97 protein-coding genes (2 of these 97 cut by a window edge) are annotated in these 115343 nt (G+C 61.0%); 50 read left to right on the forward strand and 47 right to left on the reverse strand.

Going from position 1 to position 115343, the window contains the following annotated elements:
• The 11 genes from ACQK2L_RS15650 to ACQK2L_RS15700 form a co-directional block, all read left to right on the forward strand.
• Nucleotides 1–481 carry the final stretch of a glycosyltransferase family 2 protein gene (locus ACQK2L_RS15650; RefSeq protein ID WP_425397961.1) on the forward strand. The gene continues 626 nt to the left of window position 1, outside the view, so 481 of the gene's 1107 nt are visible here — the last part of the coding sequence; the start codon falls outside the window, past its left edge; it ends in the stop codon at nucleotides 479–481.
• Nucleotides 481–1881, forward strand: coding sequence for a glycosyltransferase family 4 protein (locus tag ACQK2L_RS15655; RefSeq protein WP_425397962.1), 1401 nt, complete (start codon nucleotides 481–483; stop codon nucleotides 1879–1881). The genes ACQK2L_RS15650 and ACQK2L_RS15655 overlap by 1 nt, the downstream gene beginning before the upstream one ends.
• Nucleotides 1868–3583, forward strand: coding sequence for an alkaline phosphatase family protein (locus ACQK2L_RS15660; RefSeq protein WP_425397963.1), 1716 nt, complete (start codon nucleotides 1868–1870; stop codon nucleotides 3581–3583). Before ACQK2L_RS15655 ends, ACQK2L_RS15660 begins: the two co-directional genes overlap by 14 nt.
• A 48-nt stretch (nucleotides 3584–3631) precedes the next feature.
• Complete coding sequence (locus ACQK2L_RS15665) at nucleotides 3632–5350, forward strand: alkaline phosphatase family protein (RefSeq protein WP_425397964.1); 1719 nt, start codon at nucleotides 3632–3634, stop codon at nucleotides 5348–5350.
• Nucleotides 5351–5377: 27 nt separating this feature from the next.
• Nucleotides 5378–6934: a flippase gene (locus ACQK2L_RS15670; protein ID WP_425397965.1), complete on the forward strand. Its 1557-nt coding sequence runs from the start codon at nucleotides 5378–5380 to the stop codon at nucleotides 6932–6934.
• 122 nt (nucleotides 6935–7056) lie between these two features.
• A complete protein-coding gene (locus tag ACQK2L_RS15675) occupies nucleotides 7057–8193 on the forward strand; it encodes an efflux RND transporter periplasmic adaptor subunit (protein WP_425397966.1) in 1137 nt (378 codons plus the stop codon).
• A gap of 75 nt (nucleotides 8194–8268) precedes the next feature.
• Nucleotides 8269–9657: a hypothetical protein gene (locus tag ACQK2L_RS15680; protein WP_425397967.1), complete on the forward strand. Its 1389-nt coding sequence runs from the start codon at nucleotides 8269–8271 to the stop codon at nucleotides 9655–9657.
• Between the two features lie 2 nt (nucleotides 9658–9659).
• Nucleotides 9660–12806: a hypothetical protein gene (locus tag ACQK2L_RS15685; protein ID WP_425397968.1), complete on the forward strand. Its 3147-nt coding sequence runs from the start codon at nucleotides 9660–9662 to the stop codon at nucleotides 12804–12806.
• Between the two features lie 7 nt (nucleotides 12807–12813).
• A complete protein-coding gene (locus tag ACQK2L_RS15690) occupies nucleotides 12814–14139 on the forward strand; it encodes a glycosyltransferase family 4 protein (protein ID WP_425397969.1) in 1326 nt (441 codons plus the stop codon).
• 61 nt (nucleotides 14140–14200) lie between these two features.
• On the forward strand, nucleotides 14201–26731 hold the full coding sequence (locus ACQK2L_RS15695; RefSeq protein ID WP_425397970.1) for a malectin domain-containing carbohydrate-binding protein: 12531 nt from the start codon (nucleotides 14201–14203) through the stop codon (nucleotides 26729–26731).
• 203 nt (nucleotides 26732–26934) lie between these two features.
• Nucleotides 26935–27375 (forward strand): SMI1/KNR4 family protein, encoded by a 441-nt coding sequence (locus ACQK2L_RS15700; protein ID WP_425397971.1) that lies wholly within the window; start codon nucleotides 26935–26937, stop codon nucleotides 27373–27375.
• Between the two features lie 431 nt (nucleotides 27376–27806).
• On the opposite strand, the gene ACQK2L_RS15705 is transcribed toward ACQK2L_RS15700, so the two are convergent.
• Nucleotides 27807–28400: a hypothetical protein gene (locus tag ACQK2L_RS15705; RefSeq protein ID WP_425397972.1), complete on the reverse strand. Its 594-nt coding sequence runs from the start codon at nucleotides 28398–28400 to the stop codon at nucleotides 27807–27809.
• A 50-nt stretch (nucleotides 28401–28450) separates the two neighbouring features.
• A complete protein-coding gene (locus ACQK2L_RS15710; protein ID WP_425397973.1) occupies nucleotides 28451–29101 on the reverse strand; it encodes a hypothetical protein in 651 nt (216 codons plus the stop codon).
• A gap of 824 nt (nucleotides 29102–29925) precedes the next feature.
• Between ACQK2L_RS15710 and ACQK2L_RS15715 the strand changes: the two genes are divergently transcribed.
• Nucleotides 29926–31725, forward strand: a complete 1800-nt coding sequence (locus ACQK2L_RS15715; RefSeq protein WP_425397974.1) for an NPCBM/NEW2 domain-containing protein — start codon at nucleotides 29926–29928, stop codon at nucleotides 31723–31725.
• A 67-nt stretch (nucleotides 31726–31792) separates the two neighbouring features.
• Here the strand turns inward: ACQK2L_RS15715 and ACQK2L_RS15720 are convergent, their stop codons facing one another.
• The 5 genes from ACQK2L_RS15720 to ACQK2L_RS15740 form a co-directional block, all read right to left on the reverse strand.
• On the reverse strand, nucleotides 31793–32236 hold the full coding sequence (locus ACQK2L_RS15720) for a GNAT family N-acetyltransferase (protein ID WP_425397975.1): 444 nt from the start codon (nucleotides 32234–32236) through the stop codon (nucleotides 31793–31795).
• A 513-nt stretch (nucleotides 32237–32749) separates the two neighbouring features.
• Entirely contained in the window at nucleotides 32750–34252 is a 1503-nt protein-coding gene (locus tag ACQK2L_RS15725) for a nucleoside permease (protein ID WP_425397976.1), read from the reverse strand.
• 46 nt (nucleotides 34253–34298) lie between these two features.
• The gene (locus ACQK2L_RS15730) at nucleotides 34299–35384 is read right to left on the reverse strand and encodes a calcium/sodium antiporter (protein ID WP_425397977.1); all 1086 of its coding nucleotides are present in this window, start codon (nucleotides 35382–35384) and stop codon (nucleotides 34299–34301) included.
• Nucleotides 35385–35562: 178 nt separating this feature from the next.
• Complete coding sequence (locus tag ACQK2L_RS15735) at nucleotides 35563–35703, reverse strand: hypothetical protein (RefSeq protein ID WP_425397978.1); 141 nt, start codon at nucleotides 35701–35703, stop codon at nucleotides 35563–35565.
• 119 nt (nucleotides 35704–35822) lie between these two features.
• Nucleotides 35823–36428: a hypothetical protein gene (locus tag ACQK2L_RS15740; RefSeq protein WP_425397979.1), complete on the reverse strand. Its 606-nt coding sequence runs from the start codon at nucleotides 36426–36428 to the stop codon at nucleotides 35823–35825.
• A 229-nt stretch (nucleotides 36429–36657) separates the two neighbouring features.
• Here ACQK2L_RS15740 and proC point away from each other — a divergent pair, with 229 nt between their 5' ends.
• The 4 genes from proC to ACQK2L_RS15760 all read left to right on the forward strand — a co-directional run bounded on the left by proC (nucleotide 36658) and on the right by ACQK2L_RS15760 (nucleotide 38977).
• Entirely contained in the window at nucleotides 36658–37473 is an 816-nt protein-coding gene (gene proC / locus ACQK2L_RS15745; protein WP_425397980.1) for a pyrroline-5-carboxylate reductase, read from the forward strand.
• 49 nt (nucleotides 37474–37522) lie between these two features.
• A complete protein-coding gene (locus ACQK2L_RS15750; RefSeq protein WP_425397981.1) occupies nucleotides 37523–37759 on the forward strand; it encodes a hypothetical protein in 237 nt (78 codons plus the stop codon).
• Between the two features lie 23 nt (nucleotides 37760–37782).
• On the forward strand, nucleotides 37783–38289 hold the full coding sequence (locus ACQK2L_RS15755) for a hypothetical protein (RefSeq protein WP_425397982.1): 507 nt from the start codon (nucleotides 37783–37785) through the stop codon (nucleotides 38287–38289).
• A gap of 124 nt (nucleotides 38290–38413) precedes the next feature.
• A complete protein-coding gene (locus ACQK2L_RS15760) occupies nucleotides 38414–38977 on the forward strand; it encodes an elongation factor P (RefSeq protein WP_425397983.1) in 564 nt (187 codons plus the stop codon).
• Between the two features lie 20 nt (nucleotides 38978–38997).
• Here ACQK2L_RS15760 and ACQK2L_RS15765 read toward each other — a convergent pair whose 3' ends face one another.
• From ACQK2L_RS15765 to ACQK2L_RS15780, 4 genes are all read right to left on the reverse strand, one after another.
• On the reverse strand, nucleotides 38998–40638 hold the full coding sequence (locus ACQK2L_RS15765; RefSeq protein ID WP_425397984.1) for a hypothetical protein: 1641 nt from the start codon (nucleotides 40636–40638) through the stop codon (nucleotides 38998–39000).
• A 45-nt stretch (nucleotides 40639–40683) separates the two neighbouring features.
• Entirely contained in the window at nucleotides 40684–41301 is a 618-nt protein-coding gene (locus ACQK2L_RS15770; RefSeq protein WP_425397985.1) for a protein-L-isoaspartate(D-aspartate) O-methyltransferase, read from the reverse strand.
• Nucleotides 41302–41374: 73 nt separating this feature from the next.
• Nucleotides 41375–41701: a hypothetical protein gene (locus ACQK2L_RS15775; RefSeq protein ID WP_425397986.1), complete on the reverse strand. Its 327-nt coding sequence runs from the start codon at nucleotides 41699–41701 to the stop codon at nucleotides 41375–41377.
• A gap of 413 nt (nucleotides 41702–42114) precedes the next feature.
• Entirely contained in the window at nucleotides 42115–42384 is a 270-nt protein-coding gene (locus tag ACQK2L_RS15780; protein WP_425397987.1) for a hypothetical protein, read from the reverse strand.
• A gap of 256 nt (nucleotides 42385–42640) precedes the next feature.
• On the opposite strand from ACQK2L_RS15780, the gene ACQK2L_RS15785 reads away from it, so the two are divergent.
• A complete protein-coding gene (locus ACQK2L_RS15785) occupies nucleotides 42641–43651 on the forward strand; it encodes a S1 family peptidase (protein WP_425397988.1) in 1011 nt (336 codons plus the stop codon).
• A 4-nt stretch (nucleotides 43652–43655) separates the two neighbouring features.
• Here the strand turns inward: ACQK2L_RS15785 and ACQK2L_RS15790 are convergent, their stop codons facing one another.
• Together ACQK2L_RS15790 and ettA are read right to left on the reverse strand one after the other, a co-directional pair.
• Nucleotides 43656–44642, reverse strand: coding sequence for a C45 family autoproteolytic acyltransferase/hydolase (locus ACQK2L_RS15790; protein WP_425397989.1), 987 nt, complete (start codon nucleotides 44640–44642; stop codon nucleotides 43656–43658).
• A 38-nt stretch (nucleotides 44643–44680) separates the two neighbouring features.
• The gene (ettA, locus tag ACQK2L_RS15795) at nucleotides 44681–46357 is read right to left on the reverse strand and encodes an energy-dependent translational throttle protein EttA (RefSeq protein ID WP_425397990.1); all 1677 of its coding nucleotides are present in this window, start codon (nucleotides 46355–46357) and stop codon (nucleotides 44681–44683) included.
• Between the two features lie 155 nt (nucleotides 46358–46512).
• On the opposite strand from ettA, the gene ACQK2L_RS15800 reads away from it, so the two are divergent.
• Nucleotides 46513–47187, forward strand: a complete 675-nt coding sequence (locus tag ACQK2L_RS15800) for a hypothetical protein (RefSeq protein ID WP_425397991.1) — start codon at nucleotides 46513–46515, stop codon at nucleotides 47185–47187.
• A 51-nt stretch (nucleotides 47188–47238) separates the two neighbouring features.
• Nucleotides 47239–47787 carry a hypothetical protein gene (locus ACQK2L_RS15805; RefSeq protein WP_425397992.1) on the forward strand — a complete coding sequence of 183 codons (549 nt, stop codon included), beginning with the start codon at nucleotides 47239–47241 and terminating at the stop codon, nucleotides 47785–47787.
• Between the two features lie 10 nt (nucleotides 47788–47797).
• Here ACQK2L_RS15805 and ACQK2L_RS15810 read toward each other — a convergent pair whose 3' ends face one another.
• The 3 genes from ACQK2L_RS15810 to surE all read right to left on the reverse strand — a co-directional run bounded on the left by ACQK2L_RS15810 (nucleotide 47798) and on the right by surE (nucleotide 49662).
• A complete protein-coding gene (locus ACQK2L_RS15810; protein ID WP_425397993.1) occupies nucleotides 47798–48241 on the reverse strand; it encodes a hypothetical protein in 444 nt (147 codons plus the stop codon).
• Between the two features lie 183 nt (nucleotides 48242–48424).
• A complete protein-coding gene (locus tag ACQK2L_RS15815; RefSeq protein WP_425397994.1) occupies nucleotides 48425–48889 on the reverse strand; it encodes a hypothetical protein in 465 nt (154 codons plus the stop codon).
• Nucleotides 48871–49662, reverse strand: coding sequence for a 5'/3'-nucleotidase SurE (gene surE / locus ACQK2L_RS15820; protein ID WP_425397995.1), 792 nt, complete (start codon nucleotides 49660–49662; stop codon nucleotides 48871–48873). Before surE ends, ACQK2L_RS15815 begins: the two co-directional genes overlap by 19 nt.
• A 191-nt stretch (nucleotides 49663–49853) precedes the next feature.
• Here surE and guaA point away from each other — a divergent pair, with 191 nt between their 5' ends.
• From guaA to ACQK2L_RS15870, 10 genes are all read left to right on the forward strand, one after another.
• Nucleotides 49854–51404, forward strand: coding sequence for a glutamine-hydrolyzing GMP synthase (gene guaA, locus ACQK2L_RS15825; protein WP_425397996.1), 1551 nt, complete (start codon nucleotides 49854–49856; stop codon nucleotides 51402–51404).
• A 5-nt stretch (nucleotides 51405–51409) separates the two neighbouring features.
• Nucleotides 51410–51712, forward strand: coding sequence for a hypothetical protein (locus tag ACQK2L_RS15830; RefSeq protein ID WP_425397997.1), 303 nt, complete (start codon nucleotides 51410–51412; stop codon nucleotides 51710–51712).
• Between the two features lie 180 nt (nucleotides 51713–51892).
• A complete protein-coding gene (locus ACQK2L_RS15835) occupies nucleotides 51893–52624 on the forward strand; it encodes a heme-binding protein (RefSeq protein WP_425397998.1) in 732 nt (243 codons plus the stop codon).
• A gap of 402 nt (nucleotides 52625–53026) precedes the next feature.
• Nucleotides 53027–54196, forward strand: a complete 1170-nt coding sequence (locus ACQK2L_RS15840) for a hypothetical protein (protein WP_425397999.1) — start codon at nucleotides 53027–53029, stop codon at nucleotides 54194–54196.
• A gap of 51 nt (nucleotides 54197–54247) precedes the next feature.
• The gene (locus ACQK2L_RS15845; RefSeq protein WP_425398000.1) at nucleotides 54248–54418 is read left to right on the forward strand and encodes a hypothetical protein; all 171 of its coding nucleotides are present in this window, start codon (nucleotides 54248–54250) and stop codon (nucleotides 54416–54418) included.
• A 119-nt stretch (nucleotides 54419–54537) separates the two neighbouring features.
• Nucleotides 54538–55674: an AI-2E family transporter gene (locus ACQK2L_RS15850; protein WP_425398001.1), complete on the forward strand. Its 1137-nt coding sequence runs from the start codon at nucleotides 54538–54540 to the stop codon at nucleotides 55672–55674.
• A gap of 172 nt (nucleotides 55675–55846) precedes the next feature.
• Nucleotides 55847–56977: an NAD-dependent epimerase/dehydratase family protein gene (locus ACQK2L_RS15855; RefSeq protein WP_425398002.1), complete on the forward strand. Its 1131-nt coding sequence runs from the start codon at nucleotides 55847–55849 to the stop codon at nucleotides 56975–56977.
• Nucleotides 56978–57074: 97 nt separating this feature from the next.
• A complete protein-coding gene (locus ACQK2L_RS15860) occupies nucleotides 57075–57620 on the forward strand; it encodes a vitamin K epoxide reductase family protein (RefSeq protein WP_425398003.1) in 546 nt (181 codons plus the stop codon).
• A complete protein-coding gene (locus ACQK2L_RS15865; protein ID WP_425398004.1) occupies nucleotides 57620–58000 on the forward strand; it encodes an SPW repeat domain-containing protein in 381 nt (126 codons plus the stop codon). Before ACQK2L_RS15860 ends, ACQK2L_RS15865 begins: the two co-directional genes overlap by 1 nt.
• 12 nt (nucleotides 58001–58012) lie before the next feature.
• Nucleotides 58013–58480 carry a hypothetical protein gene (locus ACQK2L_RS15870; protein WP_425398005.1) on the forward strand — a complete coding sequence of 156 codons (468 nt, stop codon included), beginning with the start codon at nucleotides 58013–58015 and terminating at the stop codon, nucleotides 58478–58480.
• 141 nt (nucleotides 58481–58621) lie between these two features.
• Here the strand turns inward: ACQK2L_RS15870 and clpX are convergent, their stop codons facing one another.
• From clpX to ACQK2L_RS15885, 3 genes are all read right to left on the reverse strand, one after another.
• Nucleotides 58622–59905, reverse strand: a complete 1284-nt coding sequence (gene clpX, locus ACQK2L_RS15875; protein ID WP_425398006.1) for an ATP-dependent Clp protease ATP-binding subunit ClpX — start codon at nucleotides 59903–59905, stop codon at nucleotides 58622–58624.
• Nucleotides 59906–60855: 950 nt separating this feature from the next.
• Nucleotides 60856–62340, reverse strand: coding sequence for a hypothetical protein (locus ACQK2L_RS15880; protein ID WP_425398007.1), 1485 nt, complete (start codon nucleotides 62338–62340; stop codon nucleotides 60856–60858).
• A gap of 23 nt (nucleotides 62341–62363) precedes the next feature.
• Nucleotides 62364–63335, reverse strand: a complete 972-nt coding sequence (locus ACQK2L_RS15885; protein WP_425398008.1) for a DUF6384 family protein — start codon at nucleotides 63333–63335, stop codon at nucleotides 62364–62366.
• A 172-nt stretch (nucleotides 63336–63507) separates the two neighbouring features.
• On the opposite strand from ACQK2L_RS15885, the gene ACQK2L_RS15890 reads away from it, so the two are divergent.
• Nucleotides 63508–64728, forward strand: a complete 1221-nt coding sequence (locus ACQK2L_RS15890) for a cell surface protein (RefSeq protein ID WP_425398009.1) — start codon at nucleotides 63508–63510, stop codon at nucleotides 64726–64728.
• 38 nt (nucleotides 64729–64766) lie between these two features.
• Here ACQK2L_RS15890 and solA read toward each other — a convergent pair whose 3' ends face one another.
• From solA to ACQK2L_RS15915, 5 genes are all read right to left on the reverse strand, one after another.
• Nucleotides 64767–65891, reverse strand: coding sequence for an N-methyl-L-tryptophan oxidase (gene solA, locus ACQK2L_RS15895; protein WP_425398010.1), 1125 nt, complete (start codon nucleotides 65889–65891; stop codon nucleotides 64767–64769).
• A 111-nt stretch (nucleotides 65892–66002) separates the two neighbouring features.
• Nucleotides 66003–67529: a hypothetical protein gene (locus ACQK2L_RS15900; RefSeq protein WP_425398011.1), complete on the reverse strand. Its 1527-nt coding sequence runs from the start codon at nucleotides 67527–67529 to the stop codon at nucleotides 66003–66005.
• 266 nt (nucleotides 67530–67795) lie between these two features.
• Complete coding sequence (gene holA / locus ACQK2L_RS15905) at nucleotides 67796–68848, reverse strand: DNA polymerase III subunit delta (RefSeq protein WP_425398012.1); 1053 nt, start codon at nucleotides 68846–68848, stop codon at nucleotides 67796–67798.
• Between the two features lie 533 nt (nucleotides 68849–69381).
• Nucleotides 69382–69828, reverse strand: coding sequence for a hypothetical protein (locus tag ACQK2L_RS15910; RefSeq protein WP_425398013.1), 447 nt, complete (start codon nucleotides 69826–69828; stop codon nucleotides 69382–69384).
• A gap of 461 nt (nucleotides 69829–70289) precedes the next feature.
• Nucleotides 70290–71936: a DUF7453 family protein gene (locus tag ACQK2L_RS15915; RefSeq protein ID WP_425398014.1), complete on the reverse strand. Its 1647-nt coding sequence runs from the start codon at nucleotides 71934–71936 to the stop codon at nucleotides 70290–70292.
• Between the two features lie 402 nt (nucleotides 71937–72338).
• Here ACQK2L_RS15915 and ACQK2L_RS15920 point away from each other — a divergent pair, with 402 nt between their 5' ends.
• A complete protein-coding gene (locus ACQK2L_RS15920) occupies nucleotides 72339–73775 on the forward strand; it encodes an HD-GYP domain-containing protein (RefSeq protein WP_425398015.1) in 1437 nt (478 codons plus the stop codon).
• Between the two features lie 3 nt (nucleotides 73776–73778).
• Here ACQK2L_RS15920 and ACQK2L_RS15925 read toward each other — a convergent pair whose 3' ends face one another.
• The 6 genes from ACQK2L_RS15925 to ACQK2L_RS15950 all read right to left on the reverse strand — a co-directional run bounded on the left by ACQK2L_RS15925 (nucleotide 73779) and on the right by ACQK2L_RS15950 (nucleotide 79483).
• Nucleotides 73779–75227 (reverse strand): PEP-CTERM sorting domain-containing protein, encoded by a 1449-nt coding sequence (locus ACQK2L_RS15925; protein ID WP_425398016.1) that lies wholly within the window; start codon nucleotides 75225–75227, stop codon nucleotides 73779–73781.
• Nucleotides 75228–75362: 135 nt separating this feature from the next.
• Nucleotides 75363–76601, reverse strand: coding sequence for a dicarboxylate/amino acid:cation symporter (locus tag ACQK2L_RS15930; protein WP_425398017.1), 1239 nt, complete (start codon nucleotides 76599–76601; stop codon nucleotides 75363–75365).
• A gap of 546 nt (nucleotides 76602–77147) precedes the next feature.
• Nucleotides 77148–77735: a prolyl hydroxylase family protein gene (locus ACQK2L_RS15935; protein WP_425398018.1), complete on the reverse strand. Its 588-nt coding sequence runs from the start codon at nucleotides 77733–77735 to the stop codon at nucleotides 77148–77150.
• An 8-nt stretch (nucleotides 77736–77743) separates the two neighbouring features.
• Complete coding sequence (locus tag ACQK2L_RS15940; protein ID WP_425398019.1) at nucleotides 77744–78568, reverse strand: aminoglycoside N(3)-acetyltransferase; 825 nt, start codon at nucleotides 78566–78568, stop codon at nucleotides 77744–77746.
• Entirely contained in the window at nucleotides 78561–79031 is a 471-nt protein-coding gene (locus tag ACQK2L_RS15945) for an SRPBCC family protein (protein WP_425398020.1), read from the reverse strand. Before ACQK2L_RS15945 ends, ACQK2L_RS15940 begins: the two co-directional genes overlap by 8 nt.
• Nucleotides 79032–79081: 50 nt before the next feature.
• Nucleotides 79082–79483, reverse strand: coding sequence for a 6-pyruvoyl trahydropterin synthase family protein (locus ACQK2L_RS15950; RefSeq protein ID WP_425398021.1), 402 nt, complete (start codon nucleotides 79481–79483; stop codon nucleotides 79082–79084).
• A gap of 284 nt (nucleotides 79484–79767) precedes the next feature.
• Here ACQK2L_RS15950 and ACQK2L_RS15955 point away from each other — a divergent pair, with 284 nt between their 5' ends.
• The 5 genes from ACQK2L_RS15955 (at nucleotide 79768) to ACQK2L_RS15975 (ending at nucleotide 85026) form a co-directional block, all read left to right on the forward strand.
• Entirely contained in the window at nucleotides 79768–80877 is a 1110-nt protein-coding gene (locus ACQK2L_RS15955) for a M24 family metallopeptidase (protein WP_425398022.1), read from the forward strand.
• Between the two features lie 77 nt (nucleotides 80878–80954).
• Entirely contained in the window at nucleotides 80955–81452 is a 498-nt protein-coding gene (accB, locus tag ACQK2L_RS15960; protein ID WP_425398023.1) for an acetyl-CoA carboxylase biotin carboxyl carrier protein, read from the forward strand.
• Nucleotides 81453–81515: 63 nt separating this feature from the next.
• The gene (gene accC, locus ACQK2L_RS15965) at nucleotides 81516–82862 is read left to right on the forward strand and encodes an acetyl-CoA carboxylase biotin carboxylase subunit (RefSeq protein ID WP_425398024.1); all 1347 of its coding nucleotides are present in this window, start codon (nucleotides 81516–81518) and stop codon (nucleotides 82860–82862) included.
• A gap of 134 nt (nucleotides 82863–82996) precedes the next feature.
• The gene (locus ACQK2L_RS15970; RefSeq protein ID WP_425398025.1) at nucleotides 82997–84325 is read left to right on the forward strand and encodes a 6-phosphofructokinase; all 1329 of its coding nucleotides are present in this window, start codon (nucleotides 82997–82999) and stop codon (nucleotides 84323–84325) included.
• Between the two features lie 86 nt (nucleotides 84326–84411).
• Nucleotides 84412–85026, forward strand: a complete 615-nt coding sequence (locus ACQK2L_RS15975) for an inorganic pyrophosphatase (RefSeq protein WP_425398026.1) — start codon at nucleotides 84412–84414, stop codon at nucleotides 85024–85026.
• Between the two features lie 17 nt (nucleotides 85027–85043).
• On the opposite strand, the gene hisB is transcribed toward ACQK2L_RS15975, so the two are convergent.
• On the reverse strand, nucleotides 85044–85637 hold the full coding sequence (gene hisB, locus ACQK2L_RS15980) for an imidazoleglycerol-phosphate dehydratase HisB (protein ID WP_425398027.1): 594 nt from the start codon (nucleotides 85635–85637) through the stop codon (nucleotides 85044–85046).
• Between the two features lie 176 nt (nucleotides 85638–85813).
• Between hisB and ACQK2L_RS15985 the strand changes: the two genes are divergently transcribed.
• Entirely contained in the window at nucleotides 85814–86035 is a 222-nt protein-coding gene (locus ACQK2L_RS15985; RefSeq protein WP_425398028.1) for a hypothetical protein, read from the forward strand.
• Here the strand turns inward: ACQK2L_RS15985 and ACQK2L_RS15990 are convergent.
• The 9 genes from ACQK2L_RS15990 to ACQK2L_RS16030 form a co-directional block, all read right to left on the reverse strand.
• Nucleotides 86018–86866, reverse strand: a complete 849-nt coding sequence (locus tag ACQK2L_RS15990; protein ID WP_425398029.1) for a sterol desaturase family protein — start codon at nucleotides 86864–86866, stop codon at nucleotides 86018–86020. The two genes, ACQK2L_RS15985 and ACQK2L_RS15990, sit on opposite strands and share 18 nt — an antisense overlap.
• 1 nt (nucleotide 86867) lies before the next feature.
• Nucleotides 86868–87593 carry a hypothetical protein gene (locus tag ACQK2L_RS15995; protein ID WP_425398030.1) on the reverse strand — a complete coding sequence of 242 codons (726 nt, stop codon included), beginning with the start codon at nucleotides 87591–87593 and terminating at the stop codon, nucleotides 86868–86870.
• Nucleotides 87594–87693: 100 nt separating this feature from the next.
• Nucleotides 87694–87921, reverse strand: a complete 228-nt coding sequence (locus ACQK2L_RS16000; RefSeq protein WP_425398031.1) for a hypothetical protein — start codon at nucleotides 87919–87921, stop codon at nucleotides 87694–87696.
• Nucleotides 87922–88017: 96 nt separating this feature from the next.
• Entirely contained in the window at nucleotides 88018–88926 is a 909-nt protein-coding gene (gene rsmA / locus ACQK2L_RS16005; RefSeq protein ID WP_425398032.1) for a 16S rRNA (adenine(1518)-N(6)/adenine(1519)-N(6))-dimethyltransferase RsmA, read from the reverse strand.
• A 497-nt stretch (nucleotides 88927–89423) separates the two neighbouring features.
• Nucleotides 89424–90032 (reverse strand): riboflavin synthase, encoded by a 609-nt coding sequence (locus tag ACQK2L_RS16010; protein WP_425398033.1) that lies wholly within the window; start codon nucleotides 90030–90032, stop codon nucleotides 89424–89426.
• A gap of 98 nt (nucleotides 90033–90130) precedes the next feature.
• Complete coding sequence (locus tag ACQK2L_RS16015; protein WP_425398034.1) at nucleotides 90131–91555, reverse strand: family 43 glycosylhydrolase; 1425 nt, start codon at nucleotides 91553–91555, stop codon at nucleotides 90131–90133.
• Between the two features lie 1292 nt (nucleotides 91556–92847).
• Nucleotides 92848–93210 (reverse strand): hypothetical protein, encoded by a 363-nt coding sequence (locus tag ACQK2L_RS16020; protein WP_425398035.1) that lies wholly within the window; start codon nucleotides 93208–93210, stop codon nucleotides 92848–92850.
• An 11-nt stretch (nucleotides 93211–93221) separates the two neighbouring features.
• Nucleotides 93222–93419, reverse strand: a complete 198-nt coding sequence (locus tag ACQK2L_RS16025) for a hypothetical protein (RefSeq protein WP_425398036.1) — start codon at nucleotides 93417–93419, stop codon at nucleotides 93222–93224.
• Between the two features lie 19 nt (nucleotides 93420–93438).
• Entirely contained in the window at nucleotides 93439–93741 is a 303-nt protein-coding gene (locus ACQK2L_RS16030; RefSeq protein WP_425398037.1) for a hypothetical protein, read from the reverse strand.
• Nucleotides 93742–94270: 529 nt separating this feature from the next.
• Here ACQK2L_RS16030 and ACQK2L_RS16035 point away from each other — a divergent pair.
• The gene (locus ACQK2L_RS16035; protein WP_425398038.1) at nucleotides 94271–95095 is read left to right on the forward strand and encodes a hypothetical protein; all 825 of its coding nucleotides are present in this window, start codon (nucleotides 94271–94273) and stop codon (nucleotides 95093–95095) included.
• Between the two features lie 153 nt (nucleotides 95096–95248).
• Here ACQK2L_RS16035 and ACQK2L_RS16040 read toward each other — a convergent pair whose 3' ends face one another.
• Nucleotides 95249–95746: an N-acetyltransferase family protein gene (locus ACQK2L_RS16040; protein WP_425398039.1), complete on the reverse strand. Its 498-nt coding sequence runs from the start codon at nucleotides 95744–95746 to the stop codon at nucleotides 95249–95251.
• A 76-nt stretch (nucleotides 95747–95822) separates the two neighbouring features.
• Here ACQK2L_RS16040 and ACQK2L_RS16045 point away from each other — a divergent pair, with 76 nt between their 5' ends.
• The 3 genes from ACQK2L_RS16045 (at nucleotide 95823) to ACQK2L_RS16055 (ending at nucleotide 98660) form a co-directional block, all read left to right on the forward strand.
• Nucleotides 95823–96449: an HAD family hydrolase gene (locus tag ACQK2L_RS16045; protein WP_425398040.1), complete on the forward strand. Its 627-nt coding sequence runs from the start codon at nucleotides 95823–95825 to the stop codon at nucleotides 96447–96449.
• A gap of 95 nt (nucleotides 96450–96544) precedes the next feature.
• Entirely contained in the window at nucleotides 96545–97576 is a 1032-nt protein-coding gene (gene waaF / locus ACQK2L_RS16050) for a lipopolysaccharide heptosyltransferase II (RefSeq protein WP_425398041.1), read from the forward strand.
• Between the two features lie 16 nt (nucleotides 97577–97592).
• Nucleotides 97593–98660, forward strand: a complete 1068-nt coding sequence (locus ACQK2L_RS16055) for a glycosyltransferase family 4 protein (protein WP_425398042.1) — start codon at nucleotides 97593–97595, stop codon at nucleotides 98658–98660.
• Nucleotides 98661–98683: 23 nt separating this feature from the next.
• Here the strand turns inward: ACQK2L_RS16055 and ACQK2L_RS16060 are convergent.
• Together ACQK2L_RS16060 and xylA are read right to left on the reverse strand one after the other, a co-directional pair.
• A protein-coding gene (locus ACQK2L_RS16060) for an IS630 family transposase (protein ID WP_425398043.1) occupies nucleotides 98684–99614 on the reverse strand; the annotation gives its coding sequence in 2 pieces (ribosomal slippage) (nucleotides 98684–99283 and nucleotides 99285–99614; 930 coding nt in all).
• A 307-nt stretch (nucleotides 99615–99921) separates the two neighbouring features.
• Nucleotides 99922–101232, reverse strand: a complete 1311-nt coding sequence (gene xylA, locus ACQK2L_RS16065) for a xylose isomerase (RefSeq protein ID WP_425398044.1) — start codon at nucleotides 101230–101232, stop codon at nucleotides 99922–99924.
• 182 nt (nucleotides 101233–101414) lie between these two features.
• Here xylA and ACQK2L_RS16070 point away from each other — a divergent pair, with 182 nt between their 5' ends.
• From ACQK2L_RS16070 to ACQK2L_RS16090, 5 genes are all read left to right on the forward strand, one after another.
• On the forward strand, nucleotides 101415–102395 hold the full coding sequence (locus ACQK2L_RS16070) for a peptidylprolyl isomerase (RefSeq protein WP_425398045.1): 981 nt from the start codon (nucleotides 101415–101417) through the stop codon (nucleotides 102393–102395).
• 485 nt (nucleotides 102396–102880) lie between these two features.
• Nucleotides 102881–103897 carry a diacylglycerol/lipid kinase family protein gene (locus ACQK2L_RS16075; protein ID WP_425398046.1) on the forward strand — a complete coding sequence of 339 codons (1017 nt, stop codon included), beginning with the start codon at nucleotides 102881–102883 and terminating at the stop codon, nucleotides 103895–103897.
• A gap of 63 nt (nucleotides 103898–103960) precedes the next feature.
• Nucleotides 103961–104824 carry a 3-deoxy-8-phosphooctulonate synthase gene (gene kdsA, locus ACQK2L_RS16080; RefSeq protein ID WP_425401099.1) on the forward strand — a complete coding sequence of 288 codons (864 nt, stop codon included), beginning with the start codon at nucleotides 103961–103963 and terminating at the stop codon, nucleotides 104822–104824.
• A gap of 34 nt (nucleotides 104825–104858) precedes the next feature.
• Entirely contained in the window at nucleotides 104859–107126 is a 2268-nt protein-coding gene (locus ACQK2L_RS16085) for a transglutaminase domain-containing protein (RefSeq protein ID WP_425398047.1), read from the forward strand.
• A 24-nt stretch (nucleotides 107127–107150) separates the two neighbouring features.
• Complete coding sequence (locus tag ACQK2L_RS16090) at nucleotides 107151–108095, forward strand: bile acid:sodium symporter family protein (protein WP_425398048.1); 945 nt, start codon at nucleotides 107151–107153, stop codon at nucleotides 108093–108095.
• 23 nt (nucleotides 108096–108118) lie between these two features.
• Here the strand turns inward: ACQK2L_RS16090 and ACQK2L_RS16095 are convergent, their stop codons facing one another.
• On the reverse strand, nucleotides 108119–108433 hold the full coding sequence (locus ACQK2L_RS16095) for a hypothetical protein (protein WP_425398049.1): 315 nt from the start codon (nucleotides 108431–108433) through the stop codon (nucleotides 108119–108121).
• A 231-nt stretch (nucleotides 108434–108664) separates the two neighbouring features.
• On the opposite strand from ACQK2L_RS16095, the gene ACQK2L_RS16100 reads away from it, so the two are divergent.
• Entirely contained in the window at nucleotides 108665–110017 is a 1353-nt protein-coding gene (locus ACQK2L_RS16100) for a sigma-54-dependent transcriptional regulator (protein ID WP_425398050.1), read from the forward strand.
• Between the two features lie 32 nt (nucleotides 110018–110049).
• Complete coding sequence (locus tag ACQK2L_RS16105) at nucleotides 110050–110904, forward strand: VIT1/CCC1 transporter family protein (RefSeq protein WP_425398051.1); 855 nt, start codon at nucleotides 110050–110052, stop codon at nucleotides 110902–110904.
• On the opposite strand, the gene ACQK2L_RS16110 is transcribed toward ACQK2L_RS16105, so the two are convergent.
• Together ACQK2L_RS16110 and ACQK2L_RS16115 are read right to left on the reverse strand one after the other, a co-directional pair.
• The gene (locus ACQK2L_RS16110; RefSeq protein WP_425398052.1) at nucleotides 110787–111074 is read right to left on the reverse strand and encodes a BON domain-containing protein; all 288 of its coding nucleotides are present in this window, start codon (nucleotides 111072–111074) and stop codon (nucleotides 110787–110789) included. The two genes, ACQK2L_RS16105 and ACQK2L_RS16110, sit on opposite strands and share 118 nt — an antisense overlap.
• Before the next feature lie 195 nt (nucleotides 111075–111269).
• Nucleotides 111270–112400 (reverse strand): two-component system sensor histidine kinase NtrB, encoded by a 1131-nt coding sequence (locus ACQK2L_RS16115; RefSeq protein WP_425398053.1) that lies wholly within the window; start codon nucleotides 112398–112400, stop codon nucleotides 111270–111272.
• 317 nt (nucleotides 112401–112717) lie between these two features.
• Here ACQK2L_RS16115 and ACQK2L_RS16120 point away from each other — a divergent pair, with 317 nt between their 5' ends.
• Together ACQK2L_RS16120 and ACQK2L_RS16125 are read left to right on the forward strand one after the other, a co-directional pair.
• Entirely contained in the window at nucleotides 112718–113212 is a 495-nt protein-coding gene (locus tag ACQK2L_RS16120; RefSeq protein WP_425398054.1) for a universal stress protein, read from the forward strand.
• Between the two features lie 85 nt (nucleotides 113213–113297).
• Nucleotides 113298–113729, forward strand: a complete 432-nt coding sequence (locus ACQK2L_RS16125) for a universal stress protein (RefSeq protein ID WP_425398055.1) — start codon at nucleotides 113298–113300, stop codon at nucleotides 113727–113729.
• Between the two features lie 10 nt (nucleotides 113730–113739).
• On the opposite strand, the gene ACQK2L_RS16130 is transcribed toward ACQK2L_RS16125, so the two are convergent.
• A protein-coding gene (locus tag ACQK2L_RS16130) for a PQQ-binding-like beta-propeller repeat protein (RefSeq protein WP_425398056.1) crosses the window boundary here: on the reverse strand, nucleotides 113740–115343 show its 3' portion. 205 nt of this gene lie beyond the right edge of the window; the window shows 1604 of its 1809 coding nt (coding positions 206–1809); the start codon falls outside the window, past its right edge; it ends in the stop codon at nucleotides 113740–113742.

The following is a 115343-nucleotide window of genomic DNA, read 5'->3' on the forward strand; positions in this document are numbered from 1 at the left end:
GCGGAAATTCAACGCGTATGGCTGGAAGATGGTCATCCGCACGCTGATGGGCCTCAAGATTCGCGACCTGGACTGCGCGTTCAAGGTCTTCCCCCGCCGCGTGATCGACAAGCTGCAACTCGACGCCGAAGGAGCGTGCATCAGCGCCGAAATCATGTGCCAGGTGGCACGAGGTGGGGTGAGCGTGGCCGAGGTGCCAGTGAACCACTATCCCCGCTCGCTGGGCAAGGCGACCGGCGCCAATCTGAAGGTTATCACCAAGGCGTTTCGCGAACTTCCCATCGTGTGGAAGTACCGCAAGATGAAGCCCTGGGTCTGGGACGAAGTACCGGCCGATGCGGTGAAGGCTCCGGTCGACGGGCCGTCCGCCGAGGCAGCTCTGGCCGACACAGCGACTCACGCCGCGCTGGACGACACTCTGGTCGACGCGCCCAAGAGCGCGAAGGAACCCGCTCCCTCATCCCCGGTGAAGACATCCTGATGAGTGTTTCCACCAAGCAACGCCGCCCCACGGAGATGCCCGATACCGAGCCCCCCGAAGTATTCGGCCCGGCGACGGATGCGCCGTTTGCGCACCATCAGAAGCTCAAGGTGTGTGTGCTGGCTGCGTGCCCCTTCCCCGCCAACCACGGCACGCCTGGCTCGATTCGCGAGTTGGCCGAAGCCACGGCCGAGCGTGGGCATGAGGTACACGTGGTGTCGTACCACATGGGCGATAACCTGCCGCTCAAGGGAGTGCACCTACACCGCATTCCCGACTGGACCGGCGAGCGACGCGTGGTGGTCGGCCCGACGCGCCGACGGCCGGTGTACGACTTTCAGATGATCTTCACCGCCATGAAGGTCATGCGGAAATACAACCTCGACCTGATGCACGCCCACGGGTACGAAGCGGCCCTGGTGGCCGGGTGCACCCGACCGTTCGTCCGCCGTCCCGTGCTGTACAGCGCTCACAATTCGATGGGCGACGAGCTGGCCAGCTACGACTTCTTCCATTCGCGGAAGCTGGCCAACGGGCTCGCGTGGTTGCTCGACAACACGGTGCCGCGAATCGGCAATCGCTGCTTGCCGCACAGCGTGAACCTGCAGGAGTTTCTGTTGGCAAAGGGGCTCGCCAAGCGAACCGAGCCGGTGTTGAACTTCGGCATCGACGTCGAACGACTGCCGACCGTCGATCGGGCGCAGCTGCGAACCAAACTCGCTCTGGGCGACGATCCGATCATCCTCTACTCCGGCGTGATCGACAAATTCCAGCGGCTCGATCTGCTGCTCCAAGCGATGGTGCACGTGACTCGCTACGAGCCACGGGCCAAGCTGCTGATCTTTTCCACCATTCAGCACCCCAAGCACGAGCATGCATTGCTGGACGAAGCGGCTCGGTTGGGCGTCGATAAGAGCGTGATCCTCCGCGTTCCGTCTGACATGGAAAAAGGCCGCAAGCTGATTTCCCTGTGCGACATCGCCGTGGTGCCCCGCCCCGCAGCGCCGGGCTTCCCGATCAAGCTGCTGAACTACATGGCCGCGTCGCGCCCTTGCGTGATGTTCGCCAGCAGCGCTAGCCGCGTGCATCACGGCGAGCACGTGTGGCTTGCCGCGCAAGACACCGCCGAGTCGCTCGGCTCGTCGATCATTCAACTCTTGAAAGACAAGAAACTCCGCCATCGCATCGCCGAAGGCGGGCATCGCTTTGTCCGCGAGCATCACGACCGGCGGATCGTCGCTGGTCACTTGTGCGAAGCCTATCTTCGGATGCTAAAAGACACTCGGCGCTGGAAGCACGTGGCCGACCGGTCGAAGGCCGTACCGGTTTGGAAGCAGGACGACTACATGAACGAATCAGGTGTTTCTCAGGGCAAGGTAGAGATTCATGCCTCCGCGTAATTACTCCGTATTGGTCGTCGGGCTCGACGGCGCCACGCTCGATTTGATGCTCCCCTGGATCGACGAGGGCTACCTGCCGAATCTCGGTCGGTTGCTCCGCAGCGGCGCGCACAGCCGCCTCGAGTCGACTATCCCGCCGATCACGCCGTGTGCGTGGTCGAGCTTCATCACCGGCAAGAACCCTGGCAAGCACGGTTTGTTCGACTTCGTCGAGCCCGATCGTGATGGCCCTGGCTTCCGGTTCACCAACGCCTCGTTCCGCGATGGCGAGTCGCTGTGGGCGTGCCTCAGCCGGCACGGCCGGCGTGTGGGAGTGGTGAACGTGCCGATGACCTACCCGCCTGAGCCGGTGAACGGGTTTTTGATCTCCGGCCTCGACACGCCACACGAACACAGCCCGTTCATGTACCCGGTCGACATCCGTCAGGAGATCAAGCAAGCGGGCATTCGCTATCGCATCGACCAGCAACATCTGGGCAACATGCGAACCGACGAGCGCCGCCGCCAGCAGTTGGTCGACATCTTCGAGGCCGAAACCGCCCGCACCAAGGCGTTCGACCTGTTGAGCAAGAACCGCCCGGCCGACTTCCGCATGATCGTCTACGGGGCGACCGACCAGGTACAGCATCACTTCTGGCACTTCATGGACCCGGAGCACGACAAGTACGACGCGGCGGGCGCTGAAGAGTTCGCCGATGCAATCCGCGACACCTACGTGCACATCGACGAGCAGTTGGGTCAGTTGATGGACGACATCGACGACGACACGATCGTGCTGGTGATGTCCGACCACGGCTTCGGCCCCACGTCGAACGTCCGCTTGCGTCTGAACCAGGTGCTCCGCGATGCAGGACTGCTAACGTTCCAGCAAAAGAACGAACGCCCGAGCATGTTCCGCAAATTCGCCCACTGGCTCGACGAGATGCTGCGCTCGACGCTCTCGTCCGACATGAAGCGGAACCTGGCCGGCATGCTGCCGAAGATTCGCGTGTGGTTCGAGAACCTCGACGAAGCCAAGCTCGACTGGGAGCAGACCAAGGCTCACGTGAACGAGGCGTACCGCTCGAGCCCCGCGGTGTGGCTGGAGAAGCACGAAGGCCAGACCAAAGAGGATGAACTCGAACTTCGCAGCAAAGTAGTCGCCGCGCTCAAGGGCCTCACCGACCCGGCCACCGGTCAGCCCGCGGTGGGCAACTGCTACTTCCCTCACGAGATTTACGAAGGCCCCCACACCGAGCGGGCGCCGGAGGTGCTGCCTTCGTGGTGGGAAGACGGCTTCCTCCTGGATCAGTCTGCCCCGCTCAAGGACGTTTACCCCAACGTCGAACGTTCGAATTCGCCCATCCAGGGCGGCGTGGAGTTCGCCGGTTCGCACCGGCTGGACGGCGTGTTCATGGCCAGCGGCGGCCCGTTCCGTCAGGGCTTCGCCTTCGGCGGCGCGAAGATCGTCGACGTCGCACCGACCGTGCTGTACCTGATGGGCCTGCCGGTGCCCGACGACATGGATGGCCGCGTATTGACCGAAGCCCTGTCCGACGAGTTCGTCGAGGCACATCCTATCGAGTGGGAAAACGTCACTGGCGAGCACTCGTCCAATGGCGATAGCGATAACGACGACAGCGACCACCAGCAGATGTCGTTCACCGAAGATGAGTCGGAGTTGATTGCCAAGCGGCTGCAGGCTCTGGGATACATCAAGTGACACAAGACGCAAGGCGACCGCGAAACTGTTTTTGGAAAGATTAATCTCATGACCCGTGTATTCATCGTCGGCTGGGACGGCGCTACCTTCGATCTGATCAAGCCTTGGGTTGCCGAAGGCAAATTGCCCAACATCGCTCGCATTCTGGACGAAGGCGCGCATGGTCTGTTGCGTTCGACCATGCCGCCGATGACCTTCCCGGCGTGGACCAGCTTCATGACCGGTAAGAATCCGGCCAAGCATGGCATCTTCGACTTCACCCGCCAACGCCCCGGCTCCTACGACCTGGAATTCGTCAACGGCGGGCAGCGCAAGGCGCCGTCGTTCTGGAAGTTGCTGAGCGACGCGGGCAAGAAGGTGATTTCGATCTCGGTGCCGTGCACCTATCCGCCGGAGCAGGTCAACGGCATCATGCTCAGCGGTTTCGACGCCCCCGGCCTGGGCGGCAGCGGCTCGACACTCGACTCCCGCGGCATGCACCCGCCCGAGCTGTGCGAAGAACTCGACAGCGCGGTCGGCGGCCACCCGATTGGCTCGTTCCCCATCGCCGAGATCAACGACGGCCGCCCCGACGTGGCGATCGAGAAGATCATCGAGGCCATCCGCCGCAAAGCAAACACCACCAAGTACCTGGTCGAGAACAAAGAGTGGGATTGCGCGATGATCCTGTTCGGCGAGTCGGACGGCGTCGGGCATCACTTCTGGAAGTACTGCGACCCCGAGTCGCCGCTGTTCACTGACAAGCCTCAGAACATGGAAGACAGCATCTTCCGCGTGTACGAGGAACTCGACCGCCAACTGGGCGAGATCCGCGAACTGCTGCCGGAGGACACGACATTGCTCATGATGTCCGACCACGGCTTTGGCGGCGTGAGCAACAGCGTGTTGTATCCCAACTGCTGGCTCCGCGAGCAGGAGCTACTGAAGTTCCGCGGCGGCTTCTCCAACTGGTTCTCCCGCAAACTCGACGCAGTGAAGATGCTGGCCGTGGCCAAGCTGCCCAGCAAGGTCAAACGGATGATCTACCGCGCGGCCAAAGGCCGCCTGGGTGGCATCGAAGCCAAGGTGCGTTACGGCATCATCGACTGGAGCGGCACGCAAGCCTACTTCGAAGAGAATCCGTACTATCCGGTGCTGTGGCTCAACGTCAAAGGTCGCCAGCCGGGCGGTGTCGTGGAGCCGGGCGAAGAGTACGAGGCCTTGCGGACCAAGCTGATCGAAGCCATGGAAGATTGGCGTCACCCCGAAACTGGCGAGCGGATCGTGATCCGCGCATACCGCCGCGAGGAAGTGTACAGCGGTCCCATGCTCGAAGAGGCGCCGGACATCCTGGTGCACTGGAATGAAAAGGAAAACTACACCTACGCGTTCAAGGTCAGCTCCAAGAGCACCAACAACCAATGGACCGAAGACGTCGATCCCAACAAGGCCGAGAACCTCGCGTTCTTCACCGGCAAGTCGGGCAGTCACCGCGACGACGGCATCTTCCTGGCCACCGGAGCGACGATTCGCCAAGGCGAGGAAATCCAGGGCGCCAACATTACCGACGTGGCGCCCACCATCCTGCACCTGCTGGATGTGCCGGTGCCTGCGGACATGGATGGCAAGGTGTTGATGGACGCGCTGGACGAGTCGAAGGTGTCGACCGAAGTGGCAATCGGCGCTGCCGCGGAAATGACCACCTCCGGCCCGAGCCAGGTGGACTACGACGCGGACGACGACGAGGCGATTGCCGAACGCCTGCGTGCCCTTGGATACATCGACTAACAACCTCAGGCGCCACATCGGCCTGACATGACCGACACTCCACCACCCAACGACGAAACAACCGAGAACGACGAATCGACCATCGATTCGTCGCTTTCGCGCATTATACGTAACAGCACGTTCAACGCCGCTGGCATGTTCCTGATCCTCCCCCTGAACTTTGTTGCTTTGTTCACGATGGCGCGCCGCCTGGGCGCTGCCTCGATGGGGGTATTCTTTACCGTGCTGGCGATCGCGGCGGTGATTCATTGGATCGCCGACGCCGGCATCACCACGGTGCTCACCCGGCACATCGCCCGCACGCCCGAGTTGCTGCGAACGCACGTGGCCGAGGCGCTGGGCATGATGCTGCTTGTGGTCACTTCGTCGGTGCTGCTGTTCCTGGCTGTGGCGACTCCGTGGACTTACCTGAAGTTGGACTACGTGCCGTGGGCGTTGCTGCTCACCGCGGCGGTGGTGATGGTCGCTCGCCACATGATCGACTTCGCGGCAAACATCTTCCGTGGCATCGAACGATTCGAGTTCGAGAACCTTGCCCGCGTCACGCAGGCGCTGGCGTTCTGCTTGTTTGTGTGGTTCTTCGTTCCCGAGGGAGCCTCGGACGCCACGACCGGATTCCTCGCCTATTTGGGCAGCAACTCGCTGGCCGCAGTGGTGATCTGGGCCTGTTTGTTCCTCGGCTGGTGTGCTCCGCTGCCGAAGCTCGATCTCAACATCGCCCGCCGGTGGTACAAGGAGTCGTTCCCTCTGGGCGTGGGCGACGTGGTGCGGCAGTTATTCATGCAACTCGACACACTCCTGCTCAGCGCGCTCAGCACTGCTACGGCAGTGGGCTTGTTCGCGGTGGCGGTCCGCCCGCTGCAGCCGCTCCGCTTGGTGCCGCGCACGATCGTGTCGGTCACCTTCCCGATGATGAGCCGGGCGGCCCATTTGGATCACGCGCAATTCAGCCAGATGTTCGCCAAGACCACCAACCTGCTGTGGATCGCGGCGTTTCCCATCTGCATCGGCATCACGGTTTGTGCGGGGCCGTTCATCCTGGCGACGGCCGGCCCCAAGTTCACCGACGCCATCCTGCCGCTTCAGATCGTGATTTGGGCCACGATTGTGACATTCATCAACACGCAACTGCGTTTCGCCTTTACCGCATTCAACGCCGAGCACAAGTACTGGCGTTTGTGCTGTGGTTCGCTGATTGCGAAAGCCATCGTCTGCACGGCCTTGATCACCACGTTCGGTTTGTACGGTGCGTGCATCGGACTGCTGGCGAGCGAGTGCGTGGTGGCGTTCGTCGGCCTACGGATGCTGCGAACTTTGGACGTACACGGTCCCAGCATTCCGCAACTGCTTCGCGTGGTGCCCGCTGTGGTGGCCATGGTGCTGACTTTGATTCCATTCACCCAGTCAGGTGCACCCATTTGGTGGGTTTCGATTGGCATGTTGCTGTCGGGTGTGGTTTACCTGGCCGCCTGTTTGGTGATGGGCGCTTGGCCGCGGGAAGACGTGCAGCAGTTTTTGCAGGTCGTGCGCCGCGGCCTCGGTGGCGGGGCGACCCCGGCCATGGGAACGTCGCGTGGCAGTTAGCCATAGACAAATTTGAGTAACGCGGCGCGTAACGGATACCCGCCGATTAAGGATTCAGGACGATGACCAGTCAGTACGACATAGAGAAGTTTATACCTCATCGTTTTGTGGAGATGTGAGTCATGCATGCAGATACAGTACGCCGCCTGGGTGGAGTAATTGCGTTCGTTTGCGCGGTTGGACTGGTAGCCGCCTGGCAATGGCATGCCCGCGCTGCTTTGACCGACTGGAGCCCAACCCGTGCAAGGAAAGCGGATCAGCCGATCCCTGTTCGCACGGTTAAGGCCGAGGAGCGTGAGTTCTCGGCCACCGTGGGCGGCACAGCCGTAACGATTCCATCGCAAACGGCCATCATCTCCATCCCCATGAGTTCCACCGAATCGATGGACCGCGAGGTGACCGCCGTGCACTTTGGAGTCGGCTCCGAAGTGAAGAAGGGCGATACGCTCATGGAATTCAACCCCGACATGTTCTCGCTGATTGTCGAGCAGCGTCAGGCGCTGTTAGATAAGGCTAAAGAAGAGTTCGAGGTCATGAACAAACTCGCCGAGCGAAACGCCGCGTCGGGCTTGGAGGTCCGCACTGCCGAGGTGGCGGTAAAAACGGCGGAAGTTGATCTTGGATTGGCCAAACGCGACTTGACTCTATGTATGATCAAGAGTCCGCTGGACGGCGTGATCGAAGAAATCGACGTCGCTCCACAGATGCGTCTTAATGGCGATGCCTCTTTGGCGGTAGTGCATCAGCTCGATCCGATCTACGTGCAAATGGACTACCCCATGGAACATTGCGATGCGCTCGATGAGGGGCAAACCGCCGAGGTGATCCTCGATGCGTTCCCGCAAGACAAGTTCACCGGCAAGGTGGTGCGCGTCTCGCCGGTAGTGTCCACCAAGACCCGCGTCGTGCCCGTGCTGATCGAAGTGCCCAACCCGGGCAATCGCATCCGCGCAGGCATCTCGGGTTACGTGCGCGTGACCGGCGAAAGGGCCACCGGCACCGCGGTGCCGAGCATTGCTGTGATTCGCAAGCAACAAAAAGCCATGGTGGTTCGCGTGGAAGACAACCGCGCGAAGATTCAGGAAGTTCGCACCGGCCCCGTGGTCCAGGCGGGGTACATCGAGGTGCTGGACGGAGTGAACGAAGGCGACGAGATCGTCGTGTTTGGTCAAGATTCTGTGCAGCAGGACGACGTGGTGAATGCCGACTGGCAAGAGTGGAGCCATCGGGAAGATCTGGCGCAAGCAAAGTCCGAATGATCTCTGGACTTGTATCGAAGGTGACGGATACGGCTACGTAAGTTGTGAGTGGGGAGCGAGAGATACGCGGCTGAGATGAAGAGTTCTTTTTCGAGTAAGTTACACGACCTCGGTAGTTGGCTGCTTGCCAGCGCTGCGGCCGTTGGACGTACGCTACTGTCGAACCGAGGCCTCGCGGTCATCGTGCTGCTGGGCTGCGCGGTGGTGGCGATCAGCCCATGGCTGCGTCCAGCGATCAGCCGCGACTTGCGTGGCGTGCACATCCCCTGGTCGTCTCCCGGAGTGCCGTTCGCTCCGCCCCACGCGGCCGAGGTGCCGCGCCAGTGGCTGCTGAGCGGCGTGGCCGTGCCGATTCTCGTAGTGATTGCTATTGGCATCTTCCTGGTGGTCACGCGTCGTCACCGCATTGCCACCTCGTTTGGCCTGCTGCTGGCGATCAGCCTGCCGGCGGCAGCGGCCGTGTTCTGGAATCATCCGGGCCTGGTCGAATTCTGTGAAAGCGAAGTCCGCCAGCGGGCCGTGCTCCGCGAAGTGTTCCGGCATCAGAGCGAAGAACTACTGACCGGCGGAGCGCCGGATCGCCTGGTCTCGGGCGGCTTCCGCAACACGCCGGAAGGTTACCGCTCGAAACTGCACTCGATTCTGCTGCCGTTCCGCTACGCAATGTACGGACCATGGTTGGTGGTGATTGCTGCAGTGGGTGTGGTGGTCGCGCGAAGTGGCAGCCTGCGACATCGATTGGCTTACGGCGCCCGCTGGGCGATTGCCGGTTTGCTGCTGGCCGCGGCGATGACCTGGCCCCGTTGGGTGGCCGAGTACCATTGGATTCAGGCCAACCGCTACGAGGACGCCAACCGACTAGCTGAGGCGGAAGCTTCGCTGGACAACGTTCGTTCGTCGATGCCCGCCCTCACGGCCACACGCCGATACTGGCTGGCCCGCGGTCGCGTTGGCTACCGCCAGAAGCGCCAGGATGCGTACACGTCGTACTACGTGGCGCACCAGCACGCGATCGATGGGCGCTACAGCGAGGCTTACGCGGTGCTGCGACCTTACGCTGGCGATTCCGATTCGAGCGTGGTCGCCCGCGAACTGCTGGCCGAAGTGATCAGCCGCACAGCCGCCAATCACATCGTGGCGGGCGACTACAGTGCCGCCGAGATCGAGTGGACCGAGGCAGCCCTCATCGCTCCGTGGATGCCGGGACACTGGATCGCCCAGTACACGACCGCCCTGGCGGCGAATCCCGTTCGCGCGGAAGAGATCGAGAGCGAGTTGCTGCCGCGGCTAGTGACCGTGGGGGATCGCATGGTGAACAGCGACGTCGCTTCGGTGATTGGCGACGCCTACTTCAACGTGGGCGACTTCGTGAAAGCCCGCGAGATGTACGACCGCTCGATCGCCAACTTCCATCTGCCGAAGTACGCCAACCTGCACGCACAGGAGGGCCGACTCGGACTGTAACGATGCGAACTTCCTCTGCACAACTGGCCTTGTTGATCGCGTTCGCCGTGCTGGTCGGCGACTACGCCTTCCGCTGCTGGCAATCACCCATCGTGCCCGAGTACCAGATCAGCAGCACGGTCACACCGATGTCGGCGCCCGAGCGCCCGAATCCAAACAAGCACGTCTACCTGCGGCGCACCTGGACATTCACCGAAGCGCCGGAGTACGCCTGGCTGGAGGTCAAAGGGCACGACCTGCTGCAAGTGTTCGTCAACGGCCGTCAGGTAGGTCGTTCGGCCCGGATGGGAACTGGACGCATCGGTGGGTCGCTGGTCGATATCACCTCGAAACTGCACGCGGGCGAGAACACCATCGCACTGCACTCCTTGCAGCTAGTGAACGGTCGGCGGCCGCAACTCGCTGTTGACGGTATGTGTTACTTCGCAGGCGGCACGACCGCCTCGCTGGGCGGGGTCGAAGGCTGGGTCGCTTCGGACCTGTACGATCGCCGCGGCACCTTCTGGTACGAGACTGATTTCCCCGACGAGCATTGGCAAGCACCGACCGTCGGCGAGCCGGCCACTTGGGTCGCCCAAGTGGACGTACCGCCGGACGCCATCTACACGCCGCGCTCGGCCGAGTGGATCACGCCCACCGCTGGCCACGATGGCTCCGCGACGTTCGCTAAACAGTTCGACCTATCCGCCGCACCGCGCCAATCATGGCTGCGGGTGATTGCCACCGGACCATTCCGCCTGGCGGTGAACGGTTGGTTGGTGCAGGACGACCGCGCGCAACTGGCCATCGACACCCAGCGCAAACCGGTGGAGTACACCTTCGACGTGGCCCCGCTGCTACGCCAAGGTTCGAACATCATCACCGTCGCGGTGGCCGAGGCAGGTGGACTACCACGCATGCAAGGCGAGTTCGAAACCGTCGTCGCTGGCGAGAAGCTCTCGCTGATGACCGACGCGACGTGGCTCAGCACCGCAGGCATTGCCGGCGATTGGATGCGGCCCGACTTGCAAGCGAACCACTGGCTGCCCGCGCAAGTTTCAACGGGCTATTCCGGCATCACGCCGCGCTCGATTACGCGAAGCTTCCAAACCGACTTTCTGAATCCCACCTATCGAGTGCTCCGCGGAGTACAACTGGTGAGTGTGATGGCCATCGGCGGACTGCTGGCGGTGGCCGGCGCTACGATGGTGCGCGGCGCACTGCACCTGGTGGGTGGCAAGAACACCGAACTGCCCGCCCAGTTGCCTTACTGGGCACTGCTGCCGAGCACCATTCTGGCGGGTGGAGCGGGGCTCATGTCGTGGGACATGGCTTGGACCTCGCGGCAGGTCTACCAGCCGATCTTCCTGATGGGCATCGCCCTGTTGGTCGTGGTGCTGTGGCTGGGACTGATCGCCATTGCCTCGTGGCGTTCGTCCGCCGCGCAAACCGATGTGGCGACCACCGAGCCAAAGCAGCGCTCGCTGCGACTGGCGTTTGCAGTGTGCATGATCGCGATCTTCGTCTTGGCAGGTTGGCTCCGCATGCGGAACATCTTGGCCGAGCCCATCCACCACGACGAAGTCTCCGCTTACCGATTCACGATGTCGGTCTTCGAGCATGGATTCCCAGGCGTTCAGGCGCATGAAGACATGCCATTTACGTACTGCTCGACCAGCGAGATTATCTACTACTTCAACTCCCTGTTTGCGTTTTTCACCGACGAACCACGCCTGATCGTGCGGCTGCCGGCCGTGTTCTGGTCGATGGCCACGCTGCTGTTGATCGGCTTCGTGGCCAACCGCTGGTTCAATCCGTACGTGGCCCTCGTGGCGTGCTTGCTGTTTGCCGTGTCGCCCCACGTGATTGCGATGGCCAATTTCGGTCGCTACTTATCGGCCACGCAGTTCTTCACGTTGCTCACGACGTTTCTTGGATACGAAGCGGTACGTGGCTTGGGCCGATTGCGGCCAGCGCTCGTATGGGCCGCCGCGGTGAGCTTCGTGCTGATGTATTTGTCGTGGGAAGGCTCCGGCCTGTTTGGCGTGGGCCTGGCGCTGGCGGCATTGATCCACCGTCGGCGGCACCTCGCCGGCGTGCTCGCCACACCAGCTGTATATCCCGCGTCGCTGCTGGTGATCCTAGTGGTGCTCGCGCAGAACGCTCACCGCATCCTGCAACAAACGCAGCGACTGTGGTTCGGCACTGGCATCAGTTCCATGAAGCTCGAGCCGATGTGGCGGTTCCCGTTCTTCGATCCCGATTACTTCCTGCTGAACGCCTCGTGGACCAAAGACGCACTGCTGCCGATGCTGGCGGTCGGTGCGGCGTGCATCCTGGTGTTCAAGCACCACTGGAAGTTGCCCATTCGCTTTCTGCTGATCTGCCTGCTGAGCAATACCGGCTTGATGGCCGTGCTGCTGCCGCTGCACGCCAACCGCTACGCCTTCCATTTGACGCCGCTAGTCATTCTGCTGGCAGGAGTCGCGGTGGTGTCGATGCTGACGCCGCTCTTCCAAGCGGTCCGTTTGTCGCGGTACCCTGCCCTGCGTTGGTACGCCGCCGCGGTAGCCGTTCCGACCGTAGCTCTACTGCTCGCCATTGGATCAGGCTGGTTCGTGCGAACCAGCGAGCTCAAGACTTTTTCCACGGCCGCCCAAGGCGTCGGCCAGTTGCGCTCGCCCGACTGGCGGCAGCCGACGGAGTTCATCGTGAGCAACTACCAGCCGGGCGATGTGATCATCTCCATTCTGCCGCACGCACAGGAGTTCGTGCTGCAACAACTCGCCAGCGACCGCCTGCCAGACGGCAAGGTGGAAGGTGTGAGTATCGACTACTGGCTCGAAACCCGGTTGGTGTTGCAAGCCACGATCGGCGACCACCACGAAGTGCCGCGCGATCGTCGCAGCGGCGCGGTGATGCTTCACAGCCTTGATCAGCTGGAACAGCTGTTTGCCGAGAACGACCGCGTTTGGTACTGCACCAATCGCCGCGGCAACACGAAAATCAACGACAGCATTGTCTCGCGTTACCTCCGCGAGCACATGGATGTGGTCTACGAGGACCTCGCGACGTCGGTGCTATTGCGCGATCGGAATCATCGCACAGCGTCCGTCCGTCTCGAAGAACAGAAGGCCAGCCGGTTGGCCTCTGAGTTTTACCTCGAATAGCCACTCCATGACTTCCGCGACGAACCACAACTCGAATGGCTCGAGTCACGAGCAGCGCCCCCGCGTGGCGCTGTTGGTGAACACGGTTACGCCGTATCGCAACTACGTTCACCAACGGATCGTGGACGAGTTGCCGGAGATCGAGTTGTGGTCGCTCTACACGCACGACAATTCGTACAACCGCTGGTCGAACATCACGGCGCCCGATTCGATTCGTCCGGTGAGTTTCAGCGGCGGCGAGCCGATCAACGAGAAAGTGAAGTTGCGTTTCGCCGCTCGCGAGTGGCGCAAGGCCGGGCGGATTATTCGTTGGCTAAAGGAAAATAACATCGCCGCAGTGGTGTGCGAAGGGCTGGGCAACGTCGGGCTGCTCCGCGTGTTGCGCTGGTGCAGCCGCAACAACGTGCCCTGCCTGCTGTACGGCGACTTCAATGGCCGCGGCGACCGCGCTCGCGGGTTACGCAGGCAGTTCAAGAAGCTCATCTACGGACGCGGCATTGGCTGGGCGTCGGCCGTGATGCCGTGCGGCGAGTACGGCAAGGAACTGTTCGACAACTACGGCGGAAAGTCGAAACCGCTGTTCTGGTATCCCTACATCTCCAACCCTGCCGAGTTCGAGCACGCCAAGCCCGAGGCGCTCGACCGTGTTCGCGCCCGATTCGACTTCCTGCGAAGTGATCGGCGGCGGATCGTCGTGCCGGGCCGGATGATGCGAGTCAAACGGCACGACCTGGCCATCGGCGCGCTGGCCGCGCTCGCTGAAGAGCGGCCGAACTGGGAACTGGTGTTCATCGGCGACGGAGCGCTTCGCGAGCAAACCGAAAAGTCGGTGCCCAACGCAATTGCCGACCGCGTGCACTTTTGCGGCTTCCTCGACAACCCGGACGACGTCTCGGCCGTGTTCGCCAGCAGCGACGTCATGCTGCTTCCCAGCGACCACGAGCCATGGGGCATGGTCATGATGGAAGCTGCGCTAGCGGGGCTCGCCATCGTGGCAACCGACGTGGTAGGCGCCGCGCCCGAGTTGGTGAAACCCGGCCGCAACGGCGCCACGTTCCCCGTAGGCGACCTCGACGCGTTGGTCGACGTATTACGGGAAACAACCGACGAAATGTCGGTCGAACAGCGCGGCGCCGAGTCGCGCAAAGTGTTCTACGAGTGGCTTGCCGGCTCCGACCCGGTCCAAGGACTCGCTCAGGGGCTGAGCCACTTTGGCGTGCTTCCGTCGGGCGAGTCGAAGCATCCACCGTCGCACTCGCCCGCGGACGAAACCGCCGCCGGCCACTTGGCTTCCAAGCCGCCGCCGCTGGTGTCAGCAGCAAACAACACGTAAGTATCCAAGAAACAGCACAACAAAATACAGCCCGCAACGTACGGCCACCTCGGAGACGAAGATGTCACGCAAGTCGAAATCGAATCGGCGCAGCAAGTTCCGCAAGCAGCTGAAGAAGTTCACACGCAGCCGCCGGCTTGGATGTCAGCAGCTCGAAGCGCGCGAAATGCTCGATGGTTCGATGCCTAACATCGTCCTCATCAACACCGACGATCAGCGGTGGGACTCGGTTGAGTTCATGCCGACGGTCATGTCGCAGCTGGTTGCGTCTGGGACGGACTTTACCAACTCGTTCGTGACAACTCCCATCTGCTGTCCTTCGCGGGCGACGTTGCTCACCGGCCAGTACGCGCACACCAGTGGTGTGATTCACAACGATGCGCCGCTCGGCGCATTCCAGAACTTCGACGACACGTCGACCTTGGCCACTTGGCTCGACGACGCGGGCTACTTCACCGCGCTGGTCGGCAAATACATGAACGGCTACGACCGTTTCTCCGAGGCAAACTCCGACTCGAGCGACGTCTACATTCCGCCAGGATGGGACGAGTGGCGTGCGTTCCTGGGCGCTGGCTATGGCAATTACACGCTGGCCAATAACAGCGTCGCCGAAACGTATGGCAACACCGAAGCCGACTACTCCACCGACGTACTGGCCGACATCGCCGATAACATTATCCGCGACGCCGAAGCGAACGACGAAGATCCGTTCTTCCTGTACTTCGCGCCGAAGAACCCGCACGTGCCCGTTGCGCCAGCCGCGCGGCACGCCGGCACGCTGGACGGCATCGCCCTGCATCGCCCGCCTTCCTTCAACGAAGCGGATATCAGCGACAAGCCAACTTGGGCGCAGAACAAGCTTCCGCTGTTGACGCAAACCGAGATCGACGAAGTCGACGCTTTCCGCCAGGGATCGATCGAGTCGATGCTGTCGGTGGACGAAGCCGTGTCGCAGATGATCGCCACGCTCACGGAGATGGGCGAGTTAGACAACACGATCATCATCTACACTTCCGACAACGGACACATGTGGGGCGAGCATCGCTTCGATGAGAAAGCGACCCCCTGGGAAGAGTCGATTCGTGTGCCGCTGATCGTGTACGACGGCCGCAATCCGGTTCAGCAGACCAACGACGCGATGGCGCTGAACATGGACCTGGCGTCCACCATTCTCGAGTTGGCAATGGTGACCACTCCGTCGAGCGTGGAAGGCAGCTCGCTGGTGCCGTTCCTCAATGGCGAGACTACCAGCACGGTTAGCTGGCGGAGCGACTTCCTGATCGAAGCCGAGAAGTCGCTCGGCGGCGAGTACAACGGCGTTCGCACCGAACAATACATGTACGCCGAGTACACCAACGGCACCGCCGAGTTGTACGACATCGTTGCCGATCCCTACCAACTGGAGAACCTTGCCGAAAACCCGGCTTACGCCACGATTCGTACACAACTCTCGACTCGAATCGCCGAATTGATGTCGCCCGACACCGAAGCGCCGGTCATGTCGAACCTGCAAGTGGTACCGGGCGCCCTCAGCAATCCGGCCACCTTCACGGCCACCATCACCGATACCGGAGTGGACAGCGGCGCGCGGAGTCCCGAGTTCTTCATCGACACCATTGGCAATTTCAGCTCCGGATCGATCATGCACCCGGTCGACGGGCTGTACGACAGCAGCACCGAAGACGTCACGGTGACCATCGACCGCGCGGTTTGGAACGCTCTGAGCGTCGGTACGCACACGTTCTATGTGCACGGCATCGACAAGGCTGGCAACTGGGGCGAGATCATCAGCATCGAGTTCGAGAAACTCGACGTCCCGCCGCCGACAGTGGAGTACGATTCGATGCTGCTGGCCATGGAGACCGCTGGCACCATTGCCGGCAGCGTGGGTTCAGCGGTTACCTACGAACCAGGTGACATACTTCAGCTCAACTTCCTGGCCAACGGCGACTATTCCTACGAGTTGTACTTCGACGGCAGCGACGTCGGCCTGACCGGCGGCGAGGCGATCAACGCTCTGCACGTGACCGATGCCGGCGAGATCATCATCTCCACCAGCGGCGGCGCGACCGTCGACACGGTGTACAGCAGCCCCGGTGTCGGCAACGGCACTCCGCTGGTGAGCACGCAAAACGACCTGCTAATGTTCACTCCCACTTCGATTGGCGACGATACGGCCGGAAGCTGGAGTCTGCTGTTCGACGGTAGCGAGCACGGCTTGGATGGCAACACCGAGGACATCGACGCGGTCTTCGTGATGGACGACGGGCGGATCGCCATGTCATTTGTCGGCGGAGCTTCCGTGCCCGGTCAGGTGGCGCTCGACAAGGACGCCCTCTTGTTCGATCCGGCGAACGATCTGTGGACGTTCTACTTCAACGGCAGCGACCTCGACTACACCACCCAGGCCGAAGACATCGACGCGATGTTCATCGGCCCCAACGCGCCGGGCGGTGTGGCCACGTTCTATACCTCGACCGTCGGTGCGTTTGTCTCGCCTGAGGTGACCGCCGAGGCGAGCGACGTGGTCAGCCTGCTGGTTGATCAGTTCGGTGTGTTGACGCAGGGACAGATTTTGTCCGAGTTGCAAGTGGATGCCGATAGCTATGGCCTCGCTGGCCTGAACGTGGTGGGCATGCACTTCCTGTTGGCCGGTAGCGGCGATGTGTTTGGGCCGCAAGCCTCGATGGTCGAGGTCGATCCCAGCATCGCCACCGAGGGCCCGCTTGATATCACGGCGACCTTGGACGACAGCTTGACGGGTGCATCGGCAATCGTCGCTGCGGAGTACTTTATCGATACCTTGGGCGCCGAGGGAACCGGCACGGCCATGACGGCCGAGGATGGCACGTTCGATTCGGCCGTCGAAGCAGTCACTGGCGTGATCGCCGCGGGAACATTCGACGGCCTCGCAACCGGTACACACACCGTGTACGTCCGCGGGCAGGATGCCAGTGGCAACTGGGGACTCGTCGGCTCGGTCGATTTCATCAAGCAGGAAGTCGGCGTCGCGCAGACGATCTACCGCGTCAACGCCGGTGGCAGCTCCATCACCGATGTGCCCGACTGGGAAGCCGATACCGATGTAACTCCCTCGGCGTACCTGAGCGGTACGAGCTCCAACACGCGAGTCACCAGCGGTACACCGACGATCGACATGACCGATCCGTCGATTCCCGCCGGCACGCCGGTGGAAGTGTTCCAGTCCGATCGATTCGATCTGGCTGGCGGCGGAGAGATGGGATACGACTTCCCCGTCACGCCCGGCATGTATGAGGTTCGTCTGTACTTTGCCGAAACGTGGACCGGCGGCCAAACGGTCGGCGCACGTGAGTTCGACGTGCAGATCGAAGGCGTCACCGTGCTCGACGACTACGACATCTACGAAGACATTGGCGGATTCAAGGGCGTGGTGAAGACGTTCATGGTCACGGCCGACGCAACTCTCGACATCGACTTCTTCCATGTCACGCAGAATCCATCGATTCGCGGTATTGAGATTCTCACCGATGGCAGCATGACCGGCAGCATGCTGGGCACGTCGCAATCGTCGGTCGACTTCGGCAATGTCACGATTGGCGAGACTGGAAACCAGGTAGTCCAGTTCACAAACAACAACCTGCCCGGCGGCGACGACATCACCATCGATCCGTCGGCGGTCACCATCGCCGCGCCGTTTGCGGTCGACTTCGGCCAGGCAACTCCGATCGTGCTCGCGCCGGGGCAGTCCGTCAACGCGACGGTTAGCTACACGCCGACCGCTGAGATGGCCGACTCCGATACGCTCACCATTCCCCACACCGGCGACAACACGCCACTGGTGGTCGCGCTCTCCGGCATGGGGACCGTGATGACCACCAGCAACGTGCTGTACCGCGTGAACGCGGGCGGCGCGTCGATTACCGACACACCCGACTGGGGCGTCGACACGGCTGCCAGCCCGTCGCCCTACTTGGGCGGAACGAGCAGCAACACGCGGGCCTCGAGCAGCGCTGCGACCATCGACATGAGCGATCCATCGGTTCCCGCGGGCACGCCGATGAATGTGTTCCAGACGGAGCGGTACGACCTGGGTGGCGGTGGCGAGATGAGCTACGACTTCCCGGTCGCGCCCGGCGAGTACGAAGTGCGTTTGTACTTCTCCGAAAACTGGACCGGTGGGCAGGCGGCCGACGTTCGCAAGTTCGACGTCGCGATCGAAGGCGTCACCGTGCTGGACGACTACGATGTCTACGCCGACGTCGGCGGATTCAAGGGCGTGGTGAAGACGTTCACGGTCGTAGCCGACGCCAACATCGACATCGACTTCTTCCATGTCATGCAGCATCCGTCGATCAAGGGCATTGAGATCCTTAGCCCTGATGGCATGAGCAGCTCCAATGTTTCCGCATCGCTCAGCACGCTCAGTTTCGGTACCCTGGCGACCGGTTCGCACTTCACTTTGTCGACGATTCTCACCAACGACGGGACGTCGACCACCACCATCGATCCGGCGCAGGCATCGCTCGGTGCCGGCGGTGCACCGTTCTCGTTCAGCTTCGCCGACACCAACCCCATCCAACTCGCGCCGGGTGAGTCGACGCGCGTGATGGTGACGTTCTCGCCGACCACCGAAACCAACGAGAGCTCCGAGCTGACCATTCCCTACGGCAGCGGCAGCGACTCGCTATCGATCACGCTGGGCGGTTTGGGCGCTGCGGCAAGCACGGTGAACTTCACCAAATCGGAACTCGACCACAGCACGGGCCCCGTGCGCCCGACCGTGGTGCAATTTGGTCCTGATGGTCGGTTGTACGTCGCGCAGCAGTTCGGCGTGATTCGCGCGTACGACGTGGTGCGCAACGGCGCGAACGACTACGCGACCACCTCGCACGAGCAGATCAACCTGATCCGCGACATTTTGAACCACAACGATCAGGGGGATCCAGAGCCAGGTGTCGGAAATCGCCTGGTAACCGGAATGTACGTGACCGGCACGGCCGAGAACCCGGTGATCTATGTCGCATCGAGCGATCCGCGCATCGGCGGTGGCACGAATCACGAAGCAACGAACCTCGACACCAACTCCGGCATTGTTTCGCGGCTGACGTGGAACGGATCGTCGTGGGACAAGCTCGACCTGGTGCGTGGTCTGCCGCGCAGCGAAGAGAACCATGGCACCAACGGCTTGGCGCTCGACCCTGTGGACAACACCTTGTACCTGGCCGTGGGTGGCAACACCAACATGGGTGCTCCGTCGGCCAACTTCCTGAACCTGCCAGAGTACGCCCTGTCGGCGGCTGTGCTGTCGATCGACCTGGACGCCATCGGCGAGACCACTTACGACCTTCCAACCCTGGACGACGAAGACCGCGCGGGTGTCGACGATCTGAACGATCCGTTCGGCGGCAACGACGGTAAGAACCAGGCAAGGATCGTGCCCGGTGGGCCGGTGCAGGTCTACGCCCCTGGCTTCCGCAATCCGTACGACGTGATACTCACCGCCGGCGGGCGTATGTACACGGTCGACAATGGCCCGAACGCCCAGTGGGGCGACGTGCCAGTGAACGAAGGCCCCGGCGGCAATGCCACGAACGACACCAACGAGGGCGGCACTACTTACGGCGACGGCCTGCACCTGATTACCGGTGAGGGTTACTACGGTGGTCACCCCAACCCCACCCGATCGAACACCAACAACACCTTCAACACCACCAATCCGCAGTCGCCTGTCACCACTGGCAACCCCATCGAGTCGGACTACCTAGTTCCGGTGGTGGAAGACGGTTCGCTGATCGCCTACCCGTTCTCGACTAACGGCATGACCGAGTACACCGCCAACAACTTCGGCGGGGCGATGAAGGGCGACCTGCTGATGGCAGGGTTCGAGAACACCATCGAACGCGTCAAGCTGAACGCCGCTGGCGACACGGTGATCGGGTCGGAAACGCTGTTTAACAACATCGGCTTCAAGCCACTCGACATCTTTGCACCCACCGGTGAGTTCGAAGGCACCATCTGGGTGGTCGACGTCGCGACCAATGGAATCTACGTCTACGAGCCAGCCGATGGCAACGTCGGCACCGAAGGCGACATGGACGGCGACGGGTACACCGACGATGACGAACTGGCCGCCGGCACCAACCCGAACAATAGCGGCGATGTCCCGTCGGACAACGACATGGACTTCGTGTCGGACTTTACCGACGACGACGACGACAACGATTTGATTCTCGATGTCGACGATGAGTTCGCCATCGATCCCGACAACGGCACCACCTCGCCGCTGGGGACCTTCTACTCCTGGGAGAACGAAGGACAATCGGCCGGTGGTATTCTGGGCCTCGGCTTCACCGGCATGATGACCAACGGCGTCGACGACTGGCTCAGCCTCTACAACGCCGAAGCGTTGACCGGCGGCGGTGCGGCTGGTGTGCTGACGATCGATGCCGCCGGACCCGGCACCGCCCGCGGTGCCACCAACACTCAGGACCAGGCCTTCCAGTTCGGTGTGGATGTCTCGAGCGCCGTGCAGCGCTACGTCGCTACCACCAGCTTGCTCGGCCCGTTCGCCCAGATGACCCCACAAGCGGGCCAGGAGATGGGCTTCTACATCGGAACCGGCGACCAGGACAACTACATCCAGTTCGTCCTCTCCGGCGACAACGGCGGCGAGCTGCAAGTCGTGAAGGAAGTCGCTGGCGTCGACACCGTGGAAGCCACCGTGCCGATTACCATTAGCGGTCTTTCGGTGCTGAACCTGTACTTGTCGATCGATCCGCTGACGAACATGCTGCAGGCCAGCTACGAGGCCAACGGCGGCGAGCGCACCGCCGTCGGTCCCGAGATCTCCGTACCTGCCTCCTGGGTGAGCGGCGCGTTGGCCACGGGCTTGATCGCCACCGACCCCACCGCCAGTTCGGTGCCGGTAACCTGGGACTTCCTGGGTATCATTCCCGATCCGGCCGTGCTGACCGACGCCGAAGCGGCCGTGGTAGTGAACCCCGGCGGCGGCATCAACAACTCCAGCACGTTCACGTCGGACTCGTTCCAGATTACGAACAACTCGGCCAGCGGCCAGACGATTCAATCAATTCGATTCGATCTGAGCACCGCCTTCCTGCCGGACATCATTTTTGACACCTCGGGCTCCGCCGGCGACGTCGGTGCGGCCAAGTCGTTCACGCCGGATACCGGCGAGACCGAGACCGGTCAGAGTACGCACACGTTCTCGGGCGACCACGATGGCGGCTTCGATATCCTGGACGTGATGTTCAACGACTTCGATCCCGGCGAGACGTTTACCTTCTCGGTCGACATCGACCCCACCAGCATCAAAGGCGTGGCCGCGCCTGGTCCCGAGCAGTCCGGCAGCATCAGCGGCCTGGAGATGGCCGGCAGCACGGTCACCATCCAGTTCAGCGATGGTTCGACCATCTCGCGCGAGTTGTTTGGCATTGCCGGCAGCAACGTGGCTTCGCAGGTCACCGTGGCCGGCACCGCGCCCGACGCGCCGACACTCGAATTGCTCGGTGTTGCGAGCGTTCCCACGGTGCTCAGCAGCGATAGCCAAGTAGCTCGCATCACCGGCCCGGTCGGCGCGATGGTGCGACTGCTGCACGTCGAAGGCGCGCTGCATCTCGATGGCGTGCCCGGTGGCGGTTTCGACATCGACGCCTTTGAGGCCAACAAGGCCATTGCCATTAGCGAACAGACCGCCACGATCGGCGCGACGGGCTTTGCCGACATTCCCGTGACGCTGACTGACTCCCACGCCGAAGGCGGCCTGAATCACCTGATGGCGGTGATCGAGGAGACCGACGGAACCACCAGCGACCTCTCGCAAGTGATCGTGGTCGAGTACGACCCCGACGCCCCCGTCGGCGGCGAGGTGCTCTTCCGCGTGAACACCGGCGGAACCGAGCTGGCCGACACGCCGGTTTGGGAAACCGACACCAACGGCACGCCTTCGGCGTACCTGAACGTTGGATTCAACAACGCCAAGATCTCGACCAACACGGTCACCATCGACATGACCGACGCGTCGATCCCGGCCGGTACACCCATGGCGCTATTGCAAACCAACCGCTTCGATCCCACGGGCGGCGGCGACATGATGTACGACTTCCCGGTCACTCCGGGTGACTACGAGGTCCGCCTGTACTTCGCCGAGACCTGGAGCGGCGCTCAATCGGTCGGCGTTCGCGAGTTCGATGTCGCCATTGAAGGCGCGACGGTCCTCGACGATTACGACATCTTCGCCGACATCGGAGGTTTCAAGGGCGTGATGAAGTCGTTCGTGGTCACCGCGGACAGCAACCTCGACATCGACTTCACGCACGTCACGCAAAATCCGCAAATCAACGGCATCGAAATCGTCTCGGTCGGAACAACCGCCAGCAGCACGCTCGGCGCGTCGGCCGCTGCGGTGCCGTTTGGCAATGTGGCTACCGGCGGCTCGTCGCAGCAGGTTGTCTCGCTGACGAACCAGGGCCAGACCGGCGCGAATCCGATTGTCATCGATCCAACCACCGCTTCGATCGCCCCGGGCGGAACGCCGTTCACGTTTGACTTTGGCACTACTTCGCCGATCACCCTGCAACCGGGACAGTCGGTCAACGTAACGGTCACCTACTCGCCAACGGCCGAGACGACCGACAGCGCCACCTTGACCATCCTGCACGATGGCACCAACCCCGCGCTCACCGTCGCCCTCTCCGGCACCGGCGTCGATAGCGTGACCGAGGTGCTGTATCGCGTGAATGCAGGCGGTCCGCAGTTGGCTGCCGATCCGGTGTGGAGCACCGACACGACCGCTAGCCCCTCGGCTAACAGCAACCCTGCCACGTCGAACTCCAAGGTCGCCACCACGGGTGTGACAATCGACATGACCGATCCTTCGATTCCAGCGGACACGCCGGCCTCGGTGTTCCAAACGGAGCGTTGGGACCCGGGCACCGGCGAGGAGATGCAGTGGGACTTCAGCGTCACGCCGGGCGAGTACGAGGTGCGGCTGTACTTCGCCGAAACGTACTCTGGCGCCCAGTCGGTTGACGCGCGAGTGTTCGACGTCGCCATCGAAGGTGTCACGCTGCTCGACGACTACGATGTGTTCGCCGATGTCGGTGGCAACAAGGGCGTCGTGAAGACGTTCACCGTCACGTCTGACGGCAACCTCGACATCGACTTCGGCCACGTCACGCAGAACCCGTCGATCAAAGGCATCGAGATCATCGGCAACGCGCCGACTGGCCCGCAGCCGATCAACTTCAGCAAGTCAACTCTGGCCGGCACCACATCCACTCGACCGACCAGCATCGAGTTCGGGCCGGACGGCCGGCTGTACGTGGCCCAGCAGTTCGGTGTGATCCGCATCTACGATGTTGTCCGCAACGGCGCCGACGACTACGAAGTGGTGAGCACCGAGACCATCACCTCGATTCGCGACATCCCCAACCACGACGACGATGGTTCGGTGAATGCCAGCATCAACAATCGTACCGTGACTGGGTTGATCGTACGCGGCACTGCCCAGAACCCCATCATCTACGTTTCGTCGAGCGATCCACGAATCGCCGAAGGAAATCCTCGCCCCGACACCGGATTGGACACCAACTCGGGCATCATTTCGCGACTCACGTGGAACGGTTCGAGTTGGGATAAGCTCGACTTGGTTCGCGGCCTGCCGCGCTCAGAGGGCAACCACTCCGTGAACGGCCTGGCGCTCGACGACGCGACCAACACGCTGTACGTGGCAGTGGGCGGCAACACGAACATGGGCGCGCCGTCGTTCGGCTTCGCCCTGCTGCCCGAGTACGCCTACTCGGCGGCCATCCTATCGGTCGACCTCGACGCGATCGGCGAGACGACCTACGACATGCCGACGCTCGACGACGAAGACCGCGCCGGTACAGACGACTTCAATGATCCTTTCGGCGGCAACGACGGCAAGAACCAGGCGATCATCGTGCCGGGCGGTCCGGTGCAGGTGTACGCTGCTGGTTTCCGCAATCCGTACGACGTGCAGCTCCACTCATCCGGTCGCATGTACACGTTCGACAACGGTTCGAACGCCAACTGGGGCGACATTCCGATCGGCGAAGGTCCCGGCGGCAACGCAACCAACCAGCAGAACGAGCCGGGCATCTCGACGCCCGACCAGTTGCACTACGTCACGGGCCAAGGTTTCTACGGTGGTCATCCCAACCCAACGCGTTCGAACACCAGCAACACGTTCAACACCACGAACCCGCAGTCTCCGGTCGCGGCGGTGGGTGGCAACGCCCAAGAGTCGGACTATCTGACGCCGGGCACCGAGGACGGGGCGCTGTTCCTGGTCGACGCGTCGACCAACGGCATCGACGAGTACACCACTACGCACTTTGGTGGCCAGATGCAGGGCGACTTGATCATCGCCAGCCTGGACAACACCATCAAGCGTGTGAAACTCAACGCCGCTGGCGACCAGGCCGAGATCGCGGGCACTTTGTTCAGCAACGTGGGCGTCGCTCCGCTCGACGTCGACGTGGCCGACTCCGGCCCCTTCGCGGGCAGCATCTGGGTGGTCGACCTGGCGACCAACAGCATCTATGTCTACGAGCCGACCTCCGGCACGTCGGGCAATCCGAATGACCTGGACGGCGACGGTTACACCAACGACGACGAAGCCGACAACAACACCGATCCCAACAACTCGGCCGACACTCCGCCCGACTGGGACACCGACTTCGTTTCGAACCTCAACGATCCGAACGACGACAACGACGCCTTCCTCGACACCGAGGACCACTTCGCGATCGACGCGTCCGACGGACTCAACACCCCGGTCGGCACGTTCTTCACGTGGGACAACGATGCTCCCAACCCGGGCGGCCTGCTCAATCTGGGCTTCACCGGCGTGATGACCAACGGCGTCGACGACTACGGCCACCTGTACTTCCCCGGCGCAGTAACCGCAGGCGGTGCGGCCGGTCTGTTCACCATCGACTCGGCCACTGCCGGCACGGCTCGCGGTGCGACCAACACCCAGGAGCAGGCACTGCAGTTCGGTGTAAACGCGGTAGGGTTGAACCAACCGTTCTACGTAACGACTACCATCTCGAATCCGTTCGCCGGCCTCACGCCGCAAGCGGGGCAGCAGTTTGGTATGTTCATCGGCACCGGCGACCAGGACAACTACGTCGAACTGGTCCTGGCCGGCGACGGTGGCGGTGCGGTGCAGGTGATCAGCGAAGTGGCAGGCAGCGACACGCTCGAAGCCAGCACCGCGCTTGCGATGCCCGGCCCGGACTACGTCGACCTGTTCCTCGCGATCGATCCCACGACCAACATGGTGCAAGCCAGCATCATGGTCGATGGCGGATCGCTGATGGACATCGGCGGCCCGATCTCGATTCCCGCTTCATGGCTGGCCTCCCCGCTGGCAGTGGGCGTGATTTCCACCGACCCAACCGGCAGCGGCAGCCTGCCAGTCACCTGGGAGCACTTCGGCACCGTGCTTGGCACGCCCAGCACGCCTGCCAACCAGGCGCCCATGACTTCGGCCGTGGGGCTCTCGCCACAGTCGACAACCAGCGGGCCGATCACGGTCACCGCTACGGCCGACGACAGCGATGGCACCATCGCGGCAGCCGAGTACTTCATCGACACGGTCGGCGCACCTGGCACCGGCACCGCGATGTCGGCCAGCGATGGCAGCTTCGACGAAGCGAGCGAGGCCGTCACCGGTACGATCTCGGCATCCACCTTCGACGGACTCTCCACCGGCAACCACACGGTGTACGTGCGGGCGATGGATTCCGACGGGGCTTGGAGCACCGTGGCCAGCGCCACGTTGAGCAAGGAAGTGGAAGAGAACGTCTTGCTCCGCATCAACGCTGGCGGGCCGGACATTTCCGACAACCCCGTGTGGGAAGAAGACACCGACAGCGATCCCCACGAGTACAGCAACGCTGGCATCTCCGGCGCGAACTCCCAAGAGCTCTCGACGGCCGCCACCATCGACCTGTCCGATCCGTCCATCCCGGCGGGTACGCCGATGTCGGTCTTCCAGACCAGCCGCTTCGACAACGCTGGTTCGCTCGACCTGGCGTACGACCTCCCGCTGGGTGTGGGCATGTACGAGGTGCGTCTGTACTTTGCCGAGATCGACCCGAGTGCCTTCGCCGTGGGCGAGCGGGTGTTCGATATCGAAATTGAAGAGAATCTGGTGGAGAACGACTTCGATATCTATGCAGCCGCCGGTGCCGGCAACAAGGGCATCGTGCTGTCGTACATCGTCAGCAGCAGCACCGAACTCGACCTCGACTTCATCGCCGAGGTAGGCAACCCGATGGTCTCGGCCATCGAGGTCCTGCCGATCGGCGGCGGCAGCGGTGCGCTAGCGGCCTTCGCCGCGACGAGCGAGTCGCAAGAAGCCCCGGCGCTCGCCACAGTGGTCGCCGACGAGGCGTTTGCCACCGAAGAAGCCCTCGCCGACGACGAACTGCTGCTCCTACTGGCCCAGTCGACCGAAGACGAGCCGTTCGCCGCCACGTCGACGAGTTCCGAGAGCAGCGAAACCGAAGAAGCGGACGACGTGTTCGCCGAGTACGGCCTGGGCAGCGACTTGTAAGCCGCTACGAACTAGATCGAACAACGCCGCGCTCTCACCAGATGGGGGCGCGGCGTTTCATCGCGCCGGCTCAGCGCAGTCGCTCTGTAGTCAAATCGCTTTCAAGTGTGTTCACAAGTGGTACACTACTAAGAGCATTGGACTGCCGGCAGAGATTCCCTCGATGCGAATGCGAGTTCAGACTTGATCTCTCAAGGTGACGTATGGCCATCAAGATCGGGGTAAAACTACTCGACTCCGGGATTTGTCGAGCATCTGAAATAAAGGGTTGTAAGGAAGTGGACCTTCGTGCCATCGAAGTCAGCATCGACGCCCAGCTTCCCAAGGCATACACCGCGATAATGAAGGAAATCGGGCGAGGTTGTGGCGAATTCCTCTCCGACGTGCAGATGTTCTACCCTGCGGTTCTAGGTCTAACGGAGGTTGCGAGGACGATGGTAAGCGGGCACCTCGCTCTACCTGCAGACGCGTTTGTGTTTGCCTCTCGTTACGGCGAACAGTTCCTCTTCTTCCACACAGGTACTTCGGAGGATGCCGAAGTCTTCAGGTGGTCCGATGATGAACCAGAGCAATTCCGCAAGGTATTCGAATCGATCTGGGACTTCATCGAAGAAGAGTTGATTGCGCATCTTGGTGTGCAGTAGCCCTCCAACTTGTCGAAACGGTGGAACACCCGCGCCCTTGGGGTGCCTTATTCTGCCGGCAAGCGCAGCGGGCGCGTTGTTGGTCATCCATTCTTCCACTCGGCCCGCAAGTGGTACACTGTTAGAGAGACCGCGCGTCAAACTTCTCTAGCGCATCCAACTCATCATCGGTCAGTGAGTTGCGAAACCAATACTGCTGTCTCAACAAACTGGAGAACTGTTCCCACTGGCATACGAGTTCTATTGGCACATGAATATACGGGACATCCTCTTGGTACTTAGCCTGTCGCTCACCGGAGGCAAGATTGGCCAATAGATCCAGCAAGTTCCGTTTTGAATTCGCGATTAGTTCGTCAGAAGCCATGTTTTTGTCACAGGAAGTGGACACGCGGCATTTGTTATACGGGGTGTGCCAGAATAGCGATTGAGGTTCAGGCCAACTCTTCCAGCGTCGAGACGACGCCCGCGACATCTCCTACTTCCGTCACCTGGCCACCAAGGCCAAGAAGTGCGTAGTCGCCGGTCTTGGGATCGTACAGCACTTTCGGCGAAGTCTCGTATACGAGCAACCAACGGCTATCATATCGCTGCGGAGTCTTCAGCACCGCCGCCCGCAATGCTCGCTTGGTGGGCGAATCGGGCAAGTCGCGCCGTTGGTGGTCGATGATAGTGCCAACGTCACACTCCCAAACACGCAGTAATTCGGATCGCTTCGGAACGAATCGGTACTCGGCTTTGCAATTCGGACAAATCGCGTCGTTTTGGCGAACTCGCCGATGGTTCACGCGGCTAGGTTTGATGTTCAGTTTCTCGATCGATTTCTGACACTCTAGGTTCGACAGTTCAATCGACGCATCACCAAGCAGTTGCCCACACTCTTCGCAGACGGTTGTCCTGGCACATCGCCTCAAACGCCGCTTCCGACGCGCATCGCTCACCACCATGCACGGCAAAATGATCGGCATGGCAAGCAGGATGCCGATGAACACCAATGCAATCAGGACTGGTTCGTGTTTTGACTTCAACTGGTTGCCTGATGGAAGGGCAAGGTGGCAGAACACACGATGGAGGCCCTTCACACCCGATGTTCGACCCACGGGAAATTTCGAGCGTGAGGGGCGAAGAACGGAGTTGGCAATTCGCACTTAAGCGAACGCAATGTCCGAACCAGAACGTCTTCGTCATAGACGGTTTCCGTTTCGGGATCAACCTCCAATAGGCGGTTGACGTCGGGTGGCTCGTCGTCTGGTAGGCGAATGAGTACGCGCTCCGATCCGTCGAAAATCCACGCGAATTCGATCTCGACGTCGCCTCCCCAACAAAAGCAGTAGTAATACGCCACCGGCACCTTCGTGTCGCTATTCAGCTTCTTGGTAGCTCGAAGGATATCGGTGGCAACAAGTGCTACAATCTCCAGCTCCCCATAACGCTGAGCGATTGCTTGGGGCTCTAGCAGCACTTCTTCACCGGGAGCATTCTCAAATCGATCCCACGAGAGCAGCTCATCGCCATGCCATTCGGCGATATGGTCAGCAGGGTCACATATTGGGCGGATAAAGATGAGACCTTCGTCCGGGACGGAGTGCTTTACCTCCGGTGTATGCCAATTGTGTTCAATAGGATTCTTCACATGAAAAACGTTGCCTGCGAATATGGGATTGCGGTCGATTGCGGCTATGATCGACGGATCGCCGGTTGTGATGATTTGACTTGCGTACCAAGTCATGTGATTCTCTCTTGCAAGTTGCTGTTTGTGGAACGCTTGAATGCGAACCTTCACGAAGTATAGCCGACTCGGGAACGTGCTGCCTACGGACATGAGTTGTACCCGGCAACGTACTATGGTAGGTGTGAATCAACTACAGTAGAGCACAAAAAACGTACTCCGCCGCGGGGCTGGCGACTCATCGACACTTGTTGGTCGCTGACGCTGGATGACATAACAACCTGGCAAGGCACAAGGCGATGGGTATACATCCCAGGCGGTTAATCCGCATACTTCGGCACCGTTCGTATTACGCTCTGCTCGGATTACTCCTAGCCGTTGCCGCCGCGACGACAGGTATGGCTGTACTCTCGACATTCGCGGTGTGCGGCTTTGCTGTACTTCTAGCTTGCGTGCATGACTATCGAACCGAATCAGGAATCTGGATGCTGGCTGCGTTGTACGCGACCATCTATGCTGGCGTTCTAGCCTTGTGGCAGTGGCACACTCTCTTGGACATCCTTCGCGGTGCAGTTGCAGCCCCATTTGTGGACTTCGTTGACTCAATCGTCGCGCTGTACTTTTTGACGCTAACAGTGAAGGTCGCAGCGACCGTGGTCGCGTATAATCGACGCTATCCGGGACGCCGTTTTTGACAGGTAGAACCGGACGCCGCCGCGCCCTCTCCATTCCCGGGCGCGGCGTTCTATGATTCTGCGGGCAAGCGCAGCGGGCGTGTTGTTGGTCATCCATTCTTCCACTCGGCCGGCAAGTGGTACACTGTTAGTGAGCGTTCTGCTCCGAGAGGTCGATATCAGTCGCCAGCCATTGCAGGAAAGTTGGATATGACACGTTGCGTTCGAGCCACTGCTGGGATTGCCTTGATGGCGCTGCTGGGCTGTTGCTCTTGGGCTTTGGGCGACACGCTAGGCGGCGGCGATCGCGTGCTCGCGCCGACGCCGCCGATGGGTTGGAACAGTTGGGACATCTTTGGCACCACTGTTACCGAGCAGCAGGTCAAGGAACAGGCCGACGCCATGGCCGAAAAGCTGCTGCCGGCCGGGTACGACATTCTGACCGTTGATATTCAATGGTACGAACCAGAGTCGAAAGCCCACGCGTACCAGCCCGGCGCTCCGCTCGAGCAGGATAAGTATGGGCGGCTGCTGCCGGCGGTAAAGAAATTCCCCTCGGCGAAGGATGGTAACGGCTTCAAGCCGCTGGCCGATTACGTTCACTCGCGCGGCCTGCGGTTCGGCATCCACATCATGCGCGGCATCCCGCGGCAGGCCGTTGAACAGAACACGCCGGTGCTGGGCACGGAACGGAGCGCCCGCGACATCGCCCTTACCGATTCGACGTGTCCGTGGAATCCCGACATGTACGGGGTCGACGCGACCACGCCCGGCGGTCAGGCGTACTACGACTCCCTCATCCAACTCTACGCCTCGTGGGGCGTCGACTACATCAAGTGCGACGACATCTCGCGTCCCTACGACGACGTGCAGAAAGCGGAAATCGAGGCCCTGCGGCGAGCGATCGACAAGTCCGGCCAACCCATCGTGCTGAGCCTCTCGCCAGGCGCGACACCGCTGTCGGCCGGGCCGCACGTTGCGCAGCATGCCAACCTGTGGCGGATCACCGACGACTTCTGGGACCGCTGGGGCCTGCTGCATGCAATGTTCGAGCGGGTGCATGCTTGGGAGCCCTACCGCCGCCCCGGCGCGTGGCCCGACGCGGACATGTTGCCGATCGGCGTCGTTCAATTTGGTCGCCCCACCAACTTCACCAAAGACGAACAGCACACGCTGATGACCCTGTGGGCCATCGCCCGCTCGCCGCTGATCTTTGGCGGCGACATGACCAAGCTGGACGACTTCACGCTGCACATGCTCACCAACCCGGAGATGCTGGAGGTCAACCAGCACAGCACCAACAACCGCCAGGTTTCGCGCAACGACAACCTGATCGTGTGGGCCGCCGACGTGCCTGACAGCGACGACAAATTCGTGGCCTTGTTCAATGCGCAAAGCATGGGCGAGCATCTCGATTTCTCCTTCGCCGACTACACGAGCCCCGTGATTGCCGGAGAGGGCAAGTCGCAGGACATCTCCGTCTCGGTTAAAGGCGGCAAGCAACTGGTGCTCTTGGTCACCGACGGCGGAGACGGATTCCATCACGACCATGCGGTATGGATGGAGCCCACACTGCGCGGCCCGGCAGGAGAACTGAGCCTCACGGAGCTCAAGTGGCGTGACCCCACGTGCGGATGGGGCAGCGTCGGAGTCAATCGAACGTGCGAAAACCAGCCGCTGGTGGTCGGCGGGAAAGAAGTCACGGGCATCGGCACGCACGCCAAGTCGGTGATCATCTACGACCTGCCCGATGGCTACGATTCGTTCACCACCAAGGGGGTGATGAGCAGCAGAGGTTCAGTCGAGTTCGGCGTGCTGGTCACCAAAGACGACAAGGCCACTGCTGACGTGAGCAGCGTGGGCATCGACTTTGCCGACCTGGGGATCGAAGGCAAAGCCACCGTGCGCGACCTTTGGGCCCATGAGGACCTCGGAGAGTTTAGCGGCAGCTTCAGCCGCGAACTTCCCCTGCACGGAGCCGGCTTGTATCGTGTGTCGCTGGTGAAGTGAGGTCGACGCCAAGGGTTACTCTCGTTGCACTCCTCTGATGCCCAGGTCAACAGGAGCGTTTTCAGCTCTAATCGCTGTTCGGGTTGCAGCCAGTCTCGTAGACCATGGTCGACATCCCGGAGTCGGGGCTGAGGAACAAACGCTGCCATCCGCACGTCGAGTACAGCCCCGGCACATCCGTGTAGGCGAACACTTGGGCGACGCCATGGGCTCGGCAAACATCCATCGCCGCGCGCACCAGCTGGCCGCCAACGCCTTGGCCACGATGATCGGGGTGAACGTACACAGCGTTGATCCACAACTCGGCCGACGACTGAAACCGAGATTGGTGACGCTTGAATGCGAGCGCACCGATCGGCTGGTCGCCGGAGGTGGCAACCAGCGCGCCAGGCCGAACGTCGCTGGGTGGCAGAAACGTCTCGATCTCCGACGCGGCGACGCTCCACTCGGAATGCAACCACTGCACGACGACTTCGTGGAACTCCGGATGTTCTGTCAGAGGTACAATCATGGACAAGCCATCCGATTGCCACAAAATTGCCAGTGTAAACGAATCGCGGTTGGAAACACGCGTTCGAATGATCTAATGGAGGTTGCCTGATATTGTGTCTGGGGAGTGGGTAGGTCGTCCACTTGCTTGCCCTTCGCGGACTCACTCGGGATAGCCGACGACCTACGCGTCGTCCGGAAGATGTGAGCACTCTTCAGCATTCGAAGCCGCTTCTCCTCGAAAAGGAGCGTGGTAGCGCTGACGCTCGTTCGGCGGAGCGAACGGCGACTATCGTTTTGCCCCACTTAAGACATGCGGGGAACAACGCGGAGGGTTTTGTCGCACCCCCCGAATGGTTTGATCGAGAAAACTAGGGGTTTCACCACTTGGGCGGGACCAAAACGTCTGGGGTTTTGGGCCACTGGATTGAATGTTGGGACAAAACCCCCGGTTTTGGGCCAATGGATCGTGAGTTGGGGCAAAACCCGTTTTGGGCTAATGAAATGGATAGGGAACAAACTGGGGCAAAACTGCCTAGTGAGCCCCCTGCTCTTCCACCGCTTCGATGGCCTCTTCGGAGGCTTTGCGGTCGAAGAACGTGAGGGCGAACAGCACCATAATCGCCGCGGCCATGCCGGCGGGGACCAGCCAGAACTGTTTCCATTGAGCCATGGTCTCGGAGAGCAATTGCTGATCGATACCTTCAGGGAGTTCAGCTGTGAACATTTGGCCCAGTTGTTCGGCGAAGCTAGGAGATTCGACCCCTGGGAACTCGCTGACGACCTTCTTCAGCGTGTCGGCGGCGGCTTTGATGTCATCGACGTCACCACCGCTAATGGCCGACTGCGAGTCGGCGATCGCCTGCTGCAAGGCGGTAGTGGAAACGTCGGCATCGGCCTTGGCGATCAACTGCTGAGCGTTGGCAACCTGCATATCCAAATCGAGCGCCGAGTAACTTGTCATTGTCGAACCAAAGAGGATGCCGGCGATCATGTAGCCAAAGAACATGCCCACACCCTGCGTGAAGAACACCAACATACCCTGCGCCTGGCCACGGATATCCTTGGGAGCTTTCTGGTCGGTGTACATGAATCCGGTGACGAAGAAGAAGTCGTAACAAACACCATGCAGCAACACGGCCAGCAAGATCATCCAACGCACCTGGTCGGGTGCGGCGAAAGCGAACAGCAAGTAGCGAATCACCCAGGCGGCCATGCCCACCAGAATCATCCACTTCACGCCCAACCGACGGAAGAAGAAAGGAATCAAGAGCATGAAGAATATCTCGCTCATTTGTCCCAACGTCATCGTCGACGCGGCGGCTTGATAGCCAACTTGCCCCAACAGATTGGAAGTAAATCCGTAGTAGTACGCCAGCGGAATGCAGATCAGCGTCGAGCAGAGAATGAATACGAAGAACGGAGGGTTAGTCAGCAGTTGCATCGCGTCCAACATGAAGACCGTTCGCAAATCAGCCGGCTTGCCTTTGGCAGGGGGTGGCGTATGTGGGAGCACAAAGCTGTACACACCCATCACCAGCGAGGCGATACCAGCCACCCACATGATCTTCGGAGTCGCCGACCATCCCGCAAACCCAACAACTAAGCCAGCGACAATCCAGCCGATGGTGCCCCACACGCGAATCTTGGGAAAGTCATTCTGATCAGCGATGTTAGTGAACGCGATTGTATTGCTAAGTCCCAACGTGGGCATGTAGCAAAGCAAATGTCCGAGGAACAACCAGTACAGCGCGTCCGTATTCTTGGATTCCACAAATCCAGGGACCGCACACATGATGGCCCCAGCAATCAAGAACAGAACTCCCATCACCTTTTCAGACGGAAAGAACCGGTCGGCAACAAGGCCCAAGAACAAAGGAGCAATGATGGCCGCCAAAGGAGCCGTGCCGTACGCGCTGCCAATAAAGCCTTCCAGTCCATTCGATCCCAGGCACAACCCCAAGGTTGCGAACCAGGCTCCCCAAACGAAGAACTGCAGAAACATCATTACTTGCAGGCGAAGTTGCACGCTGTTCATCGACGGAGGGCTCCTGGAGAAAGGGAGTGTATGGGAAAAGGACGGCTTAGGTCGTCTTACGAGGGCGGAAGATAAACACAAGCACCATCAACGGGACGATGGGGGCCAAAAACATCAGCAACTGGCTGATGGGCGTCACCGTGCCCGGTGCGGTTTTGGCGTGCCACACCAGATAGGTCAGGTACGCCAGGTAATACAATAGCATCGCGCCGCCCTCGATGCGAGTAATGCCGAATCCGGAAAAGAAGACCGGCACCACCGCCAGGGAGATCGCAATGAGTACAGGAATATCGAAGGCCATCGACTGTGCGTCGACGTTGATGCCCGACGGAGCAACCACCGCCGAGAGACCCAGCACCAGCAAAATGTTCAGGATGTTGCTGCCCACCACGTTGCCCACCGCCAGGTCGCGCTCGCCACGCAAGCTGGCCATAAGCGAGGTGACCAACTCGGGCAGCGAGGTGCCAATGGCCACCACGGTAAGCCCGATCACCAGTTCGCTCACCCCGAAACCCTTGGCGAGCTCGACGCAAGCTTCCACCAGCCAGTCGGCTCCCAACACTAACAAGGCGAGGCCAATCACCAGCTTGACCACGTCCAACACGATGCTGACCCAGGTGGATGTCTTGGGATCGTACGTGATTTCGCTCTCGGCAATGAGCGACTCGCTCGTAGCGACGGCCGACTCGCGACGCCCTTGCCGCACGGTGAAGATAAAGTACGCCACGAGGAAGATAAAACAGAAAGCGCCCTCGATGCGATTGAGCGAACCACCCAGCCCGAACAACCACAGCAAGGCCGCTGCGGCGATCATGACCGGGATGTCGATACGGAACAGTCGATAGTTGACCGCCAGCGGCGCAGCGAGCGCCGAGGCCCCCAGTATGAGAAGGAGATTCGAGATATTGCTGCCCACCGCGTTGCCAACCGCCAGGTCAGTCTTGTCGGTGTAGCAGGATTGCAGCGAGACAGCCAATTCCGGCGCACTGGTGCCGAACGCCACGACCGTCAGGCCGATGATCAGCGGCGAGACCTTCGCGGCGGCCGCCAAGTTCGAGGCCCCCCGCACCAGCAGTTCGCCTCCCCCGATGAGCGCAATGAAACCGCCGACGATGCCAAGCAAGATTGCCAAGGAGAACACACCCTTCGTCGCTGAAGACCCAGATTCCAATCCGACTAGTTTACCGGATGGTTGGGGGCCGCGACGAGGGGAGTCGATACGCTGTGCCGGTTTCGCGTCAAAGCGTTACCGAATCCCGCGAAACCAACGAGACAAAAAGATGGCCAATGCAACGAAGCTCATCGGTCGCTCACTCCGACTCGTCGTCGGATTCGCCCAGGCCGACGTCGCTGGGCGAGGGGAATCCGCTGTTGGAAGCGTGCTTCTCGATGGAGCGATCCTCGGCGGCCGCCGCGAAGCTCGGCAGCATGGCGCCGGGTGCGCGATACATGTGACAGCCCGATGCGCTAAGAAGCACAGCGGCCGAGAACAGCAACAAAGCATGACAGTGAGATTTCAAGATCGGAGACCTCCGCAATGAGAAAAGAAGCAGTTGGCCAGCCAGGCGAACTAGCGCTGGAATTCCGGCGCCTCTTGCGCCATCCTAACCCCCTCATCGCTCGACTCGGTTTCCTTGGGTCCGAACAGCCGCGCGAAGAACCCGGGCTCGCCCGATCCTGGGGCGAGTTCGGCCGAGTTGTCCAGCGAGCGGTTGTCGCCACCGGCGCCGCCTGGCACCATGTTCTTCATTTTGTCGATGGAGTTGTTCATCGCGGTGCGGGTCTTCTCGAGCGCACCATGCGCCCCGTCGCGCGCCTTGTGGAATGGCTTGGCGAGCCAGCCCACTTCGCCGTTCTCTTTGCGCCAAGGCGAAGCGAACTCCAACTTGGGCAACTTGATCTCCGGCCAACTCGCACGCGCGATGGGCGACTCGACCATCCAACTGTCTTCTTCGGTTGGCGTCTCGCCAAGTTGGGCTTCGAGCGCAGGATCGCCCAGCACCAAGCCGCCTGGCAGTTGCTCTTCTTCCGTCGCGGGCTCCTCTTTGCCAAAGGGCCACAGCGACCGCCATCCACCTTCTTCGCCCAACGCTGGCGAGGAGAGAACGACCGCGAACACCACGGTCAACAGTTGGCAGGCACGCGTAGGTTTGTACGAGGTACCGTAAACGATCATTGCTCCGAATCCTGTTCGGGGAGAATGCAGGGGGAAACTCAAGCGGCGGGAGTTTGCCAAGCTGTTCGATCTGCGTCCAGACCATTTGCTGGATGGCGTTTCATAACGATGCGGGTTGCTAGCACCGCGCATCGAGCTTGCCCGGTGTGCGGCGGCAGTTTAGGCTCAACGCTAGCAAGCCCGGTTTGCTGACAGATTTACTTACTCCGCGAGGCACAGAATTTCGACGATGGCGAATTATAAGTATGGGTTTATCGGCGCGGGACGCATGGCGACCGCCCTGGCGTGCGGACTGGTGGAAGCCAAACTGGCCACGCCTGCGGAGATCGTCGCGAGCGATCCCAGCGAGGCGGGTCGCGCCGCGTTCGCCGAGCAGGTCGCTGGCTGCACGGTCGAAACCAACAATACCAAGGTGTCCACTTCCTCCGCGACCGTCGTGCTGGCGGTGAAACCCCAGGCCATGACGGCCGTGCTGGCCGGGTTGGGGGAAACCGCAGCAAATGGCCCGCTGTTTGTGTCCATCGCCGCGGGGGTGACGCTCGAAAAGCTCGAGGCCGGACTCGGCGGCGACGCCCGCGTGGTTCGAGTGATGCCCAACACGCCCTGCCTGGTGGGGCGGGGCGCCAGTGGCTATGCGGGCGGGAGCCGGGCCACGGCCGACGACCTGAAGAGAGTGGCCGACTTGCTCGAAGCGGTCGGTATCGCACTGGAATTACCGGAACATTTGCTGGACGCGGTGACCGGACTGTCGGGGTCGGGCCCTGCCTTTGTTTATACTATGATAGAGGCGCTCAGCGACGGCGGAGTGCTGGCGGGCTTGCCCCGCAACGTGGCGCACCAGCTCGCGGTGCAAACCGTGTTGGGAGCTGCCCAGATGGTCGCGACCACCGGCCAGCACCCGGCTGAACTGCGCGATGCGGTCACCAGCCCCGGCGGAACCACCATCGCCGGACTGGAAGCCCTGGAGCAAGGTGGCATGCGGGCCGCGGTGGTAGCGGCGGTGAAAGCCGCCACGAGTCGGTCGCGCGAGTTAGGACAGCAATGACCGAAGGCTGGAGAACAGGCAACTAGCACTGGTTAAGTTGGGAGCAAACATGTCGATAATGTGTCTGGTCGACGACAAGCAGGTGCCTCTGTACCGCGTGATGTGGGTCGCAGCGACTCCGCACTTCTGTGGCGAGGAAGACTGCGTGCGCGAAGGATACTACGAGATCCGCCTGGAACAGGGCGAATCGGTGTGGGCGAACCAAAACGAACGCGACACCATGCTCAACAAGCTCGAATCCTGGCAGGGTGGCGAGGGCATTCCGGACGACGACGAAGACTGGTAACGGAATAGAAAGGAACGCACACCATGTCGGACCAAGGCGAACAACTTGCCTGGCGAGAAACCTATTTTGTCATGTTCTCATCGAGCGATCGGCCCACGCTTGCGCAGGTGGAAGCAGCCATCAGCGAATCCAGCAATCGCTTGAGCGTGTCGAATCTCGAAGCCAACGACGACGGACTATTTGCCTCGGCGGTGGTTCAGGCACCTGAAGACAACGCGGCGATGGAGATCAGCTACGAGTCGGGCGAACTGGTCATCGAGCAGAGCGGCGAACTGGCCAAGCAACTTCGCAAGCAACTCGACGGCGATCAACTGGCGCAACTGGTTCGCGCCGATGCACGCCTGGACGTGATGCACTTCGAGCGACTTGCCGAAGGAGCGAGCGACTACGGCTTTGGCGACGAGGAAGACGAGGAAAGCCTGCTGGACGAGGCACTCGACCCGGCCAGCCTGATCACCGTGGTCGACGCCCTGGCCCGCCTGACCGGCGGCATCGCATTCGACCCGGCCAGCGGCGACATCATGGCATAGGCAAAGTCATCGCTTCAGCAGCCGCCAAGGCCGCGGGGCTCGCCTGCCCAATTCTGGTGCGTCCTGGTATGCTCTTCGTGTGCATTGTCCCCCTCCCCCCAACCTTCCTTTCCCCCACGCACCGATGCTCGCCAAAGACCTCAAGCCCGGCACCGTTTTTAAGCACAACGATGCCCCGCATATCCTCGAGTCGGTCACCGTCCAAAGCCCCTCGGCCCGCGGCGGCAACACGCTATACAAGTTCCGCGCCCGCAACCTAGTCACCAAACAGAAGGCCGACCTGGTCTGCAAAGGAACCGACAACCTGGAAGACGCCGACTTCCAGAAGCGGGAAGTCACGCTGATGTACACCGACGCGGAGTCGGTCCACCTGCTGGACTCGGAGGACTACAACCAGTACTCCATCGCGACGGCCGACGTTGAGAACGAGATGAAGTACGTCGCCGAAAGTCTGCAAGGCCTGATCGCCCTGATCTACGACGGCGAGTGCGTCGGCCTGCAAGTGCCCGCGACCGTGGAGCTGGTGATCACCCAAACCGACCCCGGCGTAAAAGGCAACAGCGCCACCGGCCGCACCAAGCCTGCCACACTAGAAACCGGCTGCACACTCCAAGTGCCCGAGTACCTGAAGGAAGGCGAGAAGATCAAGGTCGACACGCGGACGCATGAGTTCCTGGGGCGAGCGTAGCAGTACGAAGGTCGCGCAGCCTATTGCTCAAACTCCTCAGGGTAGTAGTATCCGTCGTCGCTGTCGGCCTTCTCTCGGGAGATGACTAGGTGGTCTTTGTTATGCGCTGCGGCAAATAGCTTGCCGACGTCTTCGCAGGGCATATTACACTCGTAGATTTCTACCCATTCCAAATAGCCCTCTCTTAGCAGTTTCTCAAATGCTGCGCAAGATGCTGTTCCTTGGATGCAGGAAAGTTCCTTGAGTCTCGGGCAGCCAACGAGCACTTCCAAGTGAGCATCCGTGATTGGTGTATGGCCCAGGTCGAGACCATAAAGGTCCGCTGTTTCCATCAGCATTTCGAGGCTCCGAGGAGTGAGTGTCGATTCACCCAGAACCAGTTCCGACTCCAACTCCAAAGCCGGCAAAACTAACCAAAGGCGTTCATCGGTCATAGATACAGCCGCTAGGTCGCCTACTAAATAGGGTGGATCGACACCTGCCTTCTGATGCCATCGAGCTACCTGATCCTCGATGATCAGTATCTCACGAGCATTTACAGCATAGCCCGCCTCCGCGGCGTACTGATTCTTGGGAATCTTGATCTTCCACTCGGGGTGTCGTGCCACCAGTTCCCTGGCTTCACGCAGAGTAAGTGACGCGCCTGCAAGATCTAGTGATTCCAGATTCGGTGGCGGATGGAAGCCAGCTAACAAGTCTTCAAACATCAAGTTATCGAAACTCAGATCGAGGCATCGAACCCGATCTAGTTTGGACATGTCCAACGTAGAAAAGTCGGTATCCACCCACGGGCCGGCGAAGTGACTTCCCTGAGGTTTCAGGGGCGACTGCAAAACGAGGTTCGATAGTGCTGGCAGGTGACTCAGATGTTCAATCGTCGCTTGATCGAACTTGCGACAACTCAGTTCGAGCGTTTCCAGATAGCGGAGTTCCGATAGCCTTTGCCAATCTTCGTCATCGAGAAAGCCAGCATCCAGACGCATGCCGTTGGTTCGATAGAAACGGTTCAGAGGTCCGCTAGTTCCCACCAGTCGCCTGAGCCACAGGGGACCACGATAGGCCAAATCACGTTGGCCAATCCCTAGCTCCAGAGCCTTCACACTGTCAGCCTCCGCTAGCAGTCCTCGCTTCCACGAAGTCCACCAGGTGAGCATCGTGCAGGCGACTAAGACGACTGCCAGGGCATCGATCACTCGAAAACGGAACCAGCCGCCACGGCGACGGCGAAAGAGCTCCACAGCCCCCGTAACGCAAACAATCAAGAGAATCATCACCAGCACGTTGCAGAGCAGCGCAAGTGGATAGAACCTGCGAATCTCGCCATCAAACCGCCACGCCCATCCAGTCGACCAAGAAAGGGGCCAACCGTTGAAACGCAAGTTCTCTGGTTCGACCGTATTGGGGACAAGATCAACCGCGGCGCCTCGGTGTAAGTAGGTTAGCGGCCAACCATGAAACCACTCAAAGAACGCACCTTGATAGCCGGGGTTCTGCTCCAGCCAGAGCCAGTACAACTCGTCGGATTCGTGCCACAGACGAGCATTGTAGTCCGCGTATCTCTCGCCCGGCACTACGATCACAATCATCACCGCGGAGGCCAACAACAGCACCACCCACGAGAAAGTGTGCAGTCGATACCAGGGACGTTTGCTCTCAGGCACGATCCGTTCCGATTGTGGTCGTGTAGCAACTAGATCCAACCAACATCAAGTATTATTACCACCTCCCACCAGCGGCACAAACGACACCGGCGCCACTAGCATTTCGCGGAGCGACTCGTCGGGCAGCTTCTCGACCACCGTCAGGTGTTGCCGGCTGGCCGTGCCGACGGGGATGACCAGCCGGCCGCCGGGGGCCAGTTGGTCCACCAGCGCGGGCGGGATGGTGCGCGGAGCGGCCGCCACGACGATCGCGTTGTACGGGGCGTGCTCGGGCCAGCCTTCGGAGCCATCGCCTAAGCGGTATTCGATGTTCGTGTAGCAAAGTGCGTCGAGTACCTTTCGCGCGTGCACTTGCAGCGGTTCGACGATCTCCACGGTGTAGACCCGGTCGTACAACTCGGCCAGGATAGCCGCCTGGTAGCCGGAGCCAGTGCCGATGTCGAGCACCTTTTGGCCCGGCTCGGGGCGAGCGTGCTGAATCATTTCGGCGACGACCAACGGCTGCGAGATGGTCTGCTCGTGCCCGATCGGAAGCGGGCGGTTCTCGTAGGCCCGCTTGCGGAGCGATTGGGGGACGAAGCGTTCGCGGGGCACGCGCCGCATCGCGTCCAAGACGCGGTCGTCGGTGATGCCGAGTTGCGAGAGTTCTTCGAAGAGGTCCATGATGAAATAGAACAGGCCGCTACCCGACTGGCGGATAGCGGCCTGAGCTGTGTACTGCGTTGTCTGTCTTGGTTTAGACAGTCAAGGCTGGCGTCTCGAACGCCTCGTGCAAAGTGTCCGCGGGGTGCGGTACGTCGTGCACGTCGGTCTCGCTCAGGTGATGGCGGATCCGGTCGATGGCGCCAGCGGCCAAAGCACGCTCCAGCAAGAGCTGCTTGCCAGTCTCGGTGTGCACGCCAACCGAGCGAAGGGTCTTGCCCGACTCGGGGCAAGCAAAATGAACACGATGGGGAGTGACGTTGTCAATTTCAACCTGCCCAGTCGAAACCTGGTAGCCAACTACCAGGTCGATGCGGCGGTTGTTCTCTTCGTCCTCCCATGCTGCATGAACGGTTCCCATGGTCGTCACTCCTACAAACGCGGTAAGATTTGGTTGCGGCGGGTTACTCCCCGCCAAAAACACGTAGCCCCACATTATAGCGCTTCGCGCGGGGTACAGCTAGAGGAATCGGCCAAAAACTGCGGGTTGGACAAGGAAATCGGGCAATTCCTTAACCCTACCTGTGGGTCCGATTTCCGCTGGCGCAGGTTGTGACGAATCCGATCCCCGCTACCGAGGGGCCTCCCGATAGCAACCACCAAGCCAATTGCGGCCGCCAGCAACCCCAGCGAGCCGGATTCCGGCATCGCCATTTGCCGCTCGCCGACACGACGCAGAGTTCCACCACCTGATGTGGAGTACCACAGGTTGCGAAGCAGAACCGTGCCACTTGGACTCGACCAAGGCGATGTACGAACGATTGCAACAAGCCGCTACCGCTTGCTTTTCGCCTTCTTCTTCGCAGGCTTTTTGGACGCGGTGGCTTTCGTCGACTTCTTGACTGCCTTCTTCTTACTCGCGACCGTCTTGCTCGTCTTCTTGGTAGACTTCTTGGACTTGGCCGTCTTCTTCGTGGCGGCTTTCTTCTTCGTTGCTTTCTTCTTGGTCGCCTTTTTCTTCGACGGCGACTTTTTGCCATCGCTAAAGATCAAGTCCCAGTTATCAGCAAACTTCTTCGTCGAACCGACGCGGACCACACTCATTGTTAAATTGGCTCCTGCTAGTGGGGAGGGATAGATGGCTGGATAGTGCTCGCGCATAGGTCGCTTGCGCGGGCAACTGTGAATCTAGGAAATCGAGGCATCATCGGCAACCGCCGGAACGACTTCGTAGCCAAAAACGCTCGTTCACCGCGGAACGAGCCACTGGCAACGGGGTTGGATGGACGACTGGTCGTATCGCCAACGTGGCGACAACGACACTCGGTTTCTAGGGCACTCTCGCCAAGGAGCAACCGTCATGCACTGCGTCTTCCCACGTGACCTGCTTTTATTCAGTTTGCTGATACCCGGGGTTGCGTCGGCTCAAACACCAGTGGCGAGAATCATCAACGGGCAGCCGACCGACGAGTACGCGGCCGTTGGCATCGTCGGCAGCACCGAGTCCGGCGGATTCTGCACGGGAACGCTCATCTCCCCACGGCACGTGCTCACCGCCGCCCATTGTGCCCAGTTTATCGAAGAAGCCACCGCTGGAACCTTCACACTCGGCGAGAAAACCTACACCACTGTGAAGATCGACATCCACCAAGGGTTCGATCCCCTGTCGTTCGAGAACGACATCGCGGTGCTCGAACTTTCTGAAGCGGTGACCGATGTCGAGCCGATGGAGATCTTCCGTGGCAATCCGCTGGTGGGCGACACGCTGACGATCGTCGGCTTCGGCGCCGGTGGCACGGCCGAAGATGGAGCCACCGGTACATTCGGCACGAAGCGGTTTGGCGTGACCACCATCGACGCGGTGGACGAACTGTTCGTGTATTGGAACTTCGACGACCCCAACGAATCGAACACCGCGCCGGGCGACTCGGGTGGGCCCGGATTCATCGAGGTGGCCGGGCAGTTGTACATCGCGTGCGTCACGTCAGGCGGCACCAAGCAGGACGCATCGCTAGGCGACATGGCATTCAACGCCCGAGTCGATCCCTTCGAAGCTTGGATTGACGCAATCGTGATGGTTGCCCCACCAACGGACGAAGATCCCACTGACGAAGACCCGACAGATAACCCACCGGACGAAGATCCTACCGACGAAGACCCAACCGATGACCCGCCGACGGACGAGGATCCATCCGATGAAGATCCTTCTGCCGAAGATCCCGACGACGACTCCCACTGCCACGGCGACCCCGTGCGACAGGCGTTACGCGAGATCGTGGCCGAGGTGCTGACCTTCCTGTCCAGCGATTCTTTCGTGTCCTTCCTGCAGGACTTGGCCGCGGAGTTGCGAGGGGAGACAGCTACGGAGTAGCCCTTCAATTCCGCTCTAGTAGCGACTTTGGCACGCAGTGCCGCATACGGTTCTCGCGCGGACGCATGAGGATGTGTTGTGCGGTGATGGACAACCGCACGCGCTCGTTGCTCAAGATGCGGAGCAATTGCTCGTCGGAAAGCAACTGCTTTTCGGCTGGCAACAGTTCTTGCATTCCCTGCAACCGGCCGCAACTGGTGGATTGCAGCGTCCCAACACCATCGCGCGAGGTCTCTTCGCCGTAGCGAAAGTGATTGGTGGTAAGCAGCGGAGCATCGCCGTCCGCGTAGCGAAGATTCGCTGTGGTTGGCGTGCGTTCCACGCAAACACGCTCGTCGTTCTGCGTGCCCACAATGGTCACCAGACAGGGGGCCGCTAACGTTTGCTTGCTGACTCGCTCCACCGCTTCTTCGAAGCTGTTGCACTCTTCCACCACGCGACGCAGGTGCAGCATCACTGGGTAACCGGTCTTGTGCAGGCCAGTTCCCTCGTCCACGGCATTCATGGCCAACGCAAAACCGTTGACCGACATTCCCGTCACCAAACCGATCGCGCCCGGCCAACCGGCAACCGTGGTCTCCGCCCTGCCCTCTCGTGTGCCTACTACCGTGTAGCTGTGCCGGGCCAACTCTCGTTCGGGCCACCAATCCATATTGCGAGCCAACACGGGCCCTTCGTCGGTGGCGGCCGCGATCGTGGAGCAGCCAAAGTAGGCGAGTGTCAAATCGTACGCCGCGCCGGCCAGCATCAGGTCGCGCCAGTCGATCTCCATCACCTTGGCTTGAGCCTTGGCCTCGGCACGAAAATGTCCAAACGTTCTCAGGTCGACCAAATGAGCAAGGCGGGACAGTCCACTCGGAAAATCCGCTTTCATGGCGGTCAGCAATTCCTCTGCCGCCGCGCGCATCACCGCTCGATGGGGCTCGTACCGCTCAGAAAGTGGTAGCGCCAAGTCGAGATTGATCTCGCTGCAATCCACCCAAGTCGCCATCGTTTCTATTCCTTGCCACTTGGATGGTTCTTGCTCGGCTACGCGTGCAGCTTCTTGTACTTGAACCGCTTCGGCTCGTCGGCGTCTTCGCCCAATCGTTCGCGGCGTTGTTGCTCGTAGGTTTCAAAGTTGCCTTCGCAGTAGTGGACGTAGCCGTCGCCCTCGAAGGCCAAGATGTGGGTGGCCAGGCGGTCGAGGAACCAGCGGTCGTGACTAACGACAACCGCACAGCCGGCGAAGTTCGCGACCGCTTCCTCTAATGCCCGCAGCGTGTCGACGTCCAGGTCGTTGGTCGGTTCGTCCAACAGCAGCACGTTCGAGCCCCGGCGGAGCAGTTTGGCCAGGTGCACACGGTTTCGCTCACCGCCCGACAGCACGCCGACTTTCTTCTGCTGGTCGGTCTTCTGGAAGTTAAACCGCGAAACGTACGCCCGGGCGTTGAGCTTGTGGCCGCCCATGTCGAGCGTTTCGTGGCCACCGGAGATTTCCTCGTACACGGTCGCATTCGCGTCGAGTTCGTCACGTGACTGGTCGACGTAGCCGAGTTCCACTGTGGGTCCGATGGTGAGCGAACCGCTGTCGGGCTGCTCCATGCCCATCAGCATCTTGAGCAGCGTGGTTTTGCCCGCGCCGTTGGGGCCGATGATGCCCACGATGCCGCCCGGCGGTAGGCGGAAGTTCACGTTATCTAGCAGCACCTTCTCGCCGTACGCCTTGGAAAGGTTGTTGGCTTCGATCACCAAATCGCCCAACCGTGGTCCAGGCGGGATGTGAATCTCCAGTTCCTTTTCCTTGGCGTCGAAGTCTTCCGAGGCCAATTGCTCATAGGCGGCAATACGGGCCTTGCTCTTCGATTGCCGTGCCTTGGGGGCCATCCGAACCCACTCGAGTTCGCGCTTGAGCGTTCGCTGACGGGCCGTTTCTTGTTTCTCTTCCACTTCCAGCCGCTTGCGTTTCTGCTCGAGCCAGCTGCTGTAGTTACCTTCCCAGGGAATGCCCTTGCCGCGGTCGAGTTCCAGAATCCAGCCCGCGACGTTGTCGAGGAAGTAGCGATCGTGGGTCACCGCGACGATCGTGCCCGGGTACTCGGCCAAATGGCGTTCGAGCCAGGCGACGCTTTCGGCATCGAGGTGGTTGGTCGGTTCGTCCAACAGCAGCAGGTCGGGCTTCTCGAGCAACAGTTGGCACAGCGCCACGCGGCGGCGTTCGCCGCCGGACAGTTTGGTGACGTCCGCATCGCCGGGCGGCAGGTTCATGGCGTTCATCGCCACGTCGATCTGCCGGTCGAGCTCCCACGCGTTCGTGGCGTCGATGCGATCCTGCAGCGCGGCCTGGCGGTTCATCAGCTTTTCCATCGCGTCGGGATCGTCCGCCACCTCGGCGTACTTGTCGCCCAAGGCTTCGAACTCAGCCAGCATCGCCCGCGTCCCGGCCACCGCCTGCTCGACGTTGCCCTGCACGTCCTTATCGGGATCGAGTTGCGGTTCCTGCTCCAACAGCCCTACGGTGAACCCGTCGGTCAGCCGGGCTTCGCCGTCGAACTCCTTGTCCTTGCCAGCCATGATCCTGAGGAGTGTACTCTTGCCGGCGCCATTGCGGCCCAGCACGCCGATCTTCGCGCCGGGATAGAACGCCAGGTAGATGTCGTCGAGCACCAGCCGCTGACCAATCTTCTTGGTCAGGCCAGCCATTTGATAGATGTATTTTTGCGACATAGCGGTACGTAGATATCTTGGGGGGTGTGCGAACAGACGCCCTCGCGGCGCTGACTTGGCTGCGAAAGCTCGTGCCCGATCTGGTTGGATATGCTAGAATACGCTTGATCGGTGAACTCTCGCGGGTTCGCAATTCTACACCGAGGGTCGTGGTTATGGCAGCGGCCATCAAGCTCCGTTCTCGATACGACAACACGCCAGGGTACTTGGAAAAGCGGCATCCAGCGGGCGTCCTGCTGCGCAGCCAGTTGGCGGTCGCCGAGTTTCTCGATGAGATTGACGACCAGTATGCTGCCGCCGGAGATGGTGGGCCCGGCGTGGGGTGGTTGCTTCGCTTTCGCTCTGACTTTCGCGCCATGATCCAAGACGGGCTGCTAGCTGCGTACGGTCTGGGTAAGTGCCTGCAAACGGGGCCAACCCACACGCCCGCCTATGCTGTTGCCATCTTCCTGCTGGGAAGATGCGCGTCGCGATCCCACACACTCGGCCTCTCGCGCCTCGACGCCGAAAGTACGCCCGCTGTGCGAAAGCACTACGCCCGAGCCCTTCGCCGCGTGGAGGCGTGGCCTCGACTCCGCAGGCTGTCCGAAGATCATCCGGACGACCGGTTTGTCCAGGCCGTGCTCGAGAACACCACGCGCAGGCCATTCGTCAATCGCCTCTCCCGCTTCGCCCAGCACGTCGATCACTCGCATGAAGCCGAAGCGGCGCTCGTGTCGCGGATGCCCTTGTGGATTCGCGATACCGAATGGAATGGCAAGCCTCCGAAGCGGGCGAGCTGGATTCGGATTGTGCTGGAGCGAATAAGAGAGTGGGTGCGGGGCGAATAGGTGCGTGGGCCCCGCTCGTCGCTTCTCCTCTTTCGCACTAGAATATCTTCCATGCAATACCTATTCGAAGATCCGATCCCGCTATTGATGGTGGGTATCGTGCTGCTGACGTTTTCGGGCGTGATGTACTACACGACCCGCAGTGTGGGCTCGTTCGTAGCCTGCGTGATCATCGCCGTGCTGTCGATCTCGGCCCTGGTGATGGAGCAACTCGTCCACACCCCCCGGGAAATGGTCGAGGTGACGATCGGGGGCATCACCAACGCCGCGGAAGACAACGACATACCCGAAGTGCTGAGCTACCTGTCGCCGAGCGCCACGAAGACGCGGGCAATGGTCGAAAAACTTATGCCCGAGTTCAAAGTCGAGCACGCCAACATTGTGAGCGACATTGAAATCACGCTCGACGACGAGAAAGATCCCAAGCACGCTACCGCCAAGTTCGAAGGCTATTTCTTCGCCGAGCACCAGTCGGGCCTTCGCGGAGGCGAGCCATTCCCCGTAGAGGTCACGCTGGTCCGCGACGGAAATCGCTGGCTGATCGAGGACTTTTCTTCCAATGTCGACTTCGAAGCCGAAGCTGCCAAGCTGAGGAATTGACGCAGCTGCTCTACGGCCGGTCGCGGTAGCCATAGCCAGGCCCGTAGCCTCCGCCGCCGCGGTAGGGACCGTATCCATGGCGGGGTCCGTAGCCGTAGCCACGACCGTAGGCGGGGCGGCTTTCGTAGTAGCCGCCGGTCAGGTACGACTCTTTCCACGCGTCGTGGAACCGCTCCCACTCGGCATCCAGTCCGCCACGACCGTTGCCCCAACTGGCGACTTCGTAGTTTGTCTCGTAGCTGCCGGCGGTACCACGCAGTGTGGTGCGGTTGGTGCGGTAGCCGCTCGTGACCAAACGCGGGTCGGGAAGCTCTTCCACGTAAGCGTGCCGCGCGTACTTCGCCACGCGCGCCCCGGTCTGCGGGTCGTTGGTAAACGTGCTCTGCTTGAACATCCAACTCGGCCGCTCGCAGCAGTCTTCCGCGCGAGCGGTGGCCGAAATGAAGAGACTCATCGCGAGAGCAAACAGAAGTCGAGGGGCAAGCATCGTAGCACTGGGGGCTAAATGAAAAGGCGGGAACATAGTTCCAGCCTAATCACGCTGCCCCGCCGGCCCAAGCAATTCGGGCGAATTCGTGCCGCTGAGGTTCCGGTGGTGACGGTTGTTCCGGTGAGAAGCACCTCGGCGGTGAGGCGTTTACTCAGTCCCTTCAATGGGGACCGGCTTCACCGTGTGGTCAGCCGGGTCATATTGCCATTTGTAACCATCGTCGATCCTAGGCATTGGAGCTTTCAATGGCTCCCACACTCTCTTCATGAATTCCTCATGCGACTTGGGATACTTGCCTTCCGATGCGTAGTGTTTATCGAGAGCGTCTTTGAAAACGAGTGGTACCACAAAGTCCATTGCATGACGGCGAGCACCCGCGATGGCCCCTCCGTAATTCGTTCCATCGGACAGGGCTGGTTTCGACGTGTTAGCCGACTCGCGCTTTGCAGTGGTAGTTGAGTCGTCACTCACTTCCCCTCCGCCGGTCTGCGCCGTTGAATCTGTCGACGCCTCGGGAGTATCGGTACGCTCCGGCAAATCGACCGACGGTTTACAACCGAGCGTCAGCATCGCGGCAACTGCCACGGCGAGCTTTAAACTTTGATGTCCCATGTGTGCATCTCCGATAAGTGATCCGCCATGGTGCGATCGACCGTGAGCGGTGTCAGGGTGAGGTGCCCCTCGAGTATCGCGTTGAGGTCCGTTTCGCGCGGGAACCCGGTAGGCGGTGTGCCGGCCGCCCAGTAGTAACGCCGGCCCTTGGGATCCCGCCGCTCTTCGAACTCGGCCGGCCACCGCGCAACGCCCATCGGCACGATGTGCAGTTCCGCTGGGTCGTCTTCCGGCCGCAGCGTCGCGGAGGTCGGCATGTTGAGATTGTACAGCCTGTGGTTGGCAAACGCATCACGCGCGAGCAACTGCTCAATAACGCCCACGCCCATCTGGGCCGCGCGGTCGAATCGCGGATCGTCGTCGTACTCCAACGAAACCGCAATGCTGGGGATGTCGTACAGGGCACCTTCCGTGGCTGCGGCCACGGTGCCGGAGTACAGCACGTTGATGCCGACGTTGAGCCCACCGTTGATGCCGCTTACCACCAGGTCGGGCTCGCGGGGGCAGAACTTGGCGATCGCCAGCTTGACGCAGTCGGCCGGGCTTCCCTCAACTGCCCAACCCCGCCGTCGTGGGGATGCGGGGTCGCCGGAGTCGCTCAAGGTTGCCTCTTTGGCCATCAGCGGCGTGAGGAACGTAATCGAGTGCCCTACCCCGCTCTGCTCCGTGGCCGGCGCCACGACCACCACGTCGCCAATCCGCCGTAGCTCGCGCTCCAGCGCGGCAAGTCCGGGGGCGTAAATTCCATCGTCGTTGGTCAGCAGGATCAGCATCTTGCAGAGGGTTCTGGGCTCAGGATTCAAGGGGCAGGGATCTCGGCGGAGAGTTCACTATAGCGCACACAGCGCCACAGCAGCAACGGTCCGGATAGTCGCCCGGCCGAAACCCGCTACAATGGTGGGTTTTCCGTCAGGCGAAAGACGCAGCCCCTGACCCCCGACCCCTGAACCCTGAACCCTTCGCCATGTCCAGTCTCGCCCAACAGCGTGTTCTTGTCCTCGACTTTGGTTCGCAACTCGCCCAGCTCATCGCCCGGCGGGTCCGCGAGCAGCACGTGTACTGCGAAATCGTCCGCCATGACATCACCGCCGAGCGGCTCCGCGAGCTGGCGCCGATGGGCATTATTCTGTCCGGCGGTCCGAACAGCGTGTACGAGCCCGGCGCGCCGCAGTGCGATCCGGAACTGTTCAACCTCGGCATCCCGGTTCTCGGCATCTGCTACGGCATGCAGCTCGCCTGTCAGGCGCTCGGCGGCGAAGTGAAGAACGTACCGAGCCGCGAGTACGGCCGCGCCCATTGCCAGGTGGACGACGACAGCGATCTGTTCGCCGGTGTGCACAGCGAGACCGAAGTATGGATGAGCCATGGCGACCAGGTGACCGCGATCGACGAGGACTTCACACCACTCGCCCACACCAGCACCTGCCCTTACGCGGCCGTGCGACACAAGCGGCTGCCGGTGTTCGGTTTGCAGTTCCATCCCGAAGTCACTCACACGATGGAGGGAAAGACGCTGCTGGCGAACTTCGTGCGGAACGTCTGCCAGTGCGAAGGCACCTGGCGACTGGGCGACTTCGCCGAAGAGACGATCAACCGCGTCCGTGAACAAGTCGGCACTGACCGCGTGATCTGCGGACTCTCAGGCGGAGTGGACTCGTCGGTGGTCGCCGCGCTACTGGCCAGAGCGATTGGCCCACAGCTCTCCTGCATCCTGGTCGACAACGGACTGTTGCGAAAAGACGAAGAGCGGGCGGTGGTCGAGGAATTCTCCACGCACTTCAAGACCGACCTGCACGTGGTGAAGGCCGAAGATCGCTTCCTCGGCCAGCTCGCCGGAATCGTCGACCCGCAGGAGAAGCGGCGCCGCATCGGGCACGAGTTTATCAATTGCTTCAAGGAGGAAGCCGACAAGATCGACGACGCCAAGTACCTGGCGCAAGGCACGCTTTACCCCGACGTGATCGAAAGCGGCGCCTCGGCCGACGGCCCGGCCGACACCATCAAGCTGCACCACAACGTCGGCGGCCTGCCGAAAGAGCTAGGTTTCGACCTGATCGAGCCGCTCCGCGACCTGTTCAAAGACGAAGTCCGCCAACTCGGTTTGCAGTTGGGTCTGCCCGAGGAAATCGTCTGGCGTCACCCATTCCCCGGCCCCGGCCTGGCGGTCCGCTGCCTGGGCGAAGTGACTCGCGACAAACTCGCCATGCTCCGCGAGGCCGACGCCATTGTGGTGAGCGAGATCAAAGCGGCCGGCTTGTACCGCAGCACGAGTCAGGCGTTCGCGGTGCTACTGCCGGTGCAAAGCGTGGGCGTGATGGGCGACAGCCGCACCTACGACAACGCGGTGTGCGTCCGCTGCGTGAACACCGACGACTTCATGACCGCCGACTGGAGCCACCTACCCCACGACCTGCTCTCGCGCATCTCGACGCGAATCATCAACGAGGTGAAAGGCGTGAACCGCGTGGTGTACGATATCAGCAGCAAGCCGCCAGCGACGATTGAGTGGGAGTAACGACGGTGGACAGTTTCGAAAACCCGTTTAGCGAGTTTCTCAAGTCGCAGGCCGAGACACTGCTGCTGAGGGCGGGATTTCCCCCGCTGATCTACGAGAACGGTCGGGACCAAGAGCTTAGCTCTATAAAGTTGAAGGTTCCCGAAGTGTTGTCGATCTTGGAAACCATCATCCCGGATGCTCAGCAGGAGTCGCTGAAAGAGTCTGGGTTCGAGAAGTTCGAATTTCAAACCGAACACTACCGCTTTTGCGTCGATGTGACTTGGAACGAGTCGATCAAAGAGATCAGGTTTTGCAAGCAGATTTAACGTTCTCGTTGGCGCTCGCTGGTTCTGGACCACGCCGAATCCGATGTGGCCGTTGATACTGCCGGTCGACGACACCGAAGCGAACCAAGGCGAGATTGGGAAACCGCAGTAGCTCTTGCCCTGGTCATTCTCCGACTGCCTGCAATAGTGGCGTGTTCGCTCAACCGTTGGAGAATTCCCATGTTCGCACGCACGCTCTGGATTGTCGCACTCAGCTGTGTTACCTCGCTGAAAGCCACGGCCGAAGAAAGCACCGCCGTCGATCCACCTGAGGCTGGCGAGGTGCTCGAGCGTCTCGCGGGCGAAGCCGAGGTGAAACCATTGCCGCAGGACGATGGTGCGACGTTCTATCGGTCGGGCGAGTACCGGGTGACCACGCCGCTGCCGGAAGGCTACCCGCGGCCGACTCCGCCGGGTGTGGTGGAGATCAAGCGTTATCCGGAAGTTCGCCGCGCGACGTTCGATGGCGACGGGGCGGGGCCTGATGGAATGAGGAACTCGGGTACCGCGTTCTTCCCGCTGTTCGCGCACATCAAGACGCGAGGCATCGCCATGACCGCTCCGGTAGAAATCGAATATCAGGGCCTCGAAGGCGACAATGACAAGCCGGACAGCTACGACATGTCGTTCCTGTACCGCAGCAAGAGCGATGGCAAAACCGAGTCGTACGCCAACATCACGGTGGCCGACACCAAGCCGGTGACGGTCGTCGCGATCGGCGTTGCAGGCGATGTGACGCTCGAGAAAGTCAACGCTTCGATCGTCGAGTTGAAAGAGGCCATCGCCGAGTCCGGCCAGTGGCGGGTGGCGGGTGAGCCGCGGGTGATGGGGTACAACGGCCCCGATGTGCCACAGCCGAAGCGGTGGGGTGAGGTGCAGTTGCCGGTGGTGCCTGCGAATAGTCACAAGTAGAGCGCGGGCAGTAGCCCTTCTTCTCGGAGTCTAAAGCGCTTTCAGAATTAGCGTGCCGACTTGGCTTGTTGTTTCGGCCCGCTGCTTTGTCGGCCTGTATCGACGGATACCAATTCGCCTGCTTCGGCCTTCGCGCATCATACCATCACCACGGCGCCAATCCGGCACGCAAATTCTGAAAACGCTCTAGTTGACCTGCCCCCTGCAACATGACTGGTCCACTAGCCACCAAATTGGTGGTCAGGCGACCGCGGTTGCACATTCTGCTCGCTCAGAAACTCGCGGCGCGTACTGCCACCCGTCGTTGGCGCGGCATTTGCGAGTCCATTGTTGCCGACCAGGAATGCTCTTCCAGCAATGGCCATCCTTGCACGAAGCCCTTCCAACATAGACGAGGAGAACATGCAGGCTACTTTGCCCAGTCGTAACGAACTCGAACAACTCATCAGCGATCCGCCAACGCCCTGTGTATCAATCTCGATCCCCACGCATCCCACAGGCCGGGAAACGCGGCAGGATCCGATTCGCTTGAAGAACCATCTTCGCGAAGCGGTGCAACGACTTGGATCGATGGGCTGCAGCGAACAGGAGGTCGAGAGTCTGTTGGAACCAGCGTCAAAGTTACCGGATTCCGTCGCCGCTCCATTCTGGCGAAACGGCAGCGAGAGTCTGTTGCTGCTGTTGGCTGAAGGGTTCTCGCGTTGCTACAAGCTGCCCATCGACGGCCCTGAAGTCACCCAAGTCGGCGACCATTTCTTCCTCAGTCCGCTGGTGCGTTACCTGCAGGGAGATGGCGCGATGTATATCATCGCCGTTAGCCAAAAAAACGTCCGACTGCTGAGCGGCACCAAACATGGAGTTTCGGAATTGGAGCTTGAGGCTCTGCCGGAAGACCTGCGAGATGCACTGAACATCGACGAGTACCAAAGTACGCTGCAATTTCACTCTCATGCCGACTCGCCAAATGCCAACGGCGAGGCGATCTTCCACGGGCACGGTGGCGGAGAGGGCGAAGATCAGAAGCAGGAACTACTGGAGTACTTCCACCGGTTGGACAACGCACTTACACCGCTGCTCAACGCGAGCGGCGCTCCACTCGTTTTCGCTGGCGTCGACTACCTATTTCCTATCTTCCAAAAAGCGTGCAAGTACAAGCAATTGCAGCCCGAGGCTGTAACTGGAAGCCCCGACGGGATGTCCGACCAGCAACTGCACAAGGCAGCTTGGGCAATCGCCGAACCGGCTTATCAATCAAAGCTGGACGATGCACTCGAGCGTTTCGGGTTCGCATCATCGCGAGACAAGGCAACCGACGACATCGATGACATCTTGCCGGCAACACAGGAGGGCCGGGTCGAGACTCTGTTGCTATCGACAGATTTCGTCGAGCGCCACGGCAAATCGGAGCCCGTGAGGTTAGATGCGAAGCAGTTTGGAAAACCGTCGATAGGCATGGTCGAGGCTCACGACCTGGCGGCTGCGCAGACTCTACAAACCGATGGCAACGTTTTCGTACTGGACACCGGAACCATGCCCACTGACTCGTCGATCGCGGCCATCTTTCGTTACTAATCCAAGTTGGACTACGGCATTCCATTCAGAAGCCCTACGAGGAGATATCAGATGCGTGGCTTACAAAACGAAAAGAAGGGTCTCGAACAGCGCTTGCAGGAAATTCGCCGGAGCTGGAGTCCTCAGGTCTACCGCCGACGGCGTCGTAACGCCGCCACCTTGCAGGGTACGCTTGTGGAGTTGGTGCTGCGTCCCATTCCACGGGCAACTACTATCCTGTAGGCAGGTTAACGCTTTCACTGGCCACCTGGCGGTGGTGGTGCATTATCATGCACTCCCAAGTAGAATGTATTAAACGAAGCAATAGCTTCTGAGGGAGCCTCACCGCAAACACAGCCCCCATGGCTAGTAGCGCCGACCACAACGATTCACCAAAGTCGCCGCCTTCCACTGGCGGGCCATCAGGTGGGCGCGGCAACCCCATGTTTCGGCAGATGTCGTTCTGGGCGTTGCTGTTCGCCGCGGTCGGCATCGGCATTCTGCTGTTCCGCTTCATCGAACCGTTCTTCGCGCCGCTGTTCTTTGCGGTGATCCTGACGATCCTGTTCCGCCCCTACTACGATCGCCTCACACGATGGCTCGGTGGTCGGCGGCGGATTGCTGCGATGCTCACCGTGGCCACGATGTTCGTGCTGCTGGCGGGGCTCGGCAGCATGCTGCTGTTGGCCGGTCGCGAGTTGGCCAAGACTGGGCAGGAGTTCGCCAACTGGGACTTCGCCAACCAGCCGGGCCTGCAACACATCAAAGATGTGATCAAAAGCTACGCACCGGACGTCGATTGGGACTCGTTCCGCAAGTCGGTCGACAAAGGCATCGAACAGTACACTTCCAGCACTGTGCAGCGGACGGGTGAGTTCCTCTCGCGGGTGGTCGAGGTGGTGGTCGGTTTGGCCATCTTGTCGTTATCGCTCTACTACTTCCTGGCCGAAGGCGACGAGATCCTCCGATCACTCCGGGCGATCTCCCCCTTTGCGCGCGAAGACGAGTGGCTGTTGTTCCGCCAGTTCGCCACTATTTCGCGTGGCGTGGTTGTCGGTATCTTTCTCTGTGCGTTCGCTCAAGCCGCCCTGCTAGGGATCGGTCTCTACCTGGCCGGCGTCGAACGGGTGTGGCTGTTGGTGGGCGTAACGTTCCTGTTGTCGATGATCCCCTTCGTCGGCGCGGCCGGCGTGTGGACGCCAACCTCGCTGTGGCTGCTGTGGAACGGCGAAGTCACCGCCGGCATTGTGCTAGCGCTGTACGGGCTGCTAATCGTGTCGACGTCCGACAACTTGATCCGCGCCTACGTGCTGCACGAGTCGGCCAAGATGCACCCGCTGCTGGCGCTAGTCAGCGCGCTGGGCGCGCTACAGATCGTGGGACTCTGGGGCATCTTCCTCGGCCCGGTCGTGGCCGCGTTCTTCTTCTCGATGCTGCAGATACTGCACAAGCGGTTGTCGGGCAGAAGCCCAAAGCCTGCTTCTGCCACAAATGCCTAGCAAGCGAGCTACTTTGAGTCGCTCGCTACCAGGTTGATCTCTCGGCAACCAACCACCGCCGAGTCAGGTTCGCCACTGGGGCAGAATCCTCCGGCGGCATCCTATTTGCAGTTCTGTTTGGTGCCGACCAACCGACTAAATCGAAGAATTCTAATTACGGAAGGAGCAATGGATGAACCCTCCTAGCATCGACCAACTCGTCATCGTTACCGGTAGCACGGGCCTGATTGGTAGCCTTGTTTGTGAGAGACTTGCATCGCGATACAAGGTCGTCGGACTAGACGTTCAGAAACCTGAATCATCACACTCCAGCGTCGACTACCTCGAATGCGATCTAACGGAGGACAACAGCGTCCAATCGGCGCTGGAGACTGTTCGCACCCAGTACGGCAGCCACGTCACTAGCGTGATTCACCTGGCGGCTTACTACGACTTCGCCGGAGAGGATAGCCCGCTGTATCGGGACCTGACCGTCGAAGGTACGCGCCGCTTGTTGCGAGAACTCAAGGCGTTCGATCAGGTCGAGCAGTTTGTATTCTCCAGTAGCTTGCTGGTGATGAAGCCCTGCGAGCCCGATGACAAGCTCACCGAACAGTCTCCCGCTCGTGCCGAGTGGCAGTATCCAGAATCGAAACTCGCCGCCGAAAATGTCATCCGTCGCGAGGCAGGAGAGATTCCTACGGTAGTGCTGCGCATGGCGGGCGTGTACGACGAGTACGGGCACTCGTTGCCGATCACCCAGAACATTCGTCGCATTGCCGAAAAAGAACTGGAAAGCTACTTCTATCCAGGTGATGCGGAGCGCGGTCAGGCGTTCGTACACTTGGACGACTTGGTGAATTGCTTTGAGCTTGTGGTCGAGCGCCGGGGCGAACTGGAATCGAGTGAAATGTTCCTCGTTGCCGAAGATGAGTGCCTCAGCTACGAGAAGCTGCAGGATTTAATCGGCGAGGAACTGCACGGCGTGGACGACTGGCCAACGATTCGCATTCCCAAAGCCTTGGCCAAGGCCGGCGCGTGGGTCAAAGACAAAACTGCTACCAGCGAGGATGACCGGCCATTTATCAAGCCGTGGATGGTCGACATGGCCGACGCTCACTACCCCGTGAACAACTCGCGGGCCCGCAAGCGTCTTGGCTGGACTCCGAAACACTGTTTATCGAAGACGCTTCCGGAAATACTGCGGCATCTGAAAGAGGATCCTCGCGAGTGGTACGAATTAAATCACCTGCCGCTGCCGGACAAGGAAACCTTGGACAAACTGAAGCAGGCGAGGCCTCGCAGTCAAAAGCAACACGCGTAACAAATCCAAGATGCTCGATCTAAATGCACAAACTGATTGCGATTTGAATGCAGCGGTGGCCCCGTATTCCTACAATCCCTCTGCCTGGGCTCAACGGGTGCCGATTTGCATTCTGGCTGGCGTCGCCACGCTGATGGCTTCCTATATGGCGCTCTACCAATGGAGATTGATCGACTCGGTATGGGATCCAGTCTTCAATGAAGGAACAGAGAATGTACTCGACTCAAAAGTCGCCCAAACAATGGATCGTTGGATCGGCATCCCAGATGCGGCCTTCGGGGCGTTTGCCTATTTGGGTGACGCGGTGCTCGGTATGGCTGGTTCCACGCGGCGGTGGCAGTACCGGCCGTGGCTGGTTCTTCTTTTCGGCATCGACGTCATTCCGCTGGGCATCGTGAGCAGCGTACTCGTCATTTTGCAGGGCACCGTGGTTGGCTACTGGTGTTTCCTATGCCTGGTGACCGCAGTAATCTCGCTCATTCTCGCCTACTGGGCCTACGACGAAGTGTACGTGTCGCTGAAGTATCTTCTGCGGGTGCGGAAGAAATCGGGCAGTTGGAGCGAAGTTGGCTACGCTTTCTGTGGCATACCGACCGAGCACGGCGTTGAGGCTGGTCGCGAACTCGTAGCAGAGGCCAAGTGATGTGGGCTCGAATTATCGAATGCATGCTAGGCGTGTGGCTACTGATGAGTCCCTTCATCTTCCGCCACCCAGCCGACGCAGCGCACTTGTGGACGAACGATCTGGCTATCGGCTGCCTGCTGATGCTCCTGTCTCTCGGTTCGTACTGGTCGAAGGCCCGCGGGGCTCACTGGCTGTTGCTGGTAGTAGGTGTTTGGCTGATTGGGTTTGGGCGTTTCAATGGAACGCCGCCCTTGGAGCCCGCATTACAGAACGAGTTGATCGTGGGTTTATTGATTTGCATGCTGTCAATCATCCCCAATGAGGCTTCCCTTCCACCCGTGAGGTGGAGAAACCGGGAAAACTCAACGCCCGATTTACAGCTGACCGGCAGAGAATGAGGATAGTCTGCGATGAAGACCTTCCAACAAGTGCGTGATGTACTCTCGCATGTTTCCAGAATTCGGAGTCGTCTGCGTGAACTGACCGAGCAGTGCCTGGAAGATACAAACGACCAATTGCTAGCGACCTATCTCGAGCGGGCCAAGGCACACGACGATTTCATGCAACTATGTCTGGCTGACGAGGTGGACAAGGCTTCTCCTGCGGCACTTGACACTTACATTCAGTTCCCTGACGTCCAAACGCTCGATGACGAATTGGACGGAATGGTCGAGGGTGATTTGGATGATGCTCGGGCGATGCTCGATCGATTGGTGGCCGTCGACAAACGGATCCTTGCACTCTACGACCGCGTTCTGGAGCAATCCGAGAGTCGAGCGGTACGCGATCTGATCGAGCGTCTTCGCCTGATGGAGGAGCAAAAAGCGCGAGCGAAAGGCTGGGAACAAGTAGAGCTTCGCGACCTTAAGTCGTACTGACGCCATCGAGGAAAGCAATAGTAAAGAAAAAGAGCCCGGGCACAATTGCCCGGGCTCGCTTATTGATGGAGACTTAACCCCCGGCGGCCGTGGCCCCGGGCTTGAACGTCTTCCATCCGTGGATTCGTTGACGCAGTACTCTTACGCGCTCTTGTTGACTGGCTCGTCGCCGTCGAACAGCTTGGCGCGACCTTCGACGATGTCGTCGGTGATCACGTAACGCTGGCCGCGCGGTTGGTCGGGCAGGTCGAACATGATGTCGAGCATCACGTTCTCGATGATCGACCGCAGGCCGCGGGCGCCCGTTTCACGCTCGGCCGCACGGCGGGCGATGGCGCGAAGGGCTTCGTCTGTAAAGTTCAGATCGGCATCTTCCATCCCAAAGATGTGCTTATACTGACGAGTCAGAGCATTTCTTGGTTCGGTCAGCACGCGGACCAACGCTTCTTCAGGCAGCGGACGCAGAGAACTGATCACCGGCAAGCGGCCCACCAGTTCGGGGATCAAGCCGTATTCGATCAGGTCGTCCGGCTCGACAGCCGCCAGGGCGTCGCCGAGGCTCAGTTCCTCGCCGGCGGCGTCGCCTTGCGTGAAGCCGATGCTGCGGCAGCCCATTCGCTTGCGAACAATGTCCTCCACGCCGGCAAAGGTGCCGCCGCAGATGAACAGGATGTTCGTCGTGTCGAGCTGGATGTACTGTTGCTCGGGATGCTTCCGTCCGCCTTGTGGCGGAACGTTGGCCGTGGTGCCTTCGAGCATCTTGAGCAAAGCCTGCTGAACGCCCTCGCCCGACACGTCGCGGGTGATCGAAACGTTCTGGCTGGTCTTGCCAATCTTGTCGATCTCGTCGATGTACAAGATGCCTCGTTGGGCGGCTTCGATGTCGAAGTCGGCCGCATGCAGCAACTTGAGTAGCAGGTTCTCGACATCTTCGCCCACGTAGCCAGCTTCGGTCAGCGTGGTCGCGTCGCCAATGGCGAACGGCACGTTGAGCGAGCGGGCGAGGGTGCGGGCCAAGAGAGTCTTGCCGCAACCGGTGGGACCAACCAACAAGATGTTCGACTTGTCGATTTCGATATCGTGCTCGTCGTCGGCCACCAGCAGTCGCTTATAGTGGCTGTGCACGGCCACGGCCAGCACTCGCTTAGCCGACTCTTGCCCGATGACGTAATTGTCCAGCTCGGTGACAATGTCGCGGGGCGAAGGAATCTTGGTGAACAGCTGCTTGCTGCCACCACGGCGTTTGCGTTCCTGGTCGAGTATGCTCTGGCATAGCTCGATGCATTCGCCGCAGATGTAGACATCGCCTGGTCCTTCGACCAGGGGACCTACGTCCCGATAGCTCTTGCGACAGAACGAACAGAACGCGTTCTTCTTGTTGGTACCGCCGCGGCGGGTGCTGGTGAGATCCCTGCTTGAGGGCATGGTTGCTCCTTCCTCGTCTCGTGTGCCCCAGGGGCTGAATACAGTATCCGCCCTGGAGTTCTTCCTGTGGTGTCGCTCGATGACACGATTTTGTTTACCTGACCGCCTGAGCCCACATCTCGTCGTCCCGACGAGGCGTTGCTGGGAGGGCTGGACTCAAGGTCAGGTGAACATTCGTGCCTTCACGCGAGGCGAGGCTTCCTTGTCCACGCTCTAGTCGAGCAGTGTTCGACTCTTCTTACGCAGTACCGATGGTGTTCGTTCATCGACCGTTTTCCGCTAGCAGGGCAAGCCTGTTTGCCGCGCCAATTACAACCGGCCCAGGCCCTCTGGCCCTGCGTGGCGGTTGCAACAGTCACAGGCGGACTGGTCGTTAGTTGCCGTTAAGCTTTACGCATTGCAAATCCGTTTAATCGCGATTGGATTGGGTATCGTCCACGTCGCCTTGGATTTGCATTGCTAGCTTTGCTTTTATTGTTCGGTATTCACCATCGCTCAGCGTACCCCGAGAATGCAAATCTCGGAACTTGGTGAGCAATTGGCTGGGGTCATCCTCGTCGCCGGTGTCACCATCGCGCAACCTTCTCAGCAGCGATCCGCGTTGTCGGTATCTTCGGATCAGTGTGACAAAGATTGCCAGCAGTGCGAAGATCAAAGCAAACCACAAAATGGCCGTCGACAATCCAACCGCTTTGTCCGTCCAAGTTGCTCCAATCAGTCCCAACACTACTGAATCCCGGTGACCGTGCTTGCCCCTTGCTGCCACTAGTGGGTAGGGATCGCCCGACCGCCACCCGCCGTATTGACAATTATGCCCGGGGGCGGCTTACGCGTCCATATTATCTATTTTAACAATTGGCGTCACAACGCCAAATCTCAACCCAACTGGCAAGAGTTCGACCTCGGCCGAGGGAAGAATCCAGCCGAAAAGCCAAATGTCCGCAAAGCGGCTAGAAACCTCGGCCGGTCGTAAATCCCCCGCCCCGTCGATAGGGCGGGCGGCCACTGCGGCTGCGGGTCCGCTGGCGAGTGGGGCCGCGACGGTGCATGCCGCGTTGGGCCGCGTGCCGCATTGCCTCGCCGGCCACTTCCACCAACACCCGACCGAGCACGCGCGACACATCGCTATCGAACACGCTGGGCAGGTCGTCCCAACTGTCGTCGAGCTGTGGCTGGATGAACTTCTGGTAGCGCGCGAGCGTCGACCACAGCCCGGCCGGGGTATTCTGTCCGTCGAGGTAGCGATCGACCTCGCGCGAGAGATTCAACTGCGGCGAGAACCAGGACCGCCGCGCGTCGAACTCGTGCATCCGAAAGCGACGCGCCACCTGGTCGAGTCCCGATAGCTTCTCGCTCCATACATGCAGCAACTCGCGATCTTCGCGCGTCTGCTTCCGAGCGTCGCGCAGTTGGGAGTTGCAACGTTTGATTTCGCTGAAAATGCGGTCGTCGGTCGTCTGCGGCGTCATGCGAGTGCGATACTCCAGCGCCGACTCCTCCATGTTGCCCAGAAAGTCCTTCAAGCGTCTCACGCCTGTTTCGTAGTACTCGTTCTCCGTGGCCTCCAGTCGCGCGAGTTCCTTCTCGACCTTGTCGCGCTGGGCGTCCACTTCGGCCACACTCTTGAGCAACTCCTCGCGCTCTCGCGCTCGCTCGCTCCCTTCCTTCAGCACTTCGGTCAACCCAATCTCGTCGCTAATCGCGTCCTCGATGTCCTCGAGTCGCTGCATCAGCTTGTTGAATTCCTCCCGGCGTCGCTCCACTTCGTTGGCCATCAGGTCGGGAGTGACTTTCAGGAAGTTGTAGCTTTGGCGGTTCTTATTGTACTTGACGATCTTGGCCACCCAACGATCGAGCTGTTTCGTCCAACCTTTGCCGCGATACTCCGAGGTGCCATAGCCGCGACGATGCAAGTACTGGAACATCCGACTCTTCTCGTAGGCCGGCAGCTTCTCGGCCACTTCTTCACGCATCTCGGCCACGCGCAGTTCGTTGCGCTTCAGCTCCGTCTCGGCCGCCAGTGCCTGTTGCGACAGGGGCTCGAACTCGGGGTGCTCGCGGAGTCGCTGTGCAAGCAGCATTTCGAGTTCATCCCGGTGGGCGGCCAGTTTGTCGAGCTTGTCGGTGACTTGCTCGATCTGGTGATCAAGCTCGGCTCGCCGGTCGAGGCACTTGTCCCAGGTGGCGTTCAGTTCCGCTTCGCGTTGCTGTTTCTGCTCGAGCAATTGCTGCAAGCGACCCCGCACCTCGGCGAACTGCTGGGAGATGGTGGTTTGCGATAGATCGGGAAAGTAGTGCTGCGCCAGCTCCATCAGTGCGTGGCCCCGCTGTGCGATCAGATCTTTGATGAAGTCGTCCAGCTTGTCGAGACCCGCGCGCACCCCCTCGGCGCGACGGCGTGCGTCGCGACGGGCTCCTTCCAATTGTCGAGCCACCTCGCCGCCAGGAATCAAGTTGCCTACCACTTCGTGATCTGTCTCCCTCGCTGCAGTACGCCTGGCAGCGTTACCTCTACGTCCTGCTCGCCGCGCCGTTTGACGGCCAACTCCCGATTGTCGACCACGCCATCCTCCTGCTTGTCGGCCATCACTCGCTCGAATACTTCCTGGGGCACCTGCTCGGCCCACTCGGTGACGCGCTCCATCTTGCCCGACTCGGCGTTGCGAATCTGCATTGGGACCACATTGCCGCTGGAGTCCACCGCCTGGACAATCAAGTAGCTGCCAGACAGATCCCCCGTGCCAGGTGCATGCCGCTCGATGCCAGAGAGCGGGCCCTGGACGATCATTACCTGGTATTCGGCTTTGAGGACCGACTCTTGCTGCAAAAGGCGACTCTTTAGTTGCTCCAGCGCCGACACCTCGCCCCGATCGAGATACGTCGCTGCCTCGGCGCGGGCGGCTTGGGCTTCGGCGGTCACCGCGGGATCGGTGGCCAGTTTCTCAATCGATCCGGTAACCTCTTCGACTTGCGAATAGGCCTCGCGAGCTTGGAGTTCCGTCTGCCGCTTGCCCGGCAGCATTCCGCTGAACCACCCCCCCCATAACAGCAGCGCGGCCGTGGCGATGGCCAAGGCCCATGCGGTGATCTGGTATCGCCGCACGTAAACGCCCGCGGCAAAGGTCTCCAGGCCGGGCTCCGGCGGGTCGAACTCGTGCAGGTTATCGAAGTAGTGCTCGATGGCCGTGTCGATCTGCTCGTCGGTCACCGGATCGCCCGCCAGGTCGGCCGCTTCGCGGAGTTTCTGCCGCAAGAGCGCGATGGTCTCCTCGCGGTTGAGTTCCCGCTCGGCGATCGAACGCTCCTTGCGGAGTGTCCGCGCGACGTCCATCACGCGCGTCATCTCGTCGAGCGTGAGTTTCTGCTCCGCGGGTTCGACATCTGCTTCGAACTGCGGAGGCTGGGCAGACTCTTGCGCCGATTGGCTCATGGCTTGTTTACTCCACTACCGGTTACCGGTAAATCTCGCGTGTCGCGCGCGTTTGGGACACGCGGATGCTTGTCGGATGCCAGTAATTGTTGTTTACTGAAGGGCAAATGCCAAGCAGGCCGCCGGCGTGCCAGCGGTGAAAAGCTCCTCTCCTTACTTGCGAGAATCGTCCATGGCCAGTCAAACCGCCCAGCAGACCGAAACGAAAGCCCCTCCAAAAACCTCGAAGTACATGGACCGCGCCCTGGAGGTACTGGAGAAATTCGGCATCGCCACCGGCAAGGACGTGCAAAACGAGCTGATCCGCCTGCTGGAAGAAGTCCGCCACGTGGACGAAGCCCGCGCCTTGGCGATCGCCAACACGGTGAAGCACATGAGCGAGTTCAACCAGCTCGTGCGGGAGAACGTTGAGGACATCAACGTCGGCAATCGGTATCTCGACATCAGCCAGATGTTCGACTCGATCCGCGAAGACTCCAAGCGGCTGATCGCTCAACTCGACGACGGCAAGATCGGCCTGGGCGAGAAGATGTCGAACGTGTGGATGAAAATCCGCCGCGGCACGCCCCACGCCCGGTTCGAGAAGATCGTGGACGTTTACCAGGAAGTCTGCAAGGACACCAAGGACCAGCTGGATCGCGAAGAAGTGATCATGGACGGCTACATCGACTTCCGCTTCGCCCTGAAGGAAGCGGAGATCATGGCCCGCGAGTTGCTCGAGAAGCAACTGCCGCACCTGGAGTCCGCCAAGAAAGCCCTGGCCGACGCCCAAAAAGCCGTGACCGACTACACGGGCGACGACGAGAGCCAGAAGTCGCGGTTGGAGTTGGAGCGGGACGAAGCGCATGACAAGTGGAAGAACGAGGACCGTGTTTATCAACTCTGTAAGGACATCGCCGAGAACCTGGCCATCGGCTACGACGTCGGCGAGACGCTCGTCACCAAGCTCCGCCAGACGCATGACGTGAAGGAACAAGTCTACCGCCGGGCGGTGACGTTCTTCACCACCAACGAGCACGTGTTCACCATCCTGGGCACCGTGTACACCTCGCAACAAGGACTGCACGAAGCGACCCAGTCGACCGAGGCACTCAAGGAAGGTGTGAACAAGAGCCTGGAAGACGTCGCCGATCTGGGCCGCGAGTTGGAGCGCGCCGCCCTGAAAGCGGGGTACGGTTCGACCATCAGCCCCGAGTCGCTGGAAAAGCTGGTGAAGTCCATCTCCGACTACCAGGTCGACTCGCTCAAGATGATCGCCGAACTTCGCAAGGAGAGCGAAGAGAACGCTCGCGAAATCCGCCGGGTGGTGGAAGAAGGCAAAGCTCGCTACCAAAGCACACTGGCCAAGTTCGCGATGGGTGCCTCCGAGGAAGACGCACAAGCACCGCTGTAGTTTCTCCTTGGGATTTCGCGGACCGCGTGGCGGTCCGGCTAGGGGTGGAACCTCTGAAGACCGAGGAACTCAATTGGTAGTTCGGTTTCTCCTGTAGTCACCAAGTCGACCAGCGCTTCTCCCAGCACAGGGGCGAACTTGTATCCGTGCCCCGATAGTCCGGCGGCGAACACCACGTTCGCGTGCTCAGGGTGTCGATCGACCACGAAGTGGCTGTCGGGTGTCATCGTGTAAAGGCATGTCCCGGTGTGCAGTGGCTCCCGCCCTGCCCCGGCGACGTACTCGGCGAGGAATCGCTGCGTGACTTCCAGTTCGTGCGCGTCGATGCTCTCGGCCTGCTCAAGCGGATCGTCGACCGGCACACCGCCATCGTGCACGGCGACCTTCATCCGCTGGCCATCGACCGGCGGGAAGCCATACGGCACGCCATAGTCGAGTTCGTACAAAAACGCCGGCAACTCGGCGGCTCGCTCGACTCCGGTAGACGAGTACCAGAACAAGCTCTTCCGCAGCACGGTGAGCGGCACGCCCAACTCGCCCAGCAACTCCGCCGCCCATGCGCCGGCGGTGATGACCAGCGCGCCCGCGGTGAACGTCCCGCGAGTCGTAGTGACCTCGACACCCTTGTCGCTCGCCGACCACCCGGTGACCTCGCAGTCGGTCAGTAGTTCCGCGCCGCGTTGCTTGGCATCGCCCAACAGCGTCTCCACGCAGCGTTCCACCAGCAGGTAACCCGCGGTCGGTTCGAACACGGCCGACAAGTTGTCTGGCAAGCGCAGCGCCGGCCAGCGGTTGGTGAGTTCGCTGGCGGTGAGCTGTTCCACTTCCAGCGAGTGCTCCTCAGCCGCCCGCAGCACGCCGGCGACCACTTCACCGTCGGCGGGGCCGGCTTCCACCAGACCGCACTGCGTGAACAGCTTGGCGCCGGATGCCTTCTCCAATTCGGCCCAGTGCTCGTAAGTTCGCCACAACAGCGGAACGTAGTCGGGATGTTCGAAGTACGCTTGGCGAATGATGCGCGTCTCGCCGTGCGTGCTGCCGCGGTCGTGCGGCGGGGCGAAGCGGTCGATGCCCAGCACCTTCTGGCCACGTCGCGCTAGCTCTCGCATCGCAGCGCTACCCACTCCTCCGGCGCCGACGACGATAGTCTCGTACGAGTTCATGCCTAATGCTCAGTCAAACGACTCTTTTCGGATTGTGATCTCGACGAACGCCTGAATTATCGGTGACGTTTTGGGATCGCTATCCGAAAAGTTCGGCTTGATAAGATGTGGCTATTCGACGATCTCGAACATCACCGACGACTTGCCGATCTTGCCGCTCAGGCGGTCGCGCATCGTCAGTCGCAGTTCGTACTTGCTGGGGTAGATCTGCTTGGGAATATGCACCGTGTACTCGATGTAGAAGTCCTGCCGCTTGCGACTGCAGTAGTCTTCCACAATGGCGAACTCACCGCCTTCGACGAGGTTGCCTGCCTGGTCCAGCACTTCGTAGCTGGTCGCCAGCGACGTATGATATCCCTTCTCGTCCGACTCGCTACGGAAGTTATCCACCTCGGCGTACAGCTTCACCTGCTGACCCGCCTTGTAGCCATCGAACTGATGCTTCCGGTAGTCGCCAAACCCGTAGACCTTCTCGCAGAACGACATGTTCCGTAGTTCCAGGTCCGACAACTCACCCAAACGAGCGGCTGCCTCCGACAACTGCTCGGCGGCGAGCGCTGCCCGGGCTTGTTCCTCGGGCATGGCTTCGTGGTCCAGCAGCGTGGCGATCGCGAACAGTTGATTCTTCCAATAGCTCTGTTCGGTCGGCGTCAGCCCGGGGATGGGCTCGAGCGCCAGATCCTGGTCGCCGGCCACGAGTTGCATCAGCCGCAATCGCACGTGCTGGTACGCTTCGTCGGTGCTCCGCGGATCCTTGGCCACGTCGTCGGCAAGGTTGTCGATCGTCTGCCCGAGTGCCTCCTGCCAACTGCGCGGCGTTTCGACTTCCAGCGGGCCGTTCGCTCCCTCCTGCACAGGGATGGGCTCCAACTTGGGCGGCTCGGCATGCCCAGCCTGCACGACCTGGCCGTCCTGCTTTGGCTTCGCAGGTTCGGCCGCAGCTTGCGGCTCGGTGTTTGCTGGCGGTGGGTTGGTTGGTTCGCTTGGTGGTTGCTGCGTCGCTTGCTGAAGGTGCTGCTGCAACTGCCGCATCGTTTCGCTGTTCGGGTCGATCGCACCATTCATCGCACCATTCAATGGCGCATCGGCTGCCGGCTGGTAAGTCGTGGGTGGCTGACCCTCAGCGGGCGGCGTAGTGTTCACCGGAGGTGGCAATTGCGCGACGTGCGCAACGCTCTCCTGCGGTTGTTGCGCGACGGCCGCATTCTCGGCGTTGGCACCGAACTGGTCGCGGTGATACTGCCAGCTGGTGCGGAACTGTCGGGCGACCAACGGGCGGAGCGATGGTTTGGTTTCCTGCAGTCGTTCGACCAACTGCTGCGCGGCAACCGGATCGACCGCACCAATGGTGTTTAGCTCGCGCAGAACTTCGTCGCTATGGGCCAGTTCCTGTCCCGTGAGCGGCGTGATGGACGAAGCGGACGCCAGCGCGTTGGGATCGGCGAACGAGGCCGCTTGCTGCACGTCGGGCGTAGCGAAGCTCGAACCTTCGCGCCCTATGGCCATCGGCAAATCCGCCATGGCGGACTTCGGCGGTTCGTTCGATGCGGTGCGCATCCACGGCATCGACTGGCAACCCGTCAGCGCCAGACAGCATGCAACGAACAGATTGATTCTTAGTACTCGCACCTTGACCATCGTTGGTTTGTTGGTTGTCTCCCCCTCAAACGGCCCCGCCCTCGTCGACCCGTCCTAAAGCCGGCAGGTCATAGCACTTGCGAGGCGGATGGTAGGAAATACAAGCACCTGCGGCAAGGCGACATTCGTTAGCGCGTGAATGTTTCTCGTGCCAGCAGTGAAAGCGTGTAGGAATTCACTTTGCCAGCAATAGAGACCCCTAGCCGACAAGCTACGCCTTGTCGTGAAATCCCGTACGAGGCGTAGCTCGTCGGCTATTGAATACGTTACCTACCAACCCGTGCGGGCTTCGCCGCGTCCGACAGGCGTGCTATCAGTCGTTCCAGCTCCAGTCGCGCCGCATCGTGGCCGCTGTTGTAGCCTTTCATCGCCAGGTCCATGTCCAGCAACCACCGAGACAGCTGCACCGCGCGAGGGCGGCCGATCGTTTTGAGCTGCTGCGTGGCGTCGTCCACTTTGTTCTTCCAGAAGCCCGCCTCGAGCAGAATCTGCGGCAGGTAGACTCGCCGACCAGCGGCTTCCGCCTGCTCGACCAATCGCCCGGCCGTGGCGAACTTTCGCAGCGTGTAGGCCACCTGCGCCAGGATCGGTATCGGCTCCTCGCCGGCTGCCAGCAGTTTGTCGAGTTGCTTCATCGCCTCAGCCGACCGACCTTCGACCATCGCGTCGATCATGTCCCAAGTCTGCCGCGTGCGCCAGTCGCCCACGTTGGCCTCGACCAGCGGCAGATCGATCACGCCCGAGTCCGAGAGCAACGACAGCTTCGCTACTTCCTGATCCATCAACCCCAGCGACATCGGCAACAGGTCGAACAACCGATCGATGGCCGTGCGATCCAGCTCGCACTGGTGCACGTGCTTCGCGCGATGGGCCAGCCACTTCTTGGCCGCAGAGGTGAACTTGTTGAGCCGGCCACCCTTGTTGTCGCTCGGCACCCCACAATCGACCGCCAGCCCAACCTTCTCGGTCGCCTTGGCCAGCTTAGTGGTTTTTGGAAAGGTCTTTACCTCCAGCACCAGGGTCCGCGCGCTCTGCGGCGACTTCACCCAGTTCTCTAGCTTGTCGCGATTCGCGGTCACGAACGTATCGGCCTCCTCCACCACTACCACCTGGGCATCGTCGCCGAACAGGCTCATGGTGGTCAGGGCGTCGTGCACGTCGCGCCAGTCGGCCTCCTTACCGGTGAAGAACGCGGCCGACTCGCCACCGCGCAGCCGCATCAACACTTCCCGCCGCAGGTAGTCGTCGTCGCCATACACGGCCGCGAGCGGACCACGTTCAGGCAGCTGTTTGGCGACTAGCAGTTCGAGAGCAAGCATGGCGGGAATCAATGACTTAAGGATGAACGAACAAGGACCAACCCGACGCCCGGGAATATGCCGCCGCGGGGTTTTGTCGCACGTTTTGTCGCACTGCCGCGGCAAAACGATTACCTGCGGCAAAACTCCCATCGTTTTGTCGCAGTGGGCCTCGCCAAAGGTCTGGTTTTCTAGGCATTTCCAATCGGGGGGTGCGACAAAACTCCGAGGGTTGTTGCGCTCGGTTCGCCGCAGGTGCGACAAAACCCCTGAGGCGCCCCAACCGCTCCATTTCCAAGCCGCGAGCCAAGACCCGCAGCCAGCCTCCGTTCTACCACGCGGAGTGTAAAATTTCGCCTGGCGCGAGGGGAGAAAGTGGAATTGGATGGGCGGGGGCGTGTGAAAATGACGTTGGTTTGCGACCAAGGGCGGCGGTGCCAAAACTAGTTCAGCCGCGGAGCGGCGACCGCGCATAGCCTGGGACGTTAGTCCCAGGAATGACGTTGGCGATAAGCAGCGCAGCCACGGAGCGGACCTGGATACTCTTTTTCTGTCTAGCAACCCTCAACGACTGTCCAAGGTTCGTCTAGATGCACCAAACGGTACCGATACGACTTTGGCCTGAATTCGTGACGTTCGAACCGCTTGTGGATTTCGCCAAAGCTCTCGGCTGGGTCGCGGGATTCCAGGTTCAAACAGTAACCCAAGTCGTTCTTGCTCAGCCGATCCGTACGCAAGAAGGGCCCTGGTCCCTGATTCCACTCCAGGAACTTTCGAAATGCAATCAAGTCGGCAAAGTCGGCAACATCCCAGAACACTTGCACGTCGTACAGCGCGACGAGGATGTCTGTCCGAGTTGGATTGTCCGCCAGATGTCGATCGTGTTCCCGAAACAGATCGTCGCACTCTCGATTCGACACCGCTTCGACTTCAGCGTCGAAGATCGAAAGAAATTCCCCCGGCGGGAGGTAGCCGTGCTCCTCGATATAGTGTGGCAACATCCTGGGCGCAACATAGATCGGACCGCCGGGTGATCGGAGCCAGATTTCACCGTTGCCAGTCTCTACGTCTCGTCCTGGACAGAATTGACAACGATGAAATCCCCTCATCAAGTGAATGGGAACACTCGCATACCGCCGGATTCTGTCCAGATGCCGCGGCTGCACGGTGCCCGTAGGGAACGGTTCAGACTTATCCAACCAGCCAACGTTGCGCGTGCCTGGAAGCCCCGTAGGACAGCCGTGATAGTGGTAGGGAGTTAGGTCTTGGCAGAACATGGTAGATTCGGTCGAGCCCCGCAGAATTAGCCCATCGGCCAGCCACCGTTCTACCACGCTGAGTGAAAAGTTTCGCCCAGCACAAGGGGAGAAAGTGGGGATTGGGGCATATCTGTCGAAGTGTCGCCTCGAGCGCATATGAGTTCTGTTTCACATCGGCACAGTGCGCGAAGGCCACGACTGCCTCAGCCCGTGAACCGCAGGCGCCATAAGGTGACGGTGCATGTCAAGAGAATTAGCAGTAGCGTACTCGGCTCGGGGACGATGGTTGCAATGGCGATTCCTTCTCGACCATCTGCCAGCGCAAACAAGTAGGCAACCTGTCCGGAGTCATTCAGCCCGCTTCGTTCGTTGCCCAAATCGTCGCCAAATCCACCACTGCCATCAAGAAAGAACAAACCCGTGATTGTGCTACCCAAAAGTGGTTCGCCCGTGCGTGCTAGTTGCGTTAAGCCCAACGCAACGTCGTACAAGTAGAGTGCCTGGTTATCTTTGTCGCCTCCGCTGGTAAGCTTCAGATCGGCCAGAAACGCCACTTGGCCCGCATCGTTGATCGCAGCCCGACTCCCACTGAAAGTCAATGAGTTGGTGAGGCCCATATCGGCAAACCGGCCATTGCCGCTTGGCACGGCATCCCCCTCGCGGGCAATCTGCACCAGTTGGCCAGATGCATCGCTTAGAAACAATCCCGTATCGTCGCCAAAGTTGACAGTGTCGATGAGATTGCTGTGGAAAACGGTCTGGCCGGCATTGTTCACATAAGGGTTGCCAAGATCGCTAAATCGACCGATTCCGCCAGGCACAGCATCCCCTTTGCGCACCAATTGTACAAGCTCGCCGATACCGTCACCCAGGTAGAGAGCTTGGTTGTCCGCTTGCCCGGCATTGGTGCCAGTGAGAAGGCCCTTGAAGACGATCTGACCAGAATCGTTCAGCGAAAGGTCGCTGGCGGCGAACAGAGTTCCATTACCATCGGGGGCTAAGCCGCCGGTACGGATGATCTGCACTAAATCGCCTGTGATTTCACGACGGAAAATTCCATTGCGATTCACGTTACTTCCGGTGTCCGAGAAGAAGACGCCGAAGGCAACTTGTCCCGCTTCATTTACGGACGGATTGCGAAGGCTTTGAAAAGTACCGACGCCGTCTGGCGCTGCATCTCCCGTGCGGGCGATTTCCACAAGGTCGCCGGGCCCGTTGCTGAGATAGAGAGCGGAGTTACTGCTGTCGAACGCGCTGAAGTAGCCGTGGAACACGACCTGCCCCGCATCGTTCAGAACTGGCGTGCTGATGGTTGGATTGTCGAAGTCGGCAATGATGCCGTTACCGTCCGGGGTAGGATCGCCCGCACGTACTATTTGCTGCAGACTGTTTGCGCCGTCGCTGAGATAGAGTGCCTGGTTGTTCAGGAGGGGCCCCGTAAAATTCACCAGGTCGCTGTGAAAAACGACTTGACCTGCATTGTTGATTCGCGGGAATGTACCAACGTCGCGCAAGGTGCCATTACCATCCGGCACGCTGTCGCCGGTTCGGGCGAGCGTCACCAAGCCGCCCAATCCGTCACTGAGAAGCAAACCAAACGGGCCGTTGCTTGGGGGATCGCTAAGATATCGGACCCCAAAAGCAACCTGACCAACGTCGTTCAACACAGGGCCGCCCAAATCCACAATCGTGCCCATACCATCAGGCGCTGCAACGTCGGTGAGGGTAATCAACTCCGTTTTAATCTCGATGGCGTGCGTCGCGTCAACGACGACCGCCAACAGCAACGATGCTGCCAAGCCGAGAGAGTAGCGGAGAACCGAGAGTTTGATTGGCGATTCTTGGTACACTAAGCCGACCTTTCTGAGAGCCTATTTGCAATGCACGGCCCATCATACATAACCAAGTCGCGCAGAATCGACTACAAAACTGGAGGAAAAGCGGGAATTCTCAGCAGGTGAAGACTGGCAATGGCCATTGGATACGCAGCAGGCACCAAGTGGACCAATCTTAGCGCCAGCTCCGCCGCGCGACCCCAAACGGCATGCATCCCAGCCCGAACCGGCTTGCCTACCGGTGGAAGCTGCTGCTGAATCTCCAGCTATTCGGCTCGTTCCGAATGTTCCGATTCTCACTGCCGTGCATGCTGGTCAGTTGGTTCCATTCCGACGCCGCCCTTGGACCGCTCGGCGTACTCTTTACCTGAGTCTAGACACAGTGGGGTGGAACAACCGGGGACGTATTACATTCACATGACGCATGCAACGATACGATCCGAGTCGAATGGACTTCAGCAACTCGAGACGACCAGCCGGGCCGCGCTCATTGCGGCGATGTCGTATGCGCTCGATATAACCGAAGGGCAACCGCCTGGTCATGCCGCTCGGACTTGCCTGATCGGCATGCGCTTGGCCCAAGTGTTGCAGCTTAGTGCGGCCGAGCGCGACTCGTTGTACTATGCGCTGCTCCTCAAAGACTTAGGGTGTTCGAGCAACGCCGCTAAGATGTGCTACCTGTTCGGTGCGGACGATCGCACCGTTAAGCGCGATGTGAAGACGGTCGACTGGGCAAAGATGTCGGCCAGCTTCCAATTCATCACATCGCATGTAGCTCCGCAGCGGTCGCCGCTGGAGCGGGCCATGAAAATCGCGGCCACGCTCCTCCAAGGTCCCGGGAGCGCCAAGAAGCTGATCGAAACCCGCTGCGAGCGCGGCGCCGATCTGGCACGCCGCATGGGCTTCGACGAGGCAACGGCCACTGGCATTCTTCAACTCGACGAACACTGGGACGGCTGTGGTCACCCCGTGGGACTGAAAGGAGAAGAGATCGGCTTGCCGGCGCGGATCATGGGACTTGCGCAAACGGTTGAAGTGTTTCATTCAGAATTTGGCCGAGACGCGGCCTTGGCAATGGCGTCTCAACGACGAGGCGGATGGTTCGATCCGGCGTTGGTGGATGCCCTGGTCGGTTTGGGTACAGACGACCGCCTGTGGTCCGACCTGCTGGCCCCCAACCCGCACGAACTTGCGGAACGTCTTGCCCCGCAAGAACACGAGATGAGTTTGGATGAAGCAGGCGTCGATCGCATTGCCGAAGCCTATGCGGCCGTGGTCGATGCCAAAAGCCCTTGGACGCACAAGCACTCGCAAGGCGTGGCAGACATCTGCATTGGCATGGGGAAGGTTCTGGGACTACCACAGACCGAACTTAGAGCTCTCCGTCGGATTGGCTTGCTGCACGATATCGGAAAACTGGGCGTCTCCAACTCGGTGCTCGACAAACCTGGCAAGCTGACCGAAGCCGAGTTCGATATGCTGAAGACGCACCCGGAGCATTCGCATGCGATTCTCTCCCGGACGGAGTGCTTCAGCGAGGTGGCGGAGGTGGCTGCTTCCCACCATGAGAAGCTCGACGGCAGCGGATACCATCGTGGACTTTCCGACCGAGACCTGCCCATCGCGTCGCGGATCGTGACCGTGGCCGACATGTTCGAGGCCATGACAGCCAGTCGCCCTTACCGCGAAGGCATGGCGATTGAAAAAGTGATGGACATTCTCAAGCGTGAAGGGGAACACAGCGTGTGCCCCGACTCGGTCGAGGCCCTGCAACGCTGGCTGGATGGCGAAAACTTCGAAAGCCGTGTGAATCAGCAACTCGAAGCGGTCGAGAACCTCGTCGCCGAGTTGTAGTGTTCAGCTTCTGCGCGAGCGCCGCCGCGCGACGACCAACAGCGTGGCTCCCAGCCCCACAAGTACCAGCGTGCTTGGTTCAGGCACGGGGAAGTGCAGTCGCAGCAGCGTTGGTGTTTGGATGATTTGCAGTTGGGCAAATTCCTCGGGACTGAGGCCCGTGACCTGCAGGTCGAAGTCGCCGGTGAGTGAGTCGGTCACGATCAGGTGGAACGAGTCGCCCGGTTGTGGGGTGAAATTGGGAGTGAAGCGGGCTTCAAGCACACCGTGGATGGAGACGCGATCGGCCAATAGTCTTCCGTACGGAGTGTGGTCGGGTAGAGATGGGTCGAACGACGGGCCGCTGGCTGGGCTTTCAGCGCCAATCTCCAGAATCACGGTCCCTTCAGTGCCAACTCCCACCGAGTCGCCGTAGACCGTGCCGTCGGCCAGGTGGAAAACCCCACTCGCCTCGATGCCATTAAGCCCTCGGACGCCAACGGTCATCATCAGCATGCGAAGATCTCCGCTGCGTTGGGTGAGCCGTCCATGCGCGCGTGCGGTGGAAGAGGAAAGTCCTTCGGCGCGGCCCACCTCCACCCACACGGCCTCGATGTCGCCTCGCTCGACCAGCAGTTCGCCGTAGGCGCTGGCGTCGAAATCACCCCTTCCAAAGGCGATTCCAACGCTCAGCGCTGAATTGGAATAGAATCCGCCCTGACCGTACGGAGTGACGACAAGGTCGCCATCAGTGATCGTGGCAAAGCCGTTGGCGATACCATCCGTCAACCCAGTGCCGCTCGAGACCCCTACAGCAACACGAGTCCTGGCATACAAATCGCCGCCCATGATGGAGAGGCTGCCGTGGCTGGTGCGTGAACCCTCGGCGCCGCTTCCGCCAGATCGCCCCACCAACACTTCCCCTTCGGACAAGAGCGACCCATTGCTGATCTGCACCTCGCCCCGAGCAGTAAACTGCGTGTTCGTACCAGTGCCGCTGGCCTGGGCAATGCTGAAGCCACCGACTTCCACCATAGAGTTCGGATCGATTACGCTCTTGCTGATGAGGTCGCCGCCGTTGAGAATCAAGCGACCCTCGCCTTCACTCGCTATTCCCAATCCAGTGCCGCTTGCCGCGCCGATTTCACCGAGGCCGTAAACGGTCAACGTCGCGGTGCCATTGACTTCGCCATCGGTGTGAAACGCGCCGTCTGTCGATGGCAGTCCACCCACGACCAACCCCTGAAGGTCGCTGCCCGCGGTTGCCGGCTGATCGAAGCGGGCGACGCCGCTGTTAACCACCGCGGGCGTCGTCATATTAGGGACGCCGTCGTCCCAGTTGCTCTGGTCGAACCAGTTGCCGTCGCCCCCAATCCACTCGCTGCCGCTGACGAATACCGCCGGCAGTGCGACTAAGATGAAGAGAACGCAATTCGACGCAATGAATCGCGCTCGAGATGTGGTGCTGATCAATAGGGTGACTCCAAGGTGGATTGCGTGTTCCAGCCGCCTCATTGTAAGACCCCAGGGAGTAGGGATCAATGATCCTAAGGTCCTGGTAGTGTAAAACCTTGCATGAAAGCTGGGAAATGCAGCAGTTGGCCCACGTCACCCGCTTGCTTCCGGCTTGGTCCTTCCGTCCAAAATGCAGCTCACGTTCACGTCGCCCAGCACATTGATCGTGGTGCGGCAGCGGTCGAGGAACCAGTCGACGGTCAGCAGGATCGGGATCTGTTCGGTCGGCAGGTCCACCGCGGTGAACACCAGCGTCATCGTGACGATGCCCGCTTCGGGGATGCCGGCGGCGCCGACGCTGGCGATGATCGACGTGAACACGATGATCAATTGCTGGCTCAGACTGAGTTCCATTCCCAAGAGCTGCGCGACGAACAGCGCGGCCATCGCTTCGTACAAGGCGGTACCGTCGTTGTTGAAGTTCGCGCCAACCAGCGCGCCCATGCTGGCCGACTCCTCGCGCACGCCGACTTTCTCGGTCAAGCACGCGTAGGTCACTGGCATGGTGGCCGTGGAGCTATCGGTACTGAAGGCCATGACCAGGGCGTCGCGGACGCCGCGCAGTACGTCCATTGGCCGCGCCCAGGAGAAGTACTGAATCCGCAGCATGTACCACACCGCTTGCAGGAAGAGGGCAATGCACACCGCCAGCACGAACGCGCCCATCGCGTAGAACTTGCCGAAGCCCTCGACGCCCACCACTTTGGCGACGATCGCAAACACGCCGATCGGCACGAGTTGGATGATCCAGTGCAGCACCACCAGCAACGTGTCGTAGGCCACCTCCACGAGGTCCCGCACCGTGGCGATCTCGCGCGATTTCACACCGCGCATGGCGATGCCAAACGCCACGGCAATCAAAATCACGCCGATGATGTTCTGCCTGCCAGCCAGCGGCCCCAGGATGCTCTTGGGAACGTTCTCGATCAGCATCGCCAGCGGGTTCGGTCCATCTTCCGCGCCCTCTTCTGCGACCGGTTCGGCTTGGACCTCGACCCAAGTGCCGGGCTGCATCACGTTGGCGACGGTCAAGCCGATGGCAATGGCAACGCACGTGTTGAGTACCAACAGGAAGAACAACCGCGCGGCCTGCTTGCCACGTATCTCGCTGGTCATCAGCACATGCGTAACCGCCACCAGAATGAGCGGCGGCGCGAGCGCGCCTAACAGTTGCAAAATGACATGGCTGGGAATCTCGAGCACCTTCGCGCGTTCACCCAGTAGCAATCCCGCAATCACACCTAGTACCAGTGCGATGACAATCCGCAGATAAAGCGGAATCGCATTCCAACGGCCGATAACACCTTGCGGCGGGGTAGATGCTGCGGTCATGAAAAGGCCTTCCTGTAAGAGGGCTCGCCTGTTATGCGAACCTATTCGCCGGTGGTGAGAGGAGATTGGACAAGAAATCTGACAAGAACGTCTAATATGCAGGAAGTTGTGTTCAACAATCAAGGTTCAATGTACAGCGAGCCAGCGAAGACTCGAATATATTGAATGCGAAGCAGCGAGTTGGTAATCGTTGGTGGACACTAGATAGGTATCGGTAACCGAGGAATCTGATGTCGCATACTGAGTTGATCGACGCTGTCTTTGCGCGGCCTCGCATGTACTGCACTCGGATCGAAACGTTTCATGATGTGCTGGTATTCGCTCAAGGAGTGTGTTGCGGCCTGCGGCCCCCACATGGTTCGGACACTTTGCTTGGCTTTGGTGACTTTCTGTTAAAGCGGTTTCCAGATGCTCAAGCGCAAGCATGGACGGAGATACTCGATACTCACTTCGGTCACATGTCCGTCGATGAAGCTTGCGATGCCGTCCGTGAGCTAATTCGTGAGTGGCACCAGCAATAACGATCGCGTCTGAGAGCCTCGTTAACTACTCTGTTGTCGTCTGCGCATAGAAAACATCTGTTCGCAGCACGTACTTTTCGCCGGACGCCACGGGCAGGCCTTCGTGCCAGCGTTTGTGACGGAACAGCAGCGCCGTACCCGGGGCAGGCTCGATACGCAGTTCTTTTTTCTCGCGGTGCCCGTCGATCTCCACGTAGTCGCGAAACAACGTTGCCCCGCCATCGCAGGAGTTCAAGTAGATTAGATAGGAAAGCTTGCTGGTCTCGCCAAGTTCGTTGGTCGCCGAACCGTCTCGATGTCGATTGAACTTCTGCCCGGGAACGTAGCGGTAGAATCGAAGCGTCGAATCGACACCCGTAGCGACCGCGTCGTCGAGCGTTGGCAGCAATGGTGCGACTCGCTGCCACAGTTCCTCGGCCAACTCTTGGTCCACCAGCACCACCCGATCGTTGTTGCGGATGTTCGGCATCATCTGCGGACCAGATCGCGTACGCACCGAGGCCGGCTCGAACCCGATCGACTCCGCCCGCGAAATCAGCTCACGACACTCTTCGGGCGTGAACAACCCTTCAATGGTGAAAACGTCGGGATCGAGTTGCTTAAGTGTCGCCATGTCGCCCCCTACCGATTGTCCTCCATCCACCGCACCGCAAAGTCGACCAACTCCCGCTGCGGCATCAACAGCGCGGTGGCTTGCCCGACTTGGCCCTGCTGCACGAGTCCCGTTTCGGCGGCGAACGCTTCGCCGATGCGGGCGAAGTCGCTCGTGTCGCCCTGGAGGTCTTCAAACTCGCACCAATGCCGGACTCCATTGTCCATCACTGGCGCGCCGGTGGTGTAGGTCTGCTTGCCTTGGTACTCGGCTTTGCGTTCGGCCAGGTGCAACGAGGTATTGCTGCTGTGGTCGACTCCAAGTAGCAGCACCAGGCCAGCCAGATCGTAAACTCGCGCCAAGGGAGAATGCTCTCCCAGCCCAAACTCCAACCGATGGTCGCCGGTAATGTCACGAGCCTTCGGGCCGCGGGCGGCGAACGACATTTGCGGATGAGCACTGCGCAGCACGCCGTGCTGCGTGCGGAACGTCTCAGGAATCCTGCCCATTCCTCGCGTTGGGGTGAAATCGGGATCGAACGCCGGCATGCTGTCGCGGATGGTCTGCCACCAACCCTCGGGCACGGGTGGATTGCTCCAATCCTTCGGGTCGGAGAGTTCCGACGAATGCGTTGGCATCACCAGCGTGCCGCCCGGTCCAATGGCCGCTTCGAGCGCGACAACCACCGCGGCCGAGCCGCCACACACCCAGCCAAGTGAACTGAGCGACGAGTGCACCAACAACGTCGCGCCCGGCTGAACGCCCAGCTTTGCCAGGTCGCGACGCAACGATTCGACCGTGACCGGCTGGTCGCCGGAGTTTTCGATCGTACGCTGTTCGCCGGACTTAGACATGGCTAGGTGAATCCCCAGCCTCCGAGCAATTGCTCTCGCAGTACTCCTTCACCCGATCCAGGTCCTGCTCCACTGCTTTCTTGACCATTCCCATGATCAGCAGATTGAGCAGTTTAGAGACCAGCTTGTAGCTCCTGGCGTCCATGGTCATGGTCAGCGTGGTATGTCCCGACTCCTCGGCAACCGTAAACACGGTATCCCAAACCGTTCCATGGCTGTCCGCGACCAGTCGGACGCGGTCGTTTGGAACGTACTCGGTGACCTCCAGTTCGGTGGTGGCCTCCTTGCCGTGCATGAGCCGCGTCTCGCGGAATCGCGTGCCGACTCCCACGTGCACGTCGGTAAGAAACTCGCACCGCACGATTTGCGGTTGCACTTTGGAGAAGTTGCGAATGTCGGCGACCGTGTCGAACACCAGGTCGATCGGCGCATGGATGGATCGCGTCACAATGACTTGGGGCATGGCGATGTTCTCCCCCTCTAGTTGAAATCACCGGAAAGCGATCGTTCTAGCTATTCTCGATACGTCGCAAAGCACTTGGGCGTCTCCCACAACCGCGCTTCGACGATCGGGAAGCCCGCGTCGCGAGTCTTCTCGTAAATCACGCGGGCGATGTTCTCGGCCGTGGGGTTCACGTCGAGCAGGTACAGCGGCTCGCCCATCTCTTGCAGGATGGGCACGGCCGGGTCGTCTTTGCAGAGGATCATGCGGTGGTCGAGGTTGTCGTCGATCCAGGTGGCGACCACTTGTTTGATGTCGGAGAAGTCGAGCACCATGCCGCGCTCGTCGAGCTGCTCGGCCTCGACGGTGATAATCGCCTTGCCATTGTGGCCGTGCAGGTGGCGGCACTTGCCCTCGTAATTGAGCAAGCGGTGGCCGTAGCAGAAGTCGATCTCGCGGGTAACTAGGAACATAGGTGCGGTGGAATAAGTAGGAGTTCGTCGGGTGGCTGGGGACGAGTGCAACGAGCCCCCAGCTGGAAAATGCCTGGGGGCTCGCGGAACTCGTCCCCAGCCACCCCGTGGTTTTCAACTTCACTAGCAGGATACGGCAATTCCCCCCCAGGGAGAACCGGCATGGGGCACAGGTTGGCGGCTTGCCAAGTCGGCTCAGACCGCCGATATTGGGGGGTTTACGCAATCTGGCCGGGCGGCCATTTCAGCGCGCCGCTCCCAGGAAGCTTTGCCCCACCGCCACGATGGCAGACCGCATGGCCCCGTTCGACGCACGCCAAAAGAAGCTCCGCACCCGCATTCGACAGGCTAAGGCGGATGCGCTGCTGGTGACGAACTTCCACAACGTCACCTACCTCACCGGCTTCACCGGCGAGGACAGCTACCTGCTGGTAACGCAGGACTCGGCCACGCTCGTCACCGACCGGCGGTTCACGATTCAACTGGCCGAGGAGTGCCCGGGGCTCGATTTGGTGATCCGCGAGCCGGGTCAACTGATGCTGCCGACCACCTGCGAGATGGTTCGAGACCACGGCATCGAGCGGCTGGCGATCGAGGCGGCCTCGATGACCGTCGCCACCCAGCAGGCGATCGCTGAGAAGCTGGAAGACGTGAACTTCGTGCTCGACGTTGGGTGGGTCGAAGAGCTGCGGACCATTAAGGACAAAACAGAGATCGAAGCCACGCGGCTCGCCTGCTGGCAGGCGGCCAAGGCGTTTGAGGCCACCAGGGCGCTGATGCGGCCCGAGTCGACCGAGCGGCAGGTGGCTGCCGAGTTGGAGTATCAGGCACGACGATTTGGAGCCAAGCGGCTGAGCTTTCCAGCGATTGTGGCCGTCGGTCCGCGCGGCGCTTTGCCGCACGCACCGCCCACCGATCGGCGAATTGGCGAAAGCGACTTCACGCTGATCGACTGGGGCGCCGATTCGGGGCTGTATGCGAGCGACTTGACGCGTATGGTGGTCACCGGTAGACTCTCGCCCAAATTCGAGAAGGTTTACCAAGTCGTTTTAGAGGCACAACTTGCGGCGATTGCCGCCATCAAGCCTGGGGCCAATTGCGAGGCCGTGGACAAGGTGGCCCGCGACGTGATCGACGCGGCGGGGTACGGTAAGTACTTTGGACACGGACTAGGCCACGGCACGGGACTCGAAATCCACGAGGCTCCGCGCCTCGCCCGCGGCCAGGACAAGGTGCTGCTCGAACCGGGCATGATCGTGACCGTGGAACCGGGGATCTACCTGCCTGATTGGGGAGGGATCCGCATCGAAGACGACATCCTGGTCACCAAAACCGGGCACGAAGTGTTAACCGACGTGCCCAAGCAGTTGGAAGATTGCTGCCTGGACCTGTAACTGACGATAACACCTGAGGCGGCCCGACCGATGGCCGCTTGGGTTGACTTGAGGACAAAGCGGCGGTGGAGCAAGACATGGCTAAAGACAACAGCGGTAGCAATTCCGGTGACGTTTTCGACGTGCGAAAGGTTCGTCGGCTCGTGGAGCTGATGAACGAGCACGAACTGGCGGAGATCGATCTGCGACAGTCCGATCAGCGAATCCGGCTTCGCAAAGGTGGCGAACCGGTGATGACCGCCGTGCCAGCGGCGCCCGCGCCGGCTGCACCAGCTCCAGCTCCCGCCGCCCCAGCGCCGGCGGGCGATGCCCCGGCTGCTCCTGCGGCTGAGGCGATCACCGGCAAGGTGATCAAGAGCCCCATCGTCGGCACGTTCTATGCCTCGCCGAATCCCGACTCCGCGGCGTTCGTGAAAGTGGGCGATCAGATTGGCCCCGACACGGTGGTCTGCATTGTCGAAGCGATGAAGGTGTTCAACGAAGTGCCGGCCGAGTGCTCGGGCAAGATCACCGCGGTGCTCGTCGAATCGGGCGACGCAGTGGAGTTTGGCCAGGCGCTGTTCAAGGTCGAATAAGCGACCCTGCCCTGCTGCTCGTTCCCTTCTGGCCCATTTGAGTTCTTTGATCTGGTCGCCGCGATGTACCAACGCATACTAATAGCCAACCGAGGTGAGATCGCCCTGCGAGTGATCCGCGCGTGCCGCGAGCTAGGCATCGAAACGGTGGCCGTGTACAGCGAAGCCGACCGCGACGCTCACTACGTGCAACTGGCCGACGAAGCGTACTGCATCGGCCCGCCGAAGAGCGCCGACAGCTATCTGAAAATCGCCAGCGTGATCAGCGCGGCCGAGGTGGGCAACGTGCAAGCGATTCACCCCGGCTACGGCTTCCTGGCCGAAAACGCCCACTTCAACGAAGTGTGCCGCAGCTGCAACATCGACTTCATCGGCCCCATGCCCGAAGCGATGTCGCAACTGGGCGACAAGAACGCCGCCCGCGACCTGGCCCGCCGCGCGAACGTGCCAGTCGTGCCCGGCAGCGAAGGCGTGATTCAGTCGGAAGACGAGGCGATGCGGTTCGCCCACGAAGTCGGCTTCCCTGTGCTGATCAAAGCCGTGGCTGGCGGTGGCGGCCGCGGCATGCGAGTGGCGGCCAACGACCTGGCCCTCAAGTCGGCACTGCAGCAGGCCCAGGCCGAAGCCCAGGCGGCGTTTGGCAACGGCGACGTGTACCTCGAAAAGTACATCGGCCAGCCACGCCACGTGGAAGTGCAAGTGATTGCCGACCATCACGGCAACGTGGTGCACCTGTGGGAGCGCGATTGCTCGGTGCAGCGGCGGCACCAGAAGCTGATCGAAGAGAGCCCCAGCACCAGCATCGACGACAAGACTCGCAACGAAATGTGCGAGGCCGCCCGCCGCCTGATTTCCACGGCCGACTATACCAACGCGGCGACAGTCGAGTTCATTGTGGACGAAGAGGGCAACTATTACTTCATCGAAGTCAACGCCCGCATCCAGGTCGAGCATCCCGTAACCGAACTGGTGACCGGCGTCGACCTGATCAAGGCGCAGATTCGCGTCGCCTCGGGCGAGCCGCTCGGCTTCTCGCAGGACGACGTGCAGCAGAACGGTGCATCGATCGAGTGCCGCATCAACGCCGAGGACCCGGAACGCAACTTCCAACCCTCGCCAGGCCGCATCGAACGGCTGATTGTGCCGGGCGGTTTTGGTGTGCGGTGGGACTCGCACGTGCACAGCGGCTACGTGGTGCCACCCCACTACGACTCGATGATCGGCAAGCTGCTGGTCCACCAACCCACTCGCAAGGAAGCCATTGCTTGCATGAAGCGAGCGCTGTCGGAACTGCGAGTCGATGGCATCAAGACCACCGCCAAGCTGCACCACGAGATTCTCAGCCACACGGCATTCGTGGAAGGCCGCATCGATACGACGTTCGTCGAGCGAACGTTCATGAACGACTGAATATCAGTCCACTGTGCTGCCGAGGAAGGCCCGCCGTGCGGGGGGCCGACCATTCTCCACCCGGCCCACGGCAGGTACAATGACGGTCCCACCGGGCGGACTACACTCTCACCTCGATACCCGCGATACGAACCATGCCAGAAGCACTCACCCGTCCATTCCCCGAGCAAAGTAACTTCCGCCGCGTCGGCATCCTGTTCGCCGGCGGCCCCGCCCCTGCAGCCAACGCGGTGATCTCGGCCGCAGCGGTCTCGTTCCTGCGTCACGGCGCCGAAGTCATCGGCCTGAAGCACGGCTACTCGAGCCTGGCGACCTACGATGAGTCGAAGCCGCTGGAGCAAGGACAAGACTACGTGGTGATCGACCACGCCATGCTCAGCCGCACGCGCAGCAAGCAGGGCATCATGATCGGCACCGCCCGGACCAACCCTGGCAAGATGGTGTCGCATCCTTCGCACCTGGAAGACCCGGAGCGCGTCGCGCCGCTCAAAGCCACCTACGAGGCGCTGCGGTCGCTGGGCATCGAAGCGTTGATCTCCATCGGCGGCGACGACACGCTAAAGACCGCCAACAAGTTCAAGCTGTACCAGGACACGCTGCCGGACGACGCGGTGAAGATTCCGGTAGTCCACCTGCCGAAGACCATCGACAACGACTACCGCGGCATCGACTTCACGTTCGGCTACTTCACGGCCGTCGACTTCCTGGCTCGCGAGGTTCGCAACCTGCTGGCCGACGGCGAAGCCAACAACGCCTACTTCCTGGTCGAGTCGATGGGCCGCAGCGCCGGCTGGCTCGCCTACGGGGTAGCCATCGCCGGCGAGGCCAGTCTGGTGATTAGCGTGGAAGACATCCGCGGCAAGTACCGCACCACCGAGGAGTACGAGAATCCTGCGACCGGCAAGACCGAGACACGCGACGTGATGGACCTGGAGAAGGTCATCAAGCGGATCGTGCTCACCATGACCACCCGCGAACGCGAAGGCAAGAAGTACGGCGTGGTCGTGATCGCCGAAGGCCTGGCCGAGTTGATGCCGCAAAAGTACCTCGAAGGCGTCGGTCGCGACGAGCATGGTCATATCAACATTTCGGCCATCAGCCTGCACACCATCTTTGGCAAGCTGATCACCGAGGAGTACCAGCGGCAAACCGGCGCGAAGCGGAAAGTCACTTCGCTGCAGTTGGGCTACGAGGCCCGCTGTGCCATCCCGCACGCGTTCGACGTGATGCTCGGCAGCCAGTTGGGCGTTGGCGCGTTCCGGGCGTTGGTCGAGCAAAAGCTCAACGGCGTCATGGTTTCGGTTTCCGGTCAGCTCGATCTGCACTACGTTCCGTTCGAGGAACTGGTCGATCCCGAAACGCTGGTCACCGTGGTGCGTTTCATCGAAACCGACTGCGACTTCCAGTTGCTTACCCGGTTCCTCGAAACCTACGTCAACGAAGAAGACATGCCGCTGTCGTAGTACGCCAGCAAACTTGGAAGCGTCAGCGAGCAAGGCTGTTGTAAGGCGATTTCGGGCGATTGGTTCATTCGACTGAGAAGAGCAATATGGGATTTCCCCCGCCGTTCTACCGTTGGCGGCCGCACCCCTGGCACGGCCTGGAAGTTGGTCCGCAGCCGCCCACGGTGCTTAACGCCTACATCGAGCTGACTCCGTTCGACCGAGTGAAGTACGAGCTGGACAAGCAGACCGGCTACTTGCGGGTCGATCGTCCGAATCGCACTTCGTCGTTCTGTCCGACGCTGTACGGGTTCGTGCCTCAAACGTATTGCGGCAAGCGGGTCAAAGCCCTGATGCCTGGCGCCGCGGCCGGCGATGGCGACCCGCTCGACATCTGTGTGATCAGCGAGCGCCCGATTCAGAACTCCGAAGTGATTCTCTCGGCGCGCGTCGTCGGCGGTCTGCCGATGCTCGACAATGGCGAAGCCGACGACAAGATCATCGCAGTGCTCGACGCCGATGCGATGTGGCAGGAGGTGGAGGACGTCTCGCAGCTACCCAGCGTGCTGGTCGACCGACTGCGTCACTACTTCAGCACCTACAAGATGCTCTCGCCCGACGAAGACCGCGTGAGGATCGACGCACCCTACAGTCGCAAACACGCCGAACAGGTGATCCAAGCAGCGATGGAAGACTACGTCGAACAATTCGGCGGCGAGTAGGTGGTCGCCCGCATTGGTCACTGCCCCAGGGTTCCCTTCGTGCTCGGCACGCCGGGGCAGCGGGGATCGTGTTCCACGGCCATGCGTAGCGCCCGGGCGGCGGCTTTGAACACCGCTTCGGCGATGTGGTGGCTGTTGTGCCCGTGGTGCAGCACGACGTGCAGGTTGCACAGCGCGTTAGCCGAGACCGCCTGCCAGAACTCCTCCAAGAGTTCGGTATCGAAGTTGCCAATTTTGCTGGTGGGCGTCGGCGCGTTGTACACCAGGTAGTGCCGGCCGCTGAGGTCGATGGCCACGGTCGCCAGCGTCTCGTCCATCGGCAGCGTGAAGTGCCCGTACCGGCGGATGCCCTGCTTGTCGCCCACCGCCTGGCGGATGGCCTGGCCCAGGCAGATGCCAACGTCTTCGACCGTGTGATGCTGGTCGACCTCCAGGTCGCCCGCGGCGCGAACCTTGAGGTCCACTACCCCATGCTTGGCGAACAGCGTGAGCATGTGATCGAGGAAGCCCACTCCGGTGGCCACGTCCGCCCGCCCCGTGCCATCCAGGTCGAGCTGGAGCTGGATGTCGGTTTCGCCCGTCTTGCGGTCGATGTTTGCGGTACGAGCCATGAAAGGAGCCTGGGGGAAAGTGGATTTTGTCTCTGTTAGCGTACCAGCCGCAGGGGCCCAGGGGCAGTCTTTCCGCGGCGGCAACCGGTATTGGGCGGGCCCGGCGGCCGGGTATAATCGGAACAAGCGTCAGCACCCTCGCTCCTTTTCGCGATCCTTTTGGCGGAGGAACTCCTATGGCCCCCATGCACACGCCGGCCCCGGCACGCGACAGTGCCCTGGCCGGCACCATGTCCATCGACGCCTACGCTCGTGAGAACCAGCTCACCCCGCGCGAAGTCCGGCAGCAGTTGGGCGCGGGCTTGTTGCCGTTCGTCCAAATCCGCGGACAGATCCGCGTGCAACTCGACCCCAACGACACTGCTTCGCAGGATCGCTCGTCAACCAGCATGCAGTGACGCTTTGCCGCCGGCCGCTTCGGTCGTCGCCGGCTCGACGTGCCGGGAGTGCCCGCGGTCTGGCAGCAGCGGCTCGACCATGTGGCCGACGTAGTTCGTCGCGCTCGGCTCTTCGATGCCGAACTCTGCAGGTTCGTGGTCGGGGCAAGTGTACGTGCCAAACAGGACATCCATCAGCGGGCTGATGTTCGCGTAGTTGCCCGCGCGGCGGTCTTTCGCATGGTGCCAGTGGTGCAACTCCGGCGCGCCGATCAGCACTCGCAGCGGCCCAATCGGCAAGCGAACATTCGAGTGAATGTAGATCGCCCAGATGCCGCGAAACGCTACCAGCGCGGCGATCGTCTCCAGCGGAAAGCCCAGCACCACGGCCGGCAGGTTGATGATGCCAACCGTGTAGATCGAGTCGAGCGGGTGCTCGCGATGCGCGGCCAGCCAATCGAGGTGCTCGGCCGTGTGATGCACTGAGTGAAACCGCCACAGGAACTGGTTAGAGTGCTGCAACCGATGCGCCCAGTAGATCAAGAAGTCGGACAGCAGCACCACTTCGATCACTTGCAGCCACCACGGCTGCGCTGCGACCGATGCGCGAAATCCGCTCGGCACAAAACCATCGACCCACACGTTCACGTAGTACAGCGCCCACACCACCAGCCCGCTCCACAGCAGGTACTGGCCGATAAAGAAGCACAGGTCGGTCCACCAGTCGGGGCGGAAGAACCGCTGCCCTGCCCTGGCGGGAAACACCATCTCCATCGGCCGAAACACCACCGCCAGGAACAGAAAGCTCGCAGCCGCCGACAACAACATCCAAGTGGGATTCATCCACTCCATGTCAGCCTCCCTTCACCTTCGAGCCTTTGGATAAGGTCTGCGGAGCAACCTTCTGCGTCGGTGGTGGAGGTGGCGGTGGAGCCGACTTGCCTTCGGCTTTAGGAGTGAAGTCAAACGCCGGGGCGCTCTTGCTGCCGGGCAGCATGGTTCGCCGCGGCACAGCGGTGTTTTCGCTGGGCGTGAAATCGAACACCGGGGCCCGCTTTGTACTGGGCATCAGCATCGGCTTCTCGGGACCCTTCTCCGCTGGCGACTCCGTCGCTTGTTTGGCGGGAAACTGGACCTTACCTGGTTCGATCAGCGGTACCGAACTCTTGCTCCCAAACGCTCGCATCTGATCCTTGCGCGTGGCCTTCTCCACCACGTCGACCGGGATTTGAATCGCGCCGGGATCGACCGCGGGCACCATGCTCTTGCTACTCGGGGCTCGGAAATACCGCCCCACGCTGCTGGGCTCGCCCTTAAGTTCCGGCGGGACTTCGACACCGGCGCCGTTGCCGCGCAACAAGTCCTTGTTCTTCAGATCGTTACTATCGTCAATGCGATTCTCGAGAGCGAGCCCGAGGTTGGCGTTCTTCGTCCCTGCCATGCGAACGGGCACTTCGTCGTGATCTGCATCGGACGAAGCAGGTTCGAATACGCCCCCTTTCAGGGCCACGAAGCCGATCAACAGCGTCGCGCTCGAACAGACTACCGCCGAGCGCACAAAGAGGGGAACGCGTCGCATTTTCGATGCTCCTCGGGAGGACCAGGATCCGCTCCACGTTCGACGCGGCGGAACCCTATAAAGTTCCCGCCAGCGGTGCAAATTATTCGCACCCGCGCCGTCAGGCCCAGTCGAGGCCGGTTTCGGCTTTGACGCGGTCCTCGAACTCGCCAATCAACCCGCCTACGACGTCCCATCCCTCGCGGCGGCGGACTTCGATGTCGCCCTCGCGGTTCACGCGGACAATCGTCGCGTCGCGCACCCCAGCCTCTTCCAGGTTGTCGTGGTGCAACTCGTCTTCGCTGATGATCCGGTCCAGGGTGGCCCCGGTCATTTCAATAAAAGCCATCTGCTAGTGTCCTCCGAATGATTCTCGCCCACCACTGAGACGGATTGTAGCACAAACCTACGAATGCGTAACAAGTTGAGGGATGTTTCTGGCCGTTCACAGCTTCCAGTCCGGCGCGGCCGCGCGGACCTTCTCGGTGAATGCCAGCAGCGTTGCGACGTCGAGTTGCTCGGTCCGCGTGTCCGGCCCAAAGCCCATCTCGTCCATCAGCACGTCGACCTGCTCCTTGTTCAAGTGCTTCTTCATTGCTGCCACGACATTCGCCCGCAGGAACTTCCGCCGGTGCAGGAAGATCGACTTGACGAACTGGTGAAAGTAGGTGGCATCGGGTATCGAGTTGCGTTTCTCATCGTTCACCACGGTGCGAATGATCGCCGAGTCGACCTTCGGCCGCGGCCAGAACACGCTGGGCGCCATTGCTCGCACGATCTCGCAGTCGCACTGCGCTTGCATCCACACGCTCAGTGCGCTGTAGTCCTTCGACCACGGCTGCGCGACGATCCGCTCGGCCAGCTCCTTCTGGATCGTGGCCACCATCGAGTGCGGCGTGTAGTCGCACGACAGCAAGTTCGACAGGATCGGCGTCGCCACGTTGTACGGCAGGTTCGCCACGAGCTTCAGCCGCCCGTCGGGCACGACTGCGAGTCGCTCGCCGATGGTCTCGAGCACCACCGGGTTGAAGTGGTTCTTGTTCTTTAGCGCGTCCGTGTGCAACATCGTCACGTTGTCGAACTCCAGCAACTGCTCGCTGGCCAGTTCGTACAAGTGCCCGTCGATTTCCACGGTGACCACGTGCGCCGCCTGCGGAGCCATCAACGCGGTGAGCGACCCGGTGCCGGTGCCGACTTCCAGCACGACGTCGCGCCGATCCAACTCGGCCGAGTCGATGATCATCTGCACCAGGTTCAGATCGATCAAGAAGTTCTGCCCATGCCGCGACGCCGGCTCCACTCCGATCTCGCGGAGCCGCTTCATGAGGAACGATTTAGTTTGACGCTCAGACACTAAGTTTGACTTTGAAGGTTGAAAGGAAATGTCATCCTGAAGATAGCCGAAGACTACAGCGCTATGATGAATCCAGTGCTATCGAGCCACGACCAAAGGAACTTGAACAGGAGGCAACGGAGAAAACAGAGAACACAAAGCGGCGACCGTCGGTCGCGCTTGAAGTTTAGCCACGGATGAACACTGATGGACACGGATATTTGAAAGAGAAGTGTCGAACAAGAACAGTCCCGAAGGGACGAACTTCGGCAGCCCAGGGTCAGCTTGGCGAGGTACGAGCCAAGCGCCACCCTGGGTTGGTTGATCAACACCCCCTGCGGTCGAGGAGCAAACCTTTCCACTAGCCGGAGAGCGACCGAAATCGCAATGCAGCCGCGGCACAAGTTCAGTTATTCCGTGTATCATCGGTGTTAATCCGTGGCTAACTTTCCCGCTGTCATTCGAGTTGGCGCTGTAGCACTAATCGATTGAAGGATTCGAGTCGCGATGCAAGGAACTCATCCGCTGGTTGGAGTCCCTGATCCCTCCAGCTGGCGTTCCACGTACTTGGCCAGCACATCGGTTTCGATGTTCACCGTGTCGCCCACGTTGCGAAGGCCTAGCGTGGTGACCGACAGCGTGTGGGGGATCAGTGCGACGCTGAAACGCTCGTCTTCCACGTCCACCAAGGTGAGGCTTACTCCGTCCACGGCCACCGAACCCTTGCTGGCCATCTGTTTGGTGAGTCGGCGCGGCACGCGGAACCACATGGTCGACCACTCCGCGTCGTCGATTCGCTCGTCGACCGTCGCCAGGCCGTCGATGTGCCCGGTGACCAGGTGGCCGCCGATCTCGTCGCCCATCCTCAGCGAGGTCTCCAAGTTCAGCCGATCGCCCGGCTTCAGTTCGCCCAGATTGGTCCGCGACAGCGTCTCCTCGCCCGCCTGAAAGCTGATCGAATCGCCTTCGACCTCAACGACCGTCAAACAGCAGCCGTTGTTGGCGATGCTGGCTCCGATCTCGGTGGCCGCGGCCATTTGCGGTTCGCGAACCACCAACCGCACCCCGCCTGGCTCGGCGACGAGTTGGGCGACTTCGGCTAGGCTTTGAACGAGTCCGGTAAACATGGCTGCAAGTGGCTGGGGATGTTGGGGGATGGCCAAACTTGCATTGTACCGCGGCCAACGAGCCTCCGAAACGGAGCCTCGTTGGACCGTCGGGCCCCCTATTCCTTCGGCTTCACCACGCCCTGGTACAGTCCGCCGAAGTTGATGTGGCCCCAGCCGTCCTTCGACTGGTCGACCACCCGCACGCGGACGTTCCTGCCGACTAGCTCCGAGGTGTTCAGCAGTTGGCGGGTCATCGCATTCGAGTCGAGTTGGGCGTACACGCGCACCAACTCCTCACCAGTCGCATCGTCGACAATCGCCACGTACAACCTCGCTGGATCCGCGCCGCCCGAGAGCATGGCGAAGTGCCAGGGAGCTTCCACACGGAACGCCGGTGATTCAATCACGCCGGTCAGGCGGTCGTCGAAGCTGCCGCCCACCTTTTCCGCGGTGCCGATGAAGTGCGTCATCGGCGGCAGGAATCCGCTGCGGCTCGATCGCGTGAACACCATCGGCAGGTCGCCCTCGACCACTTGCCAACCCTCTCGATCGTCGGCCGAGTCGAAATCGAACACCAACTCACCTTGCTCCGGCGGAAGCGTCCAGGCGAGCTTCGCGATGCGGATCCCGTCGAGTCCCGGGTTGAGCGCCGCCACGTAGTCTTGCCCCTCGTGATTGATGACCACTTCCGGCGCGGCAATAGGCAACTCGCCCACGTAGTACAAGCGATCTTGATTGATACCGAAGTTCAGCGGATCGTCCGAACAGTAGACCGACGTGCGTGCGCTCTGGCCGTACTTCTGCGTGCGGAACAAATAGTACCGACCGTCCTTCTCAAACACGTGCGGGCACTCCGCCGCGAATGGATTGACGCCAGCGCGGCCGCCGAACGCCACGGTGACCGACTCGCTCCAATTCTTCAGATCGTCCGAAGTGCGGCAGTAGACCGCGCCCTGCAGGTTGGGGTGGGCCGTGTAGTAGCCGAACCACTTGCCGTCGTGCTTCAAGGCCACGATGTCGCGCGTGTTGGCACCTGGTCCTTCGGTGAAGAAGCCGGTGGTGCCGTCGGGCTTGATGTATCGCTCGAAGTTCTTGCCGTCTTCGCTGGTGGCCAGGCAAATGTGTTCCCAGTCGCCGTACAGCATGCAGTACTTTCCGTCGTGCTGCACCACGTGTGGCGCTTGCAGCCCGCCGGGCGTCTCGCCGAGCCTGGGTTCGGCCGTCATGCGAATGCCGGTCGGCCGCCAGTTGCTTTCGGTAATCGAGTCGCCTTCCCAGCCGTACAGCAATCGGGTGTTGCCACCGCACGCGGTCTTGCGAATGCAACTCCAAATCTGCCATGTGCCATCGGCCGCTTGCCACACGGCAAAGTCGACCGGCTGCTGTCGATCGGTCGTGAACTCACCCAGATCGGGATTCCCGGCCACCGGCCACCACGGCCCATCGATGTACGGCATCAACACCGGCTCTTCGGCCGCCGCGAGACTCGACCAAGTCACACCAAGGACCAAAACCGTGCGTACCGCCCAATGAAAACGCATGACTTACCAATCTGTAAAAGGAGGGAGGGGCCAGTCGCCGCCGGCGACCGAGGAGGGATGCTTGCCCATCTTGGCACGAGCGTCGGGCGAACTCAACCAACCACGCCCAGCGAGACGGGCCGTTTTGTCGCACCTCGGCGGCAAAACGATTCCCTGCGACAAAACTCCCCACGCCCCTCGCGATGACCTATCCATAAGTCCTTTGAAATAAACAACTTACGGAAATGGCCCACTCCAGAGCAGCACGAGTTTTGGCGCTCGGTTCCCCGCAGGTGCGACAAAACCCCATTCGCCCGCCCAAGCGGTCCAATAAACCGGAATAGGTAGGGCACGAAATCCGAACGACATCTAGTTCCCTCCCCCGGGCGATTTCGCAGGAGGTGGTGACCTTTCCAACAACCTCCACCGCGAAATCGTTTGGGGGAGGGCCAGGGTGGGGGCCGGTGAAAGGCACCGTCGGAATGTGTATTCCGCCCCACACCCATTGGACCATCCCCCAGTCCGAATTCAACCGCGTTTTTCTTACAGCTTGGGCGGTGGCGACGAGGCAAGAGACTGCTCGCATTTGAAAGGTGCATGCTGTGGCCTTGGACTCTCCAGAAGCCTACGAGCGTCTGAACGAGCACCTGAAGAGCATCATGCTGCCACTTGAAGAGTTCGCCGAGCGGTACGCTTACGTTCTCGCACCGCCAATGTCTCACAGCAGGTATCCCGAGGTGCGTTTGACTCTTTGCGAGAGAGTTTCACGTAGCATTCAGATTGCAGTCAATAACGATGCGCAAGGCAAGTGCTTCGATTCTTTCTTCCCCGAGATTCCTTACACCTTGTTTGGAGCCGCCTGGATCGACGACCTGGATGCGCGAGTACGTTGGCATGCACCGTCAATTCACTTGAGAAGTATTGCATACTGCGATTTGGAAGAGTCCCTACCGCAACATCTCAAAAGGTTTCACAACTATCTAAGTGGAATAGACGAGCACTATATTCGTAGTTGTGCGAATAGATCGAAGATTGCAAGCCCAATCTCGCCTTGAGTAGTCCACGTTCGCGCCTTTGCGAGAGAGTTCTCGCATAAGTTCCGTGTTTCACAGGATCCGGGTATACTCTTAGCAAGAATTTGATTGCCAAGCTTTAAAGGGGCAGGCTCAGTGGACAACTTCGATCCCGAACTCGAACGCATTGCCGCAGCTCCGCCGAGGAGCAGGTTTTCGTGGCGAGTTTTCTGGAAATGCGTTTGTATCTGCAACATCTGCCTTACAGTACTGCTTGCGCTCGTCAGCGCCTTCTTTTCATCAACCCGCATGGTTGCAGGCATAGCCGTGCGCGTGGGCCAGTTTGGAAAACTGCAGCATTACCCACCATCCAGCGTAGCAGCCTTGAAGGTGGTCGTTGGGGGAGAATCGGTGCTTGGGGTCCGAAAAGGCGTCGACGGCGGCCGTCAGTCCTTTTCTGCCGGCCGCCAGGAATGCCTCGGCCGGAATCGTGGACTGGTTATCCATTTCGTCCACGGCTCGTCGTATCCAGTGCATGTTGCCGTGGATGATCTGGTCGCGCGCCAGCGGGTCGCCGGCCCAGAGCTTTTCGAAATGGGATTGGGTTTCTTCTTCCGTCAGCGGCTCGAAGTTGGCTGGCGGAGTGGTTTGATTGTCTTTCACGAAAACTCACTTTACTTCTTGAAGCGGTGAAGGAAGAACCCTCCGATCGCGGCTGGTATGGCCAGGAAGAGGAACACCAACTGGCTGGCTACTTTACCAGCCGCGCGCGGGTCGTCGGCGATGATGGGAAGCAGCAACATGGCGACGATGCCGCCCGCGACCCATGTCAGGAATCCATAGAGCAGTGCAAAAAGTACCCCACGACCCATGATCCACCTCCCGCGGAGTTTACGCGTCTTCGAGTTGCTCTGTTTCGGCCTCGACTTCGGTCTTGCGTCCGAACACGAGGCCCCACAGGAAGTTCCCGGCCACGGCGCCGCAAACCACGCCGAGCACCACCAGCTTGCCGCGTCGCCGGACGCCTTCGCCGTCGTCCATGGCCATGAGCGCCGCCACGCCAAGGGCGGCGCCCAGCAGTCCGCCGATGATTCCCCCGGCGTTCAAGTTCATGTTGTTCATCGTGCATCCCTTCTCTTGGGTCAGCGAGCAGAAGATCACCGCCGCGGCAAGCAGGACCGGCGTTGTGGTCACGAGTCTACTGCGTCAAACCGCAGGGGTCAATTTTGCCCGTTGAGCTTGGTAGAAACACCCCACCCTCGCGTAGAACGGAATTCAATCCGTTACCTCCGCGCCACGCGCGGATCGAACTCAAGCGATTCCCAGGTTTCTCTCGCCGTGCAGGTGGGAATCGTACACGGGTGTGGGACAATACAAGGTGCTTCGTGGTGCGGCGTCTTTGCCAGGTGAAGTTGGCGGAGCTCGTTCGCGGAGCGAACGGCCACTATCGGGTTTTGTCCCCATCGAAAACATGCGGGGAACAACGCGAGGGGTTTTGTCGCACCCCCCGATTGGAATTGCCGAGAAAACAAGGGTTTTTGCCACTTGGGTGGGACCATAACGACAGGGGTTTTGGGCCAATGGATCGTGTTGTGGCCCAAAACCCGGTTTTGCCCCCGGGCCATTTCGGTATTACGTAGCTCCGGCAGGTTCGCTATTGTCCCCAGCTCCACTCGCGGAGCGGTTCGCGGGTGCTGCTGCTCGTTGCTCAGGGTTGTGAAAGATGATCGGACGACTGTACGCGTGGATTCGCGAGCGGCTGCATGTTCCGCCCAGCCTGATTGTGCTGTTGGTGGTGCTGGTGCTGTTGTACGACTTTGGCGGCGCGCTGGCGAGCTTGTGGGAGATGGCCATGACGCTGCTGGCGACGCTCCTGGGCGGTGGCGATCACGATGTGGTTGGCAGCGTGCTGTGGCGAACGTTGCCGCTGGCCATTTCGGCGGCGGGCGTCACGTTTGCGGTGCTCAACCGCTGGCTCGATCCGCAGAGCCTGAACTCGTACGTCGGCATGGCGATGATCGTGTTGGCGGGGGCGATCGTGGGCAACGCGGCCTACGAGAAGTTCGGTTCGCGAACCGTGGTGCTGCAACCTGCGGAGACCGGCGAAGTGGTATCGACGCCGATTGGGTTGCCGGAGTCGAATGGCAAATCGATTGGACCGCCGCTGCGCGGCATCGGTCCGCTGGCTCCGGCGGCGGAGCAAACGGTAGTGGGCATCGCCGTACCGGCGGAGCAAACCGTTTGGGAGCGACTGTTGTCGATAGGCTGGTTCACCAAGCCCGACCTGTCGCGCGAGCCGCAACCGGTCGAGCCGCTGCCAGTGATTCCCAAAGGCCCCGGCATCTACGGCGGCGTCGGCGGGGCGATCAACCAACTGCTCGGCTACCTGGTGGACTACGAACCGCGGCTGTTCGTCGCGTCGATCCTGGTAGGCGGCTTCGCCGGCTGGCGACTGCATCGCCGCGTGGCGGTGGCCCACGCCGTGGTAGCGGGGGACTTGTCGGAACTATCGGAGAGGGAACGCGAGAAGTTGAAAGTGGCGGCGTAGCAGCGGCACGAGAACAACTTCCGCAGTTTTGTTTTTATCCCCCCTCTCCTAGCCTCTCCCCGCAAGGGGGAGAGGAAACATAGGAGGAAGTTGTTCTCGAGCCGCTTGCTTGACCCTACTCACCTACTCACCTACTCACCTACTCCCACTCCCCTACTCAACCATCCACTGCATGAACACAACGTCGCGCCAGCTGTCGAACTTGCGAGCGATCTCGCGCATGCGGCCGACTTCGCGATACCCTTGTTTGCTGTGAGCCGCAATGCTGGCGTCCTGCTTGCTGTCGATCACCGCAATGATGGCGTGCAGGCCGAGTTTGGCGGCGCGCTGCTGTTGGTCCTGGAGGATCATCGAACCCAACCCACGACGCATATGATCGGGATGCACGTACACCGAGTTTTCAACCGTCATTCGATATCCGCCCAGCAGTCGGAAAGGGCCGAGCGCGCCCCAGGCGACGACCTGCCCGTCGTCCTCAACCACGGTCACCGGATGAATCTCCGGGCGGGTGGTGAACCAGTTGCGGCGCATCTCGAGCGACATTGGCTCCAGCGCGTAGGTACTCGACGTGTGCAGCACGTAGTGGTTATGAATATCGTTAATGGCCGCCAAATCGGCTTCGGTGGCCAAACGTAGCTGGGGAGTGCTCATTGTCGCGGTAACGAAGGTCCTGAGAAACGCAGCCTCCCATTGTAACCAGCCAAGTCCCCAAGCCCATCCCGTCCAAATGAAACCACAATTCCTGTACTTCGATCTCGGTAACGTGCTGCTAAGCTTCTCCAACGAGCGTGCCTGCGAGCAGATGGCTGCCGTGGCGGGAGTGAAGTTCGAGGAGGTGGCCGAACTGGTGATTGGCCCTCACGAGCAGGATAGCCTGCTGTGGCGGTTCGAGCATGGGCTGGTGAGCGAGGATGAGTTCTTCGAGAAGTTCTGCGGCGCGCTGAACGTCGAGCCCGACCGGCAAGAACTGGAACTGGCCGCAGCCGACATGTTCGCGCCCATTGAGTCGAGTTTCGCGCTCGTGCGCGACCTGCACGCGGCCGGACATCGGCTGGGGATTCTCTCGAATACCAACCCGGTGCATTGGCGATTCGTGACCGACGGCCGGTTCGACGTGCTGTGCAGTGCCTTCGAGCAGAATGTCACCAGCTTTGACGCGAAGAGCATGAAACCCGCCCGGAAGATTTACAAGCATGCCATCGAGAAATGCGGTGTGCCGGCCGGCGAGGTGTTCTTCGTCGACGACCGCGCGGAGAACGTCCAAGGCGCCCGGTCCGCAGGGCTCGATGCGGTGCAGTACACCGACCACGACCAACTGGAGGAGGATTTGCGAGAGCGAGGGCTCGAATGGTAGTTGCGTGCTAGCACCGAGTTGCTGCTGTTGCCGGTTGGAGAGCGAGCTTCTATCATCGCCGCCCTGGAATTCCCCAAACATTGAGGACTGGCGCAATGCGACTGGCAGTGTTCTTGCCCAACTGGATCGGCGACGTCGTGATGGCCACGCCGGCGCTGCGAGCGCTAAAGAAGATGGTGGGCGACGACGGCGACTTGATCGGCGTGATGCGTCCCTACGTTTCGGAGGTGCTGGCCGGCTCGCCGTGGTTGGACGAGGAGATCCTGTACTCGCCCAAGGTGAAAGCGGGCGACCGCCGCCAGAGTGGTGCGATCGCCAAGCTCCGCGCGGCGCGAGTCGACATGGCGGTGCTGCTCACGAACTCGCTTCGCACTGGCTGGATGGCGTGGCGAAGCGGTGCAGCCCGGCGCGTTGGCACCGCAGGCGACTTGCGGCGGTGGCTTGTCAACCAGCGCGTCGACACCGAAGGCGCGGCCACGATCGATGCCTACCTGAAGGTGGCCTACGCGGCCGGGTGCGGCATCGAGGCTCCCATCCTGGAACTGGCGACGACCGGCGAAGACGAGGTGGCGGCCGACGCGGTTTGGGACAAGCTCAACCTGCCGACCAATAACCGCGTAGTCGTACTCAACTCGGGCGGAGCGTACGGCGCGGCCAAGCACTGGCCCGCCGAGCACTTCGCCGCGGTAGCGCGCCGCTTGGCGCACGAGGAGAACTTACACGTGCTGGTGAACTGCGGTCCGGCCGAGCGCGACATCGCGCGCACCATCGTTCGCCGCGCGGACGACCGCCGAGTGGTGAGCCTGGCCGATTTCGATGTGCCGCTTGGTTTGACCAAAGCGTGCATTCGCCGATCGCGACTGCTGCTCACCACCGACAGCGGCCCGCGGTTCTTCGGCATCGCGTTCGGCAAGCCGGTGGTGTCGCTGTTCGGTCCGACTTCGCCCGACCACACGGTCACCCACTACGACCAGGAAACTCCATTGACGTTGTCGCTCGACTGCCAACCGTGCGGCAAACGAACCTGCCCCCTGGGCACCCACGCCTGCATGCGAGACCTATCGGTCGGGCAGGTGTACACAGAGGTGATCCAGAGCCTCCGACAAAGCCAATCGGCCGCCGCTTAGCCAACCCCGAGCATCCATGCGTATCCTGACCATCGGCGGCAAGTCGACCATCAACAACGCCTTGGCCGCGTGCCGCGGCGTGGACGTGTGGAGCCTGTCGATCGGCGACGACCAACCGGCCGATCCGGTGCAGCGGTTGCCGTACACTCGCAAGGGCAAGATTCATTGGCAGCCGATTCGCCAGGTCCGCGAGGCGATCCGGCAAGCGCGGCCCGACGTGATTCACGCGTTCTACCCTCGCCCGCTCGCGCACGCGGTGCTCGCCACGCAGTCGCTAGGCAGCCGAGTGCCGGTCGTGTCGTTCCGAGGTGTGACCTCCGCGGTGCAGCGCTGGAGTCCCGATCAGTGGATCACCTACCTGTCACCCCGAGTGGCCGCGCACGCCTGTGAGTCGGCCGCAGTGCGCGACTCGCTGCTCGCCGCCGGTGTGCCGGGGGAGCGATGCCACGTGGTTTACAACTGCCTCGGTGCATCGGTCACCGAGCCCATGACTCGCAGCGACGCCCGTCGCGAGTTGGGCTTGGCCGATGACGACTTGGTGGTGATGATGGTCGCCAACATGCGTTGGGTGAAGGGCGCCGACGTGCTGCTCGAGGCGGCCACTCAGTTCAGCGACCTCGAGAGCATGAAGTTCGTACTCATGGGCCGAGTGCTCGACCCGCAGGTAGAGCAACTGGCCAGCGACCCACGATTGGCCGCGCGCGTGCAGATGACAGGCTATCGGCCCCAAGCATCGCGGCTGCTCTCAGCGGCCGACGTGTTCGTCATGCCATCGCGGGCCGAAGCGCTGTGCGTGGCAGTGCTCGAAGCAATGACCGCCGGGCTGTGCCCCGTGGTGAGCGACGCGGGCGGGATGAAAGAAGCTGTTCGCTCGCAGCAGGACGGCATCGTGTTTCCTAGCGGAGACTCGACCGCGCTGGCCGACGCACTGCGCACCCTGCACGGCGATCGGGCGCTGTTGGCTCAATACGCGGCGAGTGCACAGCAGCGAGCGGCGAGTGAGTTCTCGAGTCACGCGGTCGCCGCGCGGTTGCTGGAGGTGTACCAGCAAGTGTGCGGTGCGCAGCAGCCGATGGCTGCGTAACGTGCACTAGAGCATATTCCACATTACCGATCCGAGTACCCACAGTGCCTAAAGTAGGCGAGGCATTCGTTTGTGGGGAAGCGGTCGATCGCCTCGGCGATGGCTTGCTCTAGCTGGTCGATGGTGCGTGCAGCCGCCTTGCGTAGCTTGGCCTTCAGCTTTGCGAACGCCAGCTCGATCGGGTTGAGATCGGGGCTATAGGGCGGCAGGTACTCGAGTCTTGCGCCGACCGCTTCGATCGCTTCGCGGACACCGGCCCGCTTGTGGCTGGAGAGGTTGTCCATGATGACCGTGTCGCCTGGACGCAGGGTCGGCACCAGGTGCTGCTGCACATAGGCCAGGAACAGGTCGCCGTTCATCGGGCCATCCAGCGGCGCGGTCATGCCGGTCGCCCTCAGCGCGCCGACGAAGGTAGTGGTTTTCCAGTGGCCGTGAGGGACCTTGGCCACCACGCGGCAGCCTCGGTAGGCCCGGCCGCCGGTGCGCGTCATCTTGGTGTTCGCGCCGGTCTCGTCGATGAACACCAAGTGGTGCGGCCGCAGGTGGGCCTGCCAGAACCGCCAGGCGGTCCGCTTGAGGGCCACGTCCGGCCGGTCCTGCTCAGCCGCGTGCACCACCTTTTTTGAACGTCACGCCGAGCGTCTTCAGAGCCCTCCACACGGTGGTGACCCCGACAACCACATCCAGTCGTTCGCGGAGTTCGTTGAGGGATGCGTCAGGCTGCTCCTCCACCAATTCGAGCAGCCGATCGGCGTGCCCGGCCAGCTTCCGCTTGGGGCCGGTCTTACCCCGCCGCGGGGCGATGTCGCCGCTCTCTTCCCGCTGCTTCTGCAGCTTGTAAATCCACCGCGTCGAGACACGGTGCTTGCGAGCGATCGCGGCCTTGCTCATCCCCTCATCAAGGTCCATCAACACCCGTACGCGAAGATCGATCGAATACGCACGCCCGTTCATGGGAAACTCCTTTCAAAAGAAAGAAGCCTAACCCATCACGCCAAGCTAGCAGAATGGCAATCGGAAATGCGCTCTATGGCCGCCTCGGCCGTAGCCTTTGGTGTCATTTGACTGTAGCCTTCGTGTCATTCCGAAAGGAGGCTCGCCGACTGAGGAATCTATGTTGCCCAAGAGCAGGACACGGCCGGGCTTGGGAGCTTGGTGTGCAGACCTCCCCAAATGTGAATGCGTAGCGAGAGGCAAAGTAGATTTCTCGGTCGCTGGACTCCCTTCGAAATGACACGAAGGGCCATAGCACGAGCTGGGACTACAGGTACTCGTTAATCAAATTCTCGATTCGCTCCTGGCGGCCGCTGGCGTTGGGGGTGGCTTCGCCGCGCTCGAGCATCAGTTTCTCGAGGCTTGCCAGGCCATGCTTGCCGGCTTCGATGTCGGCGCCCAGGCCATCGGACCAGCTGGCGTACCGCTCGTCGACGATTCCCTGCAGCCGCCCGTCGGCACGCATCGCCGCGGCGATCTTCAGTCCGCGAGCGAACGCATCCATGCCGCCGATGTGAGCGTAGAACAGGTCAACCGGCTCGAAGCTCTCGCGGCGCACCTTGGCGTCGAAGTTCACCCCGCCAGGCGCGAGACCGCCGTACTTGAGGATCGAGTGCATGCACTGCGTGGTGAGGTAGATGTCGGTGGGGAATTGATCGGTATCCCAGCCGAGCATCACGTCGCCCGTGTTGGCGTCGATCGACCCCAGCGCGCCCGCCGAGCCGGCGACTTCCAACTCGTGGTGCATCGTGTGCCCAGCCAAGGTGGCGTGGTTGGTTTCGAGGTTCAGCTTGAAGTGATCCAACAGGTCGTACTGCCGGAGGAAGTTCAAACACGCGGCCGCGTCGCTATCGTACTGGTGCTTGGTGGGCTCCTTCGGCTTCGGCTCGATGTAGAACTGCCCGGTGAAGCCAATCTCCTTGGCGTAGTCCACGGCCATGTGGAGGAAGCGCCCCAAGTGATCCAGCTCCCGCTCCAGGTTGGTATTCCACAAGCACTGGTAGCCTTCGCGGCCGCCCCAGAACGTGTAACCTTCGCCGCCCAGCTCGTGCGTCACTTCCAGGGCTTTCTTCACCTGGGCGGCCGCGTAGGCGTACACTTCGGCGTTGCAGCTGGTGGCCGCGCCGTGCATGTAGCGACGGTTCGAGAACAGGTTGGCCGTGCCCCACAGCAATTTGATGCCGGAGCGGTCTTGCTCCTCTTTAAGCACCTTGGCCACCGCGTCGAGGTTCTGGTTGCTCTCGCTCAGCGTTGCCCCTTCGGGCGCGACGTCGCGATCGTGGAACGCGTAGTACGGCGCGCCGAGCTTCTCGATGAACTCGAACGCGGCGCGGACGCGGTTCTGGGCGTTCTCGACCGATTCGGTGCCATCGTCCCACGGCCGCACCGCGGTGCCGACGCCGAACGGGTCGCTCAGCGGATTCCGGAACGTGTGCCAGTACACCACGCTAAACCGCAGATGGTCCCGCATAGTGCGGCCTTCGACCACCTCGTCGGCGTTGTAGTAGCGGAAGGCGAGCGGATTGCGGCTGTCCGGCCCTTCGTAGGCAATCGCGTTGATCTCTGGAAAAGCTGGCATAATCGGTACGTTCCGGAGGTTGAAGAGGAGTTCGGGGAAGCGTCGTTTCGGTAAATCCGATTAGCCCGCATTGTAGCCACACGCCTCCAATAGGGGGAGCGGCCCGTTCGTGGACAGATTTGCGCCGGGCGAGTAGGCTGGAGGTTTGGAACGGGTTAGGCAACTTCGTACAGAAATCAGAGATGTGCACCATGATGACGGGCGGCCGCTGTGCGGAGGGTGAATCGATCGGCACGCCGATCCGTAGGGCCGCGCTTCTGCTCTGCTGCTGCCTGCTGTCTGCCCCGGCCGAAGCCACGATCTTGCGGTTCACGACAACCGTTGGCGATATCGATGTTCGAATGTTTGACACCGCCACGCCGGCAAGTGTTGCGAACTTCATGAACTACGTGAACGACGGCGACTACGATGGCAGCTTCTTTCATCGCATGCCGATGGCTTTGGACGACCATGGTCAACTTGGTCGATTTGTGCTGCAAGGCGGCGGTTTCAAGTATACGGAGGCCGGAGGTTTGACGAACGTTCCTACCGACGCACCGGTGGTGAATGAACCCGGCATATCCAATCTGAAGTACACCGTGGCCTACGCCAAACTCGGCGGCGACCCGAACAGTGCGACGAGCGGCTTTTTCTTCAATACTCAGGACAACGCCAACAATCTCGATTCGCAGAACGGTGGGTTCACTGTGTTTGCTCGTGTTGTGCAGGGTTTTGACGTATTGGACACGATTACTTCATTCAACGACTACGATCTCGATGGCGCGGGCAGCACCTTTAACGATGTGCCTCTGATTACGCCGGACGAGGAGAGCCTCGAAGATATGCTGGTGTACATCGAACAGGTTGCCGAACTCGACCTTCCTGCCGGCGACTACAATTTCGATGGCGTAGTCAACCTTACGGACTACACCATCTGGCGCAACGGTCTCGGATCCGAATTCGACGTGCGTGCCGATGGCAATGGCGATGGAGTCGTGGACCAGGCCGACTACAACGTGTGGAGGCAGTCGTACGGCATGTCTGCCAGCGCTGGATTGGCATCACCAATCAACATCCCCGAACCCTCCACCTGGCTTCTGGCCGCAGCCGCTACGGGACTGTTTTGGGCAGCGCGCAAAAAAAGCGGGCCTCGAATGAGCCGGACACACGCCGAGCTGGCATGACGGTCAGGGGCAAGTCAACCGTCGCACCAAATATCATTCGAGGCCCCGCGGGCCAGCGATTCTGGAGCTGCCAGCCACCGCTTGAGCGGCAGCGAGCAACCGGGCACCTATAGGGCAGCTTGCGTGCCAAGGGTGTGTGAAAGTTGCTGTTGTACCCGTTGAGGCCTTGCTGCAAACTGTTGCTGCAATTGGGTTTAGTGTGAGACAGACAAGTGCCCAACAAGTGGTCTTGGGCACCGGTCTGACCGCTGGATTGGGCTACTTTGAGTGGATCAATTTGCTGCAAAGTGTTGGCAAGCGATACACTCTGGCGCTATCGGCCTCTTCGCCCCGCCGATGAGTTCCAAAACGAGACGCGCGTGATGCAACTTGTTTAACGGCAAGTACTTGGGCACAATGAATCGATCCTGAAGGAGTGCCGGGTCGTTTTTCGACCGGGTGAAGCTTCGCCGGGCCGAGTCCCAACTTGAGAACTCACCGAGCACATGACTATCGAATCGACGGCCGAACCGACCGCTGAGCAGCCTCGGCCCGTCCGCCCTCTCGACCTCGAGGCGCGGCGGGTGCTGATGTTGGTGAATCGCAAAGCGGGCTCAGGTCGGGGACGAGCCATCGTGGAGCACGCCACGGAGGCCTTGGCCGAGCACGGACTCTCTGTCGAGCAGATTTCCGATCTTGGAAAACTGCACGATGCCACACTCAGCGCGATGCAGGCCGGCGAGTTGCGTGGCGTGGTCTCGGCGGGCGGCGATGGAACCATCTGCGCGGCGCTCAACTCCACTCCGCCCGGTGCGCCGCTGGCCGTGTTACCGCTGGGCACCGAAAACTTGCTGGCCCGCTACTTTTCGCATCGCCGGTCACCAAAGTCGGTGGCAGACCTACTGACCAAGGGAGTGATTGTTCCCATGGACGCGGGGCAGGCTGGCGATCAGCTTTTCACCACGGTGGTAAGCGCGGGTCTCGATGCCGAAGTGGTGCGAGAACTCCACGAAAACCGCCGTGGCAACATTTCGCACCTCGCCTACGTTGCCCCCCTGCTGCGGACCATCGCCAAGTACCGATACCCCAAGGTCCGGGTTACCTCGGTCGACACAACGGGCGAGGCATTCTCGGCCACCGGCCGCTGGTCGTTCCTGCTGAACCTGCCGCGTTACGCGCTGAACCTGCCAATTGCGCCCAACGCAGTGGGTACCGACGGACTGCTGGACGCCTGCGTGCTGGAACGTGGCTCGCTGGGCACGGGACTATGGTACGTGCTGCAGATGTTGCGCCGCCGGCACCACATGCTCGACAGCGTTCATACCGCTCGCCGAAGCAAGTTTCGCATCGAAAGCGCCGATGGAGAGCCGATTCCGTATCAAATCGATGGCGACCCGGGAGGAATGCTGCCAGTAGAGGTCACGTCGCTGCCGGGCCGTATGTCGTTGGTCGCCAGCCTTGAAGTTGCCCAGCGACTGGGCTTCGAGACTGGCGCCGAGAAGACTGGCGGCGAGCGGGATTGATGCTGCTCGGGCGGTCCGTCAGAATGCGGCGAGCGGGCTGCAAGTTGTAGCCATTGTCACTCGATTACCACTTTTTCTCCTCGCCCCCGAACTGCTGTGCCCAACAACCCTGTTCAGATTGGCTCGTTTCGCTGTGGTCCCGGGGAGCGTTTGTTGGTGATTGCCGGCCCCTGCGTGCTGGAAACAGTCGATGCGGCGGTGGCCATCGCCGAGCGGTTGGCAGCCATGGCCGAGTCGACCGGCGTGCAGCTGATCTTCAAGGCGTCGTTCGACAAGGCAAATCGCACCAGTATCGACTCGTATCGTGGGCCGGGGCTCGACGAGGGACTGCGGATGCTCGAGCAAGTGCGCTCCGCCACAGGCCTGATGACCACCACCGACATCCACGAGCCGTCGCAGGCCGAGCCGGTGGGCCAAGTGTGCGATCTGCTGCAGATTCCTGCGTTTTTGGTGCGCCAAACCGATTTACTGGTGGCTGCCGCGCGAACCGGCAAGGCAGTTAATGCGAAGAAAGGACAGTTTCTCTCGCCATCCGACATGCGGCATGTGGTCGGCAAGCTCTCCGCCAGCGGGTGCGAGAACATCCTGCTGTGCGAACGCGGCACTTTTTTTGGCTACGGCCGATTGGTCAACGACATGCAATCCATTCCGCTCATGCAAGAACTGGGGCCGCCGGTGGTGTTCGACGCAACCCACAGCGTGCAACAGCCGGGCGGGCTGGATGGCAAAACCGGTGGCAATCGGGCGATGGTCGAACCGCTCGCCAGGGCGGCTGTGGCCATGGGGTGCGACGGGCTGTTTTGTGAGACGCATCCCGATCCCGATCAATCGCCCAGCGATGGACCCAACATGGTGCCACTCGACCAGTTGCAGGGAATGATCGAGCGCTTGCTCGCCATTCGCGAGACAGTCGGCCGCCTTTCCTGAATCTTCCTCCACCCTTCGCCAGGCGAATTCCCTCATGTCCAACCGCCGCCGCCATGCGACGCCACTATTGTTGCTGCTCCTCTTGCTGGGAGTGGCCGTGGTCACCGTAGGCATCGCCGGGTGCGGTCAGGACAACCGCAGAGCGTCCGCCGGCGGGCGGGTCGGGCAGTCCGGCGCCAACAGCCAGCGAAGCCAAACGCTACTGAGCACGGCCGCCAACCAGTTGTCGGATTTGCCCAACCAGGCAATCACCGAATTGCGGCCACCCAGGGTCATCCTCGACGCTAGCCAAAGCAGCAACAGCCAAGACGTTGAGGCCATGCTCGTCATGCTTCCCAACGCCGAACGACCCGTGCCTGCACTGAAAGTCACAACCAATAATGGACGGTTTCGCGAGCTCGGCATCCGCCCCGGCGACCTGGTGAAGTGGTACGCCGATCAGCAATCGGAGTTGGCCAATGAGTTCCGCACTGGTGGCGGGCAACTCTCGGCTGAGCAAAGGCGAGAGCTGATGCGACTTCCCGAGGCGGACCGTGCGGAAGTGCTTGAACAGATGCTTAGCGACATGCAAAACCGGGACGAGATCGTTTCGGTATCCGCGTACGAGGTTCCGGTGGCGCAAGTGGTCGATTCCGATACGTTGATCGTCGACTTCTCGGTGCTGACGGAGGAAGAAACCGGTAGGGTTCCGATCGAAGCACCCTTTCGGTTGGAAATCATCCGCTATCGCGATTCGCGACTCGAAGATCTAACGACCGACATCCGTCGCTATGCCCAGCGTGGTGTGCCTGTGTTGGGGTGGGAGCCAAGCCCCGATCGATTGGGCGTCGAACAGATTGTCGAACGGCTGAATCAGTGGCTACGGCAGACTAGCGCCGAAGTCGACTGGCAGCCCACGGAGTTGCTCGCAGGATTGCCGCAGTCGTTGGGCGACAACGAGCAACTGCAACTGCTCGCCAGCGACGAGGCCTTGGACCGCAAGGCGTTCTCCCTGCCAACCGAAGAGAAGCGCATCATTCAGGCGCAGTGTTACGAAGGGCGATTGTTGCAGGAGGCCACTTGGGCACGCGACATCGGAAACCGAGTGACCGAGGGGCAGCGAGACGACGTGGGACGCGTCGATCAACTGTTCGATTGGCTGGTGCGCCACGTCCAGTTGGACGATCCGGATCCTAATCTACCACCCTACCGCCCCTGGCAGTCGCTGGTGCACGGCCACGCCACGGCCGAAGGCCGCGCATGGGTGTTCGCGCAGTTGTGCCGCGAGCAGGACATCCCCATGGTGGTGCTGCGAGTTGGCGGAGAGCAGGGGCCGCTGTGGTGCGGAGCGCTGATCGACGGGCAGTTGCGACTTTACGATCCGCGGTTGGGGCTGGCGATCCAAAACACCGCTGGCGAGACCGCCACGCTGGCCGAAGTGATCGAGAATCCCGAGTTGCTCTCCGAATTGGATCTGGACGACACATCTTACTTGCCCGATGGCACGAAGCTCGACGAACTCGAGGCCAACATCGTGGCGGGACCCTTCGCCTTGTCGCGCCGCGCGGCGCTGCTCGACCTGCGGCTGGCGGGCGACGACTCGCTGCTGCTGTCCGTCGACGCGGACGAACTCGCCAAGACGCTCAAGGAGACACCCGGCATTTCGTCTGCCGTGTTGTGGCCCTATCCTTACCAGGTGATTGCCAATCAGCTGGACTTGTCACGCAACACCCGTGTCCGCGCGACGTGGGAGTTCGAGCCTTTTGTTCACAAGCCGCTGTTGTGGAAAGCTCGCTTACTCTCGTTCCGCGGAAGTAGGGGACAATCAATCGACGCCAACCGGGGTAACTTGCAGACAGCGCAGCACGATTTACGCGATGCGGGCCGGGCGTATCTCAACGGGCGGGTGCGTCCCACCGACGATGAGATTGCCGCGATCCAGTCGGAGGATGCCAATCGCGCGTGGACCGCGGCCAAGGAGAATGCCACTTACTGGCAGGGGCTCCTGTCATACGATCGCGGCGACTACGACGTTTCCAGCAGTTGGATGACAAGAGCGGCCGACTCCCAGAAGTGGCGCGACGGCGCAGTTTACAATCGCGCGCGGGCGCTCGAAGCCACCGGCGAGCCGGGCAACGTGGAGGAAGCTCGCAAGTTGCTCGAGTCGAGCGAAGGCCCGCAAGCTGTAGGCAATCGCCTCCGCGCCAAGCGAATGTCGGCTGCCAAACCAAACACCGACGAAGCCAAGCCCGACGACAAATTGGAGGCCGCTGACGCGGCCGATTCCAGCGACGAAACCGAGAGCACCGACGAAAGCGAGTAGGCAACGACACGGCCGGGGCAACGCATGAACAGTTTTCTCCGGCGACATTGGTTCCTCGCGCTGTTGCTACTGGTCCTGGTGTTGGGCATGACGCTCAGCTCGCACTTGTCGGAGCCCCTCTCGCAGTTTCCCCGCGAAATCGTCGTGGCGGCCGTCATGTTCATTACCGCGCTGCCCATGTCGTTCGGGCAATTGACCCAAGCCGCGCGCAACGTGCGGGCGGTGGGGCTGGCCCTGGTGTCGAGTATGGTGGTCGCGCCGCCACTGGCGTGGCTCGTTGGTCAATTGCTGCCCGACAAGTTGGCTGTTGGCTTGCTGGTGGCCGCTAGTGTGCCTTGCACGCTGGCCTCGGCGGCCGTGTGGACCCGCCGCGGCGGCGGCAACGACGCCATCGCGCTGTTCGTCACACTGGTCACCAATCTGGCCTGCTTCCTGGTGCTGCCGGGTTGGTTGTGGGCGATTCTGGGCGAGCGAGTGGAGCTCGACGCGTGGCAGCTCTCGGGGCGATTGTTGTTGTTGGTGGTGCTTCCCGTGGTGGCTGCCCAATTGTTGCGCCGCGCGCCGGGTGTGATTGGGTTCGCCACGAGGAGCAAGCCACAACTGAGCACGGCCGCTCAAATTGGTGTGCTGTCGATGGTGCTCTTCGGCTCGGTGAGCGCCGGGGAGACGCTGGCCAGTGTTGACTCGTCAGCCATTCCCAAGGCCACCTGGCTGTGGTTGGTGGTGCTCGCCCTGGTGCTGCACTTGTTGCTGTTCGCCATGGGGTGGTTTGGCAGCCGGGTGCTGGGCCTGGGGTACGAAGATCAGCTTCCCGTGGCGATTTCTGGCAGCCAGAAGACGCTGATGATCGGCCTGGATGTTGCGCTGTTGTTCAGCGGCCTGGCGGTGCTGCCGATGGTAGCCTATCACATGGTGCAGTTGGTCGCCGACACGCTGTTGGTCGATCGCTTGAAGGACCGGGCGGAATGAGCCGCCGCGCAGCAGCGCCGGCCCTACCAAAATTTCCACCACGGCCGCTCGCCGCTGCGGAGGACGCGCTCGCTCTGGATGAACTCCTGCCGCCGAACCGGGTCGTCTGCGATGCCGCAAGTGCAGGGTTCGGGCAGGTCGGAGTATCTCACCCCGCCACAACCTGCACAGCGACCACAGCACTCGCAATACGGCACGTCGCACTCCGGGCAGTGGGAGACCTTTTTGCAGCGCCGATTGCCACAGAAGATACAGCGACCGCAACCAGCGCAGATGGAATACTGCGTGTCGACCACCGCCAGGCATCCGGGGCATTTCACGAAGCGGGTCTCAGTCATTCGAGTCATATCCTCGCCGGCAGAATCGGAGTAAACTATCAGCAGGGTGGGCGGGATCGCACACCACTGCCCCATGTTGGCCAGACCGCACACTGGTTGTGACCGCTTTCGCTCGTTTCGTGCGGAATATAGCATTTTCTCACTGTTGGCACCTAACTTGCTTTGATGGCACTCGAATTTGCGTAGCGTCTTCTCTGGATCGGACGAAACTGAGACTCAAAGTACACGGTTATGGCAGACCAAAAACTCGACTTGCTGCTGGTGGACGACGACGCTGAACTGCGCGACGCCATGCAGGCCTACTTTTCCTCTCTTGGCCATCGGGTGGCCGCCGCCGACTGCGGCGAGTCGGCACTCGGCACGCTGGCCAGCCACAGCTTCACCGTGGCGGTCGTCGACATGGTGATGCCCGGCATGTCGGGGCTCGACCTGTTGGCGAGGATGAAGGAAGAAACCCCCGAATGCGAGGTGATCCTGCTCACTGGTCAGGGCACCATCGAGCGCGCCGTCGAGGCAATGAAGCTCGGCGCCTACGACTTCCTCACCAAGCCGGTGCGGATGAAGCAACTGGAAACGGTGGTCGCCAAGGCGGGCGAGAGCGCGAAGATTCGCAAGGAGAACACCCAGCTCCGCGCGCTAGTCGCTCGCGGAGCGCCCAAGCACAAGATGATCGGCAACTCGCCGGCCATGCAGGAGGTGTTTCGGCTGATCGAACGGGCCGGGCCCAGCGAGAAGCCGATCCTCATCCAAGGCGAGAGCGGCACCGGTAAGGAGCTGGTCGCCCGCGCCCTGCACGACGCCAGTTGTCGGGCCGACAAGCCGATGGTGGTGATCAACTGCGCCGCGCTGCCCGAGCCGCTCCTGGAAAGCGAACTGTTCGGCCACGAGAAGGGAGCGTTCACCGGCGCGGCCACCTCGAAGCCTGGACTCTTCGAAGTGGCCGACGGTGGCACGCTGTTCATCGACGAAATCGGCGAACTGGCCCCTGCCCTTCAGCCCAAGTTGCTGCGAGTGCTGGAAGATGGATCGTTGCGTCGCGTGGGTAGCTTGAAGGAACGCCGCGTCGACGTGCGGTTGATCGCTGCGACGAATCGGGATCTCAACGCCGAGGTGGAAGCCCGCCGGTTCCGCGAGGACCTGTTCTACCGCATCAACATCATGACCATCATGCTGCCGCCGCTGCGGGCGCGAACCACCGATGATGTGTTGCTGCTGGCCGATCACTTTGCCGGCGGCGGGTGGGAATTTGATCCCGACTGCCGCGAAGCGATCGCCCACTATTCCTGGCCGGGCAACGTGCGTCAGTTGATTAATGCCATCGAACGAGCAAAGATCCTCTCCGACGACGAAGTGCTGCGGAAGGAGAACATGCCTCCGGAAGTGCTCGGCAACACCAGCTCGTCGGGCTCGGCGATCGTCGCTCCGGAAATCGACTTGGCCGCCTTGACCCGCGCCCGTGTGGTGCAAGCATTGCAACACGAGGGCGGCAACAAACTGCGGGCCGCCAAATCGCTGGGCGTGAGCCGCCGGAGCTTGTACCGATTGATTGAAAAGTACCATATCGATCCCAGCGAAGTCGGTTAGCGCTTCAACAGGACGTAGGCGGAATCGATAGCTTGACCAACGACCAGCATAGTTCGAACATGGCGCCCGCCGAACTGCGGGCGGCCCACACGCCGGAGCGTATCCGCCTGCGCCTGGAGGCGCCGGTTGGGCACAGCTATCTGCGCGATTTCGTGTACGGAGCGATCGACGGCACCGTGACCACGTTTGCCGTGGTTTCCGGCGTCGCGGGCGCGGGACTGTCGGTCGGTGTAATCATCATTCTGGGCTTCGCCAATCTGGTAGGCGACGGCTTCAGCATGGCGGCCAGCAATTACCTGGGCACCAAGGCCGAAGACGAGCAGCGGAAGAAAGCTCGCCGCATCGAGGAGGAGCATATTCGCAACTACCCGGAAGGCGAACGCGAAGAGATCCGGCAGATATTCGCCAGCAAAGGCTTCGAGGATGAACAACTCGAGCACGTGGTGGAAGTGATCACGGCCGACCACAAACGATGGGTCGACACCATGCTGGTCGAGGAACATGGCCTGCCGCTGGCTGGCCCCTCGGCGCTACGGGCGGCGACCATCACGATGCTGGCTTTTGTCGCGGTGGGGCTCATCCCGCTGCTGCCGTTCGTGGCCGACTTTGCCTACCCCGGCATGATTCCCACGCCTTACCTGGTAAGCACGGTGATGACCGGGCTGGCGTTCTTCCTGGTGGGGGCCGCTAAGAGTTGGTTCATCGACGAATCGTGGCTCCGCGCTGGCTTGGAAACCTTGGCGGTGGGCGGAGCGGCGGCGCTACTGGCCTACGGAGTTGGTGTCCTATTCGGCGGTTTGGTTGGCCACGGCACTGTGATTTCGTTGTTCACCTTCTCCACCCCGTTGGCGCGGATGGCGGTTTCTTGCGCAAGCTGCTTGAGATAGAAGGTTGGTACCTCGCCCTGCAGGACGACCACGTTGGCGTCGAGCTGGCAACTCACGCCGCTGAGGCCTGGGTGAACCGCGTCGCCCAGCAAGGATGCAAGCGTAGTGATGGGGGATTGTGTTTGCATCTTTGGCGCACCTTGCCCTGTGTCGGATGAAGGTGGAATCATGGTATTGTCCTCAGTGAATCCAACTCCCGAGGACACGCCCAGGGGTTGGCATTCGTACAGCGGAGCAATTCACGTGCCGCGCGCCGGACGCTGGGGCGCGTTCCAGAAATCCAAGGGGCAAACTGCCAGACGTGCGCGCACCGCGGCGCGCAGCGATGCGCGCGGGTGCGCGGGAAGGCACAGCAAACAGGCGATCTAGTCCGATTGCACCGGTTTTGTCGGGGTCGGAGGCTCGATCGGCAGCACCAATTCGAGGGCCGCGCCGCCCAACGGCGAGACGCCCACCGCGAACGTTCCGCCGTGGGCTTCGACAATTCGGAGCGCAATGGCCATGCCCAACCCGGTGCCTTTGGCTTTGGTGGTGTAGAAAGGCTCGAAGATGCGCTGGCGCTGTTCGATGTTCATTCCGGGCCCGTTGTCTGCCACGACAACGCGAACGGCCGAGTTGCCTTGCAGCACCGCCGGCACGGCCGATACTCGGATTTGCACCGGATCGTCGCAGGCGGCCAGGGCGTTCTCGAACAGGTTGCGAAACACCTGTCCCAGCCGAAATCGGTCGGCATGGCATTTCAGGAGTTCGTCGTCCAGTTCCTCGGTGAACTCCACCTCGCGATCCGATCGCTGAAACGCCACAGCGCTCCAGGCCTCACGCCAGATGCTCGCCAGCGACGAACGTTTCCGCTCCAAATGCAGCGGTGCCGCGTAGTTTCGCAGCTCCTCCAGCAAGGCGTTCAGCGCATCGTTGGCCCGTTCGACGGCGTCGAGCTGCGCACAAAGCGGCTCGTTCCCATCCCCGTGCAGTCGGGCGACTTCCACGGCAATCTGGATTCGCTGCAACGCGTTGCGGCTTTCGTGCGCCAGGCGAGTCATCGCCTCGCCCAGTACGGCCAGCCTTTCGGACTGCACCAGGCGGCGTTCGGCTTCCTTTTGCTCCGTCAAATCGTGAACGATACCTGTAAACAACCGGCCGCGGTCGAGTGGGATCTCGCTCACCGAAAGCTGCAGCGGGAACTGCCGGCCGCTCTTGTGCAGCCCCACCGCTTCGCGACCGATGCCGATGATCTTTCGCTCCCCGGTCGTCAGGTATCGCTCGATGTAACCGGCGTGCTCCGAACTGTAAGGCTCGGGCATCAGCATCGAGATGTTTTGGCCGACAACCTCTTCAGCCGAGTAGCCGAACATCCGTTCGGCCGCCGGGTTCATCGACTCGCACCGCCCCCGCTCGTCGATGGTGATGATGCCTTCGACCGCGGTTTCGAGAATCGCCTTCAGGCGTGCTTCCCCCTCTTGGGGGAGGTCTGCGGGGGATTTCGGGCGGTCCGACATAGCATTCCGATCGGTCAATACTCAGGGTCCCACTTGTGGGAACGTGCGATAGCGTGCACACGTCCGATTGTCGACATCCACCAGCCCGGACGCAAGGCAACAGGCGGCCAAATGGCGGTGTGCGTTGCCGCACGTCCAGCGATTGAAAGAGGGCAATTTCCACCGTCGAGTGCCCTGCCCTGCGGCGGAGAAAGGGTCGATTTCTGGCGGTGAACTCGGTACCGGATTTGCACGTAGAATAGATAGGCTCTCCGACCACAGGCGCCTGTCGGCAAGCGTTGCGTTTTGTGGCGCCCCCGTAACAAAAGGAGCGGGCCATGAACCTCCACTCCGTATTGTGCCCGACCGACTTCTCTGATTCGAGCGATGCGGCGCTCCGGTACGCATCGCTACTGGCCTCCGAGTCGGGGGCGAAACTGCATCTGCTGCATGTCGTCGACGAAAGCGCAGCCTACTGTACCGAGTACACAGGCATGGGCTACATGGCCGACATGACCCAGCGACTGGAACATGAATGCCAAGAACTCCTGGATAAGGTTTCACCCACCCGGCCGGTTCCGTTCGAGCGGCACATGCAACTTGGCACCCCGGCCAGGACCATCATCGACTTTGCCGACCAACATGCGGTAGACTTGATAGTCCTGGGATCGCATGGCCGCACTGGGGTTTCGCGGCTGCTGATGGGCAGCGTGGCCGAAGCCGTGGCGCGCGGTGCCAAGTGTCCCGTGCTGACCGTGAAACATCCGCCAGCGGTAGCGGATGAGGATGGAATTCCTGCCGATCAACGAGTCGAGGAAGGCCAGTTTATTTAGAACGCAATGGAGTCAGGTGTAGCGTGGTATCGCGGTGCCGCCAACGCTACTCGCCCAATGCGGCACGCAGTAAGGAGCGGTTAAGATGAGCGATTGGTTTGGAGGTAAGACAGTACTGGTTCCCGTTGACTTCAGCGATGAGAGCATCAAGGCGGTCGACGAAGCACTGACCATGGTCGATTCGGCCAGCCAGGTACACGTGCTGCATGTGGCGGCCGACCTCGATATCACCACGCCGGGCGTGGTGTGGGAGACCATCAGCGAAGACACGCAGCGAAGCAACGTCCAGAAGTCGTTCAGCAAGACGTTTGCCGATTCCAAGTACGAGGGCGTCGTGTACCACGTGTTGTTTGGCGATGCTGGGCATCAGATTGTCGAGCAGGCCAACGCGATTAACGCCGACGTGATCGTCATGCCGACGCACGGTCGCACGGGAGTCCGCCGAATTCTACTCGGTTCGACCGCCGAACGCGTGTTGCGGCTGGCGCACATTCCGGTGCTGATGTTGCGGCACTAAGAGCTTGCCGCTAGTCCTCGCTATCCAGCGCGGTTCCGTCGTCGATGGTCGGTAACCGGTAGCACGCAGCTTCGAGATTGTTGCGCACCAGTAGCAGCGCACCGGACATTGCGGGATTGTTCCACGTGATACCATCGTCGGTGAGCATCTGCGCGGCGGCCAGCTCGACGTACTTCTCGGGATTGCACTCGATGAGCACGCCTTCGCCGGTTTCGCTGATTACGAAGATCACATTGCCCACCAGCATGATCTGCCCGTGGCCAAGACCGCCTCGGCGGCGTTTCTTCCACTGCACCTTGCCGGTTTCGATGTCGACGCACGACAGGAGCGTGTGGTCGAGTCCGTACGCGTAGCCGTCGCGAATCACCAGGTTGGCCAGTTTGGTCTTTAGAACTGGCTTCTTCCAGATCTTCGTTGCGCGCCAATTGTCGCCGTCGCGCGTGATCTGCATCAGGCGGCTGCCGACCGAGTAGCCCTTGGACACCAAGACTCGATCACCCGCCAGTGGGATTGGTTGCGAACACGATGCGGCGCCGGAGGAGCTGCCGGACTGCTCGAACTCCCACAGCAGCTTGCCATCGCTGGCGCGGTAGCCGCACACCGAGGACTCTTCGACCTGGATAATCTGTGGCTCGCCGGCAATCACTGCGTACACCGGCGAGGCGTACGACGTCACGGGCTTGCCGCCGCGCCAAACCAAGTCGCCGGAATCTCGGTCGAATGCGACCAGGGTGGTGTCATTGGTGACCGAATCGCCCGACTCTTTCTTCGCTGCTCCGCCGGCAACCACCACCAGGTTCGAATCGGGCACCACCAGCGGCGAGGCGGCGTTGGCCCACAATAGCGGCTCGATGCCAAGGTCCTCGAGGTCGACGGTCCAAATGGCCTCGCCAGTTGTAGCGTCCAGGCAGTTCACAATTCCGGTGCCACCCATCGTGTAGATGCGCTGCTCGTAAATCGTGGGCGTAGCGCGGGGGCCGATGCCGCCCAGGCCGCCCTGCATGGTGCCGGGGTCGTGCCGCGCGGGATCCGCGTGAGTCCAAACGACTTCGCCGGTCGACAGCCGGTAGCAAACCACCAACTCATCCTCACCACGCTGCTCCTGCGTGACAGCGTAGTCGCCCACGATGGCGAATGCCGACCAACCGGCGCCGATGGGCTGCTTCCACACGAGATCTGGCGGCGCGAATTTCCAGTCGTCAGCGAGCTCAACGTCCTGCACCTCTGCCCAATAGCCACTGCCGAGGAAGCGCGGATAGTCGCGCGGCGTTTCCTCCCAGTGCTCGGCTACGTCGCTGGACTGGAGCGAGTCGAGTTGCTCGTCGGGGTCGGCGCTCCAGGAGAATCGCACCGCTTTCCAAGCTCCGTCGCCATCGTAATCGACATCGAGACTCGAAAACCCGGCCACCACCACTGCCGCTACCGCGACGCGAAGCAGCCACCTTTGGGCAAAGCTCATCCGCTTCACGGGTGGCCAGCTCACCAGCAACCACACCAGCGGCACGAGCCACGCCAGGTTCAGCATGATCAGCGAGAACACCACCTGTTGGTCGGAGTCGAGGTTCAGCACGCCGGGCGCCCAGATTAGCGCGGCGAGAATCACCAGCAGGCCCC

The organism is Aeoliella sp., assembly GCF_965227375.1.
In the GTDB taxonomy this organism is placed as follows: Bacteria; Planctomycetota; Planctomycetia; order Pirellulales; family Lacipirellulaceae; genus Aeoliella.

Excerpts from the sequence above, each read along its gene's own strand:
- ACQK2L_RS15655 (WP_425397962.1), top strand. The coding sequence starts at position 481 with ATGAGTGTTTCCACCAAGCAACGCCGCCCCACGGAGATGCCCGATACC.
- ACQK2L_RS15660 (WP_425397963.1), top strand. The coding sequence starts at position 1,868 with ATGCCTCCGCGTAATTACTCCGTATTGGTCGTCGGGCTCGACGGCGCC.
- ACQK2L_RS15665 (WP_425397964.1), top strand. The coding sequence starts at position 3,632 with ATGACCCGTGTATTCATCGTCGGCTGGGACGGCGCTACCTTCGATCTG.
- ACQK2L_RS15670 (WP_425397965.1), top strand. The coding sequence starts at position 5,378 with ATGACCGACACTCCACCACCCAACGACGAAACAACCGAGAACGACGAA.
- ACQK2L_RS15675 (WP_425397966.1), top strand. The coding sequence starts at position 7,057 with ATGCATGCAGATACAGTACGCCGCCTGGGTGGAGTAATTGCGTTCGTT.
- ACQK2L_RS15680 (WP_425397967.1), top strand. The coding sequence starts at position 8,269 with ATGAAGAGTTCTTTTTCGAGTAAGTTACACGACCTCGGTAGTTGGCTG.
- ACQK2L_RS15685 (WP_425397968.1), top strand. The coding sequence starts at position 9,660 with ATGCGAACTTCCTCTGCACAACTGGCCTTGTTGATCGCGTTCGCCGTG.
- ACQK2L_RS15690 (WP_425397969.1), top strand. The coding sequence starts at position 12,814 with ATGACTTCCGCGACGAACCACAACTCGAATGGCTCGAGTCACGAGCAG.
- ACQK2L_RS15695 (WP_425397970.1), top strand. The coding sequence starts at position 14,201 with ATGTCACGCAAGTCGAAATCGAATCGGCGCAGCAAGTTCCGCAAGCAG.
- ACQK2L_RS15700 (WP_425397971.1), top strand. The coding sequence starts at position 26,935 with ATGGCCATCAAGATCGGGGTAAAACTACTCGACTCCGGGATTTGTCGA.
- ACQK2L_RS15710 (WP_425397973.1), bottom strand. The coding sequence starts at position 29,101 with ATGACTTGGTACGCAAGTCAAATCATCACAACCGGCGATCCGTCGATC.
- ACQK2L_RS15715 (WP_425397974.1), top strand. The coding sequence starts at position 29,926 with ATGACACGTTGCGTTCGAGCCACTGCTGGGATTGCCTTGATGGCGCTG.
- ACQK2L_RS15720 (WP_425397975.1), bottom strand. The coding sequence starts at position 32,236 with ATGATTGTACCTCTGACAGAACATCCGGAGTTCCACGAAGTCGTCGTG.
- ACQK2L_RS15725 (WP_425397976.1), bottom strand. The coding sequence starts at position 34,252 with ATGAACAGCGTGCAACTTCGCCTGCAAGTAATGATGTTTCTGCAGTTC.
- ACQK2L_RS15735 (WP_425397978.1), bottom strand. The coding sequence starts at position 35,703 with ATGTATCGCGCACCCGGCGCCATGCTGCCGAGCTTCGCGGCGGCCGCC.
- ACQK2L_RS15740 (WP_425397979.1), bottom strand. The coding sequence starts at position 36,428 with ATGATCGTTTACGGTACCTCGTACAAACCTACGCGTGCCTGCCAACTG.
- proC (WP_425397980.1), top strand. The coding sequence starts at position 36,658 with ATGGCGAATTATAAGTATGGGTTTATCGGCGCGGGACGCATGGCGACC.
- ACQK2L_RS15750 (WP_425397981.1), top strand. The coding sequence starts at position 37,523 with ATGTCGATAATGTGTCTGGTCGACGACAAGCAGGTGCCTCTGTACCGC.
- ACQK2L_RS15755 (WP_425397982.1), top strand. The coding sequence starts at position 37,783 with ATGTCGGACCAAGGCGAACAACTTGCCTGGCGAGAAACCTATTTTGTC.
- ACQK2L_RS15760 (WP_425397983.1), top strand. The coding sequence starts at position 38,414 with ATGCTCGCCAAAGACCTCAAGCCCGGCACCGTTTTTAAGCACAACGAT.
- ACQK2L_RS15770 (WP_425397985.1), bottom strand. The coding sequence starts at position 41,301 with ATGGACCTCTTCGAAGAACTCTCGCAACTCGGCATCACCGACGACCGC.
- ACQK2L_RS15775 (WP_425397986.1), bottom strand. The coding sequence starts at position 41,701 with ATGGGAACCGTTCATGCAGCATGGGAGGACGAAGAGAACAACCGCCGC.
- ACQK2L_RS15780 (WP_425397987.1), bottom strand. The coding sequence starts at position 42,384 with ATGAGTGTGGTCCGCGTCGGTTCGACGAAGAAGTTTGCTGATAACTGG.
- ACQK2L_RS15785 (WP_425397988.1), top strand. The coding sequence starts at position 42,641 with ATGCACTGCGTCTTCCCACGTGACCTGCTTTTATTCAGTTTGCTGATA.
- ACQK2L_RS15790 (WP_425397989.1), bottom strand. The coding sequence starts at position 44,642 with ATGGCGACTTGGGTGGATTGCAGCGAGATCAATCTCGACTTGGCGCTA.
- ettA (WP_425397990.1), bottom strand. The coding sequence starts at position 46,357 with ATGTCGCAAAAATACATCTATCAAATGGCTGGCCTGACCAAGAAGATT.
- ACQK2L_RS15800 (WP_425397991.1), top strand. The coding sequence starts at position 46,513 with ATGGCAGCGGCCATCAAGCTCCGTTCTCGATACGACAACACGCCAGGG.
- ACQK2L_RS15805 (WP_425397992.1), top strand. The coding sequence starts at position 47,239 with ATGCAATACCTATTCGAAGATCCGATCCCGCTATTGATGGTGGGTATC.
- ACQK2L_RS15810 (WP_425397993.1), bottom strand. The coding sequence starts at position 48,241 with ATGAGTCTCTTCATTTCGGCCACCGCTCGCGCGGAAGACTGCTGCGAG.
- ACQK2L_RS15815 (WP_425397994.1), bottom strand. The coding sequence starts at position 48,889 with ATGGGACATCAAAGTTTAAAGCTCGCCGTGGCAGTTGCCGCGATGCTG.
- surE (WP_425397995.1), bottom strand. The coding sequence starts at position 49,662 with ATGCTGATCCTGCTGACCAACGACGATGGAATTTACGCCCCCGGACTT.
- guaA (WP_425397996.1), top strand. The coding sequence starts at position 49,854 with ATGTCCAGTCTCGCCCAACAGCGTGTTCTTGTCCTCGACTTTGGTTCG.
- ACQK2L_RS15835 (WP_425397998.1), top strand. The coding sequence starts at position 51,893 with ATGTTCGCACGCACGCTCTGGATTGTCGCACTCAGCTGTGTTACCTCG.
- ACQK2L_RS15840 (WP_425397999.1), top strand. The coding sequence starts at position 53,027 with ATGCAGGCTACTTTGCCCAGTCGTAACGAACTCGAACAACTCATCAGC.
- ACQK2L_RS15845 (WP_425398000.1), top strand. The coding sequence starts at position 54,248 with ATGCGTGGCTTACAAAACGAAAAGAAGGGTCTCGAACAGCGCTTGCAG.
- ACQK2L_RS15850 (WP_425398001.1), top strand. The coding sequence starts at position 54,538 with ATGGCTAGTAGCGCCGACCACAACGATTCACCAAAGTCGCCGCCTTCC.
- ACQK2L_RS15855 (WP_425398002.1), top strand. The coding sequence starts at position 55,847 with ATGAACCCTCCTAGCATCGACCAACTCGTCATCGTTACCGGTAGCACG.
- ACQK2L_RS15865 (WP_425398004.1), top strand. The coding sequence starts at position 57,620 with ATGTGGGCTCGAATTATCGAATGCATGCTAGGCGTGTGGCTACTGATG.
- ACQK2L_RS15870 (WP_425398005.1), top strand. The coding sequence starts at position 58,013 with ATGAAGACCTTCCAACAAGTGCGTGATGTACTCTCGCATGTTTCCAGA.
- clpX (WP_425398006.1), bottom strand. The coding sequence starts at position 59,905 with ATGCCCTCAAGCAGGGATCTCACCAGCACCCGCCGCGGCGGTACCAAC.
- ACQK2L_RS15885 (WP_425398008.1), bottom strand. The coding sequence starts at position 63,335 with ATGAGCCAATCGGCGCAAGAGTCTGCCCAGCCTCCGCAGTTCGAAGCA.
- ACQK2L_RS15890 (WP_425398009.1), top strand. The coding sequence starts at position 63,508 with ATGGCCAGTCAAACCGCCCAGCAGACCGAAACGAAAGCCCCTCCAAAA.
- solA (WP_425398010.1), bottom strand. The coding sequence starts at position 65,891 with ATGAACTCGTACGAGACTATCGTCGTCGGCGCCGGAGGAGTGGGTAGC.
- ACQK2L_RS15900 (WP_425398011.1), bottom strand. The coding sequence starts at position 67,529 with ATGGTCAAGGTGCGAGTACTAAGAATCAATCTGTTCGTTGCATGCTGT.
- holA (WP_425398012.1), bottom strand. The coding sequence starts at position 68,848 with ATGCTTGCTCTCGAACTGCTAGTCGCCAAACAGCTGCCTGAACGTGGT.
- ACQK2L_RS15910 (WP_425398013.1), bottom strand. The coding sequence starts at position 69,828 with ATGTTGCCACACTATATCGAGGAGCACGGCTACCTCCCGCCGGGGGAA.
- ACQK2L_RS15920 (WP_425398015.1), top strand. The coding sequence starts at position 72,339 with ATGACGCATGCAACGATACGATCCGAGTCGAATGGACTTCAGCAACTC.
- ACQK2L_RS15930 (WP_425398017.1), bottom strand. The coding sequence starts at position 76,601 with ATGACCGCAGCATCTACCCCGCCGCAAGGTGTTATCGGCCGTTGGAAT.
- ACQK2L_RS15935 (WP_425398018.1), bottom strand. The coding sequence starts at position 77,735 with ATGGCGACACTTAAGCAACTCGATCCCGACGTTTTCACCATTGAAGGG.
- ACQK2L_RS15940 (WP_425398019.1), bottom strand. The coding sequence starts at position 78,568 with ATGTCTAAGTCCGGCGAACAGCGTACGATCGAAAACTCCGGCGACCAG.
- ACQK2L_RS15945 (WP_425398020.1), bottom strand. The coding sequence starts at position 79,031 with ATGCCCCAAGTCATTGTGACGCGATCCATCCATGCGCCGATCGACCTG.
- ACQK2L_RS15950 (WP_425398021.1), bottom strand. The coding sequence starts at position 79,483 with ATGTTCCTAGTTACCCGCGAGATCGACTTCTGCTACGGCCACCGCTTG.
- ACQK2L_RS15955 (WP_425398022.1), top strand. The coding sequence starts at position 79,768 with ATGGCAGACCGCATGGCCCCGTTCGACGCACGCCAAAAGAAGCTCCGC.
- accB (WP_425398023.1), top strand. The coding sequence starts at position 80,955 with ATGGCTAAAGACAACAGCGGTAGCAATTCCGGTGACGTTTTCGACGTG.
- accC (WP_425398024.1), top strand. The coding sequence starts at position 81,516 with ATGTACCAACGCATACTAATAGCCAACCGAGGTGAGATCGCCCTGCGA.
- ACQK2L_RS15970 (WP_425398025.1), top strand. The coding sequence starts at position 82,997 with ATGCCAGAAGCACTCACCCGTCCATTCCCCGAGCAAAGTAACTTCCGC.
- ACQK2L_RS15975 (WP_425398026.1), top strand. The coding sequence starts at position 84,412 with ATGGGATTTCCCCCGCCGTTCTACCGTTGGCGGCCGCACCCCTGGCAC.
- hisB (WP_425398027.1), bottom strand. The coding sequence starts at position 85,637 with ATGGCTCGTACCGCAAACATCGACCGCAAGACGGGCGAAACCGACATC.
- ACQK2L_RS15985 (WP_425398028.1), top strand. The coding sequence starts at position 85,814 with ATGGCCCCCATGCACACGCCGGCCCCGGCACGCGACAGTGCCCTGGCC.
- ACQK2L_RS15990 (WP_425398029.1), bottom strand. The coding sequence starts at position 86,866 with ATGGAGTGGATGAATCCCACTTGGATGTTGTTGTCGGCGGCTGCGAGC.
- ACQK2L_RS15995 (WP_425398030.1), bottom strand. The coding sequence starts at position 87,593 with ATGCGACGCGTTCCCCTCTTTGTGCGCTCGGCGGTAGTCTGTTCGAGC.
- ACQK2L_RS16000 (WP_425398031.1), bottom strand. The coding sequence starts at position 87,921 with ATGGCTTTTATTGAAATGACCGGGGCCACCCTGGACCGGATCATCAGC.
- ACQK2L_RS16010 (WP_425398033.1), bottom strand. The coding sequence starts at position 90,032 with ATGTTTACCGGACTCGTTCAAAGCCTAGCCGAAGTCGCCCAACTCGTC.
- ACQK2L_RS16015 (WP_425398034.1), bottom strand. The coding sequence starts at position 91,555 with ATGCGTTTTCATTGGGCGGTACGCACGGTTTTGGTCCTTGGTGTGACT.
- ACQK2L_RS16025 (WP_425398036.1), bottom strand. The coding sequence starts at position 93,419 with ATGGGTCGTGGGGTACTTTTTGCACTGCTCTATGGATTCCTGACATGG.
- ACQK2L_RS16035 (WP_425398038.1), top strand. The coding sequence starts at position 94,271 with ATGATCGGACGACTGTACGCGTGGATTCGCGAGCGGCTGCATGTTCCG.
- ACQK2L_RS16040 (WP_425398039.1), bottom strand. The coding sequence starts at position 95,746 with ATGAGCACTCCCCAGCTACGTTTGGCCACCGAAGCCGATTTGGCGGCC.
- ACQK2L_RS16045 (WP_425398040.1), top strand. The coding sequence starts at position 95,823 with ATGAAACCACAATTCCTGTACTTCGATCTCGGTAACGTGCTGCTAAGC.
- waaF (WP_425398041.1), top strand. The coding sequence starts at position 96,545 with ATGCGACTGGCAGTGTTCTTGCCCAACTGGATCGGCGACGTCGTGATG.
- ACQK2L_RS16055 (WP_425398042.1), top strand. The coding sequence starts at position 97,593 with ATGCGTATCCTGACCATCGGCGGCAAGTCGACCATCAACAACGCCTTG.
- xylA (WP_425398044.1), bottom strand. The coding sequence starts at position 101,232 with ATGCCAGCTTTTCCAGAGATCAACGCGATTGCCTACGAAGGGCCGGAC.
- ACQK2L_RS16070 (WP_425398045.1), top strand. The coding sequence starts at position 101,415 with ATGTGCACCATGATGACGGGCGGCCGCTGTGCGGAGGGTGAATCGATC.
- ACQK2L_RS16075 (WP_425398046.1), top strand. The coding sequence starts at position 102,881 with ATGACTATCGAATCGACGGCCGAACCGACCGCTGAGCAGCCTCGGCCC.
- ACQK2L_RS16085 (WP_425398047.1), top strand. The coding sequence starts at position 104,859 with ATGTCCAACCGCCGCCGCCATGCGACGCCACTATTGTTGCTGCTCCTC.
- ACQK2L_RS16090 (WP_425398048.1), top strand. The coding sequence starts at position 107,151 with ATGAACAGTTTTCTCCGGCGACATTGGTTCCTCGCGCTGTTGCTACTG.
- ACQK2L_RS16095 (WP_425398049.1), bottom strand. The coding sequence starts at position 108,433 with ATGACTGAGACCCGCTTCGTGAAATGCCCCGGATGCCTGGCGGTGGTC.
- ACQK2L_RS16100 (WP_425398050.1), top strand. The coding sequence starts at position 108,665 with ATGGCAGACCAAAAACTCGACTTGCTGCTGGTGGACGACGACGCTGAA.
- ACQK2L_RS16110 (WP_425398052.1), bottom strand. The coding sequence starts at position 111,074 with ATGATTCCACCTTCATCCGACACAGGGCAAGGTGCGCCAAAGATGCAA.
- ACQK2L_RS16115 (WP_425398053.1), bottom strand. The coding sequence starts at position 112,400 with ATGTCGGACCGCCCGAAATCCCCCGCAGACCTCCCCCAAGAGGGGGAA.
- ACQK2L_RS16120 (WP_425398054.1), top strand. The coding sequence starts at position 112,718 with ATGAACCTCCACTCCGTATTGTGCCCGACCGACTTCTCTGATTCGAGC.
- ACQK2L_RS16125 (WP_425398055.1), top strand. The coding sequence starts at position 113,298 with ATGAGCGATTGGTTTGGAGGTAAGACAGTACTGGTTCCCGTTGACTTC.